The organism is Staphylococcus pasteuri (assembly GCF_003970495.1).
GTDB lineage: Bacteria > Bacillota > Bacilli > Staphylococcales > Staphylococcaceae > Staphylococcus > Staphylococcus pasteuri.
Window position 1 is genome coordinate 96,023 of sequence record NZ_RXWW01000061.1, and the last position, 115,343, is coordinate 211,365.

The window sequence follows — 115,343 nt, forward strand, 5'->3', positions numbered from 1 at the left end:
TTGATTTATGTCCCAGGCTGATTTTTATTTACCATCATTATGTTCTGGAATAGGGAAGTATTTAAATATTTCACCGGTTTCTAAGGCTTCGCTAAGCTGAGCTAACCACTCGTAATAAACCTTTGAATGGTCGAGTTGTGCTTTGACTTTATTAATGTCTTGACGTTCTTCATCAGTTAAATCGTTGTTATCCAGTAGCGGTTTTAGAAGTGTTTCCGCATCTTTAACAGCTTCCATATTAGTGTCAATTTCTCTTTCCCATTTTTTAGTGAAGAAATTACGAAAGAAAGTGAAGAAATCTTTTTCAGCGATAAAGTGTTGCTTTCTACTACCTCTTGTAAATTGTTGTTTGACGATATCATATTCTTGTAATTTTTTAACCCCTGCACTCATGCTAGGTTTACTCATTTGTAGTTGTTGTCGCATTTCATCAAGTGTCATACTTCCTTCAAACACCATGATACCGTATAGGTTGCCGACACTACGATTACTTCCATATAAATCCATAGTTTCTCCAATGGAATTAATGACCAAGTCTTTGGCTTGCTCGACTTGAGATGAGTAGTTATTCGATTGTGTCATGACTGTACCTCCAATAATAATTATTTTATTTTACCACGTATCACAACAAATTTAACATGATTTCATTTTTTATATGCCAACATTTTATATATTTTATTTTAAAGAGATGAAAAAAGACTATATATTATCATTATTTATTGATGAATATGTGAAAAGATTGCTTTATCATCCCATTGCTCACCAATTCGAATCTGCTGAGATTAAAAAGGAACACCTTAGCTAAAGCTAATGCGTAAGTATCACTAACCTATTAAGAATAGGAGTGATACTTTATTCTCCAGACCTTTTTGATAAATTGACATATTTTCAATTTCTATGCTAACATAATTCTGTAAAATTCGTTAAATAAAAATTTAACAAACTTAACGGAGGTCATTTGATGGAACTTGTAAAGAACTTGTCTAATCGCCAATACATTGATGGTGAATGGGTAGACAGCTCAAATAAAAATACGAGAGAGATTATTAATCCATATAATCAAGAAGTTATTTTTACAGTAGCTGAAGGTACAAAAGAAGATGTAGAACTAGCAATTTTAGCTGCAAGAAGATCATTTGAAGATGGCGAGTTATCTTCAGAAACAGGTGAAGTCAGAGGTCAAAAAGTCAGAGCGATTGCAGATAAAATTAAAGAACATCGTGACGAATTAGCTAAATTAGAAACACTAGATACTGGTAAAACATTGGAAGAGTCATATGCAGATATGGATGACATCCATAATGTATTTATGTATTTTGCTGGTTTAGCAGATAAAGATGGCGGAGAAATTATCAATACGCCAATTCCAAATTCAGAAAGTAAAGTTGTTAAAGAACCAGTAGGCGTAGTGACTCAAATCACACCATGGAATTATCCTTTATTACAAGCATCTTGGAAAATCGCACCGGCTTTAGCAACAGGTTGCTCATTAGTAATGAAACCAAGTGAAATTACGCCATTAACAACAATTCGTGTCTTTGAACTAATGGAAGAAGTAGGATTTCCTAAAGGTACAATTAACTTAGTATTAGGTTCAGGTGCTGAAATTGGTGACGTCATGTCAGGTCATGAAGAAGTAGATTTAGTGTCATTTACAGGTGGCATTAAAACAGGTAAACATATTATGAAACAGGCTGCAGACCACGTAACTAATGTAGCTTTAGAACTTGGTGGTAAGAACCCTAATGTTATTTTTGATGATGCTGACTTTGAATTAGCAGTAGACCAAGCATTAAATGGTGGTTACTTCCACGCTGGTCAAGTATGCTCAGCGGGTTCTAGAATTTTAGTTCACAACGATATCAAAGAAAAATTTGAAAAAGAACTTATAGATCGCGTTAGTAAAATTAAACTAGGTAATGGCTTTGATGATGATACTGAAATGGGACCAGTTATTTCTCAAGAACATAGAGATAAAATTGAAAATTATATGCAAATTGCAAAAGATGAAGGTGCAACAATTGCTATAGGTGGCAAACGTCCTGAAAGAGAAGATTTACAAGATGGATTATTCTTCGAGCCTACGGTAATTACAGATTGCGATACATCTATGCGTATAGTGCAAGAAGAAGTATTTGGACCAGTTGTTACTGTTGAAGGATTTGAAGATGAAGCAGAAGCAATTCGTTTAGCTAACGATTCAATATATGGATTAGCAGGTGCTGTATTTAGTAAAGATATTGGTAAAGCACAACGTGTAGCTAATAAATTGAAATTAGGTACAGTTTGGATTAACGATTTCCATCCTTACTTTGCACAAGCACCATGGGGTGGATATAAACAATCAGGTATTGGTAGAGAACTTGGCAAAGAAGGCTTAGAAGAGTATTTATCTACTAAACATATCTTAACTAATACAAACCCAGAACCGGTTAACTTCTTTAGTAAATAAAACATAACAGTTATTCAGAGGTTTGAATGATACGCTATTACTTAATAGGTCATTCGGCCTCTTACATATGTAAGAACGATTCAAGATAACTATGAAAGAGATGAATATAAAAACTAAAAAAATTAATTTCGGAGGTTATTTGTGATGAGTAGAAAACATGATTCATATGATTACATTATCATTGGCGGAGGTAGTGCAGGTTCAGTTTTAGGTGCACGATTAAGTGAAGATAAAGATAAAAATGTATTAGTATTAGAAGCGGGACGCAGTGACTATTTCTGGGATTTATTTATTCAAATGCCAGCAGCATTAATGTTCCCTTCAGGAAATCCTTTATATGATTGGATTTATCAAACTGAAGAAGAACCACACATGGGACGCAAAGTTGACCATGCACGAGGTAAAGTGTTAGGTGGTTCAAGTTCAATTAATGGAATGATCTTCCAAAGAGGTAACCCAATGGATTATGAAGGTTGGGCAGAACCAGAAGGTATGGAAACTTGGGATTTCGCACATTGCTTACCATACTTTAAAAAGTTAGAAACAGCATATGGTTCAGCGCCTTATGATAAATACAGAGGTCATGATGGACCAATTAAATTAAAACGAGGTCCTGCAACGAATCCATTATTCAAATCATTCTTTGATGCTGGGGTTGAAGCAGGATATCATAAAACACCAGACGTAAACGGATTCCGACAAGAAGGTTTCGGACCATTTGATAGCCAAGTTCATCACGGACGCCGTATGTCTGCATCAAGAGCATATTTACGACCTGCAATGAGACGTAAAAATTTAGATGTAGAAACAAGAGCATTCGTAACAAAAATTAACTTTGATGGTAGAAGAGCTACAGGTGTGACTTATAAGAAAAACGGCAAAGAAAGAACAATCAATGCCAAAGAAGTTATTTTATCAGGTGGCGCATTTAATACACCACAATTGCTACAATTATCTGGAATTGGTGATTCAGAATTCTTAAAATCTAAAGGTATTGAACCTAGAGTTCATTTACCTGGTGTTGGGGAGAACTTCGAAGATCATTTAGAAGTGTATATCCAACATGAATGTAAAGAACCGGTATCTTTACAACCTAGTTTAGATGTAAAACGTATGCCATTTATTGGATTGCAATGGATTTTTGCTAGAAAAGGTGCAGCAGCTTCTAACCACTTTGAAGGTGGAGGATTTGTACGTTCAAATAACGAAGTAGACTATCCTAACTTAATGTTCCACTTCTTGACAATCGCAGTTCGCTATGATGGTCAAAAAGCACCAGTAGCGCACGGTTATCAAGTACACGTTGGACCTATGTACTCTAATTCACGCGGTAGCTTAAAAATTAAATCTAAAGATCCATTTGAAAAGCCAAGTATAGTATTTAATTATCTTTCAACTAAAGAAGACGAACGTGAATGGGTAGAAGCTATTCGAGTTGCAAGAAATATCTTATCTCAAAAAGCGATGGATCCATTTAATGCAGGAGAAATTTCACCTGGACCTTCTGTACAAACAGATGAAGAAATTTTAGATTGGGTGCGTAAAGACGGAGAAACTGCATTACATCCATCATGTAGTGCTAAAATGGGACCAGCATCAGATCCAATGGCAGTTGTTGATCCACTTACTATGAAAGTACATGGTATGGAAAATTTACGTGTCGTAGATGCTTCTGCTATGCCTAGAACAACTAACGGTAATATCCATGCACCAGTACTTATGTTAGCTGAAAAAGCTGCAGATATTATTCGAGGTAGAAAACCTTTAGAACCTCAATATGTAGATTATTATAAACATGGTGTACATGATGAAATGGCAGGCGCTAAAGAAAACGATCCATTTTATAAGCACTAATTAATTATATGATTTCAATCACTTCAATATGACAATGCTCATATTGGAGTGATTTTTTTCTAAATTTATGTCATTTTTAGTCAATAAAAGTGTGACACAACAATAAACGGGAATAACATATTATAATGTAGATGTATAGATAAAGGAGAGGATTTTATGAGTAATACGTTAGTAGAAAAACTTCGCGAAAAAGAAGATCGAATGATAGAAATTAGAAGACATCTTCACCAACATCCAGAATTATCCTTCCATGAAGAAGAAACACCAAAATATATTGCTGACTTTTATAAAGATAAAGATTGTAAATTGGAAACAAATGTGGGACCAAATGGTGTCAAAGTAACTATCGATAGTGGTAAACCTGGCAAAACATTAGCAATTCGTGCAGATTTTGATGCCCTACCTATTAAAGAAGAAACAGGATTATCATTTGCATCTAAAAATGATGGTGTTATGCATGCGTGTGGACATGATGCACATACAGCTTACATGCTTATTTTAGCCGAAACATTAATTGAAATGAAAGATCAATTTAGCGGTAAAGTAATCGTCATTCATCAACCAGCAGAAGAAATGCCTCCAGGCGGTGCGCAAGGTATGATTAAAGACGGTGTTTTAGATGACGTGGATCATGTATTAGGTGTACACGTGATGAGTACAATGGAAGCTGGAAAAATTTTTTACAAACCAGAATTTGTACAAACAGGTCGTGCTTACTTTAAATTAACAGTTCATGGTAGAGGCGGTCACGGTTCATCACCTCACATGGCAAATGACGCAATTGTGGCAGGATCTAACTTTGTAACAACTGCACAAACAGTTGTATCTAGACGTTTAAGTCCATTTGAAACTGGTGTCGTTACAATTGGTTCTTTCGATGGTAAAGGTCAATTCAATGTGATTAAAGACACTATCGAAATTGAAGGTGACGTGCGTGCGCTTACCGATGATACAAGAGATACAATTCAAAAAGAATTAACACATCTTGTTGAAGGATTAGAAGCTTCATTTGGCGTAAAATGTGATTTCGAATTTAACAAAGATTACCCTGCATTATATAACAATCCAGAATTCACATCTTATGTAGCTGAAACAATTAAAAATGCAGAAGGAACAGATATTCAAGGTGTTGAAGAATGTGAAGCACAACCACCTTCTGAAGACTTTGCATTTTATGCAGTAGAACTACCAAGTACATTTATTTATTCAGGAGCAGCACCAGAAGATGGCGAAGTATATCCACACCATCACCCTAAATTTAATATTAGTGAATCATCTATGTTAGTTGCTGCTGAAGCAGTAGGTACTGTTGTATTAGACTATTTAAATTAAGATAGATGACTATAAATTACAGATTAAAATATGTAAATTAAAATAATAAGTATGCCCGTCAGTCTAACAGCACTCTTATGTGCTATGTTGCTATTAGTACTGGCGGGCTACTCATACATATGACTATTGCGCTTATAAGTTTTAATATTTTAACTTATCAAACCCATGTTTAAACTTATATTTAACGTTGTTTAAATCATTAAGCAAACTGATGAACGAGACATCAATAACTAATGTATTAAAGAGAAATTTATGATATAAAAACGAACTAATTAATTTCGTCATTATTTTGTAAATAGAAAAATATATTAGACTATTTAATTTTGATTGGTGTTTTATTTACTAATTCGTGATATCATTAATATATTAAGTAAGAAGAGGTGATTTAGTGACGTTTTATGAGTTTATACAAGGATTTACTGGAGACCAAACACCTCTAGGAGAACTAGCCGCTTGGGTTGATAAAGATGTACAATTTCCAAAAGAAGAAAAATTAGCGAAGAATATTTTAAATTATTTTAAACAAATAACAAATTTAGATGATGAAATACTAGAAATAGTTAAAAGATCACTTTCAATATATGAACAAAATATTTAAACGTAAAATGAATTAGAATGAAGGAACTAATATGTTACTAAATGATTATTATAAAACGTATAAAATGAATGAATCTAATGATGAATTTATGATTGAGAAAAATAATGATGCACAATATTATGATATTTTAGAATCAATTAATCAATTATCAAATGATACATTTTGTGTGCTCAATCATTTATTTGTAAATGAAGATAAAGAAGACCAATTTGAAGATAAATTCTTATCACGTCAAAAACACCTTCAAGATGTACCAGGGTTTAAAGCATTGCGCTTCCTTAAACCTCGAACAAATCATAGACATTATATTATTGTTACATTATGGGAATCGAGACAAGCGTTTTATGACTGGCAAAATTCATCAGAATACGCACAAACACATCGTAAACGAGGTACTAAACAAGGCGTTGATAATCAAATTGTGAATCGTGATTTGTCATATAACATTAGAATAGAATTAGAAGATTTGAAAAAACAAATGCTAGATTATGAAGATATATTTTAAATCATAGAAGGGCGGATAGAAATCATTTTATGTAAATGCTATTTCGGATCCGTCCTTTTTTTATTATAAAAGATCATTTTAGTTTAGTAGATAGATACTAAAGAGTAAAATATATCAATGAGATTATACATTTGATAATATAATAGTGAATGTTAAGGAAAGGGAGTAATATAATGGAAAAAACTGATTTACTAGCACCAGAAAAATACAATATTACATCTGCAATCGAACAATATGCTTCAGACGCATCTAAAAAAGCAATCATTTATCGTGATTCAGAACATGATCATATAGAAGTGACTTATCAGGAATTAATAAAAAATGCTAATAAAGTAGGTAATATATTTAAAAAGCATGGTTTGAAATATGGTGACAAAGTTTTAATTATGATGCCAAGAGCTATTGCTACCTATGAATTATACATTGCAGCTTTAAAATTAGGTATTGCCATTATTCCAAGTTCTGAAATGTTACGTACAAAAGACTTACAATATCGTGTAAGTCATGGAGAAATTGATGCGGTTATTTCATTTGGAAAATTTATTAAGGAATTTGAAGGATTAAAAGAATATCAAAGCCTTACTAAATTTATCGTTGGTGATACACACGAAGATTGGATTTCGATTGAGGAAGAAAAAGCAAGTGTTAGTGATGAACTTGAAGCAGCAGACACATCTCGTGAAGATGTTGCTATATTATCTTATACATCAGGCACTACAGGAAACCCAAAAGCAGTTACTCATTCACATGGTTGGGGTTATGCCCACCTACAAATGGCACCTAAACATTGGTTATGTATTAAAGAAGATGATTTAGTTTGGGCAACTGCTGCACCTGGATGGCAAAAATGGGTATGGAGTCCTTTCTTATCAACTTTAGGTTCTGGAGCAACAGCATTTGTTTATAATGGTCGTTTTAAACCAGAAACATATCTAGAATTATTACAAGATTATCAAATTAACGTCCTATGCTGTACACCTACAGAGTATCGTATGATGGCTAAACTACAAAATCTTGATGAATATAATTTAGAACATTTGCATAGTGCAGTTTCTGCAGGTGAACCATTAAATAGAGAAGTTGTAGAACAGTTTAAAAAATATTTTGATATTATTGTTAGAGATGGATATGGTCAAACAGAAAGTACATTATTAATTGGATTCCTGAAAGATACAGCACCTCGACCTGGAGCAATGGGTAAATCTATACCAGGAAGTTATACAACAATTATTGATGACGATGGTAATGAAGTAGAAGCCAATGTTAAAGGTAATATTGCAGTCCCATTAGACTTACCTGCACTGTTTAAAGGTTACTATAAAGAACCAGAACGAACTGCTTCAGCAAGATTAGGCGATTACTATGTTACTGGAGATTTAGCACACCAAGATGAAGATGGTTATTTCTGGTTTGAAGGTCGTAAAGATGACATTATCATTAGCTCTGGCTATACGATTGGACCATTTGAAGTTGAAGATGCTTTAACAAATCATCCAGCTGTCAAAGAATGTGCTGTCGTTGCAAGCCCTCATGAATTGAGAGGTAATATTGTAAAAGCATTTATTATTCTTCAAAATGGATATGAAGGAACTGAAGAATTAATTAAAGAACTTCAAACATTTACGAAAAATGAAGTTGCACCATACAAGTATCCGCGTTCTATTGAATTTGTAGAAGATTTACCTAAAACTAATTCAGGTAAAATCAGACGTGTAGAATTAAGAGATGCAGAAATTGAAAAATATAATCAACAACATGAATAAATAAGTACATTAGACACCGCTTTAATTAAAGTGGTGTCTTTTTTAATAGATATTAGTATGACACATTTAACCAAAATAATATTAATATTTAAACAGTTCTAATTTAAGAATGTTTTATAACCAAATTATGACAATATTATTAACTAATAGAAAACGTTTACATATAAATCTTGTCTTTTTTAGCTTAATATGACATACTCTAAAATGATTAGTATGACATATTAAGAGAGGTGCTTATTTATGGAAAAATTAATTTATGCATTTGATGAAGGTAATAAGACTATGAAAGATTTACTTGGAGGTAAAGGTGCGAATTTATCTGAAATGAAACGGTTAGGATTACCAGTTCCAGATGGTTTTACTATTACAACTGCAGCATGTATTGACTATTTGAAACAAGGTGGACAGTTATCTGATAATGTGACATCACAATTACAAGAACATTTAAACGCATTTTCAAATCGAACAGGTAAGTCATTTTCATCTCAAGAAGACTTATTACTTGTATCAGTGCGTAGTGGTGCAAAAATATCGATGCCTGGGATGATGGATACGATTTTAAATTTAGGATTAAATGACGAAAACGTTGAAAAACTTGCAAATAAAACTAATGACGCCAGATTTGCATATGATTGTTATCGTCGTTTACTACAAATGTTTGGTGACGTTGTATACGGCGTACCAATGAATCGATTTGATACATATTTTGATAACTATAAGAAGAAACATCAATTTGAGTCAGATGCAGATATTACTGCCGATGGATTAAAACATATATGTGAAAAGTATAAAGATATTTATATGGAGTATGGTAGTAAACCATTTCCTCAAGATCCTTATAAGCAATTAAAAGAAGCAATTGAAGCAGTATTTAAATCTTGGGACAATGATCGTGCACGTGTCTATAGAGATTTGAATGATATTCCTCATGACATAGGTACAGCTGTAAATATACAAGAAATGGTGTTTGGTAATAGTGGAGAACAAAGTGGTACTGGTGTGGCGTTTACTAGGAATCCAGTCACTGGAGAAAATAAATTGTTCGGTGAGTATTTATTAAACGCACAAGGTGAAGATGTAGTGGCAGGTATACGTACACCACAAGATATTAATACATTAAAAGACCAAATGCCTGATGTACATAAAAATTTTGTCAAAGTAACAAAACAATTAGAGACACATTATAAAGACTTACAAGATATTGAATTTACTATTGAAAATGGACAACTATACTTACTTCAAACACGTAATGGTAAACGTACGGCACGAGCAGCAATAAAGGTTGCAGTTGATTTAGTTAATGAAGGTCTTATATCTAAAGAAGAAGCAGTAACTCAAGTAGATGTTAAATCAATTGAAACACTTTTACATCCAAACTTTAAAGAAGAGTCATTAAAGCAGGCGACTGTAATTTCTAAAATGGGACTTCCAGCCAGTCCAGGGGCTGCTACAGGTCAACTCGTATTTTCTGCGGAGGAAGCTAAAGAACAAGCAGAAAGTGGTAATAAGGTGATTTTAATGAGACCTGAAACATCTCCAGAGGATATAGAAGGAATGGTAGCTAGTGAAGCTATAGTAACAACTCATGGTGGAATGACATCTCATGCAGCAGTCGTTGCAAGAGGTATGGGAAAATGTTGTGTTACTGGATGTTCTGACGTAGAGATAGATACAGTGAATAAAACTGTAAATTATCCTAATGGTGATGTTTTACATGAAGGAGATATTGTATCAGTAGATGGTAGTGCAGGTGATTTATATCTAGGGGGAATTGAAACAGTAAGTGCAGAACATAGCGATGAATTTGAACAGTTTATGCAGTGGTCTGAAGAAACTGCTAGGTTACAAGTACGCATGAATGCTGAAACACCTCAAGATATTAAATCTGGTTATGAATTTAATGCTAAAGGTATTGGTTTAGTAAGAACAGAGCACATGTTCTTTGGAGCTGAACGACTAGTAGAAATGCGAAGATTTATTTTAGCGTCAAATTATGAAGAACGTGTTGAAGCATTAAACAAAATTAAAACATATCAAATAGAAGATTTTGAATCTATTTTTAAATTATCGGATGGCCGTCCAACAATTGTACGTTTACTCGATCCACCATTACATGAATTTTTACCAGCTTCAGAAGAAGATATTCAAATTGTAGCCAAACAATTAGATGTCTCAACTGATTACTTAAAAAGAAGAATCAATGATTTGAATGAAGTCAATCCTATGTTAGGTCATAGAGGATGTCGTTTGGCAGTCACTTATCCTGAATTATATGAGATGCAAGTAGAAGCAATTATGAGTAGTGTATTTAACCTTCAACAACAAGGAATAGAATCCCAACCTGAGATTATGATTCCACTAGTTTCTACAGTAGAGGAATTTACGACACTAAAAAAACAATTAATTACAACAATCAATGATTTAGAGAATGAAACGAATAGCAAAGTACCATATTTAATTGGCACAATGATTGAAACACCAAGAGCATGCCTGATTGCTGGCCAATTAGCACAACATTGTGATTTCTTTAGCTTTGGAACTAACGATTTAACACAATTGACATATGGTTTCTCAAGAGATGATGCAGGTAAATTTATAAACGTGTATACTGAAAATAACATATTACAGCTTGATCCATTCCAAACATTAGATAATGATGGTGTAGGTCAATTGATTAACTTAGCCGTAACAAATGCTAAACAAGTCAATCCGTCTATTAAAATTGGAGTTTGTGGAGAATTAGGTGGCGATGCTAAATCAATTCATCGTTTTAATCAGTTATCTATTGATTATGTTTCATGTTCTCCATTCCGCGTGCCTGGGGCAATCTTAGCTACAGCTCAGAGTCAAGCTGAAGAAAGTGAGAGATAAGGTGAAAGAACATAATGAACAAGAATTAACGATTTATATTGTTTCTGATTCAATAGGGGAAACAGCTCAGCGAATGATTCATGCAACGCTAACTCAATTTCCAGATTTAACACAAATAGAAATTAAGAAATTTCCTTATATTAAAGATGAGATGGAGTTTCTTAACGTATTAGAATTGGCACGTGAAAAAAATGCCATTGTTGTTACAACATTAGTTAATGAATCATTTAATGCATTAGGACATCAATACGCGAACGAACATCAATTATCATATATAGACTATATGTCAGAGTTAATTACGATGATTGAAAAACATACGACATCTACGCCTTTAATGGAAAGTGGCGCGTTACGTAAGATGAATACAGAATACTTTAATAGAATTGAAGCTATAGAGTATTCTGTGAAGTACGATGACGGTAAACATTTTACTGATATTGGAGAAGCGGACGCATTAATTGTCGGAGTTTCTAGAACGTCTAAAACACCGTTAAGTATGTATTTAGCTAATAAAGGTTACAAAATTGCTAATATACCATTAGTACCTGAAGTTACAATTCCTGAAAGTGTATTTCAACATAAAAATTTAAAAGTATTTGGATTAACAGCAAGCCCTAATTATATTGCCAATATTAGAAAAAATCGTGCAGAAGCTTTAGGTATTTCTAAAACATCAACTTACAATAGTTTAGAAAGAATTAAGAAGGAACTGTCCTACGCTGAAGAAATATTTAATAAATTAAATGCTATTGTGATTAATACAGAATACAAATCGATAGAAGAATCGGCATTTTATATCGAAAGGTTTTTACAACAGAAAGACTAAAAGTTAAAACTATTATGAAATGAAGTAAAGTAATATATAGATTTGCATGCTTTTGTGAATAAAATATAATCATAAACAAAACCAATTTCTATTATTATAAAGAATAATAATTTACTTTTCCGATAGCTTGATTTAACATAATAATAGAAGACTAGTTTGCGAGATGGATTGTTAGAAAAATTGTATTGAGCTTTGATTGAAAATACAGTTTTAGTGGACTGGTGTAAGTATTTATTATATTGGAGAGGTGAACAAAATGGCAAAGTCTGACAAAAAAGACGTAATTTTAATTGGTGCCGGTGTACTTAGTACAACATTCGGTTCAATGCTAAAAGAAATTGCGCCAGACTGGAATATTCATTTATATGAACGTTTAGACCGTCCTGGTATTGAAAGTTCTAATGAACGTAACAATGCTGGTACAGGTCACGCCGCACTTTGTGAATTGAACTATACTGTTCAACAACCTGATGGTTCAATTGATATTGAAAAAGCAAAAGAAATCAACGAACAATTTGAGATTTCTAAACAATTTTGGGGTCATTTAGTTAAAACTGGAAACATTGAAGATCCACGTGCATTCATTAACCCATTACCTCATATTAGCTTTGTAAGAGGTAAAAATAACGTTAAGTTCTTAAAAGACCGTTATGAAAAAATGAAAGCTTTCCCAATGTTCGATAATATCGAATACACAGAAGATATTGATGTAATGAGAAAGTGGATTCCATTAATGATGAAAGGCCGTCAAGATGATGGTAGCTACATGGCAGCAAGTAAAATTAATGAAGGTACAGATGTTAACTACGGTGAATTAACTCGTAAAATGGCTCAACACCTTCAAGAAACTGACAATGTAGATGTTCATTATAATCATGAAATCATTGATTTTGAACGTTTATCTAATGGTAAATGGTCAGTTAAAATTAAAAACCGTAACACTGGTGAAGTTTTTGAACAAGAAACTGACTATGTATTTATTGGTGCCGGTGGCGGAGCAATTCCACTATTACAAAAAACTGGTATCCCTGAAAGTAAACATTTAGGTGGGTTCCCAATTAGTGGACAATTTATCGCTTGTACAAATCCAGAAGTGATTAAACAACACGATGCCAAAGTTTATGGTAAAGAACCACCAGGCACACCACCAATGACTGTACCTCACTTAGATACACGTTATATTGATGGTGAAAGAACATTGTTATTTGGACCATTTGCGAATGTAGGTCCTAAATTCCTTAAAAACGGTTCAAATTTAGATTTATTCAAATCAGTTAAACCATATAATATTACAACATTACTAGCATCTGCTGTTAAAAACTTACCATTAATTAAATATTCATTCGACCAAGTGATTATGACTAAAGAAGGTTGTATGAACCACTTACGTACATTCTATCCAGAAGCACGTGATGAAGATTGGCAAGTTTATACAGCAGGTAAACGTGTTCAAGTAATCAAAGATACTGAAGAACACGGTAAAGGTTATATCCAATTTGGTACAGAAGTAGTAAACTCTGAAGATCACTCAGTAATTGCATTATTAGGTGAATCACCAGGGGCATCAACTTCAGTATCAGTAGCATTAGAAGTACTTGAAAAGAACTTTGCTGAATATGCTGATGAATGGAAACCATTAATCAAAAAAATGATTCCTTCATACGGTGAATCATTAATTGAAGATGAACAATTAATGAGAAAAATCCGTAAACAAACTTCAAAAGATCTAAAATTAGGTTATTACGAATAGTAATAGATAGAATAACTCAACCAAAGTTGAACGAATACTTTGGTTGAGTTTTTTGTTTATTTTATCGAAAATTTGAAAAATAAATTGTTATAATAAAACCAATAAATAGAGAAATGAGGTTTTACAAATGTCTAAATTACCAAAAGATTTTCTATGGGGAGGCGCGTTAGCAGCCAATCAATTTGAAGGGGGATATGATCAAGGTGGAAAAGGTCTTAGTGTTATTGATGTCATGACAGCTGGCGAACATGGTAAAGCACGTGAAATTACACAAGATGTTGATCCTAATAAATATTATCCAAATCATGAAGGTATCGATTTTTATCATCGTTATAAAGAAGATGTGAAATTATTTAGTGAAATGGGACTGAAATGTCTTCGTACCTCTATTGCGTGGACAAGAATATTCCCTAATGGCGATGAAGTAGAACCTAATGAAGAAGGTTTGAAATTCTATGATGATTTATTTGATGAATTACTAAAATACGATATTCAACCAATTATTACATTATCTCATTTTGAAATGCCACTTCATTTAGCTAGAGAATATGGTGGTTTTAAAAATAGAAAAATAGCAGATTTCTTTGCTCATTTTGCAGAAACTGTATTTAAACGTTATAAAAATAAAGTTAAATATTGGATGACTTTTAATGAAATTAATAACCAAATGGATTTAAATAATCCGATTTTCCTATGGACGAATTCTGGAGTATTACTTTCAGAAGATGATAATAAAGAAGAAGTGCTATATCAAGTTGCACATAATGAACTTATTGCTAGCGCTAAAGCTGTTAAAATTGGTAAAGAAATTAACCCTGATTTTGAAATTGGCGCTATGATTTCTCATGTTCCAATTTATCCATATAGTTGCAACCCTAAAGATATGATGGAAGCAGAAATTGCTGGTAGATTAAGATTCTTCTTCCCAGATGTTCAAGTAAGAGGTTATTACCCAGGTTATGCTACAAAAATGTTCGAACGAGAGAATATGGATATTGGTTGGGTAGAAGGTGATGATCAAATTTTACGTGAAGGTACTGTAGATTATATTGGATTTAGCTATTATATGTCTACTGTTGTTAAATCTGATAGTGAAACAAGTGTTGAAGATAATATCGTTAATGGAGGACTACCTAATTCAGTTGAAAATCCTTACATTCAAACAAGTGATTGGGGTTGGGCAATTGATCCAGTAGGACTTAGATTTACATTAAATGTATTATACAATCGTTATCAAATTCCATTATTCATTGTAGAAAATGGTTTTGGTGCTGTAGATGAGTTTGATGAAAATGGAGAAATACATGATGATTATCGAATCAATTATTTAAAAGAACATATTCAAGCCTCAATTGAAGCGGTTGATCAAGATGGCGTAGATTTAATGGGTTATACACCTTGGGGTATTATTGATATCATTTCATTTACAACAGGAGAAATGAAAAAACGTTATGGTTTAATACATGTTGATCGAGATAATGAAGGTAACGGTACACTTGATCGTACTAAGAAAGCTTCATTTGATTGGTATAAACACGTGATTGAAACCAATGGTGAGGATTTATAGAAATATAATGGCAAATTAAAGGAGATGCAAGATGGCCTATTATTTAGTAAAATTTGTGCACACCGATATAGAACATTGGAAACAACATGTGAGAGATCATGCAATATATCTATATCAACTTGTTGAATCGGGAGATTTATTACTTTCAGGGCCTATTGAAAATAATGATGATCATCAAAAAGAAGCTTATCTAGTTCTCAAAGCAGACAATGAAGCACAATTAATGGCATTGTTAAAAGCTGATCCATTTTGGAAACAAGGATTAGTATCAGATTATACTATCGAAAAATGGACACCAATGTTTGGGAATCCTGAAAATATCTATATAACACCTCCAACAAATCAAGACAACTAAAAAATATATAACATTATAGAAGATGGAACTATACAATAATTAGAATTTGTAATTATTTTAGTTCCATCTTTTTTTAATAAGGTATATAATTTTTCATAATTATTAAAACACAATTATATCTTTATAATTTATTGAAAGATATCGAATTGAAGGAGTTGTTATTCATGGATATAAATCATTTAAAAGAATTTATACTTCTTGCAAAATATGAGAATTATCTTAAGGCTTCACAAGAATTGTTTATAGCACAGTCAACATTATCAAAACATATGACTGCTTTGGAAAATGATATAGGACATCGTTTAATTGATAGGACTAATAAGAAGATAGAATTAACTGAATCTGGTAGTCTATTTCTTCATTATGCTAAACAAATTTGTCAAAATGAAGAGGAATTAAAGAAACATCTTTCATTAAAAGATGTAGATGATATAGTAACAATAAATATGGGCGCTTCTCGTTTGATGATTGAATATGGTATTACGGAATTGGTATCTCAATGTGTGAAATTATATCCTAAGGTTAGATTTAAAATTACAGAAGGCTCGGAGATAGAATTAAAACAAGCTATTGATCAACAAAAACTTGATATTAGTTTTATTAGAGAACTTTCTCCGGCCAAAAGTAATAATAGTTTTGTATATATGAAAGAACAACTTTGTGCAATTGTTAAGAATACACATCCTTTAGCTAACCAAGATGAAATATCATTAGAAATGTTAAAAGATGAACAACTTTATTTGCCACCTGATTTTACAGTAGAACACCAAGCCTTCCTCAAATGTTGTGAGAAAGAACAATTTTATCCAATTATTTCATTTACTGCTCCTCGAATGGAGAATTTATTAGAAATGGTTAATATTAATGAAGGTATTGCATTGATAATGGAGCATCAAGCCCGTTTTTATTTAAATGAATCTTACAAGTTAATTCCATTGAAGCCGGAAATTGATTCTTATATTAATTGTAAGTTACATCATGACTGCCCAGATTCAAAAGAATTAGAGAACTTTATGTCTATTGCCCGTCAATATTCAAAAAATTAAAGAAGGTAAGTCAAGAGACCAACGACTTAATATACGTTTCTAATTCAGAATACAAACACCTCTAAAATCGAATTGATAGTGCTTAGTTTCCTCGCTATGATTAAAATTATATTAATTAAAGGAGGAAACTTATATGAAAAAAGCCCTAGCCCTAATGTTAACAGCTAGTTTATTGCTAACTGGATGTGAGTCAAATCATCACGATGATAATCAAAGTAAAACTCATACAAAAGGCGTGAATGTTTCAAATACTAAAATTAAAGATTATAAACAAGCATCCTCTAAATTAAAGATTGATAATACAAAATGGAAATATGATAGTAAAAATAAAGTGTATTATCAATTAAATATAAGTTATGTAAGTCATCCTCAAGCTAAAAATGTTGAAAAATTAGGTATATATGTTCCTGCTGCGTATTTTAAAGGTAAGAAAAATAAAGATGGTACATATACTGTTACTGTAAATAATGAAAACAAAGTAAATGGTTATTCAGCTAAAAATGCACCATTAGTGTATCCGGTTAATACACCGGGTTATGCTGAACAAAGTGCACCAACTTCATATAAATATAGTAATATTTCAAAATATATGAAAGCCGGATTTATATATGTAGAGGCTGGATTAAGAGGACGTAGTATGAATATCGGAAATAGTTCCAGTAGTTCATCTAATAAATCATATGAGTATGGAGCTCCATGGGGAGTTACTGATTTGAAAGCGGCTATTCGTTATTATAGATTTAATTCTAATGAATTACCTGGTAATAGTGAAAAAGTCTACACATTTGGTCACAGTGGTGGTGGCGCACAAAGTGCTATTGCAGGAGCATCTGGAGATAGTAAAACATATTATAAATATTTGAAAAAAATTGGCGCAGCAATGACTGATAAAAAAGGGAAATATATTAGCGATAAAATTGACGGTGTAATGTCTTGGTGTCCTATTACAAATTTAGATGAAGCAGATGCAGCATATGAATGGCAAATGGGGCAATATACAAACAGCAATAGTAGAAAAAACAAAACATTCCAAAAAGCATTATCTAATGATTTAGCTCAATCATATGGATCATATATCAACAAATTAAATTTAACTACTAATGGACAAAAATTATCACTTAATAAATCTAAACAAGGTTATTATACTGAAGGTTCATATGCAAAATATCTAAAAAAAGAAGTTGAAGAATCAGCTACTGACTTTTTAAATAATACTAAGTTTCCTTATAAGAAAACAGATAATCAACAAGCTGGAATGGGTCAAAGTAAGGCACCATCTAATGGTCAAAAGCCAAAAGGTAAAGGTGCTATGCCAAAAATGGGCTCTCAATCAAATAACAAAACATATAAAACTATGGATGCTTATCTTAAAGATCTGAATAAAAAAGGTAAATGGATCACTTATAATAAGAAAACTAAGAAAGCGCATATCACTAGTCTTAAAGACTTTGCCAAATATTATAAAACACCATCTAAATCAGTACCAGCATTTGATGATTTAAAACGTAGTCAAGCAGAAAATAATGTATTTGGCACAAATGGTAATCATACAAAACTACATTTTGATAAAACAACGGCTAAATTGTTAAAACAAAATCAAAGTAAATATTCAAAAATGAGTGGCTGGAAAAATAAATATGTAGATAATTATAATGATGACTTAAAACAAAAAGATAAACTTAACCAATCTGTAGAAACACGTATGAATATGTATAATCCGATGTACTATTTATCTAATTATTATAAAGGATATGGAAAATCAAATGTTGCGAAACATTGGAGAATCAGAACGGGAATTCAACAAGGCGATACAGCATTAAATACTGAAACAAATCTGTCATTAGCTTTAAAACAGTATGTTGGAAATAAAAATGTTGATTTCAAAACTGTATGGGATCAAGGCCATACAATGGCAGAAACTTCAGGAAATAGCGATACTAATTTTATCAAATGGGTAGAAAAAAATAATAAAAAATAAAGTGACAATTGAACCTGAAACGTCAAATAGATGTTTCAGGTTTTAATTTATACTAAAAAATAACGATATATCGTTGACTTATTTCGATATATCGTTTATGATACTGATATATCGAAATAGAGAAAGGTGATTAATATGTTTAATAGAAATGAAAATAGAATGAACGGTCATATGAGAAGATTTGAAGGATTTGGTATGAATGGAGGACCTGGTAGAGGACCAGGACAGTTTGGTGGCTTTAGACAAATGAATGGCAAAGATAGATTTTTTAAAAAAGGAAATCTTCAATATGTCATTTTACAAATGTTACAAGAAGAACCAAGACACGGGTATCAAATTATTAAAGATTTAGAAGGAAGATTCAATGGATTCTATGCACCTAGCCCAGGTTCAGTATATCCAATATTACAAATGTTAGAAGATAGAGATTTTGTATCTATTCATAAAGAAGGAAATAAAAAAGTATATTCTATTACTGATGAAGGTACTCAATTTTTAGAAGAAAATCCTGAAAATGAAGACTTTAAGAAACGAATGGAACAATTTAAAAATGCTGATTTTGAAGGAATGAAAGCAGCACGTAAACAACTACATGAAGTGTTTAAATTATTTAGTGAAGCATCACAACAAGCAATGAATGATAACGAGAAAAAAGAAAAATTTGATGCGATTATTAAAGAAACTAAAGAAAAATTAGAACAACTAACTAAATAATAGATAAGAATAAAAAAAGACACGTGATTTAATCACGTGTCTTTTCTATATTAATATATTAGTTTTTATTAACTGAAGCATCATAGATTGAATCTACTGCGTCACCTAATGCTTTATCGAATTCTTCTTGTGATTGACTAGCTCTTAAGTCACTAGCTAATGCACGAGAGAAGCTTGCGATAAGATCTTCGTTGTCTTTTAATAATTTATTAGCTTCATCTCTGCTGTAACCGCCTGATAATACTACAACACGTACAACATTTGGATGTTGAGCTAATTCTTTATATAAGTTAGGTTGAGTTGGGATAGTTAATTTAAGCATAACTAATTGATCGCTGTCTAAATTGTCTAAACCTTTTTTAAGTTCATCTTTTAAGACATTTTCAATTTCTGCTTTATCTTTAGCGTTGATATTTACTTCAGGTTCAATAATTGGAACTAAACCTTTAGCGATAATTTTTTTAGCGAATTCAAATTGTTGTTCAACAACATCTTTGATACCTTGTTCATTTAATTCTAAAATGTTTGAACGCATTTTAGTACCGAAAATATGACGTTCATTAGCACGATCTAAAGTGTCGTCTAAATCGTCAATTGGTTTCATTAATTGAACACCGTTTTGTTCTTCAGCTAAACCTTTATCTACTTTTAAGAAAGGAACAACACCTTTATCAGCTAAATAGTCTCCAGTATATTTACCTTCAACTTCACGATCCATAGTTTGTTCGAAAAGAATCGCACCTAAAATTTTATCAGCTGAGAATGATGGTGAAGTTACAACGCGTGTACGCATATCATGAACAAGTTTGAACATTTCATCATCATTGCTATATTCATCTTCATTAATACCATATTCTTTTAAAGCTTTAGGTGTACTACCACCACTTTGGTCTAATGCTGCAATAAAGCCTTTACCGTTCTTCATTTTTTCTAATTGTTCTTTATTCATACTTTCCACTCCTTAACTTAACTTTCATCTACAGTATGATAAAAATTAATCTGATTCTCAAGCGATTCAACTTATAAATTTCAAGAAAATTACACTATAATAGTATAAAGTCAAAAAATCGACTTATAATAATGTTCGTAAAGGTGGTGGGGATGATGTGTAGAAGAATAATAATCATTGGTAGTCCAGGAACTGGTAAATCAACTTTAAGCAATCTACTTAGCCATCAAATGAATTTACCACTTTATCATTTAGATGACATATTTTGGAAAAATTCAATTTCAACTATAAGCCAACAACAATTTATTAGTAAAATTCAGAAAATAATAATGTTAAATAAATGGATTATTGATGGAAACTATACAGATACTTTAGAAATGAGAGTGTGTAAGGCTGATACAATAATTTGGTTACAAGAAACACGATTAAAGTGTATGTTGAGAGCAGTTAAAAGATATATCAAACACGTTGTAACCAATAAAAATGTCGGTGCGAATCCTAAAACAATGAGTATAGAATTTCTAAAGTACATATGGGACTTTCCTAAAGAAAATCACGAAAAAATAAAAGCGATTAAACGTCAATATCCAGAGAAATTATGGATTATTAAATAACCAACAATTATTTCCGATAATTTATGTATGTAAAATACAAATTAAATGATGCAATGTGCTAATATATAATTAAGAAAAGTTTTCTTTAATTTAATATATTGTTTAAAAACATAAAATGGTTAAGAAATCTTTTTTAATAAACATAAGGGGTTTAGGGATGAATCATAAAAAATTATGGGTGACATTAGCAGCAAGTTCAATAATTATCGCAGGTTGTAGTAATGGTAGCAATAATGGCAACAATGATAATAAAGATACTAATAAATCAGAACAAACAGCAAACCAAAAGAATAAAGTAGCATACCCTAAAGATGGTATTAAAGGTATTTATGTTACGAGTAATTCAACACAAGGTGAGAAAATAGATCAATTGATTAAATATGTAAAAGATGCAAAATTAAATGCAATGGTTATCGATGTTAAAGATGACGAAGGTAATGTCACTATGAAATTTAATACAGGTAATAAATTGATAGATAAAAATACGATGGATATTGCAGAAGCAAAACCATTATTGAAAAAATTGAAAGATAATGATATTTATCCCATTGCTCGTATAGTCACATTTAAAGATACTAAATTAGCTAAAGAACACCCAGAGTGGTCATTTAAAGAAAAGGACGGCTCAGTTTGGCAAAATGGCAAAGGAGAAAGTTTTGTTAACCCATTTGTCAAAGATGTTTGGAAATATAATGTAAACATTTCAAAAGCAGCCGCAAAAGCCGGATTCCAAGATATTCAATATGATTATGTTAGATTCCCTGAAGGTTTTGAAAATGAAGCAGATCAATTAGATTATGATAAAGGCGATTATAAAAACAGTAAATTAAGTAAAGGTGACCAACGTGTAGATACGGTCACAAATTACTTAGAATATGCACATAAAGAATTAAAACCGTATAAAGTTAAAATATCTGCAGATGTTTTTGGTTATTCTGCACTAGTAAAAAATGCGCCAGGAATTGGACAAAGTTTCCCTAAAATCTCTAAAAATGTTGACGCTATTTCTTCAATGATTTATCCGTCCCATTGGAGTCCAGGCGATTTCGGATTAGAAGCGCCAGATACAGAACCATATAAAACAGTAAATAGATATATTCAAAAGGAAAATAGTATTTTAGATGAATTAGGTAAGAAAAAGCCAATTTCAAGACCTTGGATTCAAGACTTTACTGCTTCTTATTTAGGAGAGGGAAATTATAAAGAATATGATGCACAAGCATTATCTGATCAAGTCCAAGCTTTAAAAGACAATGGTGTGAATGAATTCTTATTATGGAATGCAGGTAATGACTATACTGAAGGCGCTAACTTTAATCCTAAAAAAGGTGAAAACCAAGATAAAGATTATCAAAAGGATAAACAAAATAAGTAGAAATTAAAAACACCTCTTGTGGCCAATTAACCACAAGAGGTATTTTACAATCAATAATATTGAATTAGAATAACATTTGATCGCTACCGAACGTATCATTTAATGCTTGTTGAGCTAATACGTTTAAATAGTTCCAAGGACGGTCATAATCTGGTTGGAAGAAGAAGTCTTGTACTGCTAATTGTTCTAAAGTATAACCAGCAGAGATTGCAATAGAAATAGTATTAATTGCTTCTGTGACGTCTTCTTTAGACATTAATTGAGCACCTAGAATTCTATGACTATCTTCATCAAATATCACTTTCATGTGAATGTCTGTTTCATCTTGCATGAATTTAGGTCTAATAAGTTCTTTGACATATTTTTCACCTAAATTACCATCATAGCTGTCTTTTTCAGTTCCATGAACACCAGTTTGACCAAATTTATAATCAAATAATTGTAACCCTGAAGTACCAGAGACACGTGGCATTTCTACGTCATGACCTAACATATTTTTAGCAGCAGTCACACCTTGACGTCTTGAATTAGTAGCTAATGCAATATAACGGTCTTCTTCAATAGGTGCAAATGGTACTAATGTAGCATCGCCACCAGCATAAACATCTTTAGCTGAAGTTTCTTGTTTATGATTAATTTCGATAATACCTTTATTACCTAGTTTAATTTTGCCGTCTAACCATTCAGTAGCGGGTGCAACACCTACAGCTATTAATACTGTATCCGCTTCATATTCATTTTTATCAGTTACTACTTTATTTACATTACCTTCATTGTCGCCTTCTAAAGCTTTTACTGATTCGCCGCCAATAAATTCTAAGTTATGTTCTTTACTATTTTGTTCTAAAATATCAGTGAACTCAGAATCTAAATAGGTATTTAAAATACGTTCAGCAACATCGATAACTTTTGTTTCAATACCTGCTTTAGCAAATGCCTCTGCTGCTTCAATACCGATATAGCCGCCACCAACTACAACAGCTTTTTTAGCATTAGGCATGCGTTTTTTAATTTGATCTGCCCATTCGCGACCACGCATAAATAGTACGTTGTTATATTTATCTATACCATCAAAAGGTGGTGCAACGGCTTTACCACCGGGACTTAAGAATAATTTATCATAAGATACTTCTGAACTATTGCCATCTTTTTCAACTGTAACTGTTTTATTATCTGTATCTAAATCCGTTACAGTACTATTAACATGAATATTAACACCTTGGTCTTTGTATGATTGTTCGTTTGCATAGTGTAAAGAATCTAAAGAAGGTGATACATCTTCTAAATAGCTTTGAATACCACAAGAAAGGAATGAAGGTTTGTCACCACTTTCGAATACTTCTATTTCTGCATTTTTATCTTCTTTTAAAATAGTTTGAATAACTTCGTAACCTGCATGGGATGTACCTACAATTACATATTTCATTATTACATTACCTCCTAATGTATTTATATATATAAGCGTTTATATATTGAATTTGTCTACAGATAATATATACCACGACATAGTTTTTTTATTCAGGTTGTTCTAAAATAGTAGGCATTTTTCAAAAATTCGTCACTATTTAAATGAGAAATTATATAAAAAATAGAGAGTTATCATTTTAAAAACGATAACTCTCTACATATATATATTGAATTTATGAGGTTTTTCTTAATTGTCTTTGGCTAATAAGTATTGTACCTGCAACAAGTGACAGACCAGCTAATGCTTCATTAGGTAGTATATCTTTTTGGCCAGATTCAGGTAGTTCATCTGATTTTACATGACCAACATAGTAAGCATTTAACTCTTTTGTACTGTCTACAGATGTATTTTCTTGTTTAGCATCTTCTTTTTCGTTATAGGATTTTGAACTAATACCTTGTGCAGTATAATTATCTTTTGAATTTAAAGTACTATATTCTCCAAAGTTACCACTTTTATATTCAACTTCACCATTTTTATATACTTTATATGTTCCAACGCCAACACCAGATTTATTGTTTATACCAATGATGAAATATTGTCCTTTATCTTTAACTTGATTAAAGTTTTGCAAGTCGGGATTACCACCACTATTTGTCATAGCCTGTTTTGCCACTTGGACGGCATTGTTTGTTGTGACTTCCTCAGCTTTAGCTTCACTAGCAAATGATGTTGAAAAGAGAACAGCAGTTGCTAAAACAGTTGTTACTAGTATAGAGCGTTTCTTCATAATGAAAACCCCATTTCCAATTAGTGAATGATTTAATATTTCTTACATCAATAGTGTACCACCCATTTTTTATAAATAAGCTAATTTAAAGTAATCAACACTTAAACTTTAAGTTATGTTAAAGAACTTAATAATTCATACAGATGGGACTACAACGATTTAAATTGATGTTGAAAACAATACTATTGTTAAAGTTATGTAAATTACAACTATTGTGTAAATGGATATATGTTTTTGAAATAATGTAGTTTATAATAAAATTATAATGTAATGTATATACAAAAATAACAAAGGGGATTGTTTAATGAAAAAGGTAGCAGGGGCTTTATTAACAGCATCTTTACTTTTAGCAGGGTGCAGTTTTGGAAATAATGACAATGACAAAGGAAGTTCTAAAGTATCTGATGACTCAACTAGTGAGAGTAATAGTAACAGTGATAATAAATCGAATAACAATCAATCTTCACAATCTAGTAGTAGTTCAAATAATTCATCTTCAAATCATTCAAAAAAACAACAAGAAGATACAAACTCTGAAGAATATTATGCTAAAGTTTGGTTAACTGCGCTAGATAGTTATAGAGGTTCTAAAGAAAGCCAATTTGAAGATTTAGAAATCCAACATGGAGATGTGTCAAATGGGCTCGTTAATCCATACATGCCTAAAAATTCTGCTCGTTTACCAGAAGGTACTCAAGTATTATTACCGAGTGTTAATGCAGCAGGTCAGGTTGTATATAAAAATAACAATGATGGCACAATCACACTTTATAATGTTCCATCACATTTCCAAGGAAAAGAATGGGTTACACCTAGTTATTCCGATAGAGAAACACAAAGAATTATAGATGAAGCGAAAACAGTTAAATTATATGATGCGAGTCAATCCGAAATTGATAAAATGTTAAAATACATGTCATCTGAAGAAGTTAAAGGTTTTGGAGAACCTATTGATGAAAATCAAGATTTTAGTGAATCAGACGATTCTGATGATAGTGATAGTTCTTCAGATTCTGAAGACACAACTGTAACGCGTGATAACGTGATAGATAAAGTTGAAGATTATGAAGGTCACAAATTAGATACTGACACATACACATATAAAGAACCAGAAAAGAATAGTGATGGAGAGTGGGGCTTCTCATTCACTGATAAAGACGGTGACCTAGCAGGATCATATATTGTTGACGAAGATGGTAATGTTACTAAATATGATGAAAATGGTGACGAAGAATAGAAAAAGTTAAATAAGCTAAAAAAGGTCGATGCATGAATTTGCGTCGACCTTTTTGCTTTATCTATATTTATTGTTCCTACTAATGAAACTGATACTGATATACATTAATAAAGTGAAAATAATATGTGCAATCATCCACCACATGTATTCTAACCAACTAAATGTGAAAAATGATCTTTGAGCAATACTAATAAGTAAAGGGTACATAATTACAAATATAATCATTAATGGTAGATAAGCTAAATGATAAAAATGTTTAGAAATATAATACAAAATCACAAAAACAATATAAATGCTAATACCAATAAATAGGTGAATAATTATCTCCATCCAAGTTGGTACATTTTGAGGATTAGTTAAAAAATCTATATTAAGTAACAATTGAGTTAAGTGCGTATGTTGTAAAAATAAGTCTATAACGACATTACTTATTAATAAGATAAAGGAAATGATTATAGCACTTAAAAAATGGTATAAAATTTTTAAAATAAATAACACATCCTAACAGTTATTTGATAGTAATGATTTCCCTATTTACTACTATTTATACACAAATATTTCAGTATAAATAGTAGTTATGATTATTTTTAGTTAGAATTTTCGGAAAATATTTACAAATCTGAAAAATATTAGTATATTGAGTACTATCATCAAATCGAAATCATTTTATAACTGAGGAATAATGAATATTATTTTATCTAATTAATTAACAGTAATGAAGTGAAGTTCAATCATGGAAGGATGATTTGATTATGAGTAAAGCGCACGACTTAATAAAAGAAGATGAGCAATATTTTGCTAAATCTGGAAGAATCAAATATTATCCTTTAGCCATTGATCATGGCTATGGTGCAACATTAGTTGATGTTGATGGCAAAGAATACATTGATTTATTAGCTAGTGCAAGTTCACAAAATGTAGGGCATGCACCAAAAAAAGTAACAGATGCAATTAAAAAACAAGTCGACAAATTCGTACATTACACACCTGCTTATATGTATCATGAACCATTGATTTGTTTGTCTAAAAAATTATGTGATATTACACCAGGTGACTACGAAAAAAGAGTGACATTCGGTTTAACAGGATCAGATGCTAATGATGGCATTATCAAATTTGCCCGAGCATATACTGGTCGACCATATATTATTAGTTTTACTAATGCCTATCATGGCTCAACGTTTGGGGCTTTATCCATGTCAGCGATTAGTTTGAATATGAGAAAAAGTTATGGACCGTTATTGAATGGTTTTTACCATATTCCATTTCCTGATAATTATAGAGGTTTATTTGAACAACCCGCTTCAAATACTGTAGATGAATATTTAGCACCACTTCGAGAAATGTTTGATAAGTATGTCCCAGCTGAAGAAGTCGCTTGTATTGTTTTAGAAACGATTCAAGGCGATGGAGGTTTATTAGAGCCAGTGCCAGGTTATTTCAAAGCTTTAGAAAGTATTTGTAGAGAACATGGCATACTCATTGCTGTAGATGATATTCAACAGGGATTAGGTCGCACAGGTACATGGAGTTCAGTTGAACACTTTGATTTTACACCTGATTTAATTACATTTGGCAAATCATTAGCTGGTGGATTACCTATGTCAGCTATTGTTGGCCGTAAGGAAATTATGGAGACACTAGAAGCTCCGGCTCATTTATTTACTACGGGTGCTAATCCTGTTAGTTGCGAAGCGGCATTGGCGACGCTTGAAATGATAGAGGAAGAACATTTACTTGAAGCAAGCACTGAAAAGGGTAAATATGTGCGTCAAACAATGGATCGATGGGTAAAAGATTACGACTGTATCGGAGATGTAAGAGGTATAGGATTATCAATAGGTATTGATGTCGTATCTAATTCTATAGAAAAGACACGTGATCCAGAAGCTGCATTAAAGATTTGTAACTATTGCTTTGATAAAGGCATAGTTATTATCGCAGTTGCAGGTAACGTATTAAGGTTCCAACCTCCATTGGTTATCACATATGAACAGTTAGATTATGCTTTAACTACAATTGAAAATGCGATAAAAGCATTAAATAATGGAGAATTAAATCAATATGAAATAGAGGGCCAAGGTTGGTAATCTATAGTAAAAATATCTAAAAAAAGAGAGTTCCACAAAGTGAATTAAACTTCGTGGAACTCTTTTTTAATTTTTAAGATTTTTTAGGTGAGTGATATGCATCGTCACGGTCTTTTTTAGAATGTCTCATTCCATAAAATAGATAAATGACTATACCAATAATAAACCAAATCAATGTATATAATTTAGCTTCAAAACTTAATCCCCAGAATACTAATAGAACAAGGATAAAAGTAACTGCTGGTAATACTGGATACAATGGTAACTTAAATGATGGAACAGGTAAGTCTTTACCTTCACGTTTTCTAAGTTGATACATTGCTAACGAAACAAACATAAATGCTATTAATGTTCCAGCTGAAATTAATTGTGCTAAGAAAGCAAATGGGAACATTGATCCAATAATAACGGCGACGATTGTTAAAATAACTAAGGATCTATTTGGTAAATGTTTGTTGTTAAGTTTTCCTAACCAAGCAGGTAACAAACCATCACGTCCAAATGAATATAGCAATCTTGAACCTGCTAACATCATTCCAATTAAAGCAGTAAACATACCAATAACTGAGATAGCTTGTACTATAGCTGCAATAATACCATGACCACTTTCACGTAATGCCCAACCTACAGGCTCAGCATTATCAGCGTACTGACTGTAATGGAACATACCTACTAATACTAATGCTACCGCTACAAATAATACGACAGCAATGACTAAAGAACCTAAAATACCTCTAGGCATTGTTTTAGAAGGGTTAACCGCTTCTGCAGAGTTAGCAGCGATTGAATCAAATCCAATATATGCTAAGAAAATCATAGATACGCCAGCATAAATACCTTGCCAACCACCGAAATCACCTGCATCAGTTACTTTATGTTCAGGAATAAATGGAACATAATTGCTAAAGTTAAGGGCAGTTAAACCTACAATTACAAATAATATGATAGCTAATACTTTTAAAATTACTAAAATATTTTCCATACGAGCAGCTTCACTCATACCTCTTGATAAAAGTAATGCAGTTAAAATAATAACAATGGCAGAGACAATATCAATGACACCGCCATTACTACCTAATGGATTCGATAATGCTTTAGGTAATTCTATACCAAGAGGCTTAATTAGACCCCTTAAATTGGCCGAGAAACCAGATGCAACGAATGCAACGGCAATGAAGTATTCTGCTAATAAGGCCCATCCTGCAACCCAACCAAAGAATTCACCAAATAAGACATTGATCCATGAATAAGCAGAACCAGCAAAGGGCATTGTAGAGGCCATTTCTGCATATGTAAATGCAACTAATCCGGCTACAATAGCTGCTAATAAAAATGATAGAGCTACTGCTGGACCTGCATGTTCCGCAGCTACTACCCCAGGTAATGTAAATATTGATGTGGAAACGATAGTACCCACACCTAATGCAAGAAAATCACGAACACGTAAAGTTCTTTTTAAATGACCATCTTTACTTTGATAGATGGAAGGATCTTCTTTTTGTGTTAAACGTTTAAAAAAACTAGACATACTAAACCTCCGTAAATAAATGAGTTATATTTAACTGTCATTTTAATAATTTATATAATAGCATAAATCGTTTATATTTTGTCTAAAAATTCTGAAAAATTAAAACTTTCCGTTTTAATTGGAGGATATTGTTGACAAAATATTCAAATATAAAAGGATAAACTTGATTATAACAGAAAATAACCCTATAAAAAGTATTTTTTTAATAAATGTGAACTATATTTTAGCTTTTTACAATTTATTCTTTACAATAGAGTTATATTGAACTTATCAATAAAATAAAGATTATCACGTTTTAATATTTTAAAAGTAAAAAATAGAGGCGATAAATGTGGCTTTAGAAAAATTTATTAGAGAGAACATATATCAAAGTAAAGAAATTGCCGTACTTCTTACCTTTGTAGGCGGATATATTGATGCATATACCTTCTTAACTAGAGGAGGCACACTTGCAGCCGGACAAACAGGAAACATTATATTTCTTGCTTCAGAGTTATCACATAGTGATTTAAATGGAGGAATGTTAAAAATTTCGTCAGTCATTTCATTTATGGTTGGTGTCATGTTCGTCTCTTTAATCCATCATCAAATGGCAACACGATATTGGAGATTAGTATCTTTAGTGCCTATCACATTAAGTTGTATTATTGTCGGGTTTTTACCTACTTCTGTTTCAAATTTATATATTCTCCCTCCACTAGCATTTGGTATGGCAATGCTTACAACATCTTTTAGTAAAATTGAGGGTGAAGGATATAATAATACCTTCTCTACAGGAAACATTAAGAATGGTGTCATTGCATTGAGTGAGTATATGTTAAATAGGGATAAGGCTCAATTGAGAAAGGCTCAACTTTACATTAGAATAGTATTAAGCTTTATTATTGGTGCCATTGTCTCAGCAGAAGTTCAACTATTTTTAGGAACTTATGCCATATTAGTTGCGGCAACAATATTGATAGTCATTTTTATATTTTACAGTTCATTAATTTATAGAAGAGAACATACAGCTGAATAACTACTAAACTTTAATTTAAGAGGTAAAAGCTATGGAAATAAAACAAATCAAATACTTTGTTGAAACAGTCAGACGTGGTGGTATGACACAAGCATCAGAACATCTATATATCGCACAGTCAACGATAAGTAAAGCAATCAAAAGTATAGAAAATGAATACGATATAACATTATTCGATCGTTCTCAAAAGCAAATCAAACTGACAGATATTGGTCAGACATTTTATGATAACAGTTTAGAATTTTTAGCGTTATTTGAAAAACTATCATTAGAGATGAATGATGTCATGAATGTGCAAAAAGGACATATTAGAATAGCCTTGTCACCAATGATGAATGTTCAATTATTTACTGATAGTTTGAATCAATTTCACCAGTTATATCCGAAAGTGACTTATGAAGTCATGGAAGGTGGAGGTAAAATAGTTGAGAACCTCACAGAAACAGATGAAGTAGATATTGGAATTACGACGTTACCTGTCGATGCATCATTATTTCATTCAGTTCCACTATATAATGAAGAGTTATTGTTAGTGGTTAGTAAAAATCATTCACTAGCGCAACAAGAAAAAGTCGATTTAGCTGAACTTAAAGAGGAAGAATTTGTATTGTTCCATGATGATTATTATCTTAAAGATCAAATTATTGAAAACTGTAAGCGATTAGGATTTTATCCTAAGACTGTAGCTAATATATCTCAAATTAGTTTTATAGCGAATATGATTAGTCAAGGTATCGGAATTAGCGTGGTACCAGAGAGTTTAGTTCGTTTAATGGGAGATAATGTAAAAGCACTACAATTAGAAAATGCAGATTTATCATGGCATCTAGGTTTAATTTGGAGAAGAGATGCATATCTTAATTTTGTAACACGTGAATGGATTCAATTTATAAAAGACTTAAGAACGAAATAGACATTTAATTTAATATCAGAACAGTAAAAAATACTTTAATGGACATGTACATTGAAGTATTTTTTCTATTACTTTTTTCTATATCAAACCTATTCCTTTTTGGAATGTTATTAATCGAAATTATGTATTTTATTAATACTTCACAAACTACTATAATTAAGTGCGTAGGGAACTTAAAACCAACAAATTAGTGACGTTAACATCATTTGAACCCTTGTATGTTTACACACAAATATTAATAAAGTATATTTAAAATGAAAGTGGATTATATGTAATTAAATATATGTATGAGGCGATAACATATGCTTTGTATTCAGTCTCATCAAAAATGAAGGAGTTTTTCGATATGAAAAAATTTGGTAAAAAAGTTGTTTTAGTTGGAGATGGCTCAGTAGGATCTAGTTATGCATTTGCAATGGTAACTCAAGGTGTTGCAGATGAATTCGTAATTATCGATATTGCTAAAGATAAAGTTAATGCTGACGTTCAAGACTTAAACCACGGCGCACTTCATAGTGATTCACCAGTTGTCGTTAAAGCTGGAGAATATAGTGATTGTAATGATGCAGATTTAGTTGTAATTACAGCTGGAGCACCACAAAAACCAGGTGAAACACGTTTACAATTAGTAGAGAAAAACACAAAAATCATGAAAGATATTGTAACTAGTATTATGGATAGTGGTTTTGATGGTTACTTCTTAATCGCTGCAAATCCAGTAGATATCTTAACTCGTTATGTTAAAGAGTTAACTGGATTACCAGCTGAACGCGTTATCGGTTCAGGTACAGTATTAGACTCTTCAAGACTTAGATATTTAATTAGTAAAGAATTGAATGTAGCACCTGCAAGTGTCCACGCTTCAATTATTGGTGAACACGGTGATTCTGAATTAGCTGTATGGTCAAAAGCCAACATTGCTGGTATTTCAGTTTATGACACACTTAAAGAACAAACTGGTAGCGAAGCTAAAGCACAAGAAATTTATGAACAAACAAGAGATGCTGCTTATGAAATCATTCAAGCTAAAGGTTCAACTTATTATGGTATTGCACTAGCATTATTAAGAATTTCAAAAGCATTATTAAATAATGAAAACAATGTATTAACTGTATCTTCACAATTGAATGGTGAATATGGATTTAATGGTGTATATGTTGGTGTACCAACTTTAATCAATGAAAATGGTGCAAGCAAGGTTTATGAAACACCTTTAAGCGATCATGAAAAAGAATTATTCAAACAATCTGTTGAAGCATTAGAAACAACTTATGATTCAGTGAAACATCTTTTAGATTAATCTATCAGAATATACTTTAAATATTTTATCAAGTAATGGGGAATCATTTTCACACTGATGTTATCGTCACGATAAAATAAATATGTGAAAAATGGAAGGAAATGAATAGCATGGCAGACAAACAATATACTGCAGCCGATATGGTAATTGATACTTTTAAAAATAATGGTATTGAGTACGTATTTGGTATTCCAGGTGCAAAAATTGATTATTTATTCAATGCATTGGAAGACGACGGACCAGAACTTATTGTAACGCGTCACGAGCAAAACGCGGCAATGATGGCACAAGGTATAGGACGATTAACTGGTAAACCAGGTGTCGCACTTGTTACAAGTGGTCCAGGAGTGAGTAACTTGACTACTGGATTATTAACAGCAACATCTGAAGGAGATCCCGTATTAGCATTAGGAGGACAAGTTAAACGTAATGACTTACTTCGTTTAACACATCAAAGTATCGACAATGCTGCTTTATTAAAATATTCAACAAAATATAGTGAAGAAGTTCAAGATCCTGAATCTTTATCAGAAGTTATGACAAACGCAATGAGAACAGCGACATCAGGTAAAAATGGTGCAAGCTTTATTAGTATTCCGCAAGATGTCATTTCAGCACCAGTTCAATCTAAAGCAATCGCACATTGTGAAAAACCTAGTCTAGGTATTCCAAGTGAACAAGATATTAATGATGTGATTGAAAAGATTAAAAATGCTGAATTCCCTGTTTTACTTGCTGGTATGAGAAGTTCAAGTGCTAACGAAACGAACGCAATTCGTAAATTAGTTGAAAAAACCAATTTACCAGTTGTAGAAACGTTCCAAGGTGCTGGCGTGATTAGTCGTGAATTAGAAAATCATTTCTTTGGTCGTGTAGGATTGTTCCGTAACCAAGTTGGTGATGAATTACTTCGTAAAAGTGATTTAGTAGTTACAATAGGTTATGATCCAATTGAATATGAAGCAAGTAACTGGAATAAAGAATTAGATACTAAAATTATCAATATAGATGAAATTCCAGCAGAAATTACTAATTATATGCAACCAATGAAAGAATTAATTGGTAATATTGCAGGAACAATTGAAATCATTTCTAACAAAGTTGATGAACCATTTATTAATCAACAACATTTAGATGAATTAGAAAAATTAAGAGCGCATATTATTGAAGAAACTGGTATTAAAGCAACACATGAAGACGGTGTGTTACATCCAATCGAAATTATCGAATCAATGCAAAAAATGCTGACTGATGATACAACTGTGACAGTGGACGTAGGTAGTCACTATATATGGATGGCTCGTAAGTTCAGAAGCTATAATCCAAGACATTTACTATTCAGTAATGGTATGCAAACATTAGGTGTTGCTTTACCTTGGGCTATTTCAGCTGCACTTGTAAGACCAAATACACAAGTTGTTTCAGTTGCTGGAGATGGTGGTTTCTTATTCTCAGCACAAGATTTAGAAACAGCCGTGCGTAAAAATTTAAATATCATTCAATTAATTTGGAATGATGGTAAATATAATATGGTCGAATTCCAAGAAGAAATGAAATATGAACGTTCATCAGGTGTAGATTTTGGTTCAGTTGACTATGTAAAATATGCCGAAGCATTTGGTGCTAAAGGAATACGTGTCACTAACCAAGAAGAACTAGAAGCAGCTATCAAAGAAGGATATGACACTGATGGTCCAGTATTGATTGATATTCCAGTTAACTATAAAGATAACATGAAGCTTTCTACAAACATGTTACCTGACGCATTTAACTAATAAAGATGAACACGAATTAGGAGTGAAATTGTTTATGACTAATGTCTTATACCAACACGGTACATTAGGAACATTGATGGCAGGATTACTAAAAGGGACTGCATCAATTAATGAACTATTAGAACATGGTGATTTAGGAATAGCAACACTTACTGGTTCTAATGGGGAAGTAATATTTATTGATGGTAAAGCTTATCATGCTAATGAACATAAAGAATTTGTTGAATTAAAAGGCGATGAATTAACACCTTATGCTACAGTAGCAAAATTCACAGCAGATACGACTTATCAAACTAAAGATAAATCATCTGAAGCGGTCTTTAATGAAGTGAAAGAAAAAATGCTTAGTGAAAATTTATTCTCAGCAGTAAAAATTTCTGGAGTTTTCAAAAAAATGCATGTACGTATGATGCCAGGTCAAGAACCACCGTATACTCGTTTAATTGATTCAGCACGTAGACAACCTGAACAAACTGAAACGAATATCAAAGGTTCTGTAGTTGGTTTCTTTACACCAGAATTATTCCATGGTGTAGGTTCAGCAGGTTTCCATGTTCATTTTGCTAACGATGATCGTAACTTTGGTGGTCACGTATTAGACTTTGAAGTCGAAGACGTTAAAGTTGAAATACAAAACTTCGAAACATTTGAACAACATTTCCCATCATATGATGAAACATTTACAAATGCTGATATTGATTATAAAGATATTGCAGATGAAATAAGAGAAGCTGAATAATTATAGTAAAACTGAGGCGTGATAGATCACGTCTCAGTTTTTTGTTTGTCTATAAAAATAAATTATTGTGAACTTGAATTTTGAATAATACGTTGTTGATAGCTAGATAAAAATGAATAAATAGTATCTAAATAAGGCGTATGTAATTGATGTTGTCGTGCCTTATTGTATATATAGCCCTGTATTGCTTCCATTTCTAAAGGCCGATCAGACATGATATCGTAATACATACTTGTTCCCATTTGATCAGGATAACCTTCATATATTGTCATAATAGAGTTTAGCGTGCTTTCATCAAAAGTGATTCCCTCAGCATTTGCTACTGTAATACCCTCTGAAATAATTTCTCTACAAATATGTTTAATATGAGCTGAATGCAAAATTTTAGCTGTATCACGACCTACTGCTGTTATTGAATTAATTCCTAAATTGACTAATAGTTTATACCATATTTTTTGTTCAATATTATCTTCAAGTATTATTTCAATTTTAGTTTTGTTAGTTAACTTTTGTAATTGTCGTGTTCTTGGTGTATTTTTCAAATGAAGACAATAGTCTCTATAATGCACGATATTATTATTGTTTTTCTGACCACTAATATAGACTACAGCTTGATATGCATGTTCATAAGGAATTTTCTCTAGATATCCATATCCGTTTTGAGCAAGGATAATTAATGTATTTTCATGTATGATTGAAGATAATTTTGAAAGTACAGAATCTAGTTGGTATGTTTTAACGGCAATGAATAGTACATCAAGAGGTTGAATTATATTCTGATAAGGTGTAACAGACATTGTGATTGCTTCTTTTTCATTTTCTGGGAAATAATGTAATTCTTGTCTTTTTTTACCAATTAATAAAGTGTCAGGATATTTCTTTTGTAATTCAATAGCTATAGTCGTTCCAACAGCTCCAGGACCAATAACACCAATTGTCATAATATTTATGCTTTCCTTTCTTAATTAGATTCATTATACTATTGCTAATAATATAGGAAATTGAGGATGAATTGAATTGAAAACTTTAGCTCAGTTAATTGAAATGAAACAAACAGGTAACAAAATTTCAATGGTTACTGCTTATGATTTTCCTAGTGCAAAACAAGCACAAGAAGCAAATATAGATATGATACTAGTGGGAGATTCCTTAGGGATGACTGTGTTAGGTTACGAAAGTACAGTTCAAGTTACAATAGATGATATGATACACCACGCAAAAGCCGTACGTCGTGGAGCGCCAGACACGTTTGTAGTCGTAGATATGCCAATTGGTACGGTTGGTATCAGTGATGAGTTGGATTTACAACATGCTTTAGATTTATACCAACAAACGAACGCAAATGCGATTAAAGCGGAAGGTGCACATTTAGCAACGTTTATAAAAAAAGCGACTAGAATGGGTATTCCCGTTGTAGCTCATTTAGGTTTAACACCACAAAGTGTAGGCGTAACAGGATACAAATTACAAGGTAGTACTAAAGAAGCAGCTTTACAATTAATTGAAGATGCTCGCCTTATGGAAGAATCGGGTGCAGTTGCATTAGTTCTTGAAGCAATACCAAGTGATCTTGCCCAAGTAATTAGTGAAAAATTGTCGATTCCAGTCATAGGTATCGGTGCAGGAAAAGACACTGATGGGCAAGTATTGGTTTATCATGACATGCTCAACTATGGTGTTGAACGTCATGCAAAATTTGTTAAGCAATATAGTGACTTTTCAATTGGTATTAATGGTTTAAAACAGTACAATGAAGAAGTTAAATCAGGCGCATTTCCCACTGAAACACACACGTATAAGAAAAAAATTATGAGTGAGGTAAATAACAATGACTAAAGTGATAACAACGGTAAGTGAAATGCAAAATATTGCTAAAGAATATAAGACACACGGACAAACGATAGGTTTTGTACCTACTATGGGTGCTTTACACGAAGGTCATTTGAAAATGATGGAATTATCATCAGAATTTAATGATGTAACTGTAGTGAGTATTTTTGTTAATCCGCTACAATTTGGACCTAATGAAGATTTTGATGCATATCCTCGCCAAATTGATAAAGATGTTGAAATGATAGAACAAATTGATGTCGATTATGTGTTTTATCCAAGTGTAGAAGAAATGTATCCTGATGAACTAGGTGTAACACTTAAAATTGGTAAATTAGCACATGTACTTGAAGGTGCACAACGTCCGGGACATTTCGAAGGTGTTGTAACTGTAGTTAATAAATTGTTTAATATTGTAAGTCCAGATTATGCTTACTTTGGTAAAAAGGATGCGCAACAACTGGCAATCGTAGAAAAAATGGTCAAAGATTTTAATCAGCCAATTGAAATTATAGGTGTGGATATTGTTCGAGAAAAAGATGGATTAGCAAAAAGTTCAAGAAATGTTTACTTAACAGTAGAGGAAAGACAAGAAGCGGTTCATTTAAGTAAGAGTTTGAAATTAGCACGTGAATTATATAATAATGGAGAACGCAATAGTTCGGTTATTATAGATGAAATTACTCAATATTTACTTGATTACACAAGTGGTCAAGTAGATGAAGTGGCTATCTATAGTTATCCAGAGTTAGAAGAACAAACTAAAATTGAAGGTCAAATCTTTATTTCATTAGCTGTTAAATTTTCAAAAGCACGTTTGATAGATAATATAATAATTGGAGCTGAATAAGTTGATAAGAACAATGATGAATTCTAAAATTCATAGAGCAAGGGTGACAGAAGCTAACTTAAACTATGTTGGAAGTATCACGATTGACTCAGATATTTTAGAAGCGGTTGATATATTACCAAATGAAAAGGTTGCAATCGTAAATAATAATAACGGTGCGCGCTTTGAAACTTATGTCATTGCTGGTGAAAGAGGTACTGGTAAGATTTGCTTGAATGGTGCTGCAGCTCGCTTAGTTGAAATAGATGATGTAGTTATAATTATGACTTATGCTCAATTAAATGAAGAAGAAATTAAGCATCATGCACCAAAAGTAGCTGTATTGAATGAACATAATGACATCATTGAAATGATACATGAAAAAGAAAACACAATTGTTTTATAACAGTGATAATTAAATATATAAATGCAAGTCCTAACAAATTAGTATAATTTATTGTTAGGGCTTTTTAAATATTAATAAATAAAATAAAAATAATATAGAATAGGGTGTTGAAATGTAATATAATCTATCTAAATAGTTATAGTGGAGGAATTAAAATTTCATGAAATGTCTTAATTGTGGTCAGAATCATCAACCAGAAGATCGATTTTGTGTTCAATGTGGTGCAGAAATAATTAAACCAGATGAAGCGACACAAAACGTTCTAACAGCATCTACAATGACAGAGAACCAACAACTTCAAAGTACTTCAAAGCAATCTCAGAAAGAAGATGATGATAATAATGAGCGTCAATTATATAAAAAGACGACATCAGTTCATCAAACAACGAGAAAGCGATCTACACTTGAAGAAAATGACTCATTTGTTGAAGAAATAACAGATGATAATATGTCATCGATGGAATATTTCTTTAAAGATTTACAAATTGAAGGTAAAAAATTCTTCACCCATGTATTTAAATCTGTGGATGATATTTTTGAGAATCAAGTCACATTTAATTATCGTTTTTTATTATCATTAGTATGTATAGGAACGTTATTGAGTACTTTACTAATAATCATTTTATCTTCAGATTTATTTTTATTTATGGCAAGTAGCTCACCTTTAAAGATAACTTTCTATATATTGATGATAATGTTAGGTAGTACAACTTTATCAATTGGCGTGTTGTATAGTGTTTTGAAAATAAGTTTAAATACGAAAGTCCAACTTCACAAGGTCGTGTCTGATTTCATTGTCGTTAATACGTTTTCAGTTATAACATTATTAATAGGATTGATATTAGCTATACTAGGCGTAACAAAATTAGCTATCATTATCTTAGTTGTTGCTTGTGTTATGTTATATATCATTTCACCGTCATATATTTTGGCTAAATATAGTGTTATGTATAGTACAAAAATCGCAAGCATATATAGTATCATTATCTATCAATTGGTAATGACAATTTTAGTTTATTTATTAGGTCATATGATTATAGAACAATTAATCAACGATTATCTTATGAAATTATGGGATAGTGGTTTTAATGGCATACTGTAAACAATGCAAGAAACCTATGTATATTAATAATGATTACTGCACAAGATGTTATCATTCTATGTTAGCTACAAAAAAATATACAGAAAGATATTCGCATCAAATTCATGCTTCTCATGCGTCTAAAAGGTATCGATTTCGCAAACCTAAAAAACCATTGTCACTTATAATACTGGTACTTTGTTTGATGACGATCATATTAATTAGTATTTTATCTTTCTATAGATTAGAAAACGCACTAGATAAAAAGGTTCAATTATTTTCAGATGCAATCGATCATAAAAATACGGACCAATTGATTGAATTAGTAATATCCAATAATCAACAATTAACAAATGAAGAAGCTAAGGCATATGTATCTTTGATCAATTCATTTGGTGGTAATAAAAAATTCTTACATCAATTAACATCGGCAGCATATCATTTAAAACAAAATAAAGGTAAAACACAAGATGTTGAATTAGAAGGAGTGACAATCTTAACGATACATCAACAGATTCATTTATTCGGTTTGTTTAAAAACTTTCAATTTGAAATACCACGATTTAACTTTACATTAGATGCTAAAGATAATGGTAAATTGACATATCGTTTAAATAACAAAAAGTATAATGTTCGTTTAGTAAAAGGTCATATCGTTAGTTTAAATGCTGTACCTTTAGGTGAATATAAATTAGACGCAACTAAAAAAATCGGAAATCGTACATATGACGGCAATATTATTTTTAGTTTGAAAAAATATGGTACTTTAGCTAAAGAAGATTTTAGTGAAAAACGATTTAAAGTAACAACTAAAAATAGTTATATGTTTAATAAAATGGATTTAGTTATTAATGATAAAAATGTTGGTAGATTAAAAGACTATATTACTTATGGACCTTTTAGTGGAGAAGATGACTTGCTTGTTTATGGTGTAGGTTATGTAGGGAACCAAGCATTTAAATCAAATGAAGTGAATGTACCATCTATTAATAGTGATGAAAGTCCTGTTAATGTTGTTCTTACATTTAATGAAGCAGAAGTATTTAGTCAATCTGATCATCAACTAAATAAGAAAATACATAAAAATAAATAATAACAATTAAGAACCTGGGACATATCTTTTAGAAAAATGGCTAGTAAATGAGTTTATCAAAACTCGTTTACTAGCTTTTTTATTTACAATATATCGTATTTTTGTGTGACTTTAAATTAAAAAATAAAACGCTTTTTATATTAGTAATAATTGTATCACCAATTACTTACTATCTATTAAAAAATATTTTTTTAGTAAAAATATCTATTAAGGTATTTGATATATCTAAAAATATAACAAACTTTATTAAAGGTTTTTAAAAATATTTGAAATTTCATAGAAAACAACATAAATAAAATGTTATAATTTGCAAAGATAAACAATAAAATACTGGAGGTACCATTATGAAATGCCCTAATTGTGGTCATCAAATCGAACAAGATGATGTATTTTGTGGAGAATGCGGCACAAAAGTTAATCGTCAATCTAATGCAGTTACATCAGCAGAGGACGATATTAAACAAGCTGATTCTCACTCAAATAAACAACAGGCCACTCAATCAACTCATAATAGCACAATGAATTCTACTAGCAATGCCTCACATGAACAATCACAATCAATGAATCAAAGTAATGCATCTGCAGAAACTCACGCAAATCACAATCAATACCAACACTCACAACCTAACAACACACAACAGCAATACCAAAATCAAAATCAAAACCCAAACCAGAATCAAAATCCAAATCAGAACCAATACCAGAATCAATATCAAAACTATAATCAAAATCAACAGTATCAACAACAACCACATCAGTATCAACAACAAACAAATCAGTTTAGTGAACAAGCTAAAGAAGTGACTCAAGAAAGTAAAGGTTTCTTCAAAAGTGCTTTTGTAGATCCTGATAGAGAGATTAAAAGTACTCATACATTCAGTTTTAAATTATTAGGTTCACTATTAGCAATTGGATTAATCGTACTTGCAATCATTCTTTTCTTAGCTATTCCAGAAGAAGTATCTTTATTTACTTCAGAATCCAAAATCGTGTTCTCTATTATTATTAGCTTAATTATTCTTTTAGCTGCAATTGTAGGTACAATATTCGGAATGACAAGATTAGTTGTAGTTCAAGCGATACCATTTAAAAAGGTATTTTCTGATTTCATATTAATTAATAGTGTCACAGTTGCAATGTTACTTGTATCTATCATTCTATTAGTTATGGAAGCATACACATTTGGCATGGTTGTCTTAATGTTATCTTTCGTTATACTTGTAGCTTCTGGTGTATATTTAATTGCGAAATATAGTGGTATTAACTTCACTAGATTTTCAAGTTTTTATGGTATTGTTATTTACTTAATTGTTATTTTTATCTTGATGAGAATTTTCGGAGAAGTAACACTTTCAAGTATTTTAGAATCATTTGATGAAACAAGAGATTCATTCTTTAATAACTTATTCGGTGGAGGTAGTGGTTATTAATGAAATATTGTAGTAATTGCGGTAAACCCTTACGCCAAGACGTTAAAATTTGTACTAATTGTGGGGCACCAGTTAACGCATCTCAGGATTCACAACAAAATTCTCACAATCATACTCATTCACAACAACATAACCAAGGTTATAATAATGCATCTATGTATCAACAATATGAACCACAACCGAAGAAAAGTAAGAAAAAAACAATATTAATCATTGTTATAGTTGCAGTTGTTTTAGCAATGTTAATTGCTATCTTTGCGATTTTAAAACATCAATTTTCACCTGAAAAACAAGCAGACCAAATCGCACATGCAGTTAAGAAAGATGATGCAAAAGGTCTAGCTAAACAAGTGACTTCAGCAGATAATAAATTGAGTGAACAAGAAGCACGTGCTTATTTAAATTACCTCAAGGCTGAAGGCGACTTAACTAACGTAGCAAACCAAATTGAAAGTAATACGAAAGAAGTTGAGCACGGTAAATATCATAGTTTATCTGTTAATACAGACGATGATAATGTATTAAATATTGAAAAAGACGGCAAAAAATATTTATTCTTTAATAACTATAAATTCAATATTCCACAAAAAAAGGTATATATTGAACCTACTGATACCGGTGATATTACTTATAAATTTAATGGGGAAAAACATCATCTTTCTGTTGATGAAGCTGAAAGTAAACCAATAGGCACGTTCCCAATTGGAGATTATAATTTAAAGGCCTCTAAGAAAATGGAAGGTAAAACATTCGATGGTGCGATTAACATTACTATGAGTGAGGAAGACGGTATTGCGAAAGAATCATTTAGACAAAAGCGATTCAACGTAACTACTGAAGGTGGTTCAATGTTAGATGATATTAACATCTATGTGAACGATAAAAATGAAGGCGATGAATCTGATACATTTGGCCCTTATGATCCTGACGAAGATGTCATCGTATATGCACAAGGTACTTTAGAAGGTGAAACATTTAAATCAAGTTCTGTAAATGTTTCAAGTGCTAGTGAAGAAGATAATGGCGTATCAGATGTAACAGTCAAATTTGATGAAGACGCTATAGATGATTATTACGATAAGAAAATGGAATCAGACGACGATGATGATGACGATGATAGTGACAGTGATTCAGAAGAAGTAACTCGTGATAACGTTATCGACAAAGTTGAGTCATATGAAGGACATACATTAGATACAGATGAATATACGTACAAAGAACCTGAAAAAACAGATGATGGCAAATGGGGATTCTCATTTGAAGATAAAGATGGTAATTTAGCAGGTTCATATACTGTAGATTCAGATGACGGTTATGTAACTGAATATGATGAAGACGGAGAAAAAGTAGGTTCTGGATACTAAAAGTTCCAGAAAATAATTAATAATAAATGACCACCCAAAAGGAGAAATCCTTTTGAGTGGTCATTTTAATATATTTATTTTGTTATGGGAATGATTAGTTGAGAATCGTATTGTCCGCCAGTGTGAATATGATGATGTCCTTTATTTACTGTTTCGTTATGTTCATAACGTGTACTCATACCTGGTGTACTATTACCTTTTACTACTTCGCTTCCTTTGACGACAACTTCTAGTGTTTCGCCTTGTTTAAATAATGTACCTGAAGGTAGAAGTTCAATTTCTACAGGAACGACTTCACCATTATTAAGTTTTAATTCTTGTTCATGTGTATGCCAAGGTTGAGCAATGGTTGATTTTTCTTGATCTAATTCGCGATGTGAAGCACGTAACCAACCAGTTGCAACTTGACCATCTTCAATATGGTTAAAGTCAGGGAAGTGCACTTCATTACCACGACGATCTAATTTTTTAATACCTGCAAATAAATCCATATCGTCTGTATCATCTGTACTTACCCATAATTTTAAGTTCATATTACCTACTAATTCTGTATCTTTATCAAATGTATAACTGAAGCGTACTTCGTCTTGTTCATTTTCAGAATCATAACTAGTTGTATTTTCTTCAGAGACAGCATTTTGATTTAATGTTAATTCTTTACCATTTAAATATAGAGGAGTATATTCAGTATTTGGTAATGGGAATGATGTTGCTGTTTTGAATTCACCTCTATAGAATTGGTCTCTTACTTCATAAGTGACAGTTGGTGTGTCTTTCCAATCATTATCTTCTTCTTTTAGGTAATAATCGAAGAACGCTTTTTGACGTTCAAGATTTTCTCTAGCATAATAACTTTCCCACTCTTTACGACCATGGATATATAGCCATTTGTCTTCTGAGCTTGCTTGTTTAAATCCTTCAAATGAACCACGATTGTGTAAACCTTGAGTTGACCAACTTGCACAAGCTAAGATAGGTGTTTTGATTTGATGAAGTGGTGCTTGGCGTTGTTTCCAGAAATCATCAAATAATGGATGGTCTTTTTGAGCTTGAATTAAATCTTCAATATTTGGATTATCTGTCCATCTCGCAAAGATTCCTTGAATCCAGAAACGATAGAATCCTGTATCTGGAATACCACCGTGGAAAGCAACTTCACGATACATATCGTTTAAACCTTCCCATGGAATCATAGCTTTTAAATGAGGAGGATTTAATGACGCAACCCACCATTGTGTAACTGCAAGATATGAAACACCATTAGTTCCGATATTACCATTACTCCATTCTTGTTGTGCAGCCCATTCAATCACTTCATAGTAATCTTCTGCTTCACGTTTTGACCATGGAGATAAGACACCATTTGATTTTGAACTACCTCGCAATGCAATTTTGATAACAACATAATCTTGAGGGACCCAGAAAACTGGATCTGGTGATTCTTCAGGCGTGAAGCTTGAAGTAGGTATAGCGCCTAATGTTGGCCAATTAGCACCCATATTAGTTATTTTTGGTTTGTTATCTTTACCATACGTATCTGCAGACATCACTACTGGGAATTGACCTTCTTTGTTAGGACGGAAAATATTCACATATAATTTTTCGCCATCTTTCATTTCAACAGTAACATCTTTTTCCATAATCATTTCTTGATTACCAAATTGTACACTATCTACAACAATATGATTTAAACCTTCTTTAACATCACTAACATCTGTAACAGTTAATTTTGGATTTCCTAATAAATTGCTTGTCATATGAATCATCCTTTACATGATTTCTTTTTCTTTACACCTTCATGATAAGAGGTAATAATCAGAATTCCAATCATCAATGTCCTTAATTTGTGTAATAACCAACAAACAACGTATACTTGTTGTATAGAGATAAAGGATGTGACATTATGCCGCAAGATCGACGCGTTAGAAAATCACAGCAAGCAATCAGACAAGCATTTATCGATTTATTGCATAAACAGGAATTAGAACAAATTACAGTTCAACAAATTTCTGATTTAGCAGACGTCAATCGTAGTACATTTTATACGCATTACATAGATAAATATGATTTATTAGAACAAATGGAAGATGAGCAGGTTAATGAAATTAAAGTATTTATTGAAGAAAATGATGTATATAGTAATAAAGCAATATCAGCTGATAATATACGTACGATTATGGAGTTTTTAATTGGTAATATAGAAGAGAATATGTCGTTTTATCAACTTATGTTTAATATTGGTAAGGATTCCAATTTGCATGAGAAGCTATATGAACTTATCACAGGACATTTAAATCATTTTAAAAACGACAATAATAAAATTGGTAACATACCATTTTCTTATTTTATGAGTTATGTATCTGGAGCGGGGCTTTCATTTATACGTCATTGGGTAGAGGATCCTAACCGTATATCGAAAGAAGAATTGATTCAATATTTTTATGATATTGTCAATAACGGCCCAGCTACAATAATACAACGAGAGAAATAATAAATGAGGCAGAGACATAAAGTTCTTGAACAATAGAAAAAAGGTAACTTCTATTGAAATAATATAGAAATTACCTTTTTATCTATGAGATTTTGTTTTAAACACTGATTATGAAATTGTACAAATAAAGATTTTGATAAAGCATCTACTTTGGAGTTTACTCTAAATCGATTAATCTTTATACATAAGGATTCCATTAATTTAGTTTAGTGATGCTTATTAAATTATACGAAAGTGCCTTATTTTTTAAATATTTTAAAGTAAAATTACATATAAATACGTAGTATTTATGGCGAGACTCCCGAGGGAACAGTGCTAGTTGAAGACCTTAGAAATACTCACAGATTTATCTGTGCTGTATTTCTGGCTGAAACTGTACCCTGGGAAAGAGAGCCATACAATACGAAGTATTGGGTATAAAGAAAGCACTAAGATGATTAAAATAAATTGTACTGAACCCCAAAAGTTGTACTCTGGTTTAGTATACTATTTTAAAGGTTTGTTTCCTATATTGCTTAGGAGACAAGCCTTTTAATTTTGCTTTAATTCTTGTATTGTTATAAAAATTGATATATTTATGAATAGATTGTTCTAATTCTTGGAATGTTTCAAATGATTGTCCATAATACATTTCTTGTTTTAATAACCCAAAGAAGTTTTCCATTGAGGCATTATCTAGGCAATTTCCTTTTCTAGACATACTTTGAAATACATCATGTTCTTTTAATGACTCAATATAGTTTCTATTTTGATAATGCCATCCTTGATCTGAATGAATTGTCATTCGATAAAAAAGTTGAGGTCTCATAGTTAGTAATTCATTTAAAGGTTCAATCACAATATCTATAGTAGGACGCTTTGATATACGATAACTTAAGATTTCCAAGCTATATAAATCCATAAAAGGTGACAAATATGCCTTTGTTCCATCAAGTAATTTAAATTCTGTAATGTCTGTAACCACTTTTTGATAAGGTCGATCTGTATTAAAACGACGTTTTAATATATTTCTAGCTACTTTACCTATTGTGCCTCTATAAGAATTGTATTTTCTTGTTTTATGATTAAATTTCTTACATATTAATTGATGTTCTTTCATAATTCGTCTTACTTTCTTATGATTGACTGTCATTCCTTTATTAACTAATGCTTGAGTAACTCGACGATAACCATAAGTATAATCGCTTTCTTTACATATTTGCTTAATAGATTTAACTATATCTATATCTTTTTTGGTTTTTTTGAAACGTTTAATCCAGTAGTAATACACGGATTTAGCTATTTCCGTAACTTTAAACAGAAGACTTAACCCAAATTGATTCATTTCATGTAATTCTTTAATGACCTTTACTTTTTCGGATGTTTGGTTCCGTAATGTTGGGTCAATCTTTGTAACTTTTTTTGATAAGCAATACCTGCTTTCAACATTTCATTTTCATTCCTAAGTCTTTCTAATTCTTCGCGTTCATCTTCTTTTAAAGGCAACTGATTTTCATGTTCAACTTTTGTATGTTTTCTTTTCATTTTAGAAGGATGTCCTTTCTGTTTATTGTCTAAACCGAGAATACCTTCTTCATCAAATTTACGCTGCCATTGAGCTAATGTAGCAGGATTGGTAATTTTAAAATGATTCGCTGTTTCTCGATAAGACAATTGATTTTCTTGTCTAAATCTTAAAACAGATACTTTAAAATCACTAGTATATGAGCTATTTTTCATTTTTTTATCTAATCCTTCTGGGCCCGATTCCAAATACTGGTTAACCCATCTTTGAAGTAAAGAATGATGAGAAAGATTATATTTTTTAGTTAATCTCTTATATCCTAAACTACTATTTAAATATTCGTGAACTATTTTTAATTTGATTTCAAATTTATAATGTTTACCCATAAAAAATGCACCCCATAAAGTTAGATTTTTAGTCCAACTTTTGGGGTGCACATCAAATCACCTTAGTGCTATTATTTTGGGATTTATGTTCCAGCCTGTTTATTATTACCTATTTACTGATTCGTTGCATTATAATCTTGACCATGTAACATCCATCTTACGCCATATTTATCGTTGAAGACGCCCATTTTACCGCCCCAAAATTGTTCTGATAATGGTAGTTCAATATTGATAGACTCATGGTCTTTAATTTTATCGTAGAAAGCTTCTACTTTTTCAGTTTCTTCTTTATCATTAACGTCAAAATCAATTAATAATGAAATGCCGTTATTGATTGGTTGAATACGTTCGAATGAATCTGCACCTAAAATTTTCACACCAACAATTTCAAATTCTGCATGCATAGTTGCTTCTTTAGCTTGTTCTTTTGTCATTCCAAAATGTTCCGCTTGATCTTCTCCGACTTCTAAACGTTTAATATTTGTTGCACCAAATACTTCTTCGTAATATTTTAAAGCTTCTTTAGTGTTTGGAAATGCTAAATATGGTGATAATTGAGTCATAAATCTGCTCCTTAGTCTTTTATATTATATTGCTAACAACATCATACAATGTTCTATGTTAAATGAATACAATTAAGTACTAATGTCATTTATATTTGACATTAGTACATGTGTCATATATATTAGACATATACTAAAATTACTAGTTGAAAGGGGTATTCATATGAGTCAGTTGAATGAAAAGTTATTAAATTGGATTACTAATACATCAACTGAAAAAGATGAAAGGGAGAGAACACTTTTAAATCAAAAATTGGCTACTACATTTATAATTACTTATATTGGTATGCCTATTTTGTTACTGTCTAACCTAATCATTGATGCGTATCACCAAACAATTTCATTAAATACAATATTACTATTCATTTTCTTTTTTATAATTAATGGCGTATTGTTATATAAAACAAAATCTGATGAACTAAATAAAGATAAAGTTTATTCACCAGAAGAATATAAAAAATTAGTGAATAAATATCGAATTAAAAGTGTGATTTTGATGCTTTACTTCGGAAGTGCTATGTTTCTCTTAGGTTTAATCATAAAATATTTACAGCATACAAGTATTCAATGGGGTATGGAAATTATTACTGCCATTATTGCGGGTATTGTATTTGGTGGATTTATGTATGTTTATCAAGTAAATAAAATCATGAAAGAATATTAAACTTAATATTTAATTAAATAAAATAAAAGTAATTTCTCTGAGAACACTTTTTCATTATCGATTTATTGTATAATATTCATAAATTATATAATAAATAATGGAGGGAGTGTTTTCTTTTGATTGAAGCGGGCGACATTTTGAAAAAAATGAAAAATCAAAAGGTAAACTATGACAAAGTGTTAAGGAAAATGATTCAACAATGGGAAAGGGAAAACGAGAGGCCTAAAATTTTATTACATAGTTGTTGTGCACCATGTAGCACATATACTTTAGAATTTTTAACACAATATGCTGATATCGCTATTTATTTTGCTAATCCCAATATTCACCCTAAAAATGAATACTTAAGACGTGCCAAAGTACAAGAAATGTTTGTTCAAGATTTCAATGAAAAGACAGGTTCAAATGTGAAGTATATTGAAGCTAAATATAAACCACATGAATTTATGAAAATGGCTAAGGCTAAAGGGTTAACTGAGGAGCCTGAAGGTGGTCTAAGATGTACTGCTTGTTTTGAAATGAGACTTGAATTAGTAGCAGAAGCAGCTATTAAATATGGTTATGATTATTTTGGTAGTGCGATTACATTATCTCCTAAAAAGAATGCACAATTAATTAATCAATTAGGGATGGATGTGCAAAATGTATATAACGTTAAATATCTACCTAGTGATTTCAAGAAAAACAAAGGCTATGAACGTTCTATAGAAATGTGTAATGACTATAATATATTTAGACAATGTTATTGTGGATGTGTCTTTGCAGCAATGAAACAAGGTATTGACTTTAAACAAATCAATAAAGATGCAAGTGCATTTTTACAACAATTTTAAAAATACCCAGAGTTAAAAGGCGAGAGCCTTAACTCTGGGTATTCTAATAAAGTTAAATCATTTTATGAATGAAACGTATAATTGCCATAATGGCGATAACTAACATAGCAAGGAAAGAGAATAGTTTAAAGCGTTTATTTTCTTTCTTTACTTCTTTGTCATCATTTTCCATCATTTCTTGTAATTCGCGTTCAATTTCTAAATCAAGATCTGTTTTGCGATAACCATGTAGCCCTTTACGTTCATCTTCTTCGTTACTTTCAGTCTTGCTATTGTTATCGATATTATCTTGTTGCGTTGAATGATTCATATCTTTTTCTTTTGTTTCTTCTCGCATTTTAAGAATGCCCCCCATATTCATGACACATAACATTGAGTAAGTTCTATTTTATAACTATCTATGATTACTTTGATTTAGATCCTATATAAAAGACCTATACAAAGTAAAGATATTATACTATTAACTGAATTATTAGTACGCTACTTTGCATCTAATCCAATAATATCACTAATATTTTGATAATCATTTTGTTTTAAATACTGAGCGATTTCTTTATTTATTTTCTTAGTTAGACCTGGACCTTCTATTACAAGAGATGAATAAATTTGTAGTAATGAAGCTCCATTACGTATCATTTTAATTGCGTCTTCAGAACTAAAGATGCCACCAGTACCAATAATTAGTAATTCTCCATTAGTTTCTTGGTATGCTAATTTAACTAATTTTAAGTTACGTTCAAATAATGGACGACCACTTAACCCACCATCTTCAACACGATTGGCTGATGTTAAACCATCACGTTGACGTGTCGTATTCGCAAGAATAACACCGTCAAAATGTTCTTTAATAGTTGGTAAGAGTGATTTTAATCCATTTTCATCCATGTCAGAAGTAAGTTTTAAGAATATAGGTACATTAATTTCATTTTGTGCTTTGAATGTTTCTAAAGCACTACATAACATTGAAAATTCATCTTTGTCATGAAAATTTTGTAAGTTCTCAGTATTTGGAGAACTAATATTCACAGTGAAGAAATCCACGTCATTTTTAAATGTATCTATAACTTTAATGTAATCTTGGTAACGGTTATCATAAGAAGTCATTTTATTTACACCAACGTTAAGACCGATTGGCGTATGATAAGCATGACGTCGTAAGTTACTAAGTGCTTTATTCATTCCAATATTATTAAAGCCCATACGGTTAATTAAAGCATCGTCTTCTAATAATCTATACATACGAGGTTGAGGATTACCAGGTTGTGGTTTTGGCGTGATACCACCTAATTCTAATGCACCAAATCCAAGGTTTTCTAAAGCTTTAGGTACTTCACAAGATTTATCATAACCAGCGGCAAGTCCAATAGGATTTTCAAATGTGATACCATGGATATTTTGTGAAAGAATTGGGTTTTGATAGTCGAATAATTTTTTCATAATAGGTAATACATATGACTGTTTTTGTGCGATTTTTAGTGCATCAATTGTTAATCCGTGTGCTTTTTCAGGTTCGATTTTGAATAATAATGGTTTGATTAGTTTATACATATTAACGCTCCTAGTTCATTATATTTGAGGCTTACTATCCTCAATTTAATATATTTGAAACTTTTCCTTTTAATAGACTAGCACTTTCATATTAAATTTCCTAGTTAAATTATAAAAATTTAAAAAATAGTCGAACTTCTAAATAATGATTCATTCACATAGGTGACATACTTAAAGATTAAAAGTGATATATTTAGGAAATATAAGAAGTATTACAGATAAATGGAAGGTGAGATAATGGCAATAGATTGGAAAGAACAATTACCTCTAGATTATATTAAAGATATTACGCCTGTAAGTGGTGGGGATGTTAACGAAGCATTCAAAGTTACTACACAGCAAGATGACACATTTTTCTTATTAGTTCAACGAAATAGAAATGAATCTTTTTATGCTGCGGAGATTGCAGGTCTTAATGAATTTGAAAATGCTGGCATTACTGCACCGAAAGTTATCGCAAGCGGGGAAATTAATGACGATGCTTATTTATTATTAAGCTATTTAGAAGAAGGTACTGGTGGAAGCCAAAGAGAATTAGGTCAATTAGTTGCTAAAATGCATAGCCAACAACAAGAAGACGGTCAATTTGGTTTTCGATTACCTCATGAAGGTGGCGATATTTCATTTGAAAATACATGGACAAATTCATGGAAAGAATTATTTATAGAACAACGTATGGATCACATTAGAGATGAATTATTGCGCAAAGGATTATGGAATAAAGAAGATAATAAAGTATATGAACAGGTCAGAGAAGTAATGGTCAACGCCTTAGACAATCACCAAAGCAAGCCATCATTATTGCACGGTGATTTATGGGGTGGCAATTATATGTTCTTAACGGATGGTCAACCAGCTTTATTTGACCCAGCACCATTTTATGGCGATCGTGAATTTGATTTAGGTATTACGACAGTATTTGGTGGGTTTACACAAGAATTTTATGATGAATATGAAAAGCATTATCCATTAGCTAAAGGCGCATATGAGCGTTTAGAGTTTTATAGATTATATTTACTTATGATTCATTTATTAAAATTTGGCGGTATGTATGAAGGTAGTGTTAATCGCTCCATGGAAACAATATTAGGATAAAGAAAAAACACGCGTTGAGAAGGTAAATCTCAACGCGTGTTTCTCTATATATTCAACGCTACGTATAAAAACATAACATTTTATAACTAGATATTGTCTTTAGTTTAAAAATGATTTTAGTTATTCCACATTTTTAATAATACTTCTGCAAAGCCCTCAGGTTTTTGAACATAACCTAAGTGGCCGCCTGGAATATCAACAATTGGTAAATCAATTTGTTCATTGATATAGAAGTTCACATCTTGTGGGAATGAACCTTTAGAGTCAGTACCATTTAATAAAGTAATTTTATCTTCATGTTTTTTGAAATCATCTAAAGTAATATCAGAATGTGTATATTGACGAATCTCGTATTCTACCCAGAACATTGAACGTTGATATTGCTCTTTTTTAGCTTCTTCTGATTCAGGTTGAGCAGTCATCATTTTAGCATCAATAGGTGCAATTTTTAATGATTCAGCAAAGTCTTTCATACCAACTTCTAAACCTTCAGTTAATACTTTGTTTACGATATCATCATTTTTGTCTTTCCAATATTTACTATCAGGTAAGAATGTGTTGATAGGTGGTTCATGGAAAGCAATTTGTTTAACGATTTCTGGATAATCTTTTAATACGTGCATAGCAACGATTGAACCAGAGCTTGAACCTAATACATATACTGGCTCATCACTTAATGATTGTGCAAGTTCTGCAATATCTTTAGCATCACGTTTTACACGATAATCATCATCTGGGTTAGCAGCTGATTCAGGTAGTGGCTCTGTTAATTCACTTTCACCATAGTCACGACGATCGACTGCTACAACTGTAAAATGATCTTTAAGTTGTTGTGCAAGTGGCATAAAGATACCACCAGTACCATTAGCTCCTGGAATGAAAATTAATACAGGTCCTTGTCCGATTTGATGATAGCGTAATTTAGCACCTTTTAGTTCTATAGTATTCATATAAAATACCTCCATTTATTATTAACAATGATTATTGGAATATTATTCTAATCCTAATAACTTAGCTCCATTTGTATAACTTACTTTCTCTTTTTCTTCGTCAGTTAAACCTAATTCATCTAAAAATACGCCTAAACGTTCAGGTTCGATATATGGATAGTCAGCAGCATAAAGGATACGGTCGATGCCCATTTCTTTTTTAACTAAATCAAATTGAGGTTTAGTTAACATACCACTTGGTGTTACATAAAAGTTATTTTTGAAATAATGACTAACTGGGTGTTGTAAATGATCTGCAAATAAAGTGTCGTCCATACGTTCTAAGAAGAATGGAACGAATTCTCCCCAGTGTCCAATAATCATATTTAAGTTAGGGTAACAATCGAAAACACCAGATAGTACAAGATGAATAGCATGGATACCTACATCAATATGCCAACCATAACCGAAACAAGCAAATGTTGCAGCAGTTACTTCTGGATAATTACCTTTATAATATGCTTGATATACATCGCTATTAACAGGTGCTGGATGTAAGTAAATTGGTACATTTAAAGCTTCAGCCGTTGCAAAAATGCCATCATATTTGTCTTGATCTAAGAAGCCGTCTTTAGGGCGTCCCATAATAAGTGCACCTTTGAAACCTAATTCATTGATGCAACGTTTAAATTCTTCAACAGCTGCTTCAGGTTCGTTAATAGGTAATGTAGCAAAACCAACAAAACGGTCTGGATATTCTTTAACATATTCAGCTAATGTATCATTAGCTTGTTTACAAAGATCGATAGCTCTTTGCCCTTCTAAGTTAGAAGGTGCGCCGTTACCATATGATAAAACTTGCATTTGAACATTTTGTTCATCCATAAATTTGATACGTTTATCATGGTATTTAATTTCATCCGCATCAGTAAAGCCAGATTTTTGTTCTAAACCTTCAAGCATTGTTTTCATTGGTACGCCATTAGGATCAGCAGATGCTGCTTTCATTGTTTCTTTTTGAATCTCATCGATGACATAGTGTTCTTCAAAAGTAATACTTTTCATTATAAAATCCTCCAATAGAATGTATGTTATTTACATCATTTGTTATAAAGTTTTTAGTTCTAACTTTCAAAAGTTTACCAAGGCATTTTGCCATCAGCATTAATAAATGTGCCAGTTGGTCCATCCGCATCAATTGTTGCTAACTCTACAATTGGTTTAATACCTTCTGTTGCTGGTTTAGCATTGTTACTAAAATCGCCAACTAAGTCAGTATTAGTAGAACCAGGATCTGCAGCATTGATTTGCATATTTGGTAAACCTTTAGCATATTGAACAGTTAACATAGTTACTGCAGATTTAGATGAACAATATGCTAATGAATTAACATGATATTCTTGAGTATTTGGATTAGTGACCATACCAAATGAACCAAGACCACTTGTGACATTAACGACAACTGGTTGTTCAGATTGTTCTAATAATGGTACAAATGTATTCATCATTCTGACAATACCAAAGACATTTGTTTGATAAACTTTGTTCATATCTTCAACTGTAATATCAGCAGGTTTAGCAAATTGACCAGAGATACCTGCATTATTTACTAATACATCTAAACGGCCTTCCTGTTCTTTGATATAATCGAATGCTTTTTTAACTGATGTATCATCAGTGACATCTAATTGAACAAGTTGAGCGCCAATTTGTTGTGCTGCTTCTTGTCCACGGGATTCATCACGTGAACCGATATATACTTTATGACCTTGGTCGATAAGTGATTTAGCTGTTTCAAAGCCTAGTCCTTTATTTCCACCTGTAATTAATGTAATTTTAGCCATTTGTTGCCACCTCGTCTGTAATATATAGTTTGATTAAATAGTCTCTAATTGATTCGTTTGAAAGACCGCGCTTTTCTTTTTGTAATTCAAAAGAATTGGTAGATAAAGATTTAAGTAACATATCTACTTTAAATGTTGTCCATGGTGTACTTGTATTATTGCCAAGAACTTCATAATAAAACTTAAATAATTGTAAATAAATGTCGCTATTGTAAAAGTCATTTTTATCTGTTGTGTCTTCAATACAATGTAATAACTCACTATTATTAGATTTAAATGTTAAAAAGATGTCTAGTGAATCACTGAAAATCAGTTGTTTATCACTGTTCTTGTTTTTAACTTCATACATTTCGTTGATAATGTCAGTAAAGTCATGTGCAATGATAGTTGCACATAATGCACTTTTATCTTTGAAATGACGATACAATGTTCCCATTCCAATATTTAAGTCTTTTGCGATACGATTCATACTTACTTCTTGAACGCCATGTTGGTTAAAGAGTTCAATTGCTTTTTTCTCAATACGCTGTCGATTTTCTAGGGCGTCTTTACGCAAATACATCACCTTCTTAAAATAAGTTTGTTGACAAACGGACAACTATCCGTTTATTATAAAGCCTATCATATAAAAAGACAAATAAAAGAGATGTAGATGTTTTAATAAAAGGGAAGAGTGATGTAGATGTCATTAAATAAAGAACAAAGACAAATTACAGCTAGAGAATTACAAGAGCATTTTGATGAAACGACTTTGAGTTTGAAAAATATAGCAGATGAAATGAATATTTCAATTAATGAGGTATCTCATGTATTACAGATGAAAGCACCAAACAAATTGTTTGGAAATCATTTACATCAATTTATTCATTTAGTATGGGATATAAGAGATTTAATGAATGAAAATATATGGCATATGGGTAAATCACCTAAAGAATACACTTATTTAAAAGGTGAGAAGGAAGATTATTGGTTTTTACAACAGTAATAAAGGAGAGAAAATAAATGAAAAGTATTCTAGTTATTGGAGCTACAGGTAAACAAGGTAATGCAGTTGTAAGACAATTATTAACTGATGGTTGGCATGTACGTGCTTTAACTCGTAATAAACATAATGATAAATTAACTTCTATTGAAAGTGATCAACTTGAAATTTTTGAAGGTGATTTGAGTAATCAACAAAGCTTAGAAGAAGCAATGGAAGGACAATATGGATTATATAGTGTTCAACCAATCATTAAAGATGATATTGAGGAAGAATTAAGACAAGGAAAAATGATTATTAAATTAGCTGAAAAACAACATATTGAGTATGTTGTGTATAGTACAGCAGGCGGTGTTAATAGAGATAGAACAGGACCCCATTTTGAAGCGTTAGCTGAAATAGAAAATGAACTGAAAACATCATCATTAAACTTTTCAATTATTAAACCATCATTCTTTATGGATAACTTCCTTAGAATTGCTAAGAAAGAAGACCAACAAATAACAATACCTGAGTTTATCAATCCAGAAGTTAAATTCGCAATGATTTCTTCACTTGATATTGCGAAAGTTGCAGCTAATTTATTTAAAAAACCAGAACAATATAATCATCAAGCCATCGAAATTGCGTCAGATGAATTAACTTTAAATGAAGTGGTTAAAACATTTGCAACTGTCACTGGTCTACCTACAGAAATTAAAGGTGAATTTGTGAGTGGTACAGCTGAAAGAAGTTGGTTAGAAGATAAAGGATATGTGGTTGATTTTGAATTAATGAATCAAATTAACCCTGATAAACTATCTCTAGCACAGTGGATTGAACATGTACAATTTTAAGTAGAAATATTGTTGCGATTTAAATTAACCAATTAAAGGAGCCGAATTTATGATTAAATCAATGTGGTTTAATTTGCATGTGAAAGATTTGAATAGAAGTGAAGCATTTTACCGAGCTTTAGGTTTTGAAATTAATCATAACCCAGAGATGTTAGATAAAATGGTAGGGATTAAAATAGGCAATACGATTGTTATTTTAATTAAAAATAATCACTTTGAAGCGGTTACTAAAGATACGGTAACTTCTAATGCGAATGAAACAATTATTTCGTTAGGTGTTAATACGAATGAAGAAGTAGACCAACTTATCGAAAGCGTCGAATCAGCAGGAGGTACTATTTTAGAAAAACCTTGTGTTAAGCAAGGTTATTATGGTGCAATGTTTGCTGATCCAGATGGCCATAAATTCAATTTTTTAGTTTGTTAAATAACAAAGGCACTTAGTTTCCATTTGGAGACTGAGTGCCTTTTTAAATTTAGTTATTCATTTTCTTGAATGTTGCCATATTCTTTTCGCAAATCATAAACTTTGTCTGGTGTTACATCTTGACCAAGTGGATCAACGACTTTCATAGTTGAAAATGTATTTAACACTTGTCCTCTGATCATTTTTAAATAATCTTGTCTAAGCGCTTGTTGTTCTTGTTTTTCTTCTACACTCAATGTTTGTACTTTTTCTTTATTTGCTAATTCATTTATTCTGTTTAAAATTTCCATTATTAATTCCTCCTAAATTTGGTGAGTTGGAAAGTAGGGTACTATATACGTTCCAACTTCATTGATGATATCTTTTAGTTGTCTGTCTTTATTGATAAATCGTAATATTATATGGTTTGTACCTATTGTTTCGTATGCTTTTAAAATTTCAATTAACATTTTTCTACCTGTTCGATAGCCGCCTTTAATAGGTTTGACTGTCTCATTAGGATTACTAGATAAATCGACGAACAATATATTTATGAAAGGTTTAAAAATTTCATTATCTTTATGCCATTGTTCTACCAGTTGCTTTTGATCTTGAAAATGTTGAGCATAAAATATCCAACCATCCATATTTTGTTTAAGCCATTCTATAGATTGTTTTGAGTATCCAGTACCAAACATTGGAATAGCTTTATGTTTAGGTAAAACCTGTAAACCAGAATCTTCAATTAGTTCAAACATAGCATTTGAAATGTCAGGCGCATTTGATTGCCATAACTGTCGTAGTGATTTAATAGATGTACGATATCGTTCTGCTAGTTCATCTTCATTCACTTTAAAAGCTGGAAATTCAAACGATCGATCACCTGTAGCCATACCTAATAATAGTCTTTCGTGGGATAAAATATCGAGAGATGTAGCTGCCTTAGCTAAATGGAGGGGATGACGTAATGTAGCAACAATACTTGCTGTGCCAAGAGATATTTTGGAAGTATGGGCAGCTAAGTAAGTTAAAAATACAAATGGGTCGTAATTCTCGGTTACGTTACCTAAATATTTGCTATATAACGGATTGTCCCTTACAAATAGGCTTGAGTAATCCAACTCTTCAGCTAATTGAGCTAATTCAACTTGTTCATCGATATTAATTTGTTTCTGTTTTGGCTGATCGAACGGAATAGATAATCCTAAAGTTAAATGCTTATCTTTGAATGTCCGCTTAAATCCCTCGTGATCCTCTATTGTTGTCATATCATACCCTCCAATCTTTTCAGTTTAACAACACATATTATCTATACAACATATGTTGTTTAAATATAATATATACCTTAATCTAAAAAAGTGCAAACAACATGTTTATAAAATTGTCGTTTAACTAACATATTTTAAAATGTGTTGCTAAAAATAAAAAATCTATTCATAAATTAACGTTTTAGAACGATTTTTATGAATAGATATATAAGTGAATTTTGAATAAGAAAATTATAAATGCGCAACATGGTGAATAAGAAATGGAAGATTTTTCTCTATAAATACTTTAGCAGTTTGTTGACTTGTATTAAGCCAGTGTTTACATAAGCCACATAGACCAGCCGATAAGAAACTAGCACTGTTGACGAGGATGTCTCGTTCATGATTAGGGTAACTATTTTCTAACATAATTGTGAATATATCTTCTAATTCTTCATTAATACGTTGATGTGCTTGGTTACAAAATACGTCTTGATTTAACTTGCAAAAATTTTGAACATCTACCATATAATCACAGATAGTCATAAATAATTGTGAAAGCACTTGTTCATTTATAAAATCTGAAACCTTCAATGTATCGTTTAAATCTTTAAGAATGGTTACTGATAGTGAATAATCCAAAATATCATATTTATCAGTGAAATGGGCATAGAAAGTAGCTCTATTCACTGTTGCTTCGTCAGTAATATTTTTCACGGTTAATTGTGAGAATTGTTTTTTTCGGGATACGGTTTGAAATGCTTCAACTAATAGTTTTTTAGTACGTAAAACTCGTGGATCTATTTTAGTCGTATTCATCTTTTTACCTACCTAACATGTGTTGTCAATCTTTATTAAATTATCTTGCTTAACTATTGAGATGTCAAAGTATTAATCTAAATCATATTAAATAGTTGATTGTAATTTGAAAATGAGGGTATGTGTAACTTTATAGTAGAAATGAAAGTTTATATTACACAAAAAATTATAGTTAAGCAATGACCGGAATGGGGAGACAATAATGGCGGATAAATTGCAACGTGAGTTAAGTAATAGACATATTCAATTGATTGCTATTGGTGGTGCAATTGGAACAGGTTTATTTTTAGGAGCAGGTGAATCTATTCATTTGGCTGGTCCTTCAATTTTACTTACATATATTATAGTAGGTTTTGTATTATTTATGTTTATGCGTGCAATGGGAGAAATGTTATTATCTAATCTTGGTTTTAAATCATTTGCGGATATCGCCCATAAACATATAGGTCCATTGGCAGGATTTATTGTAGGTTGGACATATTGGTTAACATGGATTATTTCTGGTATGGCCGAAATTACAGCTGTAGCTAAATACGTAGATTACTGGTACCCGGCTATGCCGAACTGGTTAACGGCGTTATTTACATTACTAGTTCTCATGTCTTTAAATTTATTCAGCGCTAAATTATTTGGAGAATTGGAATTTTGGTTTGCTATTATTAAAGTTTTAACAATTTTAGCATTAATAATAGTAGGAATTGTTATGGTCATTTTTGCAATGAAGACGCCATACGGAACAGCTAGTGTATCTAATATTTGGAGTCATGGTGGTATATTCCCTCATGGTGCATCTGGCTTTTTCATGTCATTTCAAATGGCAATCTTTTCATTTATAGGTATTGAATTAATAGGAATCACAGCAGGTGAAACTAAGAATCCTCATAAAACAATTCCTCAAGCAATCAATAATGTACCTTATCGAATTTTGATTTTTTATATTGGTTCTTTAGCAGTTATTATGGCTGCGGTACCTTGGAATCAACTTAGTCCGTCAGATAGTCCGTATGTTAAATTATTTGGGTTAGTTGGTATTCCTTTTGCGGCAGGACTTATCAACTTTGTAGTATTAACTGCAGCAGCTTCAGCTTGTAATAGTGGCGTGTTTGCCAATAGTAGAACAATGTTTGGATTATCTCAACGTAAACAAGCACCTCCTATATTAGGAAAAACAAATAGAAATGGTGTGCCTTATTATGCGATTTTAGTAACATGTGGATTGTTAAGTATTTCTGTTGTACTTAATGCCATCTTTAAAGATGCAACGAAAGTATTTGTATATATTACAACAGTTTCTACAGTATTAAATATCGTAATTTGGTCTATTATTATGATTGCTTATATCGGTTATTTAAAACAAAATCCAGAGTTACATAAACAAAGTCAATACAAATTACCAGGCGGTAAGTGGATGGCTTATGGTATTGTTACATTCTTTGCATTTATATTTATTATTTTATTAATTAACAATAGTACAAGAATAGCAGTTATTATTGCCCCATTTTGGATGGGAATATTAGGTTTAATGTATTTGAGATATAAGAAAGAATCTAGAAAAGCAGAAATTGTAGATGAATAATTAAAACAAAAGCATTTAATGAGTTAATGAAAGGTAAACTCATTAAATGCTTTTTATTGATTTAGTTATTTTTTAGAAGTTTCATTAATACATTAGCGTGATTATATTGAGTATCCTTTGCGGCATATAATAAAATAACATCTTCCTTACTTGATGACACAAAGTCTTTAAGATATTCAAAAGCTTCTTGTTGTTCGCTATTTTCACGTAATTCTTTAGCATACTTTTCTGAAAACGCAGCGTATAATTTAGGTTCATGATTAAACCATTTTCTTAATTCAGTAGTAGGGGCCACTTTTTTTAACCATTCATCCAATTGTGCGTCTTCTTTAGAAACACCTCTTGGCCAAACACGATCAACTAACACACGCTTACCTTTAGCAATTTGCTTATCATAGATGCGTTGACATTTAACAGTCATCGTATACATCTCCTCTTTTATTTGTATCTTTAGCATAACAATCATAATGGCATAAAGATGTTAAAAAATGATGAAAATTTAAAATAATTATCTGAAAATTCTAAATAATATGGTATAATACTTGTTATAGTCTTAATTGGCCCAACTTTACACAACAAATGATTGCATCAACGAATACCAACACACCTTAGATTTCATCATGTGTATAGTTAGTTCAATTAAGGCTATTTGTCTTTTTTTATTGTAATAGATTATTGGAGGCGCTAGAAATGACAACATTGAGTAAAATAAGACCAAAAGATTTTATATTCAGAGTGTTATCTGGGGTAGCAGTAGGTATTGTAGCAGGTTTAGTACCTAATGCGATATTGGGAGAAATATTTAAATATTTCTCCCAATATCATCCTATTTTTAAAACATTGCTAGGTGTTGTTCAAGCAATCCAATTTACAGTACCGGCACTAGTAGGAGCGTTAATCGCTTTAAAATTTAATTTGACACCATTAGCTATGGCAGTAGTAGCAAGTGCTTCTTATGTTGGAAGTGGTGCTGCTCAATTTAAGAATGGTACATGGGTGATTGCTGGAATAGGGGATTTGATTAATACAATGATTACTGCATCTATTGCGGTATTGTTGATTTTGTTAATAGAACACCGTGTAGGTAGTATGGCTTTAATTGTATATCCAACGTTTATAGGGGGCATTGCAGCAACAATCGGTGTATTAATCCTACCTTATGTACATATGATTACAACTGGGATAGGAAATATGGTAAACAGTTTTACAGAATTACAGCCTGTATTAATGAGTATGTTAATTTCAATGGTATTTAGTTTCATTATCATATCGCCGCTATCAACAGTAGCGATTGCCATAGCGATTGGTATTTCGGGTATAGCGGCTGGTTCCGCATCTATTGGTATAGCAGCTACAGAAGCGGTATTACTAATTGGAACTAGCCAAGTCAATCGAGCGGGTGTGCCAATGTCTATTTTCTTTGGCGGTGTGAAAATGATGATGCCTAACATGGTACGTTATCCGATTATTATGCTACCAATATTAATTACAGCCGCAGTTTCAGGGATTACTTCAGGAATTGTAGGTATAGCAGGTACAAAAGAATCAGCAGGATTTGGTTTTATAGGTATGGTAGGTCCAATTAATGCATTTAAATTTATGGGACTTGATTCTGCTTGGTTGAGTTTATTGCTTATAATGATTGCATACTTTATCGTTCCTTTCCTTGTAGCATGGATTTTAGATATTCTATTTAGAAAGGTATTTAAAATTTATAGTAATGACATATTTAAATTTTTAGCATAATAAGTAAAAAACAGGTTTCTTTTATTTAAAAGTAAAGGACCTGTTTTTTTATTATGCTATACTTTATAAAATTTCATTTTTAACCAAAGGGTGGGTATTATGAATAAAAAAATAGAAGAATTAAAATTGAAAGCAGCAAGTCTGACTCGCCAAACTCATGAATTAGGCATTCCAATTATGATTTTATTTGAAGGTATGCCGGCGTCAGGGAAGACACGCTTATCCAATGAACTATTACTGATTTTTGATGCAAAATACACACAATTCATCTCTACTAAGTCACCACAATATGAAGATTTAAGATATCAATTTTTACAAAAATATTGGAACACATTACCTCAAAAAGGACACATTAACATATATTTTAGAAGTTGGTATTCTCATTTCTTAGATTATAAAGAAAATGGTATTAAACAAGCATATTATAAAAAAAGTGAGAAACTAGTTAATCAAATCAAAAGTTTTGAAACAATGCTGCAAAATGACAATTATGAACTAATTAAGTTTTATATTGAAGTGAGCGAAGAAAAACGACAAGAACATATTCAACAAACTAAAGACAATCCATTAATGAAATGGAAAGTTCAAGAATATGAACAGGTCATCCCTAATGAAACGTATTTAGCAGAAATGAGAAAGTTCACACATAAAGATAACCAATGGGAAGTCATTGATTATACACAACGTGAAGTTGCATTTGAAAAAATGTACAAACATATAATAGAAAGATTAGAAAACGCGATTAAGAAATCAAATAGACAGCAAGCTAATAAAGACGGTGCATTTAGCAAAGATTTTTCGACTAATATGTTTGATGTTAAATTCGAGAAAATTTCTAAAAAAGAATATAAAGAGATGATTGAACCTTTACAAAAACGTATGAGAGAAATTCAATTTGCATTATATGAAAGAAAGATTCCACTTATTTTAACTTTCGAAGGAATGGATGCAGCTGGTAAAGGTGGTAATATTAAGCGAATTCGAGAAAAGTTAGATCCTACAGGTTATGAAGTAAATGGTATTAGTGCACCAACCGATGTTGAATTAGCTCATCATTACTTATGGCGCTTTGCTAAAGAAATGCCTAAAACAGGTCACCTTGAAATATTCGATCGCAGTTGGTACGGCAGGGTGTTAGTAGAAAGAGTAGAAGGGTTTGCCGATAAAGAAGAATGGAAACGAGCTTATCATGAAATTAATGAATTTGAAAAAATGTGGACAGATGAAGGTGCGATTCTTTTAAAATTTTTCTTATGTCTAGATAAAGATGAACAACTTAAGCGTTTTAAGGATAGAGAGCAAGATCCAAATAAACAATGGAAAATAACGGATGAAGATTGGCGTAATCGTGATAAATGGGATTTATATTTAGAAGCAAGTCATGACACGATTAAATATACTGATACTAATTACGCACCTTGGTTCATTGTGCCTGCTGATCATAAGAAGACTGCAAGAGTTGAAGTATTGAAATATATTATTAGACAATGTGAAAAAGTATTATGGGGCGTTAAAGACTATTAAACTAATTCGGATTACAAAATAAATATAGTTTGTGTTTAGATGAAATGATTCAAATTAATGATAAAGTTTGGATATTTCATCTATTTTTATGTTAAAACTAATCATTTTAAATTTTTAGAACTATTACAGTTATGTAACTAAAATGCAATCTGTAATATTACGGCAAATGTAAAAGTTGAGCAAAACTCTTAAAAATCTAATGTAATATAAAGGTTTGTGATGAAATTTTAAACTAAAAAGTTTAAGTCTTTATATTACAAGGACGACATTTATATTTCAAAGTTACAAAACGAGGTTTAGTTTGTAATTTTTTGTAAGGAACGTGTAATATACAAAGCCGATTTTTATGGTATAGTGAATACCGTCGAAAGTTAAACAAAAACATTTTCAATATTGCACAACGAATTTAATACAAGAAAACATATAAAAACAAAAAACTTTTTGGAGGATTTTTCAATTATGAAGAAGACATTTATCGCATCAACATTAGCATTAACTTTAGGAGCAGCAGGTTACGCAGTATCAGGTCACGAAGCACACGCTTCAGAAACTACTAACGTAGATCAAGCACACTTAGTTGACTTAGCTCACAACCACCCAGAACAATTAAACGCTCAACCAATCCAAGCTGGCGCTTATGACATTCACTTTGTAAGTGGTGGATTCCAATATAACTTCACTTCAGATGGTGAAAACTTCTCTTGGAACTACCAAGAAGTTGGTTCAAACGCTTCAACTACTCAAGCATCAGCTCAAACATCAAATACTGCAGCTCAATCAGCTGACTACACAACTTCTTATAACCAAGAAGCTAGTACTCAATCAGTAAGCTCTAACCAACAATCAAGCAACACTAACGTAGAAGCTGTTTCAGCTCCAACTATTTCTTCAAACAGTAGTTCAAGCCATAACTACAGCACTAAAACAACTTCATACTCAGCACCATCAACTTCAAGTGCTTCAACTTCAAGTGCTTCAACTGGTGGATCAACTAAAGCTCAATTCTTAGCTAATGGTGGTACTGAAGCTGCATGGAACGCTATCGTTATGCCTGAATCAGGTGGTAACCCTAACGCAGTTAACCCAGCTGGATACAGAGGTTTAGGTCAAACTAAAGAATCTTGGGGTTCAGGATCAGTAGCTAGCCAAACTAAAGGTATGCTTAACTATGCTAATAGCCGTTACGGTTCATTAAGCAGTGCAATTGCTTTCCGTCAAAGCCACGGATGGTGGTAGGATTCAGTTTATAACTGGAAAGAACTTCGAGTTATAAATGATTGAGAGGATGACTATGTCATCCTCTTTTTTTTATGTCTTTTTTTTATTTAGCTTATTAATTTTCTACAAAGTTTAATTAAAATTTTTAATTCATTTGGTGTTTAGAGTTTAAATAACGATAATGAGGGAACATGTTCTAAAACGTATGTTAATAGGCAATAAAATAGTGAAGGTGTTGTGATGTATTTGAAAATTATTAAAAGGACCTTGAAATTAACTGTTTTACATAGTTTGTATTGGTTTTCGATTCAAATGACATTAGCACACTTTGGAACTAAAATACCTAATTCATTTTTTGAAAAAAATGGGCATATATTTCGTATATACTCTTGGGAAAATAATGGTAAATTTTGGAATAGAATTCTAAAAGTAAACCAATGGAAGTACTTGATACCTGAAGGAAGTAAATTAAATTCTCATATATATAATAAGAATTCAATAGAAGATTTAAATATTGAAACATTAAAACAACTTGATATTGAAATGAAAAGAGCAGAATTGATTCATTGGTTGTCTATAATACCAGTTATTATATTTGTGAAATCTTCTAGATACATACAAATAATCAATTTAATCTATGTATTATTTAGTCATATTCCTGTGATCTTAGTACAAAGATATAATCGTCCAAGATTAGAAAAGTTAATTCGTTTAATTTATAAAAGAGGTTAAATACATGACTGAAAATACTAAAGTGGTTGTTATTGGTGGTGGATTAGGTGGTATATCTGCTGCAATTAGAATGGCACAAAGTGGCTATGAAGTATCATTATTCGAACAAAATGAACATATAGGAGGTAAAGTCAATCGCCTTGAAACGAAAGGGTTTGGTTTTGATTTAGGACCTTCTATATTAACTATGCCTCAAATTTTTGAACGTTTATTCGAATATAGTAATAAACATATGGAAGATTATGTAACAATTGAAAGATTACCATTACAATGGCGAAGTTTCTTTACAGATGGTACATATATAGATTTATATGAAGGAATAGAACAAACATTTTCAAATAATGACCAACTATCTTTGACTGATAAAGAAGAGTTACAAAATTATTTAGAATACACACGACGTATACAGCGAATTACAGAAAAAGGCTATTTTAATAAAGGGTTAGACAAATTAAAAGGTATTATAAAATATCATGGGCCTTTACGTTCTTTAAAAGAGTTTGATTATTTTTCTACTATGCAACAAGGAATAAATCAACGTGTTAGTAATCCTAAATTAAGAGATATGTTAGGCTACTTTATCAAATATGTAGGTTCATCTTCTTATCATGCACCAGCAGTATTATCAATGCTATTTAATATGCAACAAGAACAAAGTCTATGGTATGTTCAGGGTGGTATACATCTACTTGCTCAAGCATTAGAACAACTTGCTATAGAAGTAAGGGTTCAAATTCACACTAGTGTAACTGTTAAAAATATAAAAACCTATCATGACGACGTAGTAGGAGTTAGATTAGCAGATGATAGATTTTTTGAAGCTGACTATATTATCTCTAATATGGAAGTTATTCCTACATATAGAGAATTATTACATTTTAATCAAAAACGTATTGATAAATTAGAAGGCGTATACGAACCGGCTAGTTCTGGATTTGTAATGCATTTGGGTGTCAGTAAATCTTATCCTCAGCTACGACATCATAATTTTTTCTTTTCCAGTAATTCAAAAAGAAATTATGAAGAAGTATTTGATCAAAAAATATTACCTCAAGACCCAACGATTTATTTAGTAAATACGAATAAAACTGACTCAACTCAAGCACCTAATGGTTATGAAAATATAAAAGTTTTACCACATATCCCATATATTCAAGATAAACCTTTTAAAAAAGAAGAGTATCAAATATTTAGAAACATCGTATTAGATAAATTAGAACGTATGGGACTAACTGATTTAAGACAGTATATTATATATGAAGATTATTGGTTACCTGAAGATATTGAGCAACATTACCGTTCTAATAGAGGAGCAATATATGGTGTTGTAGCAGATAAAAAGAAAAATAAAGGTTTCAAATTCCCTAAATGTAGCCAATATTTTAATAACTTGTACTTTGTTGGTGGTTCCGTCAACCCAGGAGGCGGTATGCCTATGGTTACTTTAAGCGGACAACAAGTAGCAGATATGATTAATCAAAGAGAGGGATTTAAAGGAGAAAAATAGTGAGAATTATTCAATATATTATTACTGTTTTTACAATGTTATCAATAGTGTGTGGTCATTTTATATATAATCGTAGATATAGATTGAACCATCAGAAAACAAATAATAGCCATGATGTGAAAGAAATAAATGGGAGTAATCCAATCATAACTATTATTATTCCTGCTAGAAACGAAGCTCATAGATTACCACAATTACTGGAATCCTTATTAACGCAAACTGGAAATTTTAAAGTGATTGTCATGGATGATGGTTCTATAGATGACACAGTGAAGGTTGCAAAAGCATATCAAGTTGAAGTTCATCAAGTTCAATATTCCATTGAAGATAAATGGCGTGGTAAATCACGCGTATGTTATGAAGGAATCAAGTATTGTAATAGTAAATTAGTAATGTTTGTGGATGCAGATGTAGTATTTGAAAATAACGAAGTCATTGAGAAACTTATTCATACTTATCATCATCAAAACGATAAAGGGTTACTAAGTGTTCAACCTTATCATAAAACACGAAACACATATGAAAGTTTATCAGCAATTTTTAATTTAATGACTGTAGTAGGTATGAATCACTTCTCATCTTTAAAGAAACAGAAGGACAATAATATAGCATTTGGGCCAATATTGTTAACTAACATAGATGACTATTTAGCTACTAATGGGCATCTGAATGCAGAACACAGTATTATTGAAGGCTTTGCAATTGGCCAAGTTTATCAACAACTTAATTTACCTGTCACACTTTATGAGGGAAAAGGTAATATTCATTTTAGAATGTACGAAGAAGGTTTGAAGGTATTAGTTAAAGGTTGGACCAAGCATTTATCTGTAGGTGCTAATCAGACAGAGTCACGCATAATGTTTGCTATAATGATTTGGCTATTTGGTTCTATAATGACTAGTTTAGGAATAATATTTAGTTGTATTTATAAACCTATTTCAAAATTTAAAATGTTAACGCTATACTTTATCTATACAATTCAGTTTATTCAATTGCATCGACGTGTTGGTAATTTTTCTAGGATATTGTTATGTTTACATCCATTACTATTTTTATTTTTCTGTAGTATTTTTGGGAAATCATTGTGGCATACATATATTTTGAAAAAGGTTGAATGGAAAGGTAGACACTTTGACATTCATTAAAGTGAATAGTATTAAAGCAACAGGAGGTCAAATAATGACAACGATTAATGAAAGTTATAAATATTGCCATCAAATTATGAAAAAGTATTCTAAAAGTTTTTCTTATGCGTTTGATTTATTACCTGAACATGAGAGGCGTGCGATATGGGCAGTATATGCAGTATGCCGAATTATAGATGATAGTATTGATGAAGAACAAGACCCTGAAAAGTTACAAGCTATTAAAGAAGATATTCAATTAATTGAGGCACAAGAAGTTCAGTCAATTGATCAATTCAAAAGTGATGAGCTTATTATGTTAGCTTTTTTAGATGCGTCAAAACAATACAAAATGGAATATCAATCATTATATAATCTTATTCATGCTGTATCAGAAGATGAAGATTTTGAAATGTTTAAAGAAGATAAAGATTTGATGGGATATTGTTATGGTGTAGCTGGCACAGTAGGTGAAATATTGACACCTATTTTGACTGAACATCCCGATGAAGAAACTTATGAAGTATCGAGACAATTAGGAGAAGCTTTACAATTAACTAATATTTTACGTGACGTTGGTGAAGATTTTGAAAAAGGTAGAATTTACTTTAGTCAATCAATGATTAATCAATTTGATGTAGATATAAAACATGCCTTCCATAATCAACCTACACAAAATTATATTCAATTATGGGAACATTACGCTCAAATTGCAGAAAAAGATTATCAATATACTTTAGATCATTTGGAAGTATATAAACCTGAAGCAAGACCAATTATAGAATTAGCAGCACTCATTTATAAAGGAATTATTGATGAAGCACGACAACACGATTATCCATTACATCGTCGAGTTTATGTTTCTAGAATTAAAAAATTAAAGATATATAGACAGATTAAAAATAAATATCAAGAATAGGATGAATGCGAATTGAATATTGCTGTAATAGGTGCAGGTGTAACTGGATTAGCCTCGGCAGCTCGACTAGCCGCAAAAGGACATCAAGTCACACTATTTGAAAAGAATAATAAAATTGGTGGACGAATGAATCAATTTACGAAAGATGGTTTTACCTTTGATATGGGTCCCACTATTGTAATGGTGCCTGAAGTATACAAAGCAGTGTTTGAGGATTGCGGACAGCGTTTTGAAGATTACGTTGAAATGGAACAATTACGATACATTTATGACGTCTACTTTGATAAAGATGACAAAGTACGTGTACCTACTGATTTAGCTGAATTACATGATACGTTAGAACAGATTGAACCAGGAACAACACACGGATTTATGAAATTCTTAACTGATATTTATAAACGATATGAGGTTGCGAGAAAATACTTTTTAGAACGTACATACAGAAAACCATCTGACTTTTATAATATGACATCATTGATTCAAGGATATAAATTAAAAACATTGAATCATGCTGACAACCTAATTGGTCAATATGTAGATAATGAAAAAATTCAAAAATTACTAGCCTTTCAAATGTTATATATAGGAATAGATCCTAAACGAGGTCCATCATTATACTCTATCATACCGATGATTGAAATGATGTTTGGTGTTCATTTCATTAAAGGTGGAATGTACGGCATGGTTAAAGGATTACAAAAGTTAAACGAAGACTTAGGTGTCGATATTCAATGTAATGCAGATATTGAAGAAATTATTATAGATCCTAAATATAAGACAGCAGATGGTGTCAAAGTAAATGGTTTGGTCCAGCGTTTTGACAAAGTATTATGTACAGCTGACTTTCCTTATGCAGCACAAGAATTAATGCCTAAACATGCACCTATTAAAAAATATCCACCTCAAAAGATAGACAAATTGGATTACTCTTGCTCTGCTTTTCTAATGTATATTGGAATAGATAAAGATATTACAGAAGATGTGTTATTGCATAATGTCATATTTTCAAATCATTTCAGACAAAATATTGAAGAGATTTTTGGCGGTGATATATCAAAAGATCCTTCATTATATTTATATGTACCAAAAATAGGAGATCAATCATTAGCACCAGAAGGTCAAACAGGGCTATACGTTCTTATGCCAACGCCAGAACTTAAAACAGGACAATTAGAGTGGGATAACGAAAATTTTATAAATGAAGTTAAAGATATTATTTATCGTAAACTGGAAACGATTCCTACATTAGAAAGTATTAAGGAACACGTCATATCAGAAACGATTTTTACTCCAGAAGATTTTGAAAGTAAATTTAATGCTAAATTCGGTACTGCATTCGGTTTAATGCCGACATTATCACAGAGTAATTACTTTAGACCACCTAATGTTTCTAAAGACTATCAAGATTTATACTTTGCAGGTGCAAGTACCCATCCGGGAGCAGGCGTACCTATCGTATTAACTAGTGCTAAAATTACAGTTGATGAAATACTTAAAGATATAGATAATCAGATTTAAATTAAAAGTTAGCGGAGTGTAATAACTCTGTTAGCTTTTTTTGATTAAATCATCTAAAAATTAAGAATATTGACAATATTTTAACGGTTGATAAAATGAATGTACTAATAGATGATTATAAAAATAGTTGAATAATGTATAAAGGGGGCGTTTTAAGTTGAAAATGTCGAATCGATTAGCGGCTATCCCTGAGAGTTATTTTGGAAAAACGATGGGACGTAAAATTGAACATGGACCATTACCATTAATCAACATGGCTGTTGGTATTCCAGATGGAGAAACACCACAAGGTATTATTAACCACTTTGCTGAAGCATTAAAAATACCTGAAAATCAAAAATATGGTGCCTTTCACGGTAAAGATACTTTTAAACAAGCTATTGTAGATTTTTATCTAAGACACTACGGGGTCGAATTAGATAAAGATGAAGAAGTATGTATACTATATGGTACAAAAAATGGGTTAGTTGCATTACCAACATGTCTAGCAAATCCAGGTGACAACGTCTTATTACCAGATCCAGGATATACGGATTATTTGGCAGGTGTGATGCTAGCTAACGCTAACCCAGTTCCATTAAATTTAGAACCGCCGTATTATTTACCAAATTGGGATGAAGTGGATGCAGAAATATTAGAAAAAACAAAGTTAGTTTATTTAACCTATCCTAATAATCCTACAGGTTCAACTGCTACGAAAGCAGTGTTTGATGAAGCAATACAAAAATTTAAACATACAGATACCAAAATCATTCATGATTTTGCATACAGCGCATTTGGTTTTGATGCTAAAAATCCAAGTATTTTATCTTCAGAAAATGGAAAGGATGTAGCAGTAGAAATCTTCTCATTATCTAAAGGATACAATATGTCAGGATTTAGAGTTGGTTTCGCAGTAGGTAATCGTGACATGATTCAAGCTTTGAAAAAATATCAAACACATACAAATGCTGGTATGTTTGGAGCGTTACAAGACGCAGCTACTTATGCATTAAATCATTATGATGACTTTTTAGAAGAACAAAATGCCACATTTAAACGAAGACGAGATATCTTTGAGAGTAAATTAGAGGAAGCGGGAATACCATTTGTTCATTCAACAGGAGGCATTTATTGCTGGTTGAAGACCCCACCTCAATACGATAGTGAAGCGTTTGAACAGATGTTATTAAAAGAACAATCAATTTTAGTCGCACCTGGTATACCATTTGGTGACAATGGAAAGTATTATGTCAGACTTTCATTAGCATTATCTGAAGAACAACTTGAAACAGCAGCAAAACGATTATCAACATTATACAATTTATATGAAAAATAATGTGTAGGGGATGTTAGTATGACTAAAATAAAAATAATGAGTGTACGTGATGAGGATATTGTCTATATTGAAGATTGGGCTAAGAAGAATAACGTTGAATATGAACTATCACGTCATCCTTTAACAGACGATAATATAGATGAAGTAGAAGGATTTGATGGACTATCACTTTCACAACAAATACCTATCTCTGAAGAAGTATTTGCGAAGTTAAAATCATTTGGTATTAAGCAAATCGCTCAAAGAAGTGCGGGGTTTGATACATATGATTTAGAATTAGCATCAAAGTATGGCATCGTTGTTTCCAATGTGCCGTCATACTCACCAAGCTCAATTGCTGAATTTGCAGTGACGCAAGCAATTAATATAGTTAGAAACTTTAATGCGATTCAAAATAAAATGAAAGTACATGATTTTAGATGGGAACCTTCGATATTATCAAAATCAATAAGTGAATTAAAAGTAGCAGTAATTGGAACAGGTAGAATTGGAAGTATTGTTGCCAAGATTTTTGCACAAGGATATGATTGTGAAGTTGTAGCGTATGATCCGTTTCCAAATGAAGTTAGTGAAGAATATGTAACTTATCAACCTACATTACAAGAAGCAATTGAAGGTGCAGATATAGTGACATTGCATGTGCCTGCTACAAAATACAACCACCATTTATTTGATAAACACATATTTTCTCATTTTAAAAAAGGAGCTGTATTTGTAAACTGTGCTAGAGGCTCATTAGTAGATACCAATGCATTATTATCTAGTATAGATAGTGGACAAATCAAAGGAGCTGCTTTAGATACGTATGAATTTGAACGTGGATTATTCCCTAGTGATCAACGTGAACAACAGTTTAATGATCAATTATTGCAACAATTAATTGATAGAGAAGATATCATTATTACGCCGCATATTGCATTTTATACAGATGCTGCAGTAAAAAATTTAATCGTTGATGCATTAGATGCAACATTAGAAGTACTACAAACTGGAACAACACACTTACGAGTAAATTAAAAATGGGGGGATTGAGACATAAACCCCAAAATAAAAGCACTAAGGTGATTAAAAATAAATCATCTTAGTGCTTTATCTATACTCAATGCTTTATTTGAATTATTTAACATCGTAACCTTGATCTTCAATAGCATCTTTCATGTCTGATAATTGTACTTTATCTTCATCATAATCGACACGTACTTGACCATTGTCTAAATTAACTTCTGCTGCAGAAACACCATTGATTTTTGCTAGTGCAGATTCAACTGCATTTTTGCAATGATCGCAACTCATACCTTCTACATTTATAATTTTTTGTCCCATTTTATTCACCTCTATAAATTAATGACTTACTTCTATTTTATTACTATATTGCATAACTTGAAAGCAAATTACATATCAGTTAGTGTTGAAATTATTTTATAATACGTTTTAATCTTAGGGCATTTGTGACTACACTGACAGAACTAAGTGCCATTGCAGCACCAGCAATCCAAGGGGCGAGTAGGCCTAATGCTGCAATAGGGATGCCGGCTATATTATAACCAAATGCCCAAATTAAATTTTGTCGTATGTTACGCATTGTTAATTGGCTAATACTTAATGTTTTAGGTAGTAAGGATAAATCACCACCTAATATAGTTATGTCGGCGGCTTCAATCGCAACTTCAGTTCCAGTACCCATCGCTATACCAATATCAGCTGTTACAAGTGCAGGAGCATCATTAACGCCATCTCCAACCATGGCAACTTGTTTATCTTCCTTTTGTAAGTGTGTTATATGCGCAGATTTTTCGTCAGGAAGTACATTCGCTATAACACGATCAATACCCACTTGTTGTGCAATAGCTTGAGCAGTATTATCATTGTCACCTGTTAGCATAACAACATTAATATTCATATCGTGTAATCGACGAATTGATTCAACTGCATTGTCTTTAATAGTATCTGCTACTGCTATCATACCTTGATAAACGCCGTTAATAGCGATAAGCATGACAGTTTTACCATTGCTCTCCCAATCTGTCATTTTAGATTCAATATGATTTGAGAGTTCAACATTATTTGATCTCATTAACTGGCGATTACCTACTAGAACTTGTTTTTGACTAACAGATGATTCTACTCCATGACCAGGCAGTGCATTAAATGTATCTGTATTTATTAAGTTGATATCATTTGTTTGAGCATGGTCAACAATTGCTTTTGCAAGAGGGTGTTCAGAAGCATATTCTGCACTTGCAAGTAATTGTAATGTTTCGTTATCACCCTCAAAATCAGTTACAACAGGCTTACCATTTGTAATAGTACCTGTTTTATCTAATACGATAGTATCAATATTTTGTGCTTGTTCAACGTATTGACCACCTTTAAATAAGATGCCTTTTTCAGCAGCACGACCAGTACCTACCATAATAGATGTTGGAGTTGCCAATCCTAATGAACATGGACAAGCGATAACTAATACTGAAATAGCGGCTACAAGTGCTGGTTCAAATTGTCCAAAATGAACTAACGTAATCCAAATAATAAATGTGAGTAAAGCAATACCTATAACAGTAGGTACAAAATATCCAGAAATTTGATCTGCTAAACGTTGGATAGGTGCTTTAGATCCTTGAGCTTGTTCAACGACTTTAATGATATTAGCTAGTGCGGTATCATTACCTACTTGAGTAGCTTGAATAACAATGGCGCCATTTTGATTAATTGTCGCACCAATAACTTTATCGTTGATTTGTTTATCTACAGGTATAGATTCACCTGTAAGCATAGATTCATCTATTGACGTTGTACCTTTTAGAATAACGCCATCAACTGGAATCTTTTCACCTGGTTTAATTAAAATATTATCATTTACTTGAACATCTTTTACAGGTATCATCATTTCTTTATTGTCTTTAATAACACGTGCTTCTTTAGCTTGAAGGCTTAATAGTTCACCTAATGCATTAGTAGTTTGTGTTTTAGCTTTCGTTTCTAAATATTTACCAAATAAAATTAAAGTAATTAACACTGCACTCGTTTCAAAATAAAGATGAGGCATTTGAGTTGTGTGATTGAGCCATTTAAACATTTCATAGATACTATAGAAATAGGCAGCACTCGTGCCTAATGCCACTAATACATCCATATTTGCGGAACCATTTTTAAGATTTTTATAGGCGCCTTTATAGAATTGCCAACCTATAATGAATTGTACCGGTGTGGCTAATATGAATTGGAACCATGGATTCATAAATATTGAAGGTAATGGCATATGAAACAAATGAACTAACATCGTTGCTAGTAATGGTATTGATAATATAGCAGCTATGACTAATTTAGTAAGTTGCTTTTTAAGTCGTTTATCTTTATTAGAATATTGATTTTGTCCTTCTTTTACTTTTGCATCATAGCCTAAATTTTGTATTTTAGAAATGAAATCATCGCTATTAACTACTCCACGATAATATTCAACAGTAGCTTGTTCGGTAGTTAAATTGACGTTGGCATTGATAACACCATCAATTTTATTAAGTACTTTTTCAATACGATTAGAACATGCTGCACATGTCATGCCAGAAATCGTTAATTCTACACTTTCTTTAACGACATCATAGCCTAAATGTTGAATTTCGTTAACGTAATCCTCAGTATGATATTGTCCTTGATGATCATCAATTGTTGCTTGCTCAGTTGTAATGTTAACTTGAGCAGTAACATCATCAAGTTTATTGAGTTTCTTTTCTATTCTATTTGAACACGCAGCACATGTCATTCCTGTGATATCTATAGTTGTTTTTTTGTTATTATCCATGTGAAAGCCTCCGTTTCTTCTCATCATTAATGTACCCCCTATAGGTATATAAGTCAAACACATTGTTTGCCAAAAGAAGAAAGTAAGACTAGATAATAAAAAAATCCCACACAAATATTTTAAGAAACATTTGTGTGGGATTTTATCATCTATATTAACAGCTAATATGCTGGAATTGTAGCTCTTATAAATAGAATGGATTTTTGGTTAACGAGTTAGAAAAAGTCTGAAGGGGAAAATTGTTTAAGATCAATATCTTTAACTTGATTGATGTCATAATTAGAAATATTTTCTAAGATTTGACCATCTTTTGCTTGTTGATAATAACGATCGGCTTCATTAATAACGTCATGAGTTTGGAAAGTTTTGACCACGCCTAAAAGTATAAGAACTGCGATTGCTGATTTTAAAATACGTTTCATGATATTGGCTCCTTTAATGTGTTGGTAGAGTCTATTATAAAAAATATGTTGATAAAAAACATGAGGCTATAGTATTGATGTGAACTCGTACTTCAGTATGATTCTTAAAGAATAGCCCTATAAAGGTGTATAAGTAGTTTTATATGTAAGTTTATAGGGAAGGTCAATAAAGATTAGGAAAGGGGCAAAACTATGAACTTATTAGAATTTCATCAACAAATTAAAGGATATACGCAACCACAACAACCAGGCATTGAAGCTGACATGAATCCTAAACCAATTGCTGAATTAGACGAATATAAAGCAGCTGGAAAATTAAAAGGAAAAGTAGCACTTATTACTGGCGGAGATTCTGGTATTGGACGCTCTGTAGCAATTCTATTTGCTAAAGAAGGTGCTAATGTAGCTATCGGATATTATAATGAACATCAAGATGCAGAAGATACCGTTAATCGATTAAAAGAACTAGGTGTCGAGGCTAAAGCATATGCGCATGATTTAAAAGACGAAAAGCAATCACAACAACTTATCAAAGATGTTGTAGAGGATTTCGGAGGACTTAATATATTAGTTAATAATGGTGGCGTACAATTTCCAAGAGACCATTTTGAAGAAATTACGCCAGAACAAGTTAAAGAAACATTCCAAACTAATATTTTCGGCATGATGTTTTTATCACAAGCTGCCGTACCATATTTAAATGATGGAGATACGATTATTAATACAACAAGTGTGACAGCTTATAGAGGTTCAGGACACTTGATTGATTATTCAGCAACAAAAGGCGCCATTGTATCATTTACGCGTTCATTAGCTACAACACTTATGGAGAAAAATATTCGTGTAAATGCAGTTGCACCTGGACCGATTTATACACCTTTAATTCCTTCTACATTTGATGAAGATAAAGTTGAAAATCAAGGCGGTGGCACTCCTATGGGACGTAGAGGTCAACCAGCAGAGCTAGCACCTTCCTATGTATTTTTAGCTACATCTGCTGATAGTTCTTATATTACTGGACAAGTAATTCATGTTAACGGTGGAGACTACATGACAACATAGGAGTTAATATAGAAAAGAGTAATTGTTAGGGTGAAAAGATTAATGACTGAAAAGGAAAAAATGTTAGCTCATCAGTGGTATGATGCTAATTTTGATAATGAATTAATTGAAGATAGAAAGAAAGCTAAAGACTTATGTTTTGAATATAATCATACGAGACCTAGTAATGAAACAAAAAGACATGAGATATTATCGACTTTATTTAATGCAAAACTTGAAAATATAAGTATAGCGATTCCTTTTGATACAGATTATGGTTGGAATATTACCTTTGGAAAAAATGTATTTTTAAATACTAATTGCTATCTAATGGATGGCGGAGGTATCACTTTTGGAGATAATGTATTTGTTGGTCCCAATTGTGGATTCTATACAGCAACACATCCATTAAAGTTTAAAGACAGAAATAAAGGTTTAGAATTAGCTGAAGAAATTATAGTAGGAAGTAATACATGGTTTGGGGGTAATGTAGCAGTTTTACCTGGAGTTACTATAGGTGAAGGCAGTGTAATAGGTGCGGGTAGTGTAGTGTCTAAAGATATACCACCAAATAGTTTAGCAGTAGGTAACCCTTGTAAAGTGATACGTCAAATAGACAATGAATAAATAAATGAGATATAGTCCATAAGATTAATTTAGGTTATTCCTGAATATGATTTCTTATGGACTTGTTTTTTATAAAAAGTAAAATATAAGCCTTTATAAGTTGAGACTAATTTTCATTTCTTTAATATTTTAGTTAATTTTTGAAATATTAAGATTTTTAAATGAAAGCGATTGCAAAATTACAATGATACATAGTAGAATGAAAGAAAGGTTGAGATAAAGTTGCATTAGCGTGACAGTAACATGAGTAAAATAGCGCACTTATCTAGACCTGTATGTAATTAAACAAAGGGTTCAACAACTCATTTTAATATTTCATAGGGGGTACGCAATAATGGTAGTAGATTTTAAAAATGAACCAGGAATTGATTTTTCTGTTCAAACGAATGTAGATAAATTTAAAGAGACTTTAAAAGCAGTAGAAGGTCAATTAGGTCAAAGTATTCCATTAGTCATTAATGGAGAAAAGATAGATAAAAAAGATCAATTTGAATCTATAAATCCAGCTAATACTTCTCAAACTATTGCTAAAGTTTCAAAAGCAACAAAAGAAGATGTTGAAAAAGCATTTCAATCTGCTAACGAAGCATACCAGACATGGAAAAAATGGTCTCATAAAGATCGTGCTGAATTAATGTTACGTGTTGCTGCAATTATTCGTCGTCGCAAAGAAGAAATTTCTGCTGTTATGGTTTATGAAGCGGGTAAACCATGGGATGAAGCAGTAGGCGATGCGGCTGAGGGTATTGATTTTATTGAATACTATGCACGTTCAATGATGGATTTAGCTGATGGTAAACCGGTTTTAGATAGAGAAGGAGAACATAACAAATACTTCTATAAATCTATAGGAACAGGTGTTACAATTCCACCTTGGAACTTCCCATTTGCAATTATGGCTGGAACAACATTAGCACCAGTTGTAGCAGGTAATACTGTTTTATTAAAACCAGCAGAAGATACGCCGTTAACTGCTTATAAATTAATAGAAATCCTAGAAGAAGCAGGTTTACCAAAAGGTGTAGTTAACTTTGTACCAGGAGATCCTAAAGAAATTGGTGACTACTTAGTAGATCATAAAGACACACACTTTGTCACATTTACTGGTTCAAGAGCAACAGGTACACGTATTTATGAAAGAAGTGCAGTCGTTCAAGAAGGACAAACATTCTTAAAACGCGTTATCGCTGAAATGGGCGGTAAAGATGCTATCGTTGTCGATGAAAATGTTGATACAGATTTAGCAGCAGAATCAATTGTAACATCAGCATTTGGATTTGCAGGTCAAAAATGTTCTGCATGTTCAAGAGCAATTGTGCATCAAAATGTTTATGATGAGGTATTAGAAAAAGCTGTTAAATTAACTAAAGAATTATCTTTAGGAGACACAACAGGCAATACATTTGTAGGACCAGTAATTAATCAAAAACAATTTGATAAAATCAAAAATTATATCGAAATTGGTAAAGAAGAAGGTAAATTAGAACAAGGTGGAGGCACTGATGATTCTACTGGATATTTCATTGAGCCAACTATTTTCTCTGGCTTGAAATCTTCAGACCGAATTATGCAAGAAGAAATCTTCGGCCCAGTTGTTGGATTTGTTAAAGTAAAAGATTTTGATGAAGCGATTGATGTTGCTAATGATACTGACTATGGTTTAACTGGTGCAGTAATTACTAATAATCGTGAACACTGGATTAAAGCTGTAAATGAATACGATGTAGGTAACTTATACTTAAATCGTGGATGTACAGCAGCAGTTGTTGGATATCATCCATTTGGTGGATTCAAAATGTCAGGTACTGACGCTAAAACAGGTAGCCCAGACTACTTATTAAACTTCTTAGAACAAAAAGTTGTATCTGAAATGTTCTAATACAAAATAAAGTAATAGTCAAAGACGTTGTGTAAGTCTATCTCAGATTTATGCAACGTTTTTTTATGAATTCAAGTGCAAAATTAATTTTATAAATATTAAGAAAAGATTGATGAAATATTAATTTTACAGAAAAATGATTAAAACATTTAAATAGTGATATATACTCAATAAGAACTTTTAAATATAAGGCTATTGGGAGGATTTAATCATGAAGGGTAGTAAGAAACTAAATCAATTATTAGAAGATAATGAAAAGAAATTAAAAAAGCTTTTTAAATACGATAAGAAAGAATCTTTGTCATTTACAAAAGAAGATAGAGAAAAAGTTGAAGATCAATATGGAGTTTATGTCATTTTCGATGGTAAGAAACCTATATTTGTTGGTCAAACAGGTGGTAATGCGACAGGTTATAAACCAATTCAAAAAGATTTAAATACAAAATTAGCTCAATATAATTCTAAATCTGATAGTGGTACAACTAAATTCAGAAAAGAACTTGCTAAAAATAAAAATGCAGATACTTCTGAACTAAAAGAAATGACTGCTGAAAATTATGGTTTAACATTCCAATATATTAAAGTTAAAGGGGAACCCGCTTTTATTAATATTTTAGAAATTCTTGCTTTAGAATATGCTAAAGAAAAGGAAATTAAACTTTATAACTTTGCTTAATTAAACAATGACAGCGTCTTATTAATTTAGGCGCTGTCATTTTACTTTTAAATTACTTTAAGTATGTGAATTATTTTTTTCTTTAATATATCGTTTATGATAATATCTAGATAATTTCACATCATGTATAAATGCAATAACAGGTCTTGCTGTCATTTGAATACTACCAATTACAAATAATATCGTACCCAAAGTCATAGTTGCATCACTAAAAAAGAAAAAGCTTCCTACCAAAAATACTAATCCCAAAATAATATCATTAATTTGATATATTGCTTTATAAAAATTGGTAATTTGATTAGCATGATCTTGTGTAGCTAGATCATATTTTTGATTATTAGTGTTTAAATGTAAGTCGACACTGTTTTTATTGTTGTGGTGGGTAAACATAGGTAAACCTCCTTTAAATTCATATCATCAAATACCCTTATAATAATTAATGAAACGCATGAGTTACTATAAAGAAAGGAATGAGTCTAATGGAATATAAAACTTATTATGATTCACCAGTCGGGTTATTAGAACTTGTTAGCGATGGCGAATATCTTACACATGTACTCTATCAAAACCAACAATTAGAAAATGGTCGAGTTGAAAAAGATGATTTAGAAGTATTTCAATTAACTAAAGAATGGCTTGATGCTTATTTTAAAGGGTATGTTCCAAACTTAAATATTCCTACTAAACCTCAGGGTACTGAGTTTCAACAATTTGTATGGCAAGAACTCGAAAAAATTGAATACGGGGAATTAACAACTTACGGAGATATAGCTCAAAAAGTAGCAACACGAATGAATAAAGACAAAATGTCAGCTCAGGCAGTTGGTGGTGCAGTTGGAAGTAATCCGATATCTATTATTATTCCATGTCATAGAGTTGTCGCTAAAAATGGAAGTCTTACAGGATATGGTGGAACAATCAAAAACAAAGTAAAATTATTAGAAACTGAAAAAGTAGACATGAGTCATTTATTTGTACCAAAACATAGTACTAAACCATAAAAATATGTAATTTTTGAGCATTGAATATAAAGATAGCACTAAGATGATTTTCTTCCTAATCATCTTAGTGCTATTATTTTGGAATTTGTATTCCAGTATGGTTTATAGTTTATTATTTTGGAACGTGGTATTCACGAATATTGTCGTTAATAGCTTCTAAATAGAAGATAGATTGATCATTGTCTACTGCATCTTGTTGTGCGTCAAATTCTAAATTATCAAAGCGATTGAAGAAGTTTTCATATTCTTCTACTGAAACTTCTTGTCGTTTTTCTAGAGCAGATTGATGACCTTTAGTATCTAATTGATTTTGATAGCCATCAACGACAGTAGCACTAAAGAACTCACCAACAGAACCTGAACCATAACTAAATAGTCCGATTGTTTGTCCGCTAGAAAGGTCATGATTTTCTAATAATGATATAAGACTTAAATATAAAGAACCTGTGTAAATATTACCTACATAACGGTTATAATAAACGGCATCTTCATAACCTGTTCTTAAACGTTCTTGTGTTGTTTCATCTGCTTCATCGATAATTGATTCTAAAGCTTTTTTACCCATTTTTGTAAATGGAACATGGAAACATAGTGATTCGAAATCAGCTAGCGATTTATTTTCACGTTTTGAATATTCATCCCAGCTATGTTGGAATGAACGGATATATGCATCTTTTGATAATGCACCATCAACAAGTGGATATGCTAGTCCAGATGGTCTCCAGAAATCATAGACATCTTCAGTATATGCTACAGCATCATCATTTAATTGTAAAAGGCTAGGATTATGAGTAATCATCATTGCCACGGCACCAGCACCTTGAGTAGGTTCACCACCAGATTGTAAACCGTAACGTGCAGTATCACTTGCGATAACTAATACTTTTTCTTCTGGACGATTTGCTAGATAATCTTTAGCTAATTGAATTGCAGGTGTAGCAGCATAGCACGCTTCTTTCATTTCAAAACAACGTGCAAAAGGTTGAATGCCTAGTAAATTGTGGACTTGAACAGCTGCAGCTTTTGCAGAGTCAATTGCAGATTCAGTCGCTACAATAACCATACCGATTTTCTTTTTATCTTCGTCTGTTATAATATCTTTAGCTGCATTAGCGGCCATAGAGACGATATCTTGGTTTACAGGACTTACAGCCATTTTAGTTTGGCCAATTCCAATTAAAAATTTATTTGGATCAACTTGGCGTGCTTCAGCAAGCTTAGCCATGTCTACATAAAATTTTGGTACATAAAAGTTTATTTTATCTATACCTATGTTCATAAGGGTTACATCCTTTCAGTTTTAAAAGTAGCATTAGTATCATACCAAAATAATTTAATGATATACAATGAATATAACAGATTTTGATATGAATGTATAACAGTTATGTAAGCGTTTTAATAATTGCGTTAAATAGCCTGTTATTAATATATAAATTTAAAAAATAGCAAAAGATATTGTTACAAATACAGAGATTTTTAGAATATAAAACAAGTAACTTTTACAAAGAAAACTTTAATTGTTTTATAATGGTAATAAGTTTTGTTTTATTTGAATATATAGAATTAAAATAGATAATTCATAGTGAAAAAAGGAGAAAAAATATGCAAAATTTGGATAAAGGATTTCGTCATTTATCGAGAGAAGATAAATTAAAACAATTAGAAGAATATGGTTGGTTATCTAGCGAAAATCATGATATTTTGTTAAATCATCCACTAATAGATGAAGATATTGCTAATAGTTTAATTGAAAATGTGATTGGCCAAGGTACATTGCCCGTTGGATTATTACCTGAAATTATCGTTGATGAACAACCTTACGTTGTGCCAATGATGGTGGAAGAACCATCAGTAGTTGCTGCTGCAAGTTATGGTGCAAAGCTAGTAAATCAAACTGGTGGATTTAAAACAGTGTCAAGCCAACGTTTAATGATCGGACAAATTGTATTTGATGGTGTTGAAGATACTGAAGCTTTGGCACAGGCGATTCAAAATAAAGAAGAACAAATACACCAAATTGCAGATGAAGCCTATCCATCTATTAAAGCAAGAGGTGGAGGTTATCAAAAGATTGACATAGATACGTTTCCAGAACAGCAACTGTTATCATTGAAAGTATTTGTAGATACAAAAGATGCAATGGGTGCTAACATGTTAAATACAATATTAGAGGCCATTACAGCACATTTAAAAAATGAATTTCCAGATAAAGACGTATTAATGAGCATATTATCTAATCATGCCACTGCATCTGTTGTCAAAGTACAAGGAGAAATAGACGTTAACGATTTAACTAAAGGTGGTAGAGAAGGTGCGGAAGTAGCACAAAGAATGGAACGTGCGTCTGTATTAGCACAAGTAGATATACACAGAGCTGCTACACACAATAAAGGTGTTATGAATGGTATTCATGCAGTTGTTTTAGCAACTGGTAACGATACGCGTGGTGCAGAAGCGAGTGCGCATGCATACGCTAGCCGTGATGGTCAATATCGTGGTATAGCAACGTGGGAGTATGATTCAGATCGCCAACGATTAATAGGAACAATAGAAGTGCCGATGACTTTAGCTATTGTTGGTGGTGGTACAAAAGTATTACCAATTGCTAAAGCTTCACTTGATTTACTAAATGTCAAAACTGCACAAGAGCTAGGTCATGTTGTTGCAGCGGTTGGATTAGCACAAAACTTTTCTGCGTGTCGCGCATTAGTGTCTGAAGGAATTCAACAAGGTCATATGAGCTTACAATATAAATCATTAGCAATTATCGTAGGTGCTAAAGGCGATGAAATTGCACAAGTTGCTGATGCACTTAAACAAGAAGAACAAGCCAATTCAGCAAAAGCAAAAGAAATTTTAGAACAATTACGTCAAAATTCTTAAACTAAAAAAACGACATGGTACGCATTAAGTTGCATATGCCATGTCGTTTTTTATTTAATAGATGTAATTATAATGTCGAGCAGATGATTTTCCTATAATTCTCGTTCCATAATTATATGGACGATTATAGTTATATTCTGATATTTTTATATTTCCATTGCTATAAATTTTCTCAACAACAGCAACATGACCGTAGTAACCTGCAGTAGATTGCATTACCGCATAACGTCTAGGAGTATGACCAGTAGCATAGCCTGAACGTCTTGCATTTGAATACCAGTTCTTCGCATTGCCCCAACGATTAGATATAGGTTTACCTAATTGTGCGCGTCTTTGATAAGCCCACCAAGTGCATTGACCTTTATTATAATAATTTTTATATGAAGCTGCTTCTGACACATGTGTCTGTTCAGCTGTTTGATAAGTTATAGTCCCTGTTAACAAGATTCCAGTAGCGATTATGACACGAGATAATAATTTTTTTAGTTTCATTTTTTCTCCCAAAAATCGTTTTTTATTTAGTAACCGTATTCATAATAGATGTAAAAAAGGTAGAATACAATATTAGAAATGAATTATACAAGGAACTGTAATGTTACTGAAATATAAATAGGGTATTTGTAATAATATTTTATACTTTCATGTAAGTTTCATGTTTTACTCTTATGAATAGAAAGTATATAAGTTCAAATAAAAAAGCCATCAACAAAGCACGAAACTTTGTCGACAGCATTAACAGTATATAAATAAATTTAACATTTCTAAATAAAAGCATAAATTGGCAGTAGATGACTGAATTGAAATGTACTTATTAAAAGCTTTTTCAATTCTAGTCATCTTTACTGGGGCGGGACTACGAAAAAATTTCTGTCCCGCTCACCTCGAGATGATAGACTTCCATGTATTCTTATGTTAGATAAATGCTAAATAACAATTAACATAGATCATACATTAGTGAATTGGTTGAAGACTGACAATGCTCTTTTAACAATAGTCATTGATAAGTCTTCAGGACACGGATTAGTTCGAAAATATGACAATATTTCACTTTGGCTCTTCACTTGTCTAGGAAAATTGTTATCTTGATTAATCCAATCAACCAATTCGCCTAATGGTGTGTCATCACCAAGAAAATTTTGCATAAATTCGTAAAAGCTCAATTCCTCACCTCGAATAATCATTTTGAGCCAAAGCATATTATAACACAATTATCTATTAATATTAATGTGAAAAAACCAATATAAAAACCAATATAAAAGCCAATATAAAAGCCAATATAAAAGCCAATATAAGAGCTGAAATACTTAAACCACATTAAAACAAAAGCGATAATGTATAATAATAGGAACAAACTTTTTGAGTAGGTGACATTAGTGGATATTAAACATATGAAATATTTTGTAGAGGTTGTGAAACAAGGTGGTATGACAAATGCTTCAAAGTTTTTATATATTGCTCAACCTACGATTAGTAAAGCTATTAAAGATATTGAAGACGAAATGGCAGTACCATTGTTCGATAGAGGAAAGAGGCAACTTGTTTTAACTGATGCTGGCAAAATCTTTTTCAATAAAAGCAAAGAGATTATCTCCTTATATGAAAATTTACCGTCAGAAATCAGTAGTTTATATGGTTTAGAAACCGGTCATATTAACATTGGTTTATCAGCAGTGATGAATATGGAGACTATAATAGGTATGATAGGAGACTTTCATCTTCAATTCCCTAATGTGACATTTAACTTTGTTGAACACGGTGGAAAATCAATTGAACAACAAATTTTAAATGATGAATTAGATTTAGGAATAACGACACTTCCTGTCGATCATCAATATTTTGAAGCTCTGTCATTTAATAAGGAATCGTTGTGTGTCGTATTAAACCAAAACCATCCATTAGCCAAGTATCAAAATATTAAAATTAAAGATTTAGCTAACGAAGACTTTATCTTATTTAATGATGACTTTTACTTAAATGATAAAATTATAGAAATAACTAAAAATGCCGGTTTTATACCCAATATGGTTTCTCAAATATCTCAATGGAATGTGATTGAAAATCTTATCAGTAATAGATTAGGGATAAGTATTTTGCCACTTTCTATTACTCAATTGATGAACAAAAATGTATGTGCCATTAATATTGAAGATGCAAATGTAGAGTGGGAACTAGGACTAGTATGGAAAAAGGATAAACGTCTTAGTTATGCGACTAATAAATGGATAGAATATTTAAGAGATAGATTAACCTAACATAAATTTCCTTAAAATATTCATATGACTTAAAATTTTAACATTTATAATAATAGAATTAATCTTTACAAAAGAAAACGCTTTCATATATTTGAGGAATGTTTAGTATTCGAAAAATGTATTTTAATAATAGAAAAAGGAAGACTATAATTATAAATATCACTAAAAAATTGTTGTAACAATTTAGACAAATTTTTTAGAAGGGAAAGATAGCATGCATAAGGTGAGAGATTTCATACATCTTATTGTACAACTCGTACTTATTTTAATTATTTCATTCATCGGTACCGAAGTGCAGCGCTTATTACACATCCCTTTAGCAGGTAGTATTGTAGGTCTCATCATTTTTTACCTATTATTACAGTTCAAAATAATTCCTGTATCGTGGGTGAATGAAGGTGCAGACTTCCTATTAAAAACGATGGTGTTTTTCTTTATTCCATCTGTTGTCGGCGTTATGGATGTAGTATCAGACATTACGCTTAACTATCTATTGTTCTTTTTAATTATTATTTTAGGAACATGTTTAGTAGCATTATCCTCAGGCTATATCGCTGAAAAATTGGTGAACAGAAAAGATATAGGAAAAGGGATGGATGAGTTATGAATAACATATTACAAGCAGCAGTTATGATAATTATAACGATTGTGGTATATGTTATTTCTAAAAAACTGCAAGACAAATATAAAAATCCATTTCTTAATCCAGCATTAATTGCATCAATTATCATTATAGCGATACTTCTTATGTTTGATATTAGTTATAAAGGATACATGAAAGGTGGAGAATGGATAAATCATATATTAAACGCAACGGTCGTTTGTTTGGCTTATCCACTCTATCAAAACAGACATAAGATAAAGAAATACCTTTTTGTGATTTTCACGAGCGTGTTAACTGGTGTAATACTTAATTTTATGTTAGTATACGTAACGTTGAAAATCTTCGGCTATTCAAAAGAAACGATTGTTACTATGTTGCCAAGGTCTATCACAGCAGCTGTTGGGATAGAAGTTTCTAACGAACTTGGCGGCACAGATACAATGACTGTACTTTTTATAATAGCTACAGGGTTAATAGGCAGTATTCTAGGTTCAATGCTATTGCGTATGGGAGGCTTTAAATCTTCAATCGCGAGAGGCTTAACATATGGTAACGCTTCTCACGCTTTCGGTACAGCAAAAGCACTAGAATTAGATATAGAATCAGGCGCATTTAGTTCGATTGGTATGATATTAACTGCAGTAATCAGTTCGATTTTAATACCAATACTTATTTTATTGTTCTATTAAAGGGAAGAAACTCATATAAATAGAAAGGGAGGCTATTTGGAAAAATGGCAAAAATCAAAGCAAATGAAGCATTAGTTAAAGCATTAGAAGCATGGGACATCGATCACTTATATGGTATACCAGGAGACTCAATCGACGCAGTAGTTGACTCATTACGTACAGTAAGAGACTCATTTAAATTCTACCACGTACGTCACGAAGAAGTAGCAAGTTTAGCTGCTGGTAGTTATACAAGAATTACAGGTAAAATCGGAGTAGCATTAAGTATTGGTGGACCTGGTTTAATCCACTTATTAAATGGTATGTATGACGCTAAAATGGATAGCGTTCCTCAATTAGTTATTTCTGGTCAAACAAATAGTGATAAATTAGGTACTGGTGCTTTCCAAGAAACTAATTTATCTAAATTATGTGAAGATGTAGCTGTTTATAACCACCAAATTCAAAAAGGCGACAACGTATTTGAAATCATTAATGAAGCGATTCGTACAGCTTATGAGCAAAAAGGTGTAGCAGTAATCATCTGTCCAAATGACTTATTAACTCAACAAATTAAAGACACTACTAACAAACCAGTAAATACAACTAAACCTAAAGCAATTGCACCTAAATTCAAAAACATCAAAAAAGCTGCTAAATTAATCAATAAAAGTAAAAAACCAGTTGTTCTTTTCGGTGTTGGTGCACAGCATGCTAAAGATGAATTACGTGAATTTATAGAAATGGCTAAAATCCCAGCTATTCATTCATTACCAGCAAAAGCAATCCTTGCTGATGATCATCCATACAACTTAGGTAACTTAGGACAAATCGGTACTAAAGTATCATATCAAACAATCCAAGATGCAGATCTTTTAATTATGATTGGTACTAACTTCCCATTCGTTAAATATTTACCTAAGAAAAATATTAAAGCAATCCAAATTGATACTAATGAAGCACATATTAGTCACCGTTTCGATATCAACGTTGGTATCTTAGGAGACGCTAAAATTGCATTAGAACAATTAAGCGAAAACATTAAACACGTTGCTAAACGTCCATTCTTAGACAAAACTTTAGAACGTAAAGCAGTATGGGATAAATGGATGGAACAAGATTTAAATAATAATAATTCACCATTACGTCCAGAACGTTTAATGAAAGCTATCAATGACAACTTAAAAGACGATGCTATTGTTTCAGCAGACGTTGGTACTTCAACAGTATGGTCAACTCGTTATTTAAACTTAGGTGTAAATAACAAATTTATGATCTCAAGTTGGTTAGGTACTATGGGTTGTGCACTTCCAGGTGCTATGGCAGCTAAAGTTGCTTACCCAGACCGTCAATCAGTAGCAATTGCAGGGGATGGCGCATTCCAAATGGTAATGCAAGACTTTGCAACTGCAGTTCAATACGACTTACCATTAACAATTTTCGTATTAAACAACAAACAATTAGCGTTCATTAAATATGAACAACAAGCTGCTGGTGAATTAGAATATGCCATTGATTTCTCTGATATGGATCATGCTAAATTCGCTGAAGCTGCTGGCGGTAAAGGTTATACAGTTAAAGACGCTAGTCGTTTAGATGATATTGTTGAAGAAGCAATGTCACAAAACGTTCCAACTATCGTTGATGTACATGTTGACCCTAATGCTGCACCATTACCAGGTAAAATTGTTAACTCAGAAGCACTTGGTTATGGTAAATGGGCATACAGATCAATTACTGAAGATAAACATTTAGACTTTGATCAAATCCCACCAATCTCAGTAGCAACAAAACGTTTCTTATAATATAGATTCTATAAATCTCAACCAACTCGTTTTGGTTGAGATTTTTTTAAAATAAACTATTGTAAACGCTTCAGCTAATGTGTATACTATATTTAAATTAAAAATAACATTTGCGTGTTACTGGTGATGCAGGCATGAGCAAACATTTGGCCATTTATTATGGTCTTGTTTGTTCATGTCTTTTTTTATGTACATGTAAATGACTACAATATGAGAGGAATGTTTTTATATGTTTAAAAAGCTCTTTGGGCAATTGCAACGTATAGGTAAAGCGTTAATGTTACCTGTGGCAATTTTACCAGCAGCTGGGATTTTACTTGCATTTGGGAATGCAATGCACAATGAACAGTTAGTCAAAATTGCGCCTTGGTTAACAAATAATGTCTTTGTTATGATTTCTTCTATTATGGAAGCAGCAGGACAAGTCATTTTTGACAACTTACCACTATTATTCGCAGTCGGTACAGCACTTGGATTAGCAGGAGGAGATGGTGTAGCAGCATTAGCAGCACTAGTTGGTTATTTAATTATGAATGCCACTATGGGTAAATATTTAAATATTACAATTGATGATATCTTCTCTTATGCAAAAGGTGCTAAAGAATTAAGTCAAGCTGCTAAACAACCTGAATTTGCGTTAGTGTTAGGTATCCCTACACTACAAACTGGTGTGTTTGGCGGTATTATCATGGGAGCCGTAGCCGCATGGTGTTATAACAAATACTATAATATTACGTTACCAGCATTTTTAGGATTCTTTGCAGGTAAACGTTTCGTCCCTATAGCAACATCTGTGGCCGCAATTATTGTTGGTATTGTATTAAGTTGGGTATGGCCACCTATTCAAACAGGTTTAAATGATTTATCAAACTTCTTATTAACGAAAAACTTAGTATTAACAACATTTATTTTTGGTGTTATTGAACGTTCACTAATTCCATTTGGTTTGCATCATATTTTCTATGCACCATTCTGGTTCGAGTTCGGACATTATACAAACCATGCTGGTGAATTGGTTCGTGGTGACCAACGTATTTGGATGGCTCAATTAAAAGACGGTGTACCATTTACTGCTGGTACATTTACTACTGGTAAATATCCATTTATGATGTTTGGTTTACCAGCTGCAGCATTTGCTATTTATAAAAATGCTCGTCCAGAACGTAAAAAAATTGTTGGTGGTTTGATGCTATCAGCAGGATTAACATCATTCTTAACAGGTATTACAGAACCACTTGAGTTCTCATTCTTATTTGTAGCGCCATTGTTATATGCAATCCACGTTGTATTAGCAGGTTCTTCATTCTTAATTATGCATTTATTAGGTGTGAAAATTGGTATGACATTCTCTGGTGGATTCATAGACTATGTATTATTCGGATTATTAAACTGGCATAGAACAAATGCGTTATTAGTTATTCCAGTAGGTATCGTATATGCACTGGTTTATTATTTCTTATTCGATTTTGCTATCAGAAAGTTCAATTTAAAAACGCCTGGTAGAGAAGATAAAGAACAAGAAGTCAGAAATTCAAGTGTGGCTAAATTACCATTTGATGTATTAGATGCAATGGGTGGTAAAGAGAATATTAAACATTTAGATGCTTGTATCACTCGTTTACGTGTTGAAGTTAATGATAAAGCAAAAGTAGACGTACCAGGACTAAAAGCATTAGGTGCTTCTGGTGTACTTGAAGTTGGTAATAACATGCAAGCTATTTTTGGTCCAAAATCAGATCAAATTAAACATGATATGGCAAAAATCATGAGTGGTGAAATTACTAAACCAAGTGAAACAACTGTCACTGAAGAAGATTCAGAAGAACCAGTACACGTAGAAAATATTGCTGAAACTGAAATCTATGCGCCAGGTGTTGGACAAATTATTCCATTATCTGAAGTACCTGATAAAGTATTCTCTGAAAAAATGATGGGAGACGGTATTGGATTTATCCCTGAAAAAGGTGAAATCGTTGCGCCATTTGACGGTACAGTGAAGACAATATTCCCAACAAAACATGCGATTGGATTAGAATCTGATACAGGAATTGAATTATTAATTCATATTGGTATAGATACAGTTAAGTTAAATGGAGAAGGTTTTGAAAGTTTAGTCAATGCGGATGAACCAGTGACTCAAGGTCAACCATTAATGAAAGTAAACTTAGCATATCTTAAAGAAAATGCACCAAGCATTGTGACACCATTAGTTATCACAAACTTGGATAACAAAACGTTAACAGTGGACGATATTAAAGATGTTGAGCCAAGTAAACGTATTATGAAAGTTAAATAATTAATAGAGATAAAGTATCAGGGATATAAAGTTCTTGGACAAGTGAAAATAGACAATTTCTATTGGAATAATATAGAAATTGTCTATTTTATTATTTTTTTAAGTAATTTAGTATGAAATTGCATATAAATACATAGTATTTATGGCAAGACTCCTGAGGGAACAGTACTAGTTGAAGACCTTAGAAATTCTCACAGATTTATCTGTGTAGTATTTCTGGCTGAAACTGTACCCTTGGAAAGCGAAGCCATACAATACGAAGTATTGGGTATAAAGAAAGCACTAAGATGATTAAAATAAATCATCTTAGTGCTATTATTTTAGGATTCATGTCACAGTCTATTTTATATCTAAAAGATTATGCTTCTGTAATATCATTTTCAATTAATAATTTAATCGCTTTATGGTCAGTAGCATTTCTAAATAAATCATATGCGTTTTCAATCTCGCTTAACTTACTATAGTGAGTAACGAGTTGTTCAGGTTGAATGATTTTACTTTTTAATGCTTCTAATAGTTCTTCTGTAGTATTACCTGAAACTAAACCAGTAGAGACATTGATATTTTTGATCCATAATTTGTCGATATCAAATTGAACTGGTAAACCGTGAACACCGACATTAGCAATTGTACCGTCGACGCCAATTAATTTTTGACATAAATCAAACGTTTGAGGAATACCTACAGCTTCAATAGCGACATCGACGCCGCGATGATTGAGCTCATAGACTTCTTTAATAGCTTGTTCAACATTACTAGAATTGATAGTATGCGTCGCGCCAAGTGATTTAGCAGTTTCCAAACGGTTATCATCTAAATCAATCATAATAATTTTTGATGGAGAATAGAATTGTGCAGTTAATAATGTAGCTAAACCGACTGGTCCAGCACCAACAATAGCTACAGTACTACCGGGTTTAACCTTTCCTTTTAATACACCAATCTCATAACCAGTTGGTAAAATATCTGAAAGCATAACTAAAGCTTCATCTGGTAATGAGTCAGGTGCGTGATATAACGAGTTATCTGCAAAAGGAACTTTAACATATTCTGCTTGTGTACCATTAATTAAATGTCCTAAAATCCATCCACCGTCATTTTCACAGTGTGCATAAATACCTTTTTTACAGTAATAGCATTTACCACAAGAAGATACTGCAGAGACAATGACTTTATCTCCAACTTTAAAGTTGTTCACATTAGATCCAACTGATTCAACAATACCGATACCTTCGTGACCAAGTGTTGTATTTTCAGGTACTTCTGGAGTATCACCTTTGATAATGTGTAAGTCTGTACCACAAATAGTCGTTTTGACCATTCTAATAATAGCGTCAGTACTTTCTGTAATGACTGGCTTTTCCTTATCAATTAACTTTGCTACACCAGGTTTTGAGTAATTATAGGCTTTCATAGGAATTCCTCCATTTTAATGTGAATGATTTCACATCTATTATACCATAATTTAAAATTTTTGAATTGTTTTCTATTAAAATAATGATTATAAATAATAGAATAATATAGTTATAAAAAAGAGACCCGGTAAACATGTTAAAGTCCACAAAGATGAAAATAATGTTTAAATAGCTTAAAATAGACATGAATATAGATATAAGGGAGAAATTAATAATGGATACTGAAGAAGGCAAATTAATTGTTGATACAGAGATAGAAGTAAATGGATATGATATTGATGCAATGGGGATTGTAAGTAATATCGTGTTTATAAGATGGTTTGAAGATTTACGTACCATTTTTATTAATCAATATATGAATTATTCAGAAATGATATCTAAAGGCATTTCACCAATTTTAATGAAAACGGAAGCGGATTATAAAGTACCAGTAACGATACACGATAGACCGAGAGCACGTTGTTGGATGATTAAAGCAAGTAAAATGAAATGGATATTCAAATTTGAAATCTCATCTGAAGATAAAGTACATTGTATAGGTTACCAAACAGGTGGTTTTTATGATTTAGAAAAGCAAAAAATAACGAAGTTACCTCAAGTTTTTCAAGATATAATGAAATAAAGTGAAATTCGTACTTATATTAAAGATGATCTGTACTAATTTTAACTCGAGAGGGTGTATGGTATGACTGAGACAATTCGAGATGTAGCACAATTTAAAACTTTCATTAATCAACATCCATTAGTTGTAGTTCATGTGATGAGAGATCACTGTAGTGTTTGTCATGCCGTGTTACCTCAAGTGAAAGACTTATTACAAGAAACGTTTCCTCAAGTGAAATTAGCTATTATTAATCAAAATGAAGTAACAGATATTGCAGGAGAATTATCTATTTTTACCGTACCTGTAGATTTAATATTTATGAATGGTAAAGAAATGCATAGACAAGGTAGGTTTATTGATTTACAAAAATTTGAACGCCAGTTAACACCGATGTATGAACAAATATACGAAAGTTCAAAATAATAAATAGGTTTACAGACACTCGAATGAAATTAATGTTCGAGTGTTTTTTTATATACTAAATTCTCATTATACGATTTAACCCGAGTTGGTGGGACGTGTAATAATTAAGTGTTATGATAGAAAACGTGTGAAATTTTTATATAAAAATACGATAGTAACGATTTAAGCAGTGTTACAGAAGGAGGCTAAAATGGCAAAACATTCTCGTACTTATCATATTAAAAATACAGTTTTCTGTCTTGTAGGAACACTATTAATTGCGCTCGGTGTAAATAGTTTTGTGATACCTGGTAACCTTGGTGAGGGCGGCGCTATTGGTATGTCCCTTGTATTAAAATATACCCTAGGTTTATCACCGGCGCTTACATCTTTCCTCATTAATGCTATTTTAATTATCATTGGTTGGAAATATTTGAGTAAAACGACGGCAATTTATACAGTGATTACGATTACAGCCAGCTCCATTTTCTTAGATTTAACTAAAAGTTTTAGTTTAGGAATTAATGAAAACTTTATTAATGCAGTCTTTGCTGGTGTATTAATCGGTATAGGTTCAGGCCTAGTTATTGCATCACGAAGTACATTAGGTGGTACATCGGTCATTGCACGTATTATAAGTAAATATTCAGAAGTTAAAACATCCCAAGCGTTATTTATATTAGACGCATTGGTAGTACTATCATTTTTACTAGTGTTGCCTATCACTAATGTACTATATACAATCGTTATGCTATTTATTGTCGAAAAAACGATGGCATTTGTAGTAGAAGGATTTAATCCTAAAAAAGCAGTAACAGTTATTTCAGATCATAATAAAGATATTAGTTCTGAAATATACCAAGCTACTGGAAGAGGATCAACATTGTTAGATGGTAAAGGTGCTTATCAATTAGATAATACAGATATATTATATGCAGTAGTATCTCAAAGTCAGATTGCTACAGTAAAGAAAATTGTTAACCGTTATGATGACAATGCATTTCTTGTTATTCATGATGTAAGAGACGTTTTAGGTAACGGATTTATGAATATTAAATAAACTTAAAAAGACTTTTATAACGCGAAAAATTCGAAATTATTATATTATAGAAGTAAAGGATAAAGGAGGTGGATTTCAATGTTCAAGAAAGTTCTAGCTGTGATAAGTTCTACTTTAGTAGGTAGTATATTATTCGCTAAAGTCAAAGAACAGAGAAGTTATCGTAGTTTCGTTCAAGAAAAAATGATGCGATTAAATGGAATGAAAAGCACGTTCGATAGTGTTGAAGGCGCTAAAAAAGCACTTGAAAAGACCAAAGATGAAACTGCGGGTAAGTATGCAGGTACTGAATATGAATTTAACCATAACGTTAGTATCCAAGATTACTTTGGTTCATTAGTTTATGTTGTTAACAATCAAGGTGACCGACAACAAAGGACAGTATTATATATTCATGGTGGCGCTTGGTTTCAAGATCCTTTAGATTATCACTTTGAATTTATAGACTTACTTGCAGAAACGTTAGACGCTAAAATAGTAATGCCTATATATCCTAAAGTGCCACATAGAGATTATATAACGACAGAGGTACTCCTTCATAAAATTTATCAAAATTTACTTAATAAAGTAGATAATCCGGATCAACTTATTGTTATGGGTGATTCAGCAGGTGGTCAAATTGCCTTATCATTTGCACAATCATTAAATAATAAATCATTGCCACAACCAGGGCATATTGTCTTATTATCACCTGTGTTAGATGCTACATTTAGCAATCCAGAAACGAAAAAATATGAACAATTAGACCCAATGTTAGGTATTGAAGGGAGCAAATACTTAGCAGGTTTATGGGCAGGGGATACGCCTTTAGATGACTATAGAATTTCACCTATTAATGGTGATATGAATCATCTCGGTCACTTGACTATTGTCATAGGTACTAAAGAAACATTGTATCCTGACGCGCTTAAATTATCCAAAATGCTTGATCAAAAAGGGATTGAACATGAATTTATACAAGGTGACAATTTGTTTCATATTTATCCTATATTTCCTCTTCCCGAAAGAGAAGACGTCTTGAATCAACTTAAACAAATTATTAAAAAAAAATAACCCTACTCCTTATAAAATGAGTGGGTTTACATTGAGTATATCAGCGAATTCATTTATCAATATGTTTGATAATTTGAATTCGCTGTTTTGTTATCTATTTGTTTTGATTGATGCTGATTTGAGTCTTTAGAATCAACATTTTTATAATTTGTAGATGTATATGAATGTTCTTTTGATGAAGCATCTTCATTTTTCAAACTAGAGTCTACGGCTTCATCGCTATTACGTGTTTTATTATTTATTTTAGTGTGATCTGTATCTAATACAGAATTGCTCATGTCTTTTCCTTGTAAACTTCCAACTAGAATGAATGATAAGTAAAGTGTTGTCACTATTAAAATAGCTGCTAAATAAATTCCAATAGCAAATTTAACTGACTTTTCCATTCTTCTCCTCCTAAGGTCTGAGTAACTACACTCTTAATTTAACATTTGTTTTTTAATTTAATGTAAATTCCTAGTAAAAAATATATGTCTTTCTCAATACAAGGTATGTCAAGGCTAGTAACCAAATACAGTCTAAATGATTAACAATATGTCCTATTCTGCAAGTAAGCCTTTACATTTATTTACATTATTTTAATGGTTAATTAAAAGAGTTAAAACTGAATCAATAACCAAATGATAGTCTACTACTATAAGTTATAGATAAGTAATTTTTTATTTTAAGTTTTAAGTGAATATTTAATACATATTGACTTTTGATTAATTGTTTTTATAAGATTTATATTAATGGAAGCGTTTTAATAATTGGATAGATTTTTTTCATACTTTATAGAGAAAAATAAATTTCCATTCCATTAACAATTCAATATACATAGAAAAGAGAGGGATTGTAGCGTGATTCTCATAACAATATGTGTTGTGTTGATTCTATGGCTAGGTATTAAAGAAAAAAGGCGCCATGCGAATCGACTTAAGAAAATCCCTATACGAATTAATATTAATGGTATTCGAGGTAAATCAACTATTACTCGAATGGCATATAGTGTATTGAGAGAAGATCACTATAGAGTCATAGGGAAAACAACAGGAACAGACGCACGAATGATGTATTGGTTTACTCAAAAAGAGTATCCAGTAATAAGAAAACCTCAAGGTGCCAATATAGGTGAACAAAGAGATATCATTCGTAAAGTTGTTAAACAAAAAGCCAATGCACTTGTAAATGAATGTATGGCTGTCAATCCTGACTATCAAATTACATTCCAGAAGGACTTAGTAAAAGCTAACGTGGGCGTTATCGTTAATGTAATGGAAGACCATATGGATGTATTAGGACCGACACTAAAAGATGTAGCACAAGCGTTTACCGCAACCATTCCTTATAAAGGGAAATTGGTTGTTATGAAAGATGAGTTTACAGACTTTTTTGCTAAAGAAGCTAAAAAACGTAAAACAGAATTAATTGTTGTTGATAAAGATAAAATACCTGAATCATACTTAAGAAAATTTGATTATTTAGTCTTTCCAGATAATGTGGCTATTGTATTAGGCATTGCCCAAGCAGTAGGCGTTGATAGTGAAACAGCGTTAGAAGGAATGTTAAATGCGCCTGCAGATCCAGGTGCAGTTAGAATTAAATATTTCCATGCAAATAACACGAAAAATGTTTTTGTTAATGCATTTGCTGCTAATGAGCCAAAATCTACGAAAGCGATATTAAATAAAGTAGAATCATACAATTATCCTTATAGTAAGAAAATCGTCATATTAAATTGTCGTTCAGATAGAATTGATAGAACTAAATTGTTTGTTGAAGATTTCTTAGAAGATGTGGAATACGATACGCTTATCTGTACCGGAAAAAGTACACAAATGGTATCAGATTTGATGCATCGATTACCTGATAAGAAATATTTAAATTTTGAAGGACAAGATTTTACAGAAATAGAAAAAGCTATTATGAAAGAAGCGGACAATGCACTTGTCTTTTGTGTAGGTAACATACACGGACCAGGTGGAAGAATAGCGGAATTCATAGAAGGGATAGAATAAAATGATAGGTTCAGAATTATATTTCTCCTTATTTGTAGGTGTTGTTCTCAGTCTTATATTCGCTGAGAAATTTGGTATTAATCCAGCAGGACTGGTAGTACCTGGTTATTTAGCATTAATTTTTGATCAACCCATCATGCTTTTATCAGTATTAATTATCAGTTGTTTAACATTCTTTATTGTAAACAACGGTATTAGTAAATGGGTTATTTTATATGGTAGAAGAAAATTCGCTGCCATGATTTTAACAGGTATGGTATTAAAATTTATATTTGATTTGATATATCCATTAACCCCATTTGAAATGGTCGAAGTGTCTGGTATTGGGGTAGTTATTCCTGGTATCATCGCGAACACAATTCAAAAACAAGGTGTTGTAATAACATTATCATCTACTATGTTATTAACATGTATTACATATGTCATCTTGTTCTTATACAGTTTTATTAATTAATCAAGAACAAGGAGCGCGTAATTACAATGAAAAAGAAAAAACGATTAACACCAAGCGAATGGTTGCTCAAACAATCTAAACGTCATAAACGTAGAAACACTTTATACACAGCCATAGTTCTTCTTATCGCTTTAGTATTAATAGTCTTCGCTATTCGCGCAGTTAAAGTGGTACCTGTGAAAAGTGATGCAAAAGATCCAAACAGCGTTCGCCTGACCTATTTGGGTAATATCACATTAAATAAACATATACGTCAAAATAATCTCAATAGTGTATTTTCAGGGTTACAAGAGCCACTGAAGAATAGTGACTTTTCAACGGCATCATTGTTAGTGAATGACTTTGCTAAAGATTCTAAGAAAGAGATTGAGAAAAATTTAGAAAACATCATGTTCTTGAAAAAGCAGAACATTAAAAGTGTAAATTTAATTAATCAGACTGCAGATAATGTTACTGCAAGAGACTTGATGGAAAAGGTAGAATCGCAAGCTGGGTATAATTTCCTAACGGGGAATGGTTCTAACCCTATTAATAGTAAAACCGTGCAACAAGATGTTAAAGGTAAGAAAATAGCTAATGTATCATTTACAGATGTAGAATCAAATTATGCAGAACCACTTAAAAATACGACATCTATCAGTTTGGATCCAGATATTTTTTATCCATTAATTAAAAAATTAAAACAAAATAATGATTATGTAGTAGTTAATGTTGACTGGGGAATTCCAAACGAAAGAAACGTTACAGATCGTCAAAAAGAATATGCCCATGCTTTATCCAAAGCAGGAGCAGATGTGATTATTGGACATAATTCAGTTATTCAAAAAGTCGAAAAATACAAGAACACTCCTATTTTTTATAGCCTGGGAAATACAACATCAGATGATTTCTTATCGAAAAATCAAAAAGGTATGGTTGTACAAGATGATTGGAAAGATAAAAAACATAAGTTCCATCTCACACCAATTCAATCGAAAGACGGTAAAATTTCTGAAGATGATATGAACAAAATGGACCAAAGACGCTTTTACAATAATATTAAAGACCAATCAATTGATTTAAAAAAAGCTGACGATGGAGGTTATACATTTGAATATTAAAAAACATTGGCTGCCGATCACTGTAATCGTTATTGTAGTAATTATTTTCCTACTCGTCATATTCGCAAGAGCAAATGAAGGTTTAGATAGTTATGAACAGCAAGAATTGAAAAATGGAGAACAGCAATATCTTTCAAAAGGGGCAAGTTAGGAATGAACATATATAATAAAGCAACCTTGACTGTCATATTAATCTTGACCATCATTATTTCGTTTGTATTTTACTATTTTACGAAAGATGAAAAGATTGATAAAGATAAACTATACGAGAACAAAATAACAAATCATAAAAAGGCTGGAAATAAAAACTATGGTGTGGCATCTAACAATGCGATTGCCACTAAAATAGGTAACAAGGTTATTGAAGATGGTGGAAATGCAACAGACGCTGCATTCGCAGTATCATATGCATTAGCGGTTACTGAACCTCATTCATCTGGTCTAGGTGGTGGTGGCGCCACATTAACTTATGATGGTACAGAAGGCCAAGTACCAAATTTATATGAATATAAAACATATTCTTCTTATAACTATAAACAAGGAGATAAAATTGGTACGCCTGGTTTCGTAAGAGGTATGCATGATATGCATGAAAAAGAAGGTAAGATGGATGAGAAGAAACTCTTTGGTTATATTATTCCACTTGCTGAAGATGGATTTGAAGTAGATTCAGAATTAGAACGTAGTTTGAAAATATATGGTTCTAAAATTGATCGTAATTCACCATTCTTTAAAGGTAAGAAAACGGTCCGTGAAGGTGATGTTGTTAAACAAGATAAACTAGCGGATACATTAAAGAAAATTCGTGATAAAGGTCCAGATTATTTCTATAAAGATGTAGGTAAAAGTATCTCTAAACAATTGGATAATCAATTAACAGAGAAAGATTTCAATACATTTAAAACTGAAAAGAAAGAACCAGTAAGTACAGAGTACTTAGGAAACAAGGTTTATTCAGCTTCAAATCCTCTAGGAGGAACATTGACACTACAAGGATTAAAAATAGATGAACAAGAAAATCAAGGTACTGCTGATCGTAATAGCTACATTAAAGGTATATTAGAATCTCGTGATGTTATGTATAGCAATCGTGACATTGTAAATGGTGCGGAACCTAGTAGCGAAGAACATTTATCAGATGATTATTTACTAGGTGAATTGAACAAAGTAAATGTAGGTACAACAGCTGAAGGTGGAAGTGATTTTAATCCAATTCAAACAGATAATACTAGTACAACACACTTTGTTGTTATTGATAAGCAAGGTAAAGTTGCGAGTACTACCAATACATTATCAAGTTACTTTGGTTCAGGTGACTTTATGAAGGAAGGTTTCTATATGAACAACTCATTAGGAGACTTCTCTAAATCTCAAGCAAGTCCTAACTATGGTGAAAAACATAAAGCACCACGTTCATTTATTTCGCCATCAATTATAGTAGGTACAGACTTCTATATGGGTATTGGTACTCCTGGTGGTAACAAAATTCCAACAATGTTAAATGAAGTCATTGTCGATTATTTAAGAGGTGACGGTACCTTACAAGAAGCGGTCGACAAACCAAGATTCTACAATGATGGTGGTACCATTTATTATGAAAATGCTACGAGTGACGAAGACTTAGAGATTTTCAAAAATCTTGGATATGGTGTGAAGGAAAAACGAAATGATCCAAACTTTGGTAGTGTACAAGGAGCAGTATACGACAAGAAAAGTAAGAAAGTAGACGTCGGTTCAGACGTCGGTAACAGATAAGATATATCTACAACAGGCTGTGAAATAAATACTAAAATAATAGCACTAAGATGATTTATTTTAATCATCTTAGTGCTTACTTTATACCCAATACTTCGTATTGTATGGCTACGCTATGCCCAACTTGCTTTGCTTGTAGAAACTGATTTAATCAGTTTCTCTGTGTTGGGTCCCTTCCGATGGTACAGTTTCAGCCAGAAATACTACACAGATAAATCTGTGAGAATTTCTAAGGTCTTCAACTAGTACTGTTCCCTCAGGAGTCTTGCCATAAATACTACGTATTTATATGTAATTTTACATTAAAACACTTTGGGAAAATAAGGCACTTTCGTATAATTTAATAAACATCACTAAACTAAATAAACGAAGTGACTTATGTATAAAGATTATAACATGATTCAACATACGCTACCTATGGAAACTTCAGTCCATATTCCCACAAATGATATGTCGCGACATGTTAATGAAATCGTTGAAACAATTCAACTTAATGAATTCGATGAATTCAAACATTATCGTGATGCTACGTCATATCATCCTATTTTTCTTTTATACTTTATTAAACATTTTCACCATTACGTACTCGATCAATAATATTTTGGACTTGTTGGCGCTTTTCTTCATCATTTTTTACATAGTAGGCAAGTGGTCCTTCTTTGATTGTGACCCAAGGAACAAGTACATCGAAGTCTAATTCTTTAATCATTTCAAGACTCTGTATTGATTGTTCTCTGTCACTTGAACCTAGAATAACTGTACGCCATTGATCACCTTCAAAGCATAGGAAATCACCAGTGAATAAATAGCGATGTTTACCATTATCCCATAAATATAATGTTGTTCCAGGTGTATGGCCAGGGGCTGGAATCACTTCTAAATCATCATATAACATTTCGCGTTGATTTAGATAACCTTCGACAGGAATACTAGGTTTTAAAGCTGAAGCATCATTTTCATTTATAAAATAAGGTACATCAATGCTTTTGCTACCACCTAAAGATTCATGATCGTGATTCATTAACACTTTATCTGCACCGCCTAAAGCGTTAATATCCTTTTCTGATTCTTTTAAATGAGAAGAATGATAAATGATGACATTTTCAGAATCTCGTTGTAAAACTAATGATTTAAATTCAAATCTAGAGTCGAAAGGTAATTCAGTTGTTGGTGTTGCATAAAGTCCCTCATCAATATATTTTAAATGTTCAAATTGATTATGATTCATATACATTCATCCTTTGTGAGTAGATTTAATTTGATTTATTATATTTACCCTTTTTATTTTGAAAGATTCTTATTAATGAATAACATGTCTAATTACCATTAAATAGACAGTTTTTAGTGTGTATATTAAGATGAAACAGTATGAAATATTAATTAGATAGAGTTGTATTGATTATCTAAGGCAACACCAGTAACTAGATCATTTAATGTTATAAAATAAAAGGTGTGAGATAAATGGATGAAATAGTTCTCGGAGGTAGATTTAGGCACAAGTTCTGTTAAAGTGATAGCAGTAAATCGACAAGGTAATGTTCTTGATGTGACCAATTCATCGTTATCATTAATACAAGAACATAATGGTTACAGCGAACAAGATCCTGAAGAATGGTTTCAATCAACAAAAGATGCCATCTCTAGTTTACTAGCATCTTCTAAAATGAAAGATACCGTAGTCAAAGGTATGTCATTTTCAGGACAAATGCATGGTTTAGTCATGATTGACCAACAAAGTAACGTATTACGAAACGCAATATTGTGGAATGATACAAGAAATTCAGAGCAATGTAAGCAAATTATCAACAAATTAGGTAATAGAGTAAATGGTAACCCTGTTTTAGAAGGGTTCACATTACCAAAGATGTTATGGGTGCAACAACATGAGCCAGATATTTGGAAACAGGTTGATCGTTTTATGTTACCTAAGGATTATTTGCGTTATCGACTTACTGGTCAAATACATATGGAATATAGTGACGCTGCTGGAACATTGTTATTAGATCCTAAGACTAATCAATGAAATAAAGATATTGGCGATAAGTTTGAAATTGGTGATATATATCCGCCACTTATTAATTCACATGAGAGTGTAGGCTATTTATTACCTTCAATTGCTAGTGAGTTAGGTTTAAATGAAGACGTAGCTGTTTTTGCTGGTGGTGCAGACAATGCATGTGGTGCCTTAGGGGCAGGTATTATTCATGATAGAGAAACGTTGTGTAGTATTGGTACGTCAGGTGTAATATTAAATGTAGAACATCAAAGTGTAACAGAATATGGAAATAATCTTCATTTCTTTAATCATGCGATTCCTAACACTTATTATGCGATGGGCGTAACTTTAGCAGCAGGTCATAGTTTAAATTGGTTAAAAGATACGTTCTTTGAAAATGAAAGCTTCGACAACCTTATAAAACTAGCATCACAATCTAGGATAGGTGCCAATGGATTGCTATTTACCCCATATATAGCTGGAGAACGTACACCACATGGTGATGCACTAATTAGAGGAAGTTTTATTGGTATCAGTGATCAACATCAACATTCAGATTTTGTTAGAGCAACGATTGAAGGCATTACGTATTCACTGTATGAATCTATACAATTGATTCGACAAGAAGGTAAAGACATAAATACCGTAGTTTCTATCGGTGGCGGATCAAAAAGTGATTTTTGGTTACAATTACAAGCTGATGTTTTCAATGCATCGGTTAAAAAATTAAAACACGAAGAAGGACCAAGCATGGGAGCTGCTATACTTGCAGCATATGGATTAGGTTGGTATAACTCTATTGAAGAATGTGTTGAGCAATTTATTCAAACAGATACAACGTTCGAACCTAATATAGACAGACATCATCAATATCAATATTATTTCAATATATATAAAGATATCTATAAACAAACTAAAGAAATAACAGCAATGTTAATTCGATAATATAAATTATGAAGGGGCGTGGTGCAAAATGAAATTTGTAACCACGCCGTTTTATTTAATTATGGTAATTATTAATGGAATGAGAAGGTATGAAACGTTTTGATTAAGTGTAAAACCTTACTATAATGTAATAATTCACTTTATAATTATTTATTACACAAATTTGTGATAAAAATCTCTAAAAAATTGTGAGCAATTTGTTACAAATTTAGTGTATAAGCGTTAGAATAGTTAAGTCGCCATTATGGTTGTAAAAATGTTACACGAAATAGAGTGATTTTACAATTAGATTTATTTTCATGTAAAATACAAACCACTAATAGAATTACTATATAAACGTATTAAGTTTATATAATGTGCATTTTACAATTAATTCGTGAATGATTTCACATTTTAGTCTTAATTAAACCTTTTTAGTTGTTGAAATCGCTTTCTTAAGGGTGTACGATAACTATGGCTTAAAAATATAAAAGTGAGGTTTTGGGGAAATGAATATTATCTTAGGAGTGGGTACTTTAGTATTAGTACTTGTAATTATGACGCTATTCTTAAAATTCGCGCCATACGGTAAACAGGGGTTGCAAGCTTTATCAGGAGCTGCTTGTGCAACGTTTTTACCTCAAGCGTTTTTAAGTTATGCAATTGGTGGCGTATTCCACATTAAATTTTTGCAAGAAATTGGTGATTTAGCAGGAAGCTTAAGTGGTATAGCAGTAGGTATACTAACTTGTTTAAATTTAGGCGTATCTCCAGTGTTTGCAGTTATTGTTGGTTTAGTATTACATGATTTCAAATTATTACCAGCATTTATTGCAGCGTATATTGTGGCTTTTGGAATTAAATTAATAGAGAAAAAAGTTCCAGAAGGACTAGATTTAATTGTTGTTATTTTATTGGCTCCAGCAATTACATTTGGTTTAGCAAGCGTTATTACACCAGGAGTAATGGCTACACTTAAACAAATTGGTAGTGCGGTAACTTCAGTTGGCGACAATAACCCATATGCACTAGCAATTATCTTAGGACTGGTAATACCAGTAACAGGTATGACACCATTAAGTTCAATGGTATTAACAAGCTTATTAGGACTAACAGGAGTACCGATGGCAATTGGTGCAATGACATGTATGGGAAGTTCATTTGTAAACTACGTATTATTCAGTAGATTACACATTGGTGGTAAGTCTAAAGCATTTGCAGTTGGTATTGAACCATTAACTCAAATTGATTTAATCGCACAATATCCAGTACAGCTTTACGGTTCAAATGCAATAATAGGTATGGTTAACGCTTGTATCGTGACATTTATGGGCGTAGTCATCGGCGTTAAAGGTATGGCAACACCAATTGCTGGTGCGATCGTATTATTCGGTTTCAACCAACCAGTTAGAGCGATTATTACAATTGTAATTGTAGCTATTGTAAGTATAATACTAGCGTTCATCATGAGTATGATTATTAAAAAATTCAATTTAATGAATTTAAGTTTAAATGTACCGAGCAAAAAGAACAAACTTAAGGAGAGTGTTTAGTGATGGCTAAAAGCTATGATTATCAAAGTGCGTTTGACATTATTGGACCAGTTATGATGGGTCCATCAAGCTCTCACACAGCCGGAGCAGTAAAAATCGGAAACTCAGCAAGAGCGGTTTTAGGTGATGTACCTAAAAGTTTAGAAATTCGTTATTATGAATCATTTGCCAAAACACATCAAGGGCATGGCACAGATGTTGCAGTTGTCGGTGGTGCAATGGGTTATAGTACATTTGATAATAGAATTAAAAAAGCATTAGGCATCGCAGAAGAAGAAGGCATTGAAGTAGAAATTATTGAAGATGAAGGAGAAAGTATTGGAGAACATCCAAACTGTGCTTTCATCAAAGCTAAAGATGCAAACGGACGCTATATAGAAGTTATCGGTATTTCAATTGGTGGCGGAACTATCAAGATAAAAGGTATCCATGTTAATGGTTTAGAAACGAAAATGAATCATGGTTTACCGATTTTAACTGTAGATGGACCGGCAGATAAAGCGCAAATCAATCATTTGATTAACGATTTAAACGATATGTCAATTGAATACAAAGATGAATTAACTCAAATTAATGATGATAAAAGCTTAGTAGTGTTACCATTAAATAAAGCAATCAAAGAATCAGCATTAGACACATTAAGAGACAAATACAGTGATTTTACCGTTTCCTATATTAATTAAGGGGGATTCAAAATGTTTGATTCAATTAGAGAAACTATAGATTATGCAGTTGAAAAAGATATGTCCTTTGCAGAAATCATGATCCAAGAAGAAATGGAACTTAAAGGACTTTCACGTGATGAAGTACGTGAAAACATGAGACAAAACTTAGAAGTAATGAGAGATGCTGTAGTTAAAGGTACTACGGGCGAAGGTGTAGAAAGTGTTACAGGCTATACTGGACATGACGCAGCAAAACTACGTGATTATAACGAAAATAATCATGCGCTATCAGGTCATGAAATGATTGAAGCAGTTAAAGGTGCGGTAGCAACTAATGAAGTCAATGCAGCAATGGGTATCATTTGTGCAACACCTACAGCTGGATCGTCGGGTACAATCCCAGGCGTACTATTTAAATTAGAAAAAACGCATAATATTACTGAAGATCAAATGGTGGATTTCTTATTTACAGCAGCATTATTCGGAAGAGTAGTTGCTAATAATGCTAGTGTTGCAGGTGCAACAGGTGGTTGCCAAGCAGAAGTAGGTTCTGCATCAGCAATGGCAGCTGCAGCAGCAGTAGCAATTTTTGGTGGTTCTCCAGAAGCATCAGGGCATGCAATGGCATTAGCTATCAGTAACTTGTTAGGTCTAGTTTGTGACCCAGTTGCTGGACTAGTAGAAATTCCTTGTGTTATGAGAAATGCAATTGGTTCAGGTAATGGGTTAATTTCAGCTGACCTTGCATTAGCAGGTGTTGAAAGTAGAATACCTGTTGACGAAGTGATTAGCGCTATGGATAAAATTGGTAGAAATTTACCAGCATCATTACGTGAAACTGGTTTAGGTGGTTTAGCAGGAACACCAACTGGTGAAGAAATTAAACGTAAAATCTTTGGTGAAGCTGAAGATATGGTAAAAAACAACTAATTCATTAATCATAATTTAGCACTTAAGTGCCGGATAACTCTGGTACTTAAGTGCTTTTTTCATATGTTTTTATTAATATATGGAAATATAATCATTTATTTTTTCTGAAGATTAAAAAAACTTATTGCAATTGCACATCCCAATAAATAAAATAATTTTAAAGGGGCTGGTGCAATGCTACGTTTAACTTTAATTTTTATAGCATTCATCATTAACACAACGATAACGTATTTGTGGACATCAGAGGGAACTTGGGTGAATTTATTATTCAAATCATTATCGCTAAGTATGATCATTGTGTTCATGTTTTATTACATTCGTTTTGTTATTGAAAATAGGGAAAGCTAGTGAGGTTAAGTAATGGATATTCAATCTGACTTAATCTCATTTTATGTTATATAAATCAAGTTGATAAAAAGCAAGGTCAAGCCATTGTTCAAATTTATAACCTACTTGCGTAATAGTGCCAGCATGATTGAAATTAAATTTCTCATGTAATTTTATGCTACCTATATTGGAGGCATCTATACCTGCAACAATTGTACGATATCCACTTTGTTGTGCTTCCTCAATTAATTTTGATAATAATTGTGATGCAATACCACCATTTCTATAGTTAGGGTGAACATAAATTGAATGTTCAATACTATAAAGATATGCAGGCCAATCTCTGAAAGAACCATAAGTAGCAAATCCTTGAACGATATTATCTTCCTCAAAAACAAAAACAGGTTCATTTTTCTGATTTTTATTTTCAAACCATTGAATACGTTCTTCTATAGTTGTGGGTTCATACGTATATACTGCAGTAGTATTAATAATCGCATCATTATATATCGTTAATATAGCCTCTAAATCTGATTTTTGTGCTTCTCTAATCATCTCAATCACCTCTCAGTCAATTAGAAACTATTTAAATAAAGATTGCAAGATTTATATATTTTGAATTTTGTATCATTAAATGAAATCAAAATTTTATTCAAAGATGATGTAGTGAACAATGTTTAATGATATACTAAAAACAAAATAAAAGTATAACTAAATTTGGTCTCAATGATATCGTTTTTAGTTAAAGGAGAAACATTTATGAAAAAATGGACAAATCGATTAATGACTATAGTCGGTGTCATTTTAATATTAGTAGCAATATATTTATTTGCTAAACCTCATATTGATAATTATTTCCATGAAAAAGATAATAGCGATAAAATCGAAAAATATGATAAAACAGAAAGTAAACAAAGTGAACATTCCAAAGATAAAACACCAGAAATTCCTAAGGATAAATCTAAAATGGCTGGATATATTAAAGTACCAGATGCTGAAATTGAAGAGCCAGTTTACCCTGGCCCAGCTACACCAGAACAATTAAATCGTGGTGTTAGCTTTGCGGAAGGTAACGAATCTCTAAGCGATCAAAATATTTCTATTGCAGGTCATACATTTACTGACAGACCACATTATCAATTTACTAATTTGAAAGCTGCCAAAAAGGGAAGTAAAGTTTACTTTAAAGTTGGTAATGAGACACGAAAATATAAAATGACAAGTATAAGAGATGTTGATCCATCTGATGTGAAAGTATTAGATGAACACAAAGGTGAAAAAAATCAATTAACATTGATTACTTGTGATAATTATAATAAAGAAACTGGAGTTTGGGAAAAACGTAAAATATTTGTCGCGAAAGAAATTAAATAGAAAAGATATTTAGATGATGAACAACTTCTTATGAATCAATGGTGAAGGTGTTCATCATTTTTATTTTTCAATAATGAAAGTAATTTCAAATTGTGAATATAGTTTCAGTCTGAATAGGTCATCTTCATTGTCTTTGAAATGTTGTCTATAATTAGGATAAAGATGAGATAGGGGGACTACATGTGATTAAAGCAATTGCCGTTGATATGGATGGGACATTTTTAGATTCAAAAAAACAATTCGATAAAGAACGTTTCGAACGAATTTTTAAAGAATTAAAAAGTAAAGGCATAGAATTTATAGCTGCTAGTGGAAATCAATATGCAAAGTTAAAGTCTATTTTTGGTGAGAGAGACATGTTTTTTATTGCAGAAAATGGCGCAGTGATATATAAAGGTAACGAATTATATCAATATCGAAGTTTTAATCATCAAGATTATCAAGACGTCATTGATTATTTAAATTTAGAAAGACAAATTAATCAATTAGTTGTATGTGGTTTAGAAAGTGCCTATATTTTAGAAGACACACCAGAAGATTTTAAAGAGGATACAAAATTTTATTACCATCAATTAAGTGAAATATCCCAATTACAAAATTTACCAGAAGATGAATATGTCAAAATAGCTTTAAACATTAATAGAGAAACACATCCACAATTAGATAAAGATTTACAAGAACGTTTCCCAGAAACTATTAAATTAGTATCAAGTGGTCATGATAGTATTGATATTATTATGCCAAATATGACAAAGGGACAAGCTTTACATAGATTGCTTGAATTATGGGGATTAGAACCTTCTGAATTGATGGCTTTTGGTGATGCAAATAATGATAAGGACATGCTAGAACTAGCGCAATATAGTTATGTAATGAAAAATAGTCAAGACGCCTCATTGTTTGATATAGCGTATGACGTTGCACCAAGTAATGATGAGCAAGGCGTGTTAACAACAATTGAAACAATGGTACTTGATAATCACAAATAATAAAAATGCGACGAAGTGACTCTAATTGAATCACTACGTCGCATTTTATTTATACACTTAATTTAAACGTGTATCACAAGTACCTGTATTGATAACTGATAATGAAGCATTTAATCCACCTTCTACAAGATTTTGAACGGCTTCATCAGAGAAGAAAGCGATGTGAGGTGTTAATAAAATATTTTCATTTTCAATGAGTTCTAATAACGTTTCATCTTCAACTTTTTTATTAGTCCAATCAAATGTGAAGTAAGGTGATTCAAACTCATAAGTATCAACAGCTGCTCCATATAAAGGACCATTATTAACAGCGTCAATTAAAGCTTTTGTATCTAATACGGCACCACGAGCAGCATTAACTAGCACGGCACCTTCTTTTACTTTGGCAAACATATCTTTATCAAATAAGTGATAGCTATCTTTATTTGCTGGTACATGTAAAGAAATAATATCAGCATCTTTAATAGCTTCTTCTACTGAATCTTTGTACTCTAAGAAATCGAGTGACTCATTTGGATAAGCATCATAACCAATGATTTTTGCACCGAAACCAGCATAGATTTTCGCAGTTGCTGCACCAATACGTCCAGTACCGATAATAGCTACAGTCATGTTTTTAACAGGACGTGACATAATAGGTGCTGCCCAAGTGAAATCGTGATTTTGTACACGTTTTTCAATAGCAGGGAATTTACGTACTAATTGTAATGCTATTGATACAGAGTATTCAGCAATAGTTTCAGGTGAATAACTAGGTACATTTGAAATAATGATACCGTGCTTTTTAGCTAATTCTAAATCGTACATATCGAATCCAGCAGTTCGCTGTGCAATTTGTTTAATGCCATAAGATTCTAATTTAGGATAAACTTCGTCTTCAAGTTTACCGAATTGCATTGTCGTAACACCATCATAATCTTTAAGTTGATCAACAGTGTCTTTGCTAAGTAATTCAGGTGAAGTAGTGACTTCTATATTATTCTTTTTACCCCAGTTTAACGCCATTTCTTTCTCATATTCTCTAGTACCGAAAAACATTATTCTTGTCATAATGAAATTACCCCATTTCAAAAATTATAAAAAGTTGTTTAACAAATAGTATGATATAAAAAATAAGTAAAACTATAACCTACATCCACATTATATTGTGAATCTTTTCACAAATCAAGTTAAAAATTAGTTTTTTTGAAATCTGAATAGAAATAGTTTTATATGTTTAATTACAAATGTATGTTAACAAGCATTAAAATATGAATTAGTTCAATTATTTTAGAGAGGGCATCTTTTAAGATATAATATCCATAATAATAATATGGAGGTACCTTTATGAGTAATATGAATCAAACAATTATAGATGCGTTTAATTTTAGACATGCAACAAAACAATTTGATCCTGAAAAAATCATTCCAAAAGAAGATTTTGAAACAATTTTGGAAGCGGGAAGATTGTCACCAAGTTCATTAGGTTTAGAACCATGGAAGTTTGTAGTTGTGCAAAATAAAGTATTGAGAGACAAATTGAAACCTTACAGTTGGGGCGCTCAAAAACAACTTGATTCAGCAAGCCATTTTGTAATCGTACTTGCGCGTAAAAATGTAACGTCTCAATCTCAATTCGTTCAAGATTTAGTAAAAGGTGTTAAAGGTTATAAGGAAAGTACATTACCAGCAGTTTATGAAAAATTTGATAATTTCCAAACTAATTTCCATATTAATGATAGCGAAAGAACATTGTTTGATTGGGCAAGTAAACAAACATACATTGCTTTAGCAAATATGATGACAAGTGCAGCGCTTTTAGGCATTGATTCTTGTCCAATGGAAGGCTTTGATTTAGATGAAGTGACATCCCTTTTAAAAGATGAAGGTATTTTAGATACAGATCATTTTGGTATTTCTGTAATGGCAGCATTTGGTTATCGTGCTGATGAACCACCACACGGTAAAGTTCGTCAAAATTATAACGATGTCATTGAGTGGTTTGAGTAAATAAATATTTTTAAGTGAAGAAAGAGCGGTGAGAAATAATTCGATTTAATTATTATTTCAATCATCGCTCTTATTTTGGGTTGATGAATAGAATCATATGTTGCAGGGTAAACTTAATGTGTACATCCTTGTGAGCACATTATTTTTTAATCATAGCGTATGGATGTAGAATGATAACTAAGGAAAAGTAAACGTTTACATTTTCGATATAACTTTATATATTGTTTAATACATTTCCTACAGTATTTCAAAAATTATAAAAGGACGGGATACGATGGCAAATATTAACGTAAGAGATTATATAGATGAAAGCTATGGCTTATTTATAAATAACGAGTTTCATAAAAGTGAAAGTGGAGAAACATTAACAGTTTCTAATCCAGCAAATGGAGAAGAATTAGCTCAAGTAGCTAAAGCAGGTAAAGGTGACGTTGATAAAGCAGTAACAGCGGCTACTGAAGCTTTTGATGCTTGGAGTAAAATTTCTAAAGAAGAACGTGCTGATTATTTATTAGAAATTAGCCGTAAAATTCATGACAATGCTGAACGATTAGCAACTATCGAATCATTACAAAATGGTAAACCTTATCGTGAAACATCTACTATAGATGTACCAATGGCGGCCAACCAATTTAAATATTTCGCAAGTGTTTTAACTACTGATGAAGGTTCAGTTAATGAAATTGATCATAATACTATGAGTTTAGTAGTAAATGAACCAGTTGGTGTTGTAGGTGCAGTTGTGGCATGGAACTTCCCAATTTTACTTGCATCATGGAAACTAGGACCAGCACTTGCTGCAGGTAATACTGTTGTTATTCAACCTTCATCATCTACACCTTTAACATTAATTGAATTAGCTAAAATATTCCAAGAAGTATTACCTAAAGGTGTTGTTAACGTATTAACTGGTAAAGGTTCTGAATCTGGTGATGCTATATTCAATCATGAAGGTGTTGATAAATTATCATTCACTGGTTCTACAGACGTTGGTTATGGCGTAGCTAAAGCAGGTGCTGAACGTATTGTACCAACTACATTAGAACTTGGTGGTAAAAGTGCTAATATCATCTTTGATGACGCTAATATTGATCAAGTTATTGAAGGTGTTCAATTAGGTATTCTATTCAACCAAGGTGAGGTATGTAGTGCTGGATCTAGATTACTTGTCCAATCATCAGTTTATGATAAATTATTACCAAAATTAAAAGAAGCATTTGAAAATATTAAAGTAGGTGACCCATTTGCAGATGATGTTAAAATGGGAAGTCAAACTGGTGAAGAACAACTAGAAAAAATCCAAAACTATGTCAAATTAGCTGAAGAAGATTCAAGTGCTAACATTGTAACAGGTGGTCATCGCCTTACTGATAATGGACGAGATAAAGGTTTCTTCTTTGAACCAACAATTATTGAACTAAAAGATAATAGTCATCGATTAGCACAAGAAGAAATTTTTGGTCCTGTGCTAATAGTAGAAAAATTTGACGATGAACAAGAAGCAATTGATATTGCTAATGATTCAGAATATGGACTAGCTGGCGGTATCTTTACAACTAATTTAAATCGTGCATTAAATGTAGCTAAAGCAATGCGTACAGGTCGTATCTGGATTAATACGTATAACCAAATTCCAGCTGGCGCACCATTCGGCGGATATAAAAAATCAGGTATCGGTCGTGAAGTATACAAAGATGCAATTAAAAATTATCAACAAGTAAAAAATATTTATATCGATACTTCAAATGAAACTAATGGATTATATTAAAACTTTCTGAGGTTTGTGAATATATAATAAGAGCCAGTCCAAGACTTAAACAATGTCTTGGACTGGCTTTATGTTTATATTGAAGTTTATTGTTGTGGAACTTTTGATTCATCTGAATGTAATTGTACAGTAAGTCCTTCAGGTGAAGTTAAAGTTTCATTTGATTGATTAGGTTTATAAATATCAAATCCTGATAATCCATAGCTATTATCATTATCTTCACGTTTTTTACTTGATTGCCAAGTATTAGCAGCTAAATGATGATGATATTTATTAGTAGACATAAATAGTGCTTGTGGGAATTTAGAAATATGTTCAAAACCAAT

General features: G+C 31.8%; 110 protein-coding genes and 2 pseudogenes (1 of these 112 cut by a window edge). 78 read left to right on the forward strand and 34 right to left on the reverse strand.

Features of this window, described 5'->3' with window-relative positions; translation table 11 throughout:
* Positions 1-24 precede the first annotated feature (24 nt).
* Positions 25-582 carry a choline uptake/conversion transcriptional regulator CudC gene (cudC, locus tag CD121_RS08660; protein WP_126567946.1) on the reverse strand — a complete coding sequence of 186 codons (558 nt, stop codon included), beginning with the start codon at positions 580-582 and terminating at the stop codon, positions 25-27.
* Positions 583-961: 379 nt separating this feature from the next.
* On the opposite strand from cudC, the gene betB reads away from it, so the two are divergent.
* The 14 genes from betB (at position 962) to CD121_RS08730 (ending at position 19,611) form a co-directional block, all read left to right on the forward strand.
* Positions 962-2,452, forward strand: coding sequence for a betaine-aldehyde dehydrogenase (gene betB / locus CD121_RS08665; protein WP_126567948.1), 1,491 nt, complete (start codon positions 962-964; stop codon positions 2,450-2,452).
* Positions 2,453-2,596: 144 nt separating this feature from the next.
* Positions 2,597-4,306 (forward strand): choline dehydrogenase, encoded by a 1,710-nt coding sequence (gene betA / locus CD121_RS08670; RefSeq protein ID WP_126567951.1) that lies wholly within the window; start codon positions 2,597-2,599, stop codon positions 4,304-4,306.
* Positions 4,307-4,462: 156 nt separating this feature from the next.
* Entirely contained in the window at positions 4,463-5,638 is a 1,176-nt protein-coding gene (locus tag CD121_RS08675; RefSeq protein ID WP_126567954.1) for an amidohydrolase, read from the forward strand.
* Between the two features lie 388 nt (positions 5,639-6,026).
* Positions 6,027-6,236 (forward strand): YozE family protein, encoded by a 210-nt coding sequence (locus CD121_RS08680; RefSeq protein ID WP_017636649.1) that lies wholly within the window; start codon positions 6,027-6,029, stop codon positions 6,234-6,236.
* Between the two features lie 31 nt (positions 6,237-6,267).
* Positions 6,268-6,741: an antibiotic biosynthesis monooxygenase family protein gene (locus CD121_RS08685; RefSeq protein WP_017636648.1), complete on the forward strand. Its 474-nt coding sequence runs from the start codon at positions 6,268-6,270 to the stop codon at positions 6,739-6,741.
* Between the two features lie 173 nt (positions 6,742-6,914).
* Complete coding sequence (mbcS, locus tag CD121_RS08690; RefSeq protein WP_070453027.1) at positions 6,915-8,504, forward strand: acyl-CoA synthetase MbcS; 1,590 nt, start codon at positions 6,915-6,917, stop codon at positions 8,502-8,504.
* Between the two features lie 240 nt (positions 8,505-8,744).
* Positions 8,745-11,375 (forward strand): pyruvate, phosphate dikinase, encoded by a 2,631-nt coding sequence (gene ppdK, locus CD121_RS08695; RefSeq protein ID WP_119622844.1) that lies wholly within the window; start codon positions 8,745-8,747, stop codon positions 11,373-11,375.
* A gap of 1 nt (position 11,376) precedes the next feature.
* On the forward strand, positions 11,377-12,201 hold the full coding sequence (locus tag CD121_RS08700; protein WP_108000426.1) for a pyruvate, water dikinase regulatory protein: 825 nt from the start codon (positions 11,377-11,379) through the stop codon (positions 12,199-12,201).
* 256 nt (positions 12,202-12,457) lie between these two features.
* The gene (lqo, locus tag CD121_RS08705) at positions 12,458-13,951 is read left to right on the forward strand and encodes an L-lactate dehydrogenase (quinone) (RefSeq protein WP_117239220.1); all 1,494 of its coding nucleotides are present in this window, start codon (positions 12,458-12,460) and stop codon (positions 13,949-13,951) included.
* Between the two features lie 127 nt (positions 13,952-14,078).
* Positions 14,079-15,518, forward strand: coding sequence for a 6-phospho-beta-glucosidase (locus CD121_RS08710; RefSeq protein ID WP_119622846.1), 1,440 nt, complete (start codon positions 14,079-14,081; stop codon positions 15,516-15,518).
* A gap of 31 nt (positions 15,519-15,549) precedes the next feature.
* Positions 15,550-15,873 (forward strand): YciI family protein, encoded by a 324-nt coding sequence (locus CD121_RS08715; RefSeq protein WP_046466962.1) that lies wholly within the window; start codon positions 15,550-15,552, stop codon positions 15,871-15,873.
* 164 nt (positions 15,874-16,037) lie between these two features.
* A complete protein-coding gene (locus CD121_RS08720; RefSeq protein ID WP_046466963.1) occupies positions 16,038-16,919 on the forward strand; it encodes a LysR family transcriptional regulator in 882 nt (293 codons plus the stop codon).
* 133 nt (positions 16,920-17,052) lie between these two features.
* Entirely contained in the window at positions 17,053-18,897 is a 1,845-nt protein-coding gene (locus tag CD121_RS08725; RefSeq protein ID WP_126567956.1) for a subtype A tannase, read from the forward strand.
* Between the two features lie 135 nt (positions 18,898-19,032).
* Entirely contained in the window at positions 19,033-19,611 is a 579-nt protein-coding gene (locus CD121_RS08730) for a PadR family transcriptional regulator (RefSeq protein WP_126567959.1), read from the forward strand.
* Between the two features lie 58 nt (positions 19,612-19,669).
* Here the strand turns inward: CD121_RS08730 and CD121_RS08735 are convergent, their stop codons facing one another.
* Complete coding sequence (locus CD121_RS08735) at positions 19,670-20,560, reverse strand: fructose bisphosphate aldolase (RefSeq protein ID WP_017636636.1); 891 nt, start codon at positions 20,558-20,560, stop codon at positions 19,670-19,672.
* Positions 20,561-20,715: 155 nt separating this feature from the next.
* Here CD121_RS08735 and CD121_RS08740 point away from each other — a divergent pair, with 155 nt between their 5' ends.
* Together CD121_RS08740 and CD121_RS08745 are read left to right on the forward strand one after the other, a co-directional pair.
* Positions 20,716-21,174, forward strand: a complete 459-nt coding sequence (locus CD121_RS08740) for a P-loop NTPase family protein (RefSeq protein ID WP_126567961.1) — start codon at positions 20,716-20,718, stop codon at positions 21,172-21,174.
* A 157-nt stretch (positions 21,175-21,331) separates the two neighbouring features.
* A complete protein-coding gene (locus CD121_RS08745) occupies positions 21,332-22,549 on the forward strand; it encodes a putative glycoside hydrolase (RefSeq protein WP_119622898.1) in 1,218 nt (405 codons plus the stop codon).
* 64 nt (positions 22,550-22,613) lie between these two features.
* Here the strand turns inward: CD121_RS08745 and CD121_RS08750 are convergent, their stop codons facing one another.
* Both CD121_RS08750 and CD121_RS08755 read right to left on the reverse strand, forming a co-directional pair.
* Positions 22,614-23,975, reverse strand: a complete 1,362-nt coding sequence (locus CD121_RS08750; protein WP_029055944.1) for an FAD-dependent oxidoreductase — start codon at positions 23,973-23,975, stop codon at positions 22,614-22,616.
* Between the two features lie 214 nt (positions 23,976-24,189).
* Positions 24,190-24,747: a hypothetical protein gene (locus tag CD121_RS08755; RefSeq protein ID WP_017636632.1), complete on the reverse strand. Its 558-nt coding sequence runs from the start codon at positions 24,745-24,747 to the stop codon at positions 24,190-24,192.
* A 304-nt stretch (positions 24,748-25,051) separates the two neighbouring features.
* Here CD121_RS08755 and CD121_RS08760 point away from each other — a divergent pair, with 304 nt between their 5' ends.
* The gene (locus tag CD121_RS08760; protein ID WP_126567964.1) at positions 25,052-25,984 is read left to right on the forward strand and encodes a YdeJ family lipoprotein; all 933 of its coding nucleotides are present in this window, start codon (positions 25,052-25,054) and stop codon (positions 25,982-25,984) included.
* A gap of 57 nt (positions 25,985-26,041) precedes the next feature.
* Here CD121_RS08760 and CD121_RS12425 read toward each other — a convergent pair whose 3' ends face one another.
* A complete protein-coding gene (locus CD121_RS12425; protein ID WP_072291833.1) occupies positions 26,042-26,473 on the reverse strand; it encodes a hypothetical protein in 432 nt (143 codons plus the stop codon).
* 263 nt (positions 26,474-26,736) lie between these two features.
* On the opposite strand from CD121_RS12425, the gene CD121_RS08770 reads away from it, so the two are divergent.
* Positions 26,737-28,074 (forward strand): aspartate aminotransferase family protein, encoded by a 1,338-nt coding sequence (locus tag CD121_RS08770; RefSeq protein WP_126567966.1) that lies wholly within the window; start codon positions 26,737-26,739, stop codon positions 28,072-28,074.
* 73 nt (positions 28,075-28,147) lie between these two features.
* Here the strand turns inward: CD121_RS08770 and CD121_RS08775 are convergent, their stop codons facing one another.
* Positions 28,148-29,602, reverse strand: coding sequence for an APC family permease (locus CD121_RS08775; RefSeq protein ID WP_119622588.1), 1,455 nt, complete (start codon positions 29,600-29,602; stop codon positions 28,148-28,150).
* A 331-nt stretch (positions 29,603-29,933) separates the two neighbouring features.
* On the opposite strand from CD121_RS08775, the gene CD121_RS08780 reads away from it, so the two are divergent.
* From CD121_RS08780 to budA, 5 genes are all read left to right on the forward strand, one after another.
* A complete protein-coding gene (locus tag CD121_RS08780; protein WP_017636628.1) occupies positions 29,934-30,620 on the forward strand; it encodes a YoaK family protein in 687 nt (228 codons plus the stop codon).
* A 31-nt stretch (positions 30,621-30,651) separates the two neighbouring features.
* Positions 30,652-31,533 (forward strand): cidABC operon transcriptional activator CidR, encoded by an 882-nt coding sequence (gene cidR, locus CD121_RS08785; RefSeq protein WP_029055949.1) that lies wholly within the window; start codon positions 30,652-30,654, stop codon positions 31,531-31,533.
* A 346-nt stretch (positions 31,534-31,879) separates the two neighbouring features.
* Positions 31,880-32,833: an L-lactate dehydrogenase gene (locus CD121_RS08790; RefSeq protein WP_017636626.1), complete on the forward strand. Its 954-nt coding sequence runs from the start codon at positions 31,880-31,882 to the stop codon at positions 32,831-32,833.
* A 110-nt stretch (positions 32,834-32,943) separates the two neighbouring features.
* A complete protein-coding gene (alsS, locus tag CD121_RS08795; protein WP_017636625.1) occupies positions 32,944-34,608 on the forward strand; it encodes an acetolactate synthase AlsS in 1,665 nt (554 codons plus the stop codon).
* Between the two features lie 34 nt (positions 34,609-34,642).
* Positions 34,643-35,347 (forward strand): acetolactate decarboxylase, encoded by a 705-nt coding sequence (gene budA, locus CD121_RS08800; protein ID WP_017636624.1) that lies wholly within the window; start codon positions 34,643-34,645, stop codon positions 35,345-35,347.
* Positions 35,348-35,409: 62 nt separating this feature from the next.
* On the opposite strand, the gene CD121_RS08805 is transcribed toward budA, so the two are convergent.
* A complete protein-coding gene (locus tag CD121_RS08805; protein WP_119622591.1) occupies positions 35,410-36,288 on the reverse strand; it encodes an oxidoreductase in 879 nt (292 codons plus the stop codon).
* A 76-nt stretch (positions 36,289-36,364) separates the two neighbouring features.
* Here CD121_RS08805 and panB point away from each other — a divergent pair, with 76 nt between their 5' ends.
* From panB to CD121_RS08840, 7 genes are all read left to right on the forward strand, one after another.
* Complete coding sequence (gene panB / locus CD121_RS08810) at positions 36,365-37,183, forward strand: 3-methyl-2-oxobutanoate hydroxymethyltransferase (RefSeq protein ID WP_119622592.1); 819 nt, start codon at positions 36,365-36,367, stop codon at positions 37,181-37,183.
* Positions 37,176-38,027 carry a pantoate--beta-alanine ligase gene (panC, locus tag CD121_RS08815; RefSeq protein WP_017636621.1) on the forward strand — a complete coding sequence of 284 codons (852 nt, stop codon included), beginning with the start codon at positions 37,176-37,178 and terminating at the stop codon, positions 38,025-38,027. Before panB ends, panC begins: the two co-directional genes overlap by 8 nt.
* 1 nt (position 38,028) lies before the next feature.
* Entirely contained in the window at positions 38,029-38,412 is a 384-nt protein-coding gene (panD, locus tag CD121_RS08820) for an aspartate 1-decarboxylase (protein WP_070453069.1), read from the forward strand.
* Between the two features lie 160 nt (positions 38,413-38,572).
* Positions 38,573-39,514 (forward strand): zinc ribbon domain-containing protein, encoded by a 942-nt coding sequence (locus CD121_RS08825; RefSeq protein WP_119622593.1) that lies wholly within the window; start codon positions 38,573-38,575, stop codon positions 39,512-39,514.
* Between the two features lie 184 nt (positions 39,515-39,698).
* Positions 39,699-40,586, forward strand: coding sequence for a TcaA second domain-containing protein (locus tag CD121_RS08830; RefSeq protein ID WP_046466972.1), 888 nt, complete (start codon positions 39,699-39,701; stop codon positions 40,584-40,586).
* A gap of 344 nt (positions 40,587-40,930) precedes the next feature.
* The gene (locus tag CD121_RS08835; protein WP_070453072.1) at positions 40,931-42,016 is read left to right on the forward strand and encodes a zinc ribbon domain-containing protein; all 1,086 of its coding nucleotides are present in this window, start codon (positions 40,931-40,933) and stop codon (positions 42,014-42,016) included.
* Complete coding sequence (locus CD121_RS08840) at positions 42,016-43,380, forward strand: zinc ribbon domain-containing protein (protein WP_126567969.1); 1,365 nt, start codon at positions 42,016-42,018, stop codon at positions 43,378-43,380. Before CD121_RS08835 ends, CD121_RS08840 begins: the two co-directional genes overlap by 1 nt.
* Positions 43,381-43,454: 74 nt before the next feature.
* On the opposite strand, the gene CD121_RS08845 is transcribed toward CD121_RS08840, so the two are convergent.
* Positions 43,455-45,137, reverse strand: a complete 1,683-nt coding sequence (locus tag CD121_RS08845; protein ID WP_126567971.1) for a CocE/NonD family hydrolase — start codon at positions 45,135-45,137, stop codon at positions 43,455-43,457.
* Between the two features lie 146 nt (positions 45,138-45,283).
* Between CD121_RS08845 and CD121_RS08850 the strand changes: the two genes are divergently transcribed.
* Complete coding sequence (locus tag CD121_RS08850) at positions 45,284-45,871, forward strand: TetR/AcrR family transcriptional regulator (protein WP_017636614.1); 588 nt, start codon at positions 45,284-45,286, stop codon at positions 45,869-45,871.
* Positions 45,872-46,349: 478 nt separating this feature from the next.
* On the opposite strand, the gene CD121_RS08855 is transcribed toward CD121_RS08850, so the two are convergent.
* The 3 genes from CD121_RS08855 to CD121_RS08865 form a co-directional block, all read right to left on the reverse strand.
* Positions 46,350-47,195, reverse strand: coding sequence for an IS3 family transposase (locus tag CD121_RS08855; RefSeq protein WP_246456622.1), 846 nt, complete (start codon positions 47,193-47,195; stop codon positions 46,350-46,352).
* A gap of 23 nt (positions 47,196-47,218) precedes the next feature.
* The gene (locus tag CD121_RS08860; protein WP_225307032.1) at positions 47,219-47,761 is read right to left on the reverse strand and encodes a helix-turn-helix domain-containing protein; all 543 of its coding nucleotides are present in this window, start codon (positions 47,759-47,761) and stop codon (positions 47,219-47,221) included.
* A 113-nt stretch (positions 47,762-47,874) separates the two neighbouring features.
* Positions 47,875-48,324, reverse strand: coding sequence for a VOC family protein (locus tag CD121_RS08865; protein WP_046466975.1), 450 nt, complete (start codon positions 48,322-48,324; stop codon positions 47,875-47,877).
* Positions 48,325-48,487: 163 nt separating this feature from the next.
* Here CD121_RS08865 and CD121_RS08870 point away from each other — a divergent pair, with 163 nt between their 5' ends.
* The gene (locus CD121_RS08870) at positions 48,488-48,988 is read left to right on the forward strand and encodes a DUF3278 domain-containing protein (protein WP_017636612.1); all 501 of its coding nucleotides are present in this window, start codon (positions 48,488-48,490) and stop codon (positions 48,986-48,988) included.
* Positions 48,989-49,134: 146 nt separating this feature from the next.
* A complete protein-coding gene (locus tag CD121_RS08875) occupies positions 49,135-49,821 on the forward strand; it encodes an epoxyqueuosine reductase QueH (protein ID WP_371683224.1) in 687 nt (228 codons plus the stop codon).
* Between the two features lie 52 nt (positions 49,822-49,873).
* Here the strand turns inward: CD121_RS08875 and CD121_RS08880 are convergent, their stop codons facing one another.
* On the reverse strand, positions 49,874-50,158 hold the full coding sequence (locus CD121_RS08880) for a hypothetical protein (RefSeq protein ID WP_119623067.1): 285 nt from the start codon (positions 50,156-50,158) through the stop codon (positions 49,874-49,876).
* A 143-nt stretch (positions 50,159-50,301) separates the two neighbouring features.
* A complete protein-coding gene (locus CD121_RS08885; RefSeq protein ID WP_108000310.1) occupies positions 50,302-51,369 on the reverse strand; it encodes a quinone-dependent dihydroorotate dehydrogenase in 1,068 nt (355 codons plus the stop codon).
* Positions 51,370-51,606: 237 nt separating this feature from the next.
* Here CD121_RS08885 and CD121_RS08890 point away from each other — a divergent pair, with 237 nt between their 5' ends.
* On the forward strand, positions 51,607-52,464 hold the full coding sequence (locus CD121_RS08890; protein ID WP_108000309.1) for a fructosamine kinase family protein: 858 nt from the start codon (positions 51,607-51,609) through the stop codon (positions 52,462-52,464).
* Positions 52,465-52,580: 116 nt separating this feature from the next.
* On the opposite strand, the gene CD121_RS08895 is transcribed toward CD121_RS08890, so the two are convergent.
* The 4 genes from CD121_RS08895 to CD121_RS08910 all read right to left on the reverse strand — a co-directional run bounded on the left by CD121_RS08895 (position 52,581) and on the right by CD121_RS08910 (position 55,793).
* On the reverse strand, positions 52,581-53,414 hold the full coding sequence (locus CD121_RS08895; protein WP_119622984.1) for an alpha/beta hydrolase: 834 nt from the start codon (positions 53,412-53,414) through the stop codon (positions 52,581-52,583).
* A gap of 42 nt (positions 53,415-53,456) precedes the next feature.
* The gene (locus tag CD121_RS08900) at positions 53,457-54,458 is read right to left on the reverse strand and encodes an amidohydrolase family protein (protein WP_126567976.1); all 1,002 of its coding nucleotides are present in this window, start codon (positions 54,456-54,458) and stop codon (positions 53,457-53,459) included.
* 74 nt (positions 54,459-54,532) lie between these two features.
* Entirely contained in the window at positions 54,533-55,237 is a 705-nt protein-coding gene (locus tag CD121_RS08905) for an SDR family NAD(P)-dependent oxidoreductase (RefSeq protein ID WP_108000306.1), read from the reverse strand.
* Complete coding sequence (locus tag CD121_RS08910) at positions 55,230-55,793, reverse strand: TetR/AcrR family transcriptional regulator (RefSeq protein WP_017636604.1); 564 nt, start codon at positions 55,791-55,793, stop codon at positions 55,230-55,232. Before CD121_RS08910 ends, CD121_RS08905 begins: the two co-directional genes overlap by 8 nt.
* 126 nt (positions 55,794-55,919) lie before the next feature.
* Here CD121_RS08910 and CD121_RS08915 point away from each other — a divergent pair, with 126 nt between their 5' ends.
* Genes CD121_RS08915 through CD121_RS08925 form a run of 3 tightly spaced genes read left to right on the forward strand, consistent with a single transcriptional unit; the run spans position 55,920 to position 57,482 of the window.
* Positions 55,920-56,222, forward strand: coding sequence for a DUF2316 family protein (locus CD121_RS08915; RefSeq protein WP_017636603.1), 303 nt, complete (start codon positions 55,920-55,922; stop codon positions 56,220-56,222).
* 17 nt (positions 56,223-56,239) lie between these two features.
* Entirely contained in the window at positions 56,240-57,055 is an 816-nt protein-coding gene (locus CD121_RS08920; RefSeq protein ID WP_119622982.1) for an NmrA/HSCARG family protein, read from the forward strand.
* 49 nt (positions 57,056-57,104) lie between these two features.
* The gene (locus tag CD121_RS08925; RefSeq protein WP_119622981.1) at positions 57,105-57,482 is read left to right on the forward strand and encodes a VOC family protein; all 378 of its coding nucleotides are present in this window, start codon (positions 57,105-57,107) and stop codon (positions 57,480-57,482) included.
* Positions 57,483-57,535: 53 nt separating this feature from the next.
* On the opposite strand, the gene CD121_RS08930 is transcribed toward CD121_RS08925, so the two are convergent.
* From CD121_RS08930 to CD121_RS08940, 3 genes are all read right to left on the reverse strand, one after another.
* Positions 57,536-57,772: a DUF896 domain-containing protein gene (locus tag CD121_RS08930; protein ID WP_017636600.1), complete on the reverse strand. Its 237-nt coding sequence runs from the start codon at positions 57,770-57,772 to the stop codon at positions 57,536-57,538.
* A 12-nt stretch (positions 57,773-57,784) separates the two neighbouring features.
* Positions 57,785-58,729: an LLM class oxidoreductase gene (locus CD121_RS08935; RefSeq protein ID WP_017636599.1), complete on the reverse strand. Its 945-nt coding sequence runs from the start codon at positions 58,727-58,729 to the stop codon at positions 57,785-57,787.
* 231 nt (positions 58,730-58,960) lie between these two features.
* Positions 58,961-59,527 carry a TetR/AcrR family transcriptional regulator gene (locus CD121_RS08940; protein ID WP_017636598.1) on the reverse strand — a complete coding sequence of 189 codons (567 nt, stop codon included), beginning with the start codon at positions 59,525-59,527 and terminating at the stop codon, positions 58,961-58,963.
* 202 nt (positions 59,528-59,729) lie between these two features.
* Between CD121_RS08940 and CD121_RS08945 the strand changes: the two genes are divergently transcribed.
* On the forward strand, positions 59,730-61,103 hold the full coding sequence (locus CD121_RS08945) for an amino acid permease (protein ID WP_017636597.1): 1,374 nt from the start codon (positions 59,730-59,732) through the stop codon (positions 61,101-61,103).
* 61 nt (positions 61,104-61,164) lie between these two features.
* Here CD121_RS08945 and CD121_RS08950 read toward each other — a convergent pair whose 3' ends face one another.
* Positions 61,165-61,524, reverse strand: coding sequence for a DUF488 domain-containing protein (locus tag CD121_RS08950; RefSeq protein WP_119622923.1), 360 nt, complete (start codon positions 61,522-61,524; stop codon positions 61,165-61,167).
* A gap of 269 nt (positions 61,525-61,793) precedes the next feature.
* Here CD121_RS08950 and CD121_RS08955 point away from each other — a divergent pair, with 269 nt between their 5' ends.
* The 10 genes from CD121_RS08955 (at position 61,794) to CD121_RS09000 (ending at position 73,726) form a co-directional block, all read left to right on the forward strand.
* A complete protein-coding gene (locus CD121_RS08955; RefSeq protein WP_029055976.1) occupies positions 61,794-62,849 on the forward strand; it encodes a PTS sugar transporter subunit IIC in 1,056 nt (351 codons plus the stop codon).
* A 99-nt stretch (positions 62,850-62,948) separates the two neighbouring features.
* On the forward strand, positions 62,949-64,373 hold the full coding sequence (locus CD121_RS08960) for a phosphate--AMP phosphotransferase (protein WP_119622921.1): 1,425 nt from the start codon (positions 62,949-62,951) through the stop codon (positions 64,371-64,373).
* A 459-nt stretch (positions 64,374-64,832) separates the two neighbouring features.
* Positions 64,833-65,609, forward strand: a complete 777-nt coding sequence (locus CD121_RS08965; RefSeq protein WP_126567979.1) for an aggregation-promoting factor C-terminal-like domain-containing protein — start codon at positions 64,833-64,835, stop codon at positions 65,607-65,609.
* A 222-nt stretch (positions 65,610-65,831) separates the two neighbouring features.
* Positions 65,832-66,323: a glycosyl-4,4'-diaponeurosporenoate acyltransferase CrtO family protein gene (locus tag CD121_RS08970; protein ID WP_306669225.1), complete on the forward strand. Its 492-nt coding sequence runs from the start codon at positions 65,832-65,834 to the stop codon at positions 66,321-66,323.
* A gap of 4 nt (positions 66,324-66,327) precedes the next feature.
* Complete coding sequence (locus CD121_RS08975) at positions 66,328-67,830, forward strand: phytoene desaturase family protein (RefSeq protein WP_126567981.1); 1,503 nt, start codon at positions 66,328-66,330, stop codon at positions 67,828-67,830.
* Positions 67,830-68,975, forward strand: a complete 1,146-nt coding sequence (locus CD121_RS08980) for a glycosyltransferase family 2 protein (protein WP_119622370.1) — start codon at positions 67,830-67,832, stop codon at positions 68,973-68,975. Before CD121_RS08975 ends, CD121_RS08980 begins: the two co-directional genes overlap by 1 nt.
* A 34-nt stretch (positions 68,976-69,009) precedes the next feature.
* The gene (locus CD121_RS08985; RefSeq protein ID WP_017636589.1) at positions 69,010-69,873 is read left to right on the forward strand and encodes a phytoene/squalene synthase family protein; all 864 of its coding nucleotides are present in this window, start codon (positions 69,010-69,012) and stop codon (positions 69,871-69,873) included.
* A 12-nt stretch (positions 69,874-69,885) separates the two neighbouring features.
* Positions 69,886-71,391: a phytoene desaturase family protein gene (locus CD121_RS08990; RefSeq protein ID WP_017636588.1), complete on the forward strand. Its 1,506-nt coding sequence runs from the start codon at positions 69,886-69,888 to the stop codon at positions 71,389-71,391.
* Between the two features lie 163 nt (positions 71,392-71,554).
* Complete coding sequence (locus tag CD121_RS08995; protein WP_182725434.1) at positions 71,555-72,709, forward strand: aminotransferase class I/II-fold pyridoxal phosphate-dependent enzyme; 1,155 nt, start codon at positions 71,555-71,557, stop codon at positions 72,707-72,709.
* A gap of 18 nt (positions 72,710-72,727) precedes the next feature.
* Positions 72,728-73,726 (forward strand): D-lactate dehydrogenase, encoded by a 999-nt coding sequence (locus tag CD121_RS09000; protein WP_070453126.1) that lies wholly within the window; start codon positions 72,728-72,730, stop codon positions 73,724-73,726.
* A 99-nt stretch (positions 73,727-73,825) separates the two neighbouring features.
* Here the strand turns inward: CD121_RS09000 and copZ are convergent, their stop codons facing one another.
* From copZ to cwrA, 3 genes are all read right to left on the reverse strand, one after another.
* A complete protein-coding gene (copZ, locus tag CD121_RS09005) occupies positions 73,826-74,032 on the reverse strand; it encodes a copper chaperone CopZ (protein ID WP_046466993.1) in 207 nt (68 codons plus the stop codon).
* Between the two features lie 91 nt (positions 74,033-74,123).
* Complete coding sequence (locus tag CD121_RS09010; protein WP_126567983.1) at positions 74,124-76,508, reverse strand: heavy metal translocating P-type ATPase; 2,385 nt, start codon at positions 76,506-76,508, stop codon at positions 74,124-74,126.
* Between the two features lie 215 nt (positions 76,509-76,723).
* Positions 76,724-76,930 (reverse strand): cell wall inhibition responsive protein CwrA, encoded by a 207-nt coding sequence (gene cwrA, locus CD121_RS09015; protein WP_029055986.1) that lies wholly within the window; start codon positions 76,928-76,930, stop codon positions 76,724-76,726.
* A 192-nt stretch (positions 76,931-77,122) separates the two neighbouring features.
* Here cwrA and CD121_RS09020 point away from each other — a divergent pair, with 192 nt between their 5' ends.
* The 4 genes from CD121_RS09020 (at position 77,123) to CD121_RS09035 (ending at position 81,153) form a co-directional block, all read left to right on the forward strand.
* Positions 77,123-77,992, forward strand: coding sequence for an SDR family oxidoreductase (locus CD121_RS09020; protein ID WP_017636582.1), 870 nt, complete (start codon positions 77,123-77,125; stop codon positions 77,990-77,992).
* Between the two features lie 42 nt (positions 77,993-78,034).
* Complete coding sequence (locus tag CD121_RS09025; RefSeq protein WP_017636581.1) at positions 78,035-78,598, forward strand: sugar O-acetyltransferase; 564 nt, start codon at positions 78,035-78,037, stop codon at positions 78,596-78,598.
* A 334-nt stretch (positions 78,599-78,932) separates the two neighbouring features.
* The gene (gene pruA, locus CD121_RS09030; protein ID WP_017636580.1) at positions 78,933-80,477 is read left to right on the forward strand and encodes an L-glutamate gamma-semialdehyde dehydrogenase; all 1,545 of its coding nucleotides are present in this window, start codon (positions 78,933-78,935) and stop codon (positions 80,475-80,477) included.
* A 211-nt stretch (positions 80,478-80,688) separates the two neighbouring features.
* Positions 80,689-81,153, forward strand: a complete 465-nt coding sequence (locus tag CD121_RS09035; RefSeq protein ID WP_126567986.1) for a hypothetical protein — start codon at positions 80,689-80,691, stop codon at positions 81,151-81,153.
* A 57-nt stretch (positions 81,154-81,210) separates the two neighbouring features.
* Here CD121_RS09035 and CD121_RS09040 read toward each other — a convergent pair whose 3' ends face one another.
* Complete coding sequence (locus tag CD121_RS09040; protein ID WP_119622366.1) at positions 81,211-81,543, reverse strand: YrhK family protein; 333 nt, start codon at positions 81,541-81,543, stop codon at positions 81,211-81,213.
* An 89-nt stretch (positions 81,544-81,632) separates the two neighbouring features.
* On the opposite strand from CD121_RS09040, the gene CD121_RS09045 reads away from it, so the two are divergent.
* Complete coding sequence (locus CD121_RS09045) at positions 81,633-82,154, forward strand: methylated-DNA--[protein]-cysteine S-methyltransferase (protein ID WP_126567988.1); 522 nt, start codon at positions 81,633-81,635, stop codon at positions 82,152-82,154.
* A 112-nt stretch (positions 82,155-82,266) separates the two neighbouring features.
* Here CD121_RS09045 and CD121_RS09050 read toward each other — a convergent pair whose 3' ends face one another.
* Complete coding sequence (locus CD121_RS09050; RefSeq protein ID WP_126567991.1) at positions 82,267-83,433, reverse strand: hydroxymethylglutaryl-CoA synthase; 1,167 nt, start codon at positions 83,431-83,433, stop codon at positions 82,267-82,269.
* A 296-nt stretch (positions 83,434-83,729) separates the two neighbouring features.
* Between CD121_RS09050 and CD121_RS09055 the strand changes: the two genes are divergently transcribed.
* Positions 83,730-85,037: a hydroxymethylglutaryl-CoA reductase, degradative gene (locus CD121_RS09055; protein WP_257214279.1), complete on the forward strand. Its 1,308-nt coding sequence runs from the start codon at positions 83,730-83,732 to the stop codon at positions 85,035-85,037.
* A gap of 54 nt (positions 85,038-85,091) precedes the next feature.
* On the opposite strand, the gene CD121_RS09060 is transcribed toward CD121_RS09055, so the two are convergent.
* Together CD121_RS09060 and CD121_RS09065 are read right to left on the reverse strand one after the other, a co-directional pair.
* A complete protein-coding gene (locus CD121_RS09060) occupies positions 85,092-85,529 on the reverse strand; it encodes a CHAP domain-containing protein (RefSeq protein ID WP_070453153.1) in 438 nt (145 codons plus the stop codon).
* Between the two features lie 452 nt (positions 85,530-85,981).
* Positions 85,982-86,197 (reverse strand): sterile alpha motif-like domain-containing protein, encoded by a 216-nt coding sequence (locus CD121_RS09065; protein WP_002450133.1) that lies wholly within the window; start codon positions 86,195-86,197, stop codon positions 85,982-85,984.
* A 213-nt stretch (positions 86,198-86,410) separates the two neighbouring features.
* Here CD121_RS09065 and cidR (CD121_RS09070) point away from each other — a divergent pair, with 213 nt between their 5' ends.
* From cidR (CD121_RS09070) to ptsG, 5 genes are all read left to right on the forward strand, one after another.
* Complete coding sequence (gene cidR, locus CD121_RS09070; protein ID WP_119622363.1) at positions 86,411-87,289, forward strand: cidABC operon transcriptional activator CidR; 879 nt, start codon at positions 86,411-86,413, stop codon at positions 87,287-87,289.
* A 214-nt stretch (positions 87,290-87,503) separates the two neighbouring features.
* Entirely contained in the window at positions 87,504-87,896 is a 393-nt protein-coding gene (locus CD121_RS09075; RefSeq protein ID WP_017636571.1) for a CidA/LrgA family protein, read from the forward strand.
* Positions 87,893-88,582, forward strand: coding sequence for an LrgB family protein (locus tag CD121_RS09080; protein ID WP_017636570.1), 690 nt, complete (start codon positions 87,893-87,895; stop codon positions 88,580-88,582). The genes CD121_RS09075 and CD121_RS09080 overlap by 4 nt, the downstream gene beginning before the upstream one ends.
* Before the next feature lie 44 nt (positions 88,583-88,626).
* Positions 88,627-90,366, forward strand: coding sequence for a pyruvate oxidase (locus tag CD121_RS09085; RefSeq protein WP_126567994.1), 1,740 nt, complete (start codon positions 88,627-88,629; stop codon positions 90,364-90,366).
* A 229-nt stretch (positions 90,367-90,595) separates the two neighbouring features.
* On the forward strand, positions 90,596-92,662 hold the full coding sequence (gene ptsG / locus CD121_RS09090; protein WP_029055995.1) for a glucose-specific PTS transporter subunit IIBC: 2,067 nt from the start codon (positions 90,596-90,598) through the stop codon (positions 92,660-92,662).
* Between the two features lie 358 nt (positions 92,663-93,020).
* Here ptsG and CD121_RS09095 read toward each other — a convergent pair whose 3' ends face one another.
* On the reverse strand, positions 93,021-94,076 hold the full coding sequence (locus CD121_RS09095; RefSeq protein WP_029056084.1) for a zinc-dependent alcohol dehydrogenase family protein: 1,056 nt from the start codon (positions 94,074-94,076) through the stop codon (positions 93,021-93,023).
* Between the two features lie 215 nt (positions 94,077-94,291).
* Between CD121_RS09095 and CD121_RS09100 the strand changes: the two genes are divergently transcribed.
* From CD121_RS09100 to CD121_RS09115, 4 genes are all read left to right on the forward strand, one after another.
* On the forward strand, positions 94,292-94,699 hold the full coding sequence (locus tag CD121_RS09100) for an acyl-CoA thioesterase (protein ID WP_017636567.1): 408 nt from the start codon (positions 94,292-94,294) through the stop codon (positions 94,697-94,699).
* Between the two features lie 63 nt (positions 94,700-94,762).
* Positions 94,763-95,104 (forward strand): thioredoxin family protein, encoded by a 342-nt coding sequence (locus CD121_RS09105; protein WP_046467000.1) that lies wholly within the window; start codon positions 94,763-94,765, stop codon positions 95,102-95,104.
* A gap of 190 nt (positions 95,105-95,294) precedes the next feature.
* Positions 95,295-96,143: a YitT family protein gene (locus CD121_RS09110; RefSeq protein ID WP_046467001.1), complete on the forward strand. Its 849-nt coding sequence runs from the start codon at positions 95,295-95,297 to the stop codon at positions 96,141-96,143.
* Between the two features lie 78 nt (positions 96,144-96,221).
* The gene (locus CD121_RS09115) at positions 96,222-97,196 is read left to right on the forward strand and encodes an alpha/beta hydrolase fold domain-containing protein (RefSeq protein WP_119622362.1); all 975 of its coding nucleotides are present in this window, start codon (positions 96,222-96,224) and stop codon (positions 97,194-97,196) included.
* A gap of 56 nt (positions 97,197-97,252) precedes the next feature.
* Here CD121_RS09115 and CD121_RS09120 read toward each other — a convergent pair whose 3' ends face one another.
* Positions 97,253-97,582 (reverse strand): hypothetical protein, encoded by a 330-nt coding sequence (locus CD121_RS09120; protein ID WP_029056088.1) that lies wholly within the window; start codon positions 97,580-97,582, stop codon positions 97,253-97,255.
* A 453-nt stretch (positions 97,583-98,035) separates the two neighbouring features.
* Here CD121_RS09120 and pgsB point away from each other — a divergent pair, with 453 nt between their 5' ends.
* From pgsB to CD121_RS09150, 6 genes and pseudogenes are all read left to right on the forward strand, one after another.
* Positions 98,036-99,193: a poly-gamma-glutamate synthase PgsB gene (pgsB, locus tag CD121_RS09125; protein ID WP_026083444.1), complete on the forward strand. Its 1,158-nt coding sequence runs from the start codon at positions 98,036-98,038 to the stop codon at positions 99,191-99,193.
* A gap of 1 nt (position 99,194) precedes the next feature.
* Positions 99,195-99,647: a poly-gamma-glutamate biosynthesis protein PgsC gene (gene pgsC / locus CD121_RS09130; RefSeq protein WP_002450119.1), complete on the forward strand. Its 453-nt coding sequence runs from the start codon at positions 99,195-99,197 to the stop codon at positions 99,645-99,647.
* A gap of 26 nt (positions 99,648-99,673) precedes the next feature.
* A complete protein-coding gene (locus CD121_RS09135; RefSeq protein WP_126567997.1) occupies positions 99,674-100,747 on the forward strand; it encodes a CapA family protein in 1,074 nt (357 codons plus the stop codon).
* Entirely contained in the window at positions 100,737-100,898 is a 162-nt protein-coding gene (locus CD121_RS09140; RefSeq protein WP_017636560.1) for a hypothetical protein, read from the forward strand. The genes CD121_RS09135 and CD121_RS09140 overlap by 11 nt, the downstream gene beginning before the upstream one ends.
* Before the next feature lie 2 nt (positions 100,899-100,900).
* Positions 100,901-102,502: a gamma-glutamyltransferase gene (locus tag CD121_RS09145; RefSeq protein ID WP_017636559.1), complete on the forward strand. Its 1,602-nt coding sequence runs from the start codon at positions 100,901-100,903 to the stop codon at positions 102,500-102,502.
* Positions 102,503-102,880: 378 nt separating this feature from the next.
* A pseudogene (locus tag CD121_RS09150) lies at positions 102,881-103,057 on the forward strand (IS5/IS1182 family transposase); the annotation flags it as partial.
* 7 nt (positions 103,058-103,064) lie between these two features.
* On the opposite strand, the gene CD121_RS09155 reads toward CD121_RS09150, so the two are convergent.
* A complete protein-coding gene (locus tag CD121_RS09155) occupies positions 103,065-103,730 on the reverse strand; it encodes an MBL fold metallo-hydrolase (protein WP_017636557.1) in 666 nt (221 codons plus the stop codon).
* A gap of 233 nt (positions 103,731-103,963) precedes the next feature.
* On the opposite strand from CD121_RS09155, the pseudogene xylB reads away from it, so the two are divergent.
* The 5 genes and pseudogenes from xylB (at position 103,964) to CD121_RS09180 (ending at position 108,918) form a co-directional block, all read left to right on the forward strand.
* A pseudogene (gene xylB, locus CD121_RS09160) lies at positions 103,964-105,443 on the forward strand (xylulokinase).
* Between the two features lie 488 nt (positions 105,444-105,931).
* Positions 105,932-106,975: a PTS sugar transporter subunit IIC gene (locus CD121_RS09165; RefSeq protein WP_017636555.1), complete on the forward strand. Its 1,044-nt coding sequence runs from the start codon at positions 105,932-105,934 to the stop codon at positions 106,973-106,975.
* Positions 106,976-106,977: 2 nt separating this feature from the next.
* A complete protein-coding gene (gene sdaAB / locus CD121_RS09170) occupies positions 106,978-107,658 on the forward strand; it encodes an L-serine ammonia-lyase, iron-sulfur-dependent subunit beta (protein ID WP_126567999.1) in 681 nt (226 codons plus the stop codon).
* Positions 107,659-107,670: 12 nt separating this feature from the next.
* The gene (gene sdaAA, locus CD121_RS09175; RefSeq protein WP_017636553.1) at positions 107,671-108,570 is read left to right on the forward strand and encodes an L-serine ammonia-lyase, iron-sulfur-dependent, subunit alpha; all 900 of its coding nucleotides are present in this window, start codon (positions 107,671-107,673) and stop codon (positions 108,568-108,570) included.
* Positions 108,571-108,744: 174 nt separating this feature from the next.
* Positions 108,745-108,918: a hypothetical protein gene (locus CD121_RS09180; protein ID WP_096807728.1), complete on the forward strand. Its 174-nt coding sequence runs from the start codon at positions 108,745-108,747 to the stop codon at positions 108,916-108,918.
* A gap of 36 nt (positions 108,919-108,954) precedes the next feature.
* On the opposite strand, the gene CD121_RS09185 is transcribed toward CD121_RS09180, so the two are convergent.
* Positions 108,955-109,452 (reverse strand): GNAT family N-acetyltransferase, encoded by a 498-nt coding sequence (locus tag CD121_RS09185; RefSeq protein ID WP_119622361.1) that lies wholly within the window; start codon positions 109,450-109,452, stop codon positions 108,955-108,957.
* A 204-nt stretch (positions 109,453-109,656) separates the two neighbouring features.
* Here CD121_RS09185 and srtA point away from each other — a divergent pair, with 204 nt between their 5' ends.
* Together srtA and CD121_RS09195 are read left to right on the forward strand one after the other, a co-directional pair.
* Entirely contained in the window at positions 109,657-110,271 is a 615-nt protein-coding gene (gene srtA, locus CD121_RS09190; RefSeq protein ID WP_029056096.1) for a class A sortase SrtA, read from the forward strand.
* A gap of 182 nt (positions 110,272-110,453) precedes the next feature.
* Positions 110,454-111,260 (forward strand): Cof-type HAD-IIB family hydrolase, encoded by an 807-nt coding sequence (locus CD121_RS09195; RefSeq protein ID WP_029056097.1) that lies wholly within the window; start codon positions 110,454-110,456, stop codon positions 111,258-111,260.
* A 57-nt stretch (positions 111,261-111,317) separates the two neighbouring features.
* On the opposite strand, the gene CD121_RS09200 is transcribed toward CD121_RS09195, so the two are convergent.
* On the reverse strand, positions 111,318-112,310 hold the full coding sequence (locus tag CD121_RS09200; protein ID WP_017636549.1) for a D-lactate dehydrogenase: 993 nt from the start codon (positions 112,308-112,310) through the stop codon (positions 111,318-111,320).
* Between the two features lie 276 nt (positions 112,311-112,586).
* Here CD121_RS09200 and CD121_RS09205 point away from each other — a divergent pair, with 276 nt between their 5' ends.
* Positions 112,587-113,249, forward strand: a complete 663-nt coding sequence (locus tag CD121_RS09205; protein ID WP_017636548.1) for an NAD(P)H-dependent oxidoreductase — start codon at positions 112,587-112,589, stop codon at positions 113,247-113,249.
* Positions 113,250-113,523: 274 nt separating this feature from the next.
* The gene (locus tag CD121_RS09210; RefSeq protein ID WP_126568002.1) at positions 113,524-115,017 is read left to right on the forward strand and encodes an aldehyde dehydrogenase family protein; all 1,494 of its coding nucleotides are present in this window, start codon (positions 113,524-113,526) and stop codon (positions 115,015-115,017) included.
* Between the two features lie 86 nt (positions 115,018-115,103).
* Here CD121_RS09210 and CD121_RS09215 read toward each other — a convergent pair whose 3' ends face one another.
* Positions 115,104-115,343 carry the final stretch of a VOC family protein gene (locus CD121_RS09215; protein ID WP_126568005.1) on the reverse strand. Its footprint extends 567 nt past the window's final position, so only the last 240 of its 807 coding nucleotides appear in the window; its start codon lies beyond the right edge, outside the window; the stop codon is at positions 115,104-115,106.

Excerpts from the sequence above, each read along its gene's own strand:
- cudC (WP_126567946.1), bottom strand. The coding sequence starts at position 582 with ATGACACAATCGAATAACTACTCATCTCAAGTCGAGCAAGCCAAAGAC.
- betB (WP_126567948.1), top strand. The coding sequence starts at position 962 with ATGGAACTTGTAAAGAACTTGTCTAATCGCCAATACATTGATGGTGAA.
- betA (WP_126567951.1), top strand. The coding sequence starts at position 2,597 with ATGAGTAGAAAACATGATTCATATGATTACATTATCATTGGCGGAGGT.
- CD121_RS08675 (WP_126567954.1), top strand. The coding sequence starts at position 4,463 with ATGAGTAATACGTTAGTAGAAAAACTTCGCGAAAAAGAAGATCGAATG.
- CD121_RS08685 (WP_017636648.1), top strand. The coding sequence starts at position 6,268 with ATGTTACTAAATGATTATTATAAAACGTATAAAATGAATGAATCTAAT.
- mbcS (WP_070453027.1), top strand. The coding sequence starts at position 6,915 with ATGGAAAAAACTGATTTACTAGCACCAGAAAAATACAATATTACATCT.
- ppdK (WP_119622844.1), top strand. The coding sequence starts at position 8,745 with ATGGAAAAATTAATTTATGCATTTGATGAAGGTAATAAGACTATGAAA.
- lqo (WP_117239220.1), top strand. The coding sequence starts at position 12,458 with ATGGCAAAGTCTGACAAAAAAGACGTAATTTTAATTGGTGCCGGTGTA.
- CD121_RS08710 (WP_119622846.1), top strand. The coding sequence starts at position 14,079 with ATGTCTAAATTACCAAAAGATTTTCTATGGGGAGGCGCGTTAGCAGCC.
- CD121_RS08715 (WP_046466962.1), top strand. The coding sequence starts at position 15,550 with ATGGCCTATTATTTAGTAAAATTTGTGCACACCGATATAGAACATTGG.
- CD121_RS08720 (WP_046466963.1), top strand. The coding sequence starts at position 16,038 with ATGGATATAAATCATTTAAAAGAATTTATACTTCTTGCAAAATATGAG.
- CD121_RS08725 (WP_126567956.1), top strand. The coding sequence starts at position 17,053 with ATGAAAAAAGCCCTAGCCCTAATGTTAACAGCTAGTTTATTGCTAACT.
- CD121_RS08730 (WP_126567959.1), top strand. The coding sequence starts at position 19,033 with ATGTTTAATAGAAATGAAAATAGAATGAACGGTCATATGAGAAGATTT.
- CD121_RS08735 (WP_017636636.1), bottom strand. The coding sequence starts at position 20,560 with ATGAATAAAGAACAATTAGAAAAAATGAAGAACGGTAAAGGCTTTATT.
- CD121_RS08740 (WP_126567961.1), top strand. The coding sequence starts at position 20,716 with ATGTGTAGAAGAATAATAATCATTGGTAGTCCAGGAACTGGTAAATCA.
- CD121_RS08745 (WP_119622898.1), top strand. The coding sequence starts at position 21,332 with ATGAATCATAAAAAATTATGGGTGACATTAGCAGCAAGTTCAATAATT.
- CD121_RS08750 (WP_029055944.1), bottom strand. The coding sequence starts at position 23,975 with ATGAAATATGTAATTGTAGGTACATCCCATGCAGGTTACGAAGTTATT.
- CD121_RS08755 (WP_017636632.1), bottom strand. The coding sequence starts at position 24,747 with ATGAAGAAACGCTCTATACTAGTAACAACTGTTTTAGCAACTGCTGTT.
- CD121_RS08760 (WP_126567964.1), top strand. The coding sequence starts at position 25,052 with ATGAAAAAGGTAGCAGGGGCTTTATTAACAGCATCTTTACTTTTAGCA.
- CD121_RS08770 (WP_126567966.1), top strand. The coding sequence starts at position 26,737 with ATGAGTAAAGCGCACGACTTAATAAAAGAAGATGAGCAATATTTTGCT.
- CD121_RS08775 (WP_119622588.1), bottom strand. The coding sequence starts at position 29,602 with ATGTCTAGTTTTTTTAAACGTTTAACACAAAAAGAAGATCCTTCCATC.
- cidR (WP_029055949.1), top strand. The coding sequence starts at position 30,652 with ATGGAAATAAAACAAATCAAATACTTTGTTGAAACAGTCAGACGTGGT.
- CD121_RS08790 (WP_017636626.1), top strand. The coding sequence starts at position 31,880 with ATGAAAAAATTTGGTAAAAAAGTTGTTTTAGTTGGAGATGGCTCAGTA.
- alsS (WP_017636625.1), top strand. The coding sequence starts at position 32,944 with ATGGCAGACAAACAATATACTGCAGCCGATATGGTAATTGATACTTTT.
- budA (WP_017636624.1), top strand. The coding sequence starts at position 34,643 with ATGACTAATGTCTTATACCAACACGGTACATTAGGAACATTGATGGCA.
- CD121_RS08805 (WP_119622591.1), bottom strand. The coding sequence starts at position 36,288 with ATGACAATTGGTGTTATTGGTCCTGGAGCTGTTGGAACGACTATAGCT.
- panC (WP_017636621.1), top strand. The coding sequence starts at position 37,176 with ATGACTAAAGTGATAACAACGGTAAGTGAAATGCAAAATATTGCTAAA.
- CD121_RS08825 (WP_119622593.1), top strand. The coding sequence starts at position 38,573 with ATGAAATGTCTTAATTGTGGTCAGAATCATCAACCAGAAGATCGATTT.
- CD121_RS08830 (WP_046466972.1), top strand. The coding sequence starts at position 39,699 with ATGACGATCATATTAATTAGTATTTTATCTTTCTATAGATTAGAAAAC.
- CD121_RS08835 (WP_070453072.1), top strand. The coding sequence starts at position 40,931 with ATGAAATGCCCTAATTGTGGTCATCAAATCGAACAAGATGATGTATTT.
- CD121_RS08840 (WP_126567969.1), top strand. The coding sequence starts at position 42,016 with ATGAAATATTGTAGTAATTGCGGTAAACCCTTACGCCAAGACGTTAAA.
- CD121_RS08845 (WP_126567971.1), bottom strand. The coding sequence starts at position 45,137 with ATGACAAGCAATTTATTAGGAAATCCAAAATTAACTGTTACAGATGTT.
- CD121_RS08850 (WP_017636614.1), top strand. The coding sequence starts at position 45,284 with ATGCCGCAAGATCGACGCGTTAGAAAATCACAGCAAGCAATCAGACAA.
- CD121_RS08855 (WP_246456622.1), bottom strand. The coding sequence starts at position 47,195 with ATGAATCAATTTGGGTTAAGTCTTCTGTTTAAAGTTACGGAAATAGCT.
- CD121_RS08860 (WP_225307032.1), bottom strand. The coding sequence starts at position 47,761 with ATGGGTAAACATTATAAATTTGAAATCAAATTAAAAATAGTTCACGAA.
- CD121_RS08865 (WP_046466975.1), bottom strand. The coding sequence starts at position 48,324 with ATGACTCAATTATCACCATATTTAGCATTTCCAAACACTAAAGAAGCT.
- CD121_RS08870 (WP_017636612.1), top strand. The coding sequence starts at position 48,488 with ATGAGTCAGTTGAATGAAAAGTTATTAAATTGGATTACTAATACATCA.
- CD121_RS08875 (WP_371683224.1), top strand. The coding sequence starts at position 49,135 with ATGAAAAATCAAAAGGTAAACTATGACAAAGTGTTAAGGAAAATGATT.
- CD121_RS08880 (WP_119623067.1), bottom strand. The coding sequence starts at position 50,158 with ATGCGAGAAGAAACAAAAGAAAAAGATATGAATCATTCAACGCAACAA.
- CD121_RS08885 (WP_108000310.1), bottom strand. The coding sequence starts at position 51,369 with ATGTATAAACTAATCAAACCATTATTATTCAAAATCGAACCTGAAAAA.
- CD121_RS08890 (WP_108000309.1), top strand. The coding sequence starts at position 51,607 with ATGGCAATAGATTGGAAAGAACAATTACCTCTAGATTATATTAAAGAT.
- CD121_RS08895 (WP_119622984.1), bottom strand. The coding sequence starts at position 53,414 with ATGAATACTATAGAACTAAAAGGTGCTAAATTACGCTATCATCAAATC.
- CD121_RS08900 (WP_126567976.1), bottom strand. The coding sequence starts at position 54,458 with ATGAAAAGTATTACTTTTGAAGAACACTATGTCATCGATGAGATTCAA.
- CD121_RS08905 (WP_108000306.1), bottom strand. The coding sequence starts at position 55,237 with ATGGCTAAAATTACATTAATTACAGGTGGAAATAAAGGACTAGGCTTT.
- CD121_RS08915 (WP_017636603.1), top strand. The coding sequence starts at position 55,920 with ATGTCATTAAATAAAGAACAAAGACAAATTACAGCTAGAGAATTACAA.
- CD121_RS08920 (WP_119622982.1), top strand. The coding sequence starts at position 56,240 with ATGAAAAGTATTCTAGTTATTGGAGCTACAGGTAAACAAGGTAATGCA.
- CD121_RS08925 (WP_119622981.1), top strand. The coding sequence starts at position 57,105 with ATGATTAAATCAATGTGGTTTAATTTGCATGTGAAAGATTTGAATAGA.
- CD121_RS08930 (WP_017636600.1), bottom strand. The coding sequence starts at position 57,772 with ATGGAAATTTTAAACAGAATAAATGAATTAGCAAATAAAGAAAAAGTA.
- CD121_RS08935 (WP_017636599.1), bottom strand. The coding sequence starts at position 58,729 with ATGACAACAATAGAGGATCACGAGGGATTTAAGCGGACATTCAAAGAT.
- CD121_RS08940 (WP_017636598.1), bottom strand. The coding sequence starts at position 59,527 with ATGAATACGACTAAAATAGATCCACGAGTTTTACGTACTAAAAAACTA.
- CD121_RS08945 (WP_017636597.1), top strand. The coding sequence starts at position 59,730 with ATGGCGGATAAATTGCAACGTGAGTTAAGTAATAGACATATTCAATTG.
- CD121_RS08950 (WP_119622923.1), bottom strand. The coding sequence starts at position 61,524 with ATGACTGTTAAATGTCAACGCATCTATGATAAGCAAATTGCTAAAGGT.
- CD121_RS08955 (WP_029055976.1), top strand. The coding sequence starts at position 61,794 with ATGACAACATTGAGTAAAATAAGACCAAAAGATTTTATATTCAGAGTG.
- CD121_RS08960 (WP_119622921.1), top strand. The coding sequence starts at position 62,949 with ATGAATAAAAAAATAGAAGAATTAAAATTGAAAGCAGCAAGTCTGACT.
- CD121_RS08965 (WP_126567979.1), top strand. The coding sequence starts at position 64,833 with ATGAAGAAGACATTTATCGCATCAACATTAGCATTAACTTTAGGAGCA.
- CD121_RS08970 (WP_306669225.1), top strand. The coding sequence starts at position 65,832 with ATGTATTTGAAAATTATTAAAAGGACCTTGAAATTAACTGTTTTACAT.
- CD121_RS08975 (WP_126567981.1), top strand. The coding sequence starts at position 66,328 with ATGACTGAAAATACTAAAGTGGTTGTTATTGGTGGTGGATTAGGTGGT.
- CD121_RS08985 (WP_017636589.1), top strand. The coding sequence starts at position 69,010 with ATGACAACGATTAATGAAAGTTATAAATATTGCCATCAAATTATGAAA.
- CD121_RS08995 (WP_182725434.1), top strand. The coding sequence starts at position 71,555 with ATGTCGAATCGATTAGCGGCTATCCCTGAGAGTTATTTTGGAAAAACG.
- CD121_RS09000 (WP_070453126.1), top strand. The coding sequence starts at position 72,728 with ATGACTAAAATAAAAATAATGAGTGTACGTGATGAGGATATTGTCTAT.
- copZ (WP_046466993.1), bottom strand. The coding sequence starts at position 74,032 with ATGGGACAAAAAATTATAAATGTAGAAGGTATGAGTTGCGATCATTGC.
- CD121_RS09010 (WP_126567983.1), bottom strand. The coding sequence starts at position 76,508 with ATGGATAATAACAAAAAAACAACTATAGATATCACAGGAATGACATGT.
- cwrA (WP_029055986.1), bottom strand. The coding sequence starts at position 76,930 with ATGAAACGTATTTTAAAATCAGCAATCGCAGTTCTTATACTTTTAGGC.
- CD121_RS09020 (WP_017636582.1), top strand. The coding sequence starts at position 77,123 with ATGAACTTATTAGAATTTCATCAACAAATTAAAGGATATACGCAACCA.
- CD121_RS09025 (WP_017636581.1), top strand. The coding sequence starts at position 78,035 with ATGACTGAAAAGGAAAAAATGTTAGCTCATCAGTGGTATGATGCTAAT.
- pruA (WP_017636580.1), top strand. The coding sequence starts at position 78,933 with ATGGTAGTAGATTTTAAAAATGAACCAGGAATTGATTTTTCTGTTCAA.
- CD121_RS09035 (WP_126567986.1), top strand. The coding sequence starts at position 80,689 with ATGAAGGGTAGTAAGAAACTAAATCAATTATTAGAAGATAATGAAAAG.
- CD121_RS09040 (WP_119622366.1), bottom strand. The coding sequence starts at position 81,543 with ATGTTTACCCACCACAACAATAAAAACAGTGTCGACTTACATTTAAAC.
- CD121_RS09045 (WP_126567988.1), top strand. The coding sequence starts at position 81,633 with ATGGAATATAAAACTTATTATGATTCACCAGTCGGGTTATTAGAACTT.
- CD121_RS09050 (WP_126567991.1), bottom strand. The coding sequence starts at position 83,433 with ATGAACATAGGTATAGATAAAATAAACTTTTATGTACCAAAATTTTAT.
- CD121_RS09060 (WP_070453153.1), bottom strand. The coding sequence starts at position 85,529 with ATGAAACTAAAAAAATTATTATCTCGTGTCATAATCGCTACTGGAATC.
- CD121_RS09075 (WP_017636571.1), top strand. The coding sequence starts at position 87,504 with ATGCATAAGGTGAGAGATTTCATACATCTTATTGTACAACTCGTACTT.
- CD121_RS09080 (WP_017636570.1), top strand. The coding sequence starts at position 87,893 with ATGAATAACATATTACAAGCAGCAGTTATGATAATTATAACGATTGTG.
- CD121_RS09085 (WP_126567994.1), top strand. The coding sequence starts at position 88,627 with ATGGCAAAAATCAAAGCAAATGAAGCATTAGTTAAAGCATTAGAAGCA.
- ptsG (WP_029055995.1), top strand. The coding sequence starts at position 90,596 with ATGTTTAAAAAGCTCTTTGGGCAATTGCAACGTATAGGTAAAGCGTTA.
- CD121_RS09095 (WP_029056084.1), bottom strand. The coding sequence starts at position 94,076 with ATGAAAGCCTATAATTACTCAAAACCTGGTGTAGCAAAGTTAATTGAT.
- CD121_RS09100 (WP_017636567.1), top strand. The coding sequence starts at position 94,292 with ATGGATACTGAAGAAGGCAAATTAATTGTTGATACAGAGATAGAAGTA.
- CD121_RS09105 (WP_046467000.1), top strand. The coding sequence starts at position 94,763 with ATGACTGAGACAATTCGAGATGTAGCACAATTTAAAACTTTCATTAAT.
- CD121_RS09110 (WP_046467001.1), top strand. The coding sequence starts at position 95,295 with ATGGCAAAACATTCTCGTACTTATCATATTAAAAATACAGTTTTCTGT.
- CD121_RS09115 (WP_119622362.1), top strand. The coding sequence starts at position 96,222 with ATGTTCAAGAAAGTTCTAGCTGTGATAAGTTCTACTTTAGTAGGTAGT.
- CD121_RS09120 (WP_029056088.1), bottom strand. The coding sequence starts at position 97,582 with ATGGAAAAGTCAGTTAAATTTGCTATTGGAATTTATTTAGCAGCTATT.
- pgsC (WP_002450119.1), top strand. The coding sequence starts at position 99,195 with ATGATAGGTTCAGAATTATATTTCTCCTTATTTGTAGGTGTTGTTCTC.
- CD121_RS09135 (WP_126567997.1), top strand. The coding sequence starts at position 99,674 with ATGAAAAAGAAAAAACGATTAACACCAAGCGAATGGTTGCTCAAACAA.
- CD121_RS09145 (WP_017636559.1), top strand. The coding sequence starts at position 100,901 with ATGAACATATATAATAAAGCAACCTTGACTGTCATATTAATCTTGACC.
- CD121_RS09155 (WP_017636557.1), bottom strand. The coding sequence starts at position 103,730 with ATGAATCATAATCAATTTGAACATTTAAAATATATTGATGAGGGACTT.
- CD121_RS09165 (WP_017636555.1), top strand. The coding sequence starts at position 105,932 with ATGAATATTATCTTAGGAGTGGGTACTTTAGTATTAGTACTTGTAATT.
- sdaAB (WP_126567999.1), top strand. The coding sequence starts at position 106,978 with ATGGCTAAAAGCTATGATTATCAAAGTGCGTTTGACATTATTGGACCA.
- sdaAA (WP_017636553.1), top strand. The coding sequence starts at position 107,671 with ATGTTTGATTCAATTAGAGAAACTATAGATTATGCAGTTGAAAAAGAT.
- CD121_RS09180 (WP_096807728.1), top strand. The coding sequence starts at position 108,745 with ATGCTACGTTTAACTTTAATTTTTATAGCATTCATCATTAACACAACG.
- CD121_RS09185 (WP_119622361.1), bottom strand. The coding sequence starts at position 109,452 with ATGATTAGAGAAGCACAAAAATCAGATTTAGAGGCTATATTAACGATA.
- srtA (WP_029056096.1), top strand. The coding sequence starts at position 109,657 with ATGAAAAAATGGACAAATCGATTAATGACTATAGTCGGTGTCATTTTA.
- CD121_RS09200 (WP_017636549.1), bottom strand. The coding sequence starts at position 112,310 with ATGACAAGAATAATGTTTTTCGGTACTAGAGAATATGAGAAAGAAATG.
- CD121_RS09205 (WP_017636548.1), top strand. The coding sequence starts at position 112,587 with ATGAGTAATATGAATCAAACAATTATAGATGCGTTTAATTTTAGACAT.
- CD121_RS09210 (WP_126568002.1), top strand. The coding sequence starts at position 113,524 with ATGGCAAATATTAACGTAAGAGATTATATAGATGAAAGCTATGGCTTA.